We start from the raw sequence: 115,343 nt of genomic DNA, 5'->3' as shown, positions 1-115,343 counted from the left end.
AAGAAATGTAATAAATTAAGAACATTATTTCAGTGATAATGTGTAAATATAAGGTAAGCAAATATGAAGAAAAAAAATGTTATAAATTTAATAAAATATTATGTCGATAGAAATGAAAATTCTTTTAGAAATGAGGCAATAGAAGTAGCAAGAGCTTTTGATAGGGTGGGAGACTACGAGTTATCCGAATATATTATGAGCTTAATAGCTGAAATGAATTTACAATCAGTAAAAGTTAGTGATTTGACAAGTAAGTTGGAAATTAATTTTGAAGGTCAGTTTTTAAAACCAGTAAAAATAAAAAACCTTGATAATTTAACTTTACCACTTGAAATAACAGAAGATATACAAGGTATTATTAACGCTATAAACCATAATATAGGTATTAATAAATTTTTATTTGAAGGATTACCAGGTACTGGAAAAACAGAGGCAGCCAAAAATATAACAAGATTGTTGGGAGGAACTCTTTTTATAGTTAGTTTTGATAATCTAATAGATAGTAAGTTAGGGGAAACTATTAAGAACATAACAAAGGTATTTGAAGAGATAAATAGACTTCCAAATACAAATAAAATTGTAGTTTTGTTTGATGAAATAGATGTTATTGCTTTGGATCGTATTAGTTCCAATGATGTAAGAGAGATGGGAAGGGCAACATCTACTATTTTAAGAGAATTAGATAGACTAACAGAGTTTAATAAAGAAATTATACTTATTGCAACTACTAATTTATATTCAAATTTGGATAAAGCATTAATTAGAAGATTTGATGCTACTATTGATTTTAATAAGTATTCCAATGAAGATTTAATAAAGGTTGCTGAATATTATTTTAATTCTTTTATCAAGAATTTTAAAGGAATATCAAAGGATACAAAATTATTTAAAAAAATATTGCAAATAGCAGGAAAACTACCTTCTCCAGGTGAATTAAAAAATATTATCAAAACATCACTTGCTTTTAGTAAGGTTGGCTCTGAGTATGACTATTTAAAAAGGCTGTATAAAAGTTTAATAGGAAACTTAAGTGCAAAAAGTACAAACCAACTCCAAGAAGAAGGCTTTACTGTAAAAGAGATAGAAAAGCTAAAAATGGAGTATGAAAGTGAGGAGTCACCCCTCAAAAAAGATAAAGAAGATAGCCAATAATTGTTAATAAGATAATTTTTTTAAAAAATAAAAATATATGTTATAATTAAGATAACACGCCAAAAACAAATTTTGAACCTTTCAAAGGAGTTTTTAAGTGTTATCTTTTTTTACTAACTTTAAGAATTTAACTATAAAGTTATTAAATACTTCCTCAAGAAGGAAGAGTAGTTCTTTTAATAATAATCGTCCAGAGCCCATAAATTTAAATTATCAATTTAGTGATAATAATCAAAAACTAACACCGGAAGAGGCTTTAACTTTTGGTATATTTTCGCGGGCATTGCAATTAATTACAAATGATATTGCTAAAGTTAATTTTTTGCATATTAGAGACAACCAACAAATAAATTCCCCTTTACTATTTATTTTAAACAAACAACCCTCCCCTTCTCTAACTCCATGAGAATTTAAAAAGTTAGTTGTTTGGAATCTTTTATTATATGGTTACTCACCTATTTTAAAAGTTAAAAATGATAAAGGTGAAGTTATAAGTTTAACACCAATATTTCCTGGCATCATCCAAAAAACTCAAGATGATAACCGGATTTTTTACACTGTTAAAATGCCTCATAGCGAAATAAAATACAATGATGATGATATCATATGAATAGAGTACGAATTTATTGCTGGGTTTGAGAACCTTTCTTTTCTTTCACTTTTTAAATCTACGATAACTAAGATTAAAGAAAATGAACAATCAATGCTTAAAGCAATTAAAAACGACTTAAGTTATTCTCTATTTATTAAAATTCCTGCAGTTACCAATGAAGAACAACAAAAAAAGGCTCAAGAAGCTTTAAATGCAATGATTGCCCGACAAAAGCAACAAGGTTACGCTGGGATTGTCATAGACCAAAAGTGGGACATAGGTAAAGCAACTGATGTTTTAAACATGCGACTTGACCTAAATACTCGTAATAACATAGCAAAGGAGTTTGCTAGTATTTTAGGTATTCCGCCAGCCAAGCTAGGTATTGAAGACCAAAATAAATATAACTCAAGCGCAGAACTAAATAAAGCTTATACCGACAATGCCTTAATTCCGCTTTTAATTAATATTTGCCAACGGCTCTCTATTGAACTAGTACCAAATAGTGAACTAATAACATTTAGACCTATTGATCTATTATCTATGGACACCAAATCCATTCAAGAATTAGCAGCTAGTGGAGTTAATAACGGATACTTAACACCTAATGAAGTGCGTGCTTTTTTAGGACTTAAAGCATTAAAAGATGGTGATCTTTTACTAATTAATTCGACACTGGTTCCTTTGAAAAATATTGAAGAAAATAAGGAGATAGATGCCAAAATTAATTTACAAAAACAGCAATCAAATAATAACTAAAGAAGATGGTAAAACTTTAGAGCTCATTATTGAATTAGATAGTTGATCTCCAATTAATGAAGATAATGGCCTTAAGTATCGTGAAAAAATAGCTCTTGATGCTTTTGACCATCAACTACCTTTTAATAAACAAAAAATTAATTCTTATTTAGATCATAAAATCTCAATTGAAAACCTTTTAGCATCGACAAAAGATCAATCAATGACTATTGAAAAAGTTGATAAAACTATTGTTGCCAAAATTAAGGTTAACAATGAAAATGAACAACTAACAAAAGTTGCCAAATTAGTTGAAAAAGGAGTGCTTGAGTCTAATAGTTTCATCTTTGAAGCACTCGAAGTTGAAACCCAACCTAACTCCAGTGTAGATTGTGATATTGATATTATTTTTAAAAAAGGTAATTTAATCTCAATTGATCCAGTACATGCCGGATTTTATCCACAAAACAAGGCAAGAGTCTATGCCAAAAATAACAAAAGTATTATCAAAATTTTAAAATTAGGAGAAAAAATGGAAAATAAAAACAAAGTTAAACAAAGTGAAAACATTAAAGAAGTATTAGAATCACAACCAGTGGTTGATAAAGAAGAACAATTAGCAACCCTTACTAAAATTAGCGAACAAAACTTAACTCTTATCAAACAAAATCAAGATAACAATAACCGTTTTTTAGAAATTTCTAAATCATTAGTCGAATCTAATAAAACCCAACAGGAAGCAATAGAAAAGGTTTTAGAAACTATTAAAAAAGATCAAAATAGTATGAATAAATTAGCGCATTCTTCCCTCTATTCTAAACCTGATAGCCAAAATATTTCCACTTTTGAGCTTATCAAAAAAGCTAAAATTGGTAAATTAAGCGATGATGAGAAACAAGATTTATTTAAACGCACATATTTAGATTTACCAGAAGATAAAAAACGTTCAATTGAATTTGTATCAACAGAAATCAAAGATATTAAACAATCATACGAGCAAAGAGCTTTGGATGGGACAACTCCTTTAAAAGGTTTAGCAGTTATTGAGACTATCCAAATGCCTCATATTATTTCTCAGCTTGAAAAAATCTTTCCTGAGTTTAGCGATGTATCACAAAAAATTCCTTTGAGTGCTTTAAATGAAGTTAAACAATTAATTTATATTGATGATACTCAAGACGTACCAGTTATTGGTGAGGCAGAAGATGCTATCGAGTTTGGTGGTAAAACGTTATCAGTTTTATTAAAACCACACCGTCGGGCTTTACACCTAAAAATTAATAAAGCTTTACCTCACTATGAAGAGTTATGAGACAAACAAATCACTAATGCACAAAATCAAATTATTACTTCATTACGTAAAGATTTCTATAAAAATATTTTTGCATCTGTAGACTCAAAAATTGATGTTGATAATAATTATGTTGGAGGTCCTACAATTTCTGCACGTATTAATTCAAAATATCAAGGTCGCCTCTCATTTGAAGATTTTGACCAAATTATCGACTCTTTTAAAGACCAATATCGTTTTGATAATTTTGCAGACTTTGTTTTTGTGCTACACACCACTACTTGAAATGGATTGATAAGACCATATATTACCAATACTTATAGCAACTTTATCCCAGAAGTTTTAGATATTGTTAACAAAACATATCGTGGTGTAAAAGTAATAACAACCGATTTTTATCCTAAAACTAAATTTGAAGACAAAACTGCAATGAAAAGAATAGCAAGTGAAGTGAGGGGGATGTTTACTGACAATAAAAATCCAGCTACCAAGGAATCTGACCTCACTAGCGATGAAATAATTGTTTTCAACTCTCATTATGCGATCAAAGGTGAGCGTGCCCTCTTATTTTTCAACTCTAAACATTTAGTGGCTTATGGATTAGATTTTGTACTTGAAGATGACCCTTATGGTGGAATTAAAAAAGGTCTTGATTCTAAAATTTTAACAACTAGAGGAGAAATTAAATTAACTGATCCTTACATTAATACTAGATACGTTGAAATTAGATAATGGCAATAATTGATCCACAACATCCTTTATATCAGTGACTAATTGATTTTAAATATCGTAATGCAATTGGGACAAATTTGTTAGACTCAATTATTATTGATTACATCGAAATAGCAAGAGTAAATGTTTGGACACAATATTATCAACTACCTTTAAAAGAATTATCAGGTCGTTATTTTATTGATGATAACCACGAGTGAGCTTGAGACTTAAAAACTAAAATGGCAACCTTACATTTAGCAGCTACTTATCACAATAATCCCGATAGCATGAATAAAGATGCCGACCCTAACAAAATGATTATTGATATTTTAGGAGATCGAGTTAAGTTTATTTAATCATATTTATTTAAGAAAGGAGTTCAATGTCATATGCTAGTATAGACCCAAGAAAATATCGTGAACCTTTTTTAATTATCAAAATTAAAAAGCAAGTTGACCAAGGAGTCCAGGAATCTATTAAATATTTTTCTAAGACTATCTTTGGCCACATTGTAAGAGACAAAGATTTACTAGCAAATGGAATGGTTAGAGATGAGTGAGATATTTTAATTATTAAACTTCTCAAAACCGATTTCAATATTGAGACCGATGATTATGTTTTTCGAGCTAATGCTGTTTATCGGGTGACATCAATAGATACTGATTTATTTAATGTTCAAGAGCAAAAAATAGTTGTTAAATATGCAGGCGAGTTAAAAGAATTTACCGATTTAGCAAATTATGTAAACAATGTAGTTCAAGATCCTAGTTTATCCCAAGATCTCAATTTAGGCATTAGTCCTAGACAATTTCGCCAGGGCTTAGATGAAAAACAAAATAGACTTCCTTTAACTAATGGATTTAAATTAATTAATGTTGAAGAAAACCAAGTTAATTACCAGGATTTACCACTTAATGATGGTGATATTAAAAATTGGAATCAAAAGGTAGATCCAAGCCAATTGTTAGAATTGAGGCAAAATTTAGAGCAAAATATTTCCACTTCTGAGCAAAATTTGCAAAATTTAATTACTCAAACAGAGACTAATTTAAATAAAAATATTACGACTACTAATAACCAAACAAGTCAACAATTAATAACTAAAATTGACTCTGAAGCTCAAAAAGCAAGTGCTGCTTTAAATTCATATAAGCAAGAAAATAGTACTAACATTGATGTTATAAAAAATGAATTGGTGGAAAGTATTTCTAGTAATCAAAGTGAGCTTAAATTGCTTATTAATGAAAATATAAAAAATATTAGTGCTAATAAAGAACTAATTAATAATAAAGAGCAAGAACTCAATAGTAAAATTGATACTAAGCAATCCTTATTGTCAACACAACAGTTAAACAATTCAAGTTTAGACCATAATTTATTTTTAAAAAATGAAAATCTTTTACCTTATGCTACTAAACAAGAATTAACAAGTACTACTGAGCAACTTAAAACTAATTTTGATGAACAATTACAATCAAAAGATGACAAATTATCACAATTAATCGCAAATAATACTGCATCAATTGAAAATAAAAGTCAACAACTAAATAACTTAATTGAACAAACCAAAAGTGAATTAAATACTAAAGTAGCAAGTAAGCAAGAATCCCTATTACAATCACAATTGGCTAACATAAACTTAGATCACTCAATATTAGTTAATAAAAGTGAGCTTGAAAATTTAGTTAAAAAAAGTGATATTGAAGAAATTAAAGCTCAATTATCAGAGGTTGGAGCCTCAACTTTGAGTCCTCAAATTAACACAAAAATTGGACAATTAGAACAAGAAATTACTACCATTAAACAAAATCGAGTTCAAGGTATCCAAGGTGAAAGAGGACTTCCGGGAGCCCAAGGTCCAAAAGGAGACAAAGGAGATCCAGGAGAACGTGGAGCTACTGGAGCCCAAGGGCCAAAAGGTGACAAGGGAGATCCTGGACTATCGCTTACTTGAGATGAAGCTAAGAAAAGCGAGGTTGCAAGTGAACTACTTAGACAACTTGAACAATCTAATAATTCCCCTTATAAAAGAATTGATTGGGAAAATACAGCTTTTAAGTGAAGACATCAATGGACAGCTGTTAACAATCAAACTCGAGTGCTTATAATGTGGCCTTATACAACTCTGCAATGAAAAGCAATTTTTGCCCAAGCTAAAAGAGAAAACAAAGCTCAAGAATTAGCAACTAAAATTGCCAATGCTAAAAAAAGTGATGATCCAGTTAATAATTCTTGAGACAAGGATTTAACTAATATCCCCCATCTTATTATACTTGGATCAGAAAGAGAGTTCTATAGCGATCCAAGAAGTAATAAATTTTTAGAGCAAATAGCAATTGATATCACACCTTATAATGCCAGTTCACAAACTGCTATTGAAAAAATTACAACCTTTATTAATTCATATATCTTACCTGATGATCTCAATATTACTTACTTACCACATTTAAGTATTTCCTTACCAGACTCACAAGTTGAAGCATATTTTCAAAGGCATAGAGCAGAGTTTAAAGGAGAAAAAGGAGAACCAGGAGAACGTGGAGAAAGAGGACCTCGAGGCGAGCGAGGATTAACTGGTGCAACTGGTCCAAGGGGATTAGTTGGTCTAACTGGTCCAAGAGGAGAAACTGGTGCAACTGGCCCCAGAGGAGAACAAGGCTTACCAGGAAGTGATGCCAACTTAAATTTTAGTAATTGGTCAACTTCTTTTACATATTTGAATACCAATGAACAAAATATCAATGTCCAAAGGGTTAGTGATACTTCTAATTATCAAGGAACTAGTGTTTCCTGACCTTCTGTTAGGCTGACTAATAATGATAATACTATACAGATGGTACAAAATTATAAATTGATTGTAAAGCAAAATCATTTGAGTTCTACAAGTAATAGGAGTGAAATTTGAACATTTGACTTTTGAGAAAATGGTGACAATAAGTACAGTGTTAGTGATGCATACGAAAAAATTACTCAATCAAAAGTTTGGCAAAAAGACCATGATACTTTTATAGTTACTTTATATGCTAACCCTGAGGGTAGCGGCGTCAACTTATCTTATGAGGCAGTAAAAATTTATGATGCTAGCTATCCAAGGTGGCCAAATGTTAGCTTCCAATATCGGTGAGTGGTTCGGATTTTAAACATTACAAAAAGGTAATTAGTTAATGAAAATTGAGCACAAACTCGAATGAAACAAAAAATTACTTGAGAATATCCCTAAATTAGCACAAACTTCTCAGGCTAGTAGTTTTTTAGAAAAACAAGCTTCCAAATTTAAAAACAGAGTTGTTGAAATTGTACCCGAAAATTTAGGACAAAGGAAATACTCTCGTACCCCTCTTAAAAATGCTATTACAATTAGTGGGACTAAACCCGCTAAATTAAGAGTTGGTGGCAAAAGTATTCAAAGCTTGCAAATAACAGTGGGTTTAAAACCAGCTAAAAAAGAATATATTTATGCGCTTGCGGGAAGAAGAATTAGAAAGCCTTTTGCCAAAGATGCACGAAAAATTAGGAAATTGTCAAAGCAAAAAGAATTTAATATCAACAAGCATTACATTACTTATAAATATCAAAAACCAACTGCTAAATCTGCACCTTTTGCAAGAGTTTATAACAAAAGGGCTCAAAAAATGTTTAATAAAGAATTTGAAGACTTAGCTAAAACACTAATTAATGATTGGGATAAAAATGGAATTAAATAAATCATTAGAACATCAGGTAGCAATTGATCTTTATAATGCTATCACTCAAAAAATCGGAGTTCAATTACCTTTTTGGTACCAAATAAACGAGCAAGATCGCAACCGAGCAATTGTTATTGAAAACAGTAATAATGAAAATATATTTCCAATTTACTATAATCAACAAACCTTTAACATTAGTCTAAAAATTTCTTATATTGATAATTTGGAACATAGTAAAAAACAACTTGATAATGCCAATTTAATAACACAAGCGCTCCAAGAAATAAATAAAGGTAATAATTGGCGATTATTAACAAAATTTATCAACAATAAAATAGTGTATTCAAAAAACCAAAATTATCATTTAAACAATTTTTATTTTGATGTTGTTTCCCAAACTTATCAATGGGAAGTCGATTTATTTATAGAAAAAATTTAGGAGGAATTTATGTTAGCAACCAATTATGTAGCTAGTTTATACATTGCTTTAGCGCCTGAGCACAATAGTGCCAAACAATTCAAACCTTTAGTCAATATCAAAGAATTAAAGAATAATTTTTCTACTAAAAAAGAGGACAAAAATTATTTTCATAATAAGGGATCAACAACTAGCATTGTCACCGGAACAACCTTGTCGTTATCAGTTTCAATTGACATAGATTTTAGCAATGATTTACATGTTTATCTTTTAAGCCTTATCAAAGCTAGTGATCCATTAAAATTAAACAACCAACTTATTAAGTTAATTATTCAAGACACCAATACAACTAATACTAATAAGTTATCTACTGTAATATCAGGGAAAGCCTCTTTTGGTATGAAAAATTATTTACCAAGTGGTAATGCTGATGAAATTATTAAATTAGATTTTGATATCTTTCCACAAGATAATAGTTTCACCATTGAAGAAAAACTTGTAGATGAGCAAACCTTAAGAACAATTTTAGGAGAATAATTTATGACTACATATACATTAAAAACTAAACTTAACAAATTTGAACCTTTTTTTGTTGAGATAATCCCTGGATTTAAATTGAGAATGCGCAATGATTTTGGTAGTCTTATTGAATTTGAAGAGTGGCGAAAAGATCATAATGAAGACGATGATATTAAAAATATTTTGCAAAAAGATTTTTTAAAAATCTTATTTGGTAGTGAGGCTAGCAAAGCACTAGAATTTTTAAAAAAGCAAAATTTACAAAATGTTATATCTATCATGTCAGAAATTATTACTATTTGAACTAATCATAATTTTAACAATGGTGGCGAGCAAACAAAAAAGTAGCAAAGCAAATTTTGGATTATCAGAAAGATTTGGGTGCAATATTTGCTAATTTCAAAACTTTTTATTACCTAGATCCAAAAAATGTTTTAGATCTACCAATTAATTTATTTTTTGATTATTTAACACATCTTCCAGAAAATGCTAGCATCAAACAAATAATGGCATTAAGAGTTGCTAGTGAGTCCGATTTACCAACTAATGAATTAAAAAAGATGAAAAGATTTTATGATCTGGAAGATGTTAATTTGAATCAAAAAAATAATCAGGAATTAATTATGTTTGCACAAACTTTAGGAGGCAAAAAATGGCATTAGGGAAATTAGTTTTAAAAATTTCTGCTGTATCAGATCAATTCGATAAAGAGATGGAAAAAGTGTCAAATAGAATCAAAGATCAAGTCCAAAACTTTAAAAAACATTTCAATGGCTTAGCAATAACATCTTTTATATTTAAAGGAGCAGATGCTGCTATCAATGAATATCGTGCCAAAATGCAATTATTAAGTAATTTTGGTTCCTTTGGTCTTTCTCAAGCTGAAGAGCTTACCAAAATTAGTGATGCTTTTGAGCGAATAGGTTATTCTGCTGATGTTGCTAATCAATCTTTTTTGGAATTTGTGACAACTGGTAGTATTAAGAAATTAAAAACTATGGGGATATTTTTAGATGCTAATACTTCACAAAAGCTTCGTAATGCTTCTGCACAAGAGCGGCTTAATTATGTTTTACGTGAAGGTATGCAAGAGTATCAAAGACAAGCGGCCGCTTTACCAGAAAACATTAGAACTCTTACCGAATTTAAAAAGGAGTCAGAAGACTTACAAAAGAATTTGGGAATGTCTTTTTTAAGCGCTCTAACAAATATAACCAAAGCTTTTGGTGGTCTCCAAAATGCCATGAAAATCGCCATTGCAGCTTTTACAGCTTATAAAATGGCAATGATAATAGGAAATGTTGCCATAGCAGTTTCTAAGGCTTTAGCTATGGGAAGTATATTTTCTGCCCCGATTGCTTTTGCTATGGGAGCAGCCGCCCTTGGTAGTTTATTAGCCTTAGGAACTGGAGCTGGTTTAGCCATTAGTAGTATCGGAAGCCCACCTGGTGATAATGCTGATGCTGATGCCAATAAAATTCCGGTGGCAGTACAAGTTGATATTAAAAATGATAAATATGATGCACCAAATCATACAAAGAAATATAATCAAGGAACTTATTAAATAATGCTTATTAAACTATTAAATAAAGATGTAAAAATTGAAATAAATGGTAGCAGCAAGTGAGCTTTTGCTAATCGTATGACTTATAAAAAACATCTTTTTAATCCAACAACTATTACACTACACAACTTAATCAGTAAGCAAAGATTGCAAACAAACCAACATTTTACTAGCTACGATAAAATCGATACCTTTACAAATATTACCTTAAAATCTGCTGATGATCAAGTAATATTTTCAGGACTTATTGAATCTCAAGGTCGGCTTTCATTGATGCCAAATAAATTTAAAGATCAATCAATAATAGCCTATGATAATCGTTGATGATTGTCCCATATTGAACCGCCTGCCATTGAATGAGTAAAAGTTGATGCAAGAGAAGCGCTAAATGAATATATTAGTTTATTAAATGAGCCAAAAATCAAATTGCACAAAATTGATTTTAAACCAGGTTTGAAAATAAATGCTTATAACACCACAAATAAAACACCTTTTTCTGTGCTTAAATCATTTTTTGCCCCTTATACTAATACGCATGTTGTTTTTGAGACAAATAATGCAGGTGAGCTATTAATTTCTTTTTTGAATCCCCAAGAAATGAAAAAGAATAAAACTATTATCAATAATGAAAATGTTAAAAGTTTATTTATAACTGATTTACAAATTGATAAAAATAGTTTTCAATATGCCAATGTATTACGCACTGAATCAACCAATGTTGTAGGTAATCTAGGTCAAAGGGACATTTATAATTTACACCCATTAGAAAATAAAATTGCCTTGAGCTCGCCAGTTGCAAATATTGAAAGAAATAGTGAACAAAACTTTTTTTGAAATTGAAAAACAAAGAAAAAAAATCATTTAATTATTATCAATAAGGATGAGGTAAAAAATACTTTAAAATGACATTTAGCATATGAATTAAATAGTAATCTTTTGCAAGTAAATCCTGAATGAAAACGTGAAGAATTTAACCAAGTGTTTATTTCTTATAGCAAATATAATCGGCAAGCAATCCAACTTGAAAACAAAAAAGAAATTAACCACATTGCCAAAATTAGTGGATTTAGTGGAAGAGTGTTTTATTGGGATAAGTACAATGACATTACAACCACACCAGAGTTGGCCTCCCGCGCCGAAGAACAATTAACACACTCTTCCGGCTCTACTTATGATTTGGTAATTTCTACTAGCAAAGTCAATTGAGATGTTGGAGATTTTGTAGAATTAAAGATTAATTCAATAGCTGATGGTGTTTACATTATTCTTGAATTAGAAGGTAGCTTAGACATCTCCAGCAATAACCACAACATTACTTACAAACTTCGGAATACATCCAACGGCGAAACTGCACTCAACTTTTATGATGAGCAAAGTTATCGTGATATGCCACAAAAATTAAATAAGGAACCATATCAAACTAATTCAATTATTTACGGTAATATCAAAGTAGACACCTTAGTAAAAAGAACAAAAAAAATACCTAGAAATACTAGGTAAATAAAAATTGAATAAAGTTTTATTACTTTTTAATTTTAGCCAATTTATTAGAAATTGAAGGGATAGTCACAATTGATAAAGATAAGCTCAAAATACTAAATATTGACATTAAAGATATAAAAATATTTTTACTTGCTATTGAGCTGTTTAGTGAATTTGATTTCAAATTATCATAAACATCAAAAATATTAAATAATTTAGAATCAGTATCTTTTGCAAAATCAATTAAATTTTGATCTTTAACATCAATAGCCTTAACCCCTATTCTTGCAATATTGGTCAAAATATTATTATATAAGTTGTTAAATTCTTTATCATTTTGTGCTAGGAATTTATCATCCAAAAAAGCCTTATTAATGCTATTTGTTCCAATAATATTTTGTGGTAGAGATCCTAAAATTAAAATGACAAATAAAACTAAAAATAAACTAAAAAAAATAATAGGTAATAATTTTTTAAATTTCATGTAAAAAATTATAACATCAAAGGAGATAAATGAAACCATTAAAGCAAGCCAAAAATGACAAAACTACAAGTTGAGTGCGCGATGTATTTAACTATATCACAACCCCTCATGATAAAATCGATGATCTTTTAACGTATAAACCTTTTGATTATGGAAAAGTTCCAACATTACCAAAACCTGGAATTTCCTACAATGTTAGAAATTTAGTTGATAAATATCCACGTCCTTATGAAATTATTTTTGAACATTTCTTAGAGGATTTTAAAAAGGAACTAAACAGAGGTGTTATTAGTAAGAAAAATTTACTAGAGTCAATTAAAACCTATACTGTAATCAAAAGTTTTTATGGTTATAATAATTGTTTACAATTTATAAAATTTGACCATGATAACTCAACATATTATGCACAACTTGTTTATATAGACATATATAACCGACAAGAACCAGATTTACAGATTAAAGCCTATTTTAAAGAATACTCAGAAGGTGAGGCAAGACTTGGTGAACCCTTAATTCTTGAACAAACCAAAAGTGGGCAAATAATAGTTCTAGAACGTTATTATGACTATGAAGAAGTAAAAGTTCAGGTAGACTATTATCCAAGTATTGCTTATCGTCCAGTTGATCAAGAGGGAGAAATTACAGAGCGAACCCAGAAAGTAAAAGTTGAAAAGTTAAGATTTGTAGAATATTCCATCACTATAAGATCAACAATAATTGACTATTTCCCTACACTAATCGCTGGAGTTTTTGATGTTCGTAGTTTTAAAATTGTAGGCAATATTGAAGATTATGTAAATAATTATGACGAAACACTTCAATCATACGATACCACACAAAATGAAAAAGAGGATTTCCCAATATTTGATTTTAAAAAAATAGATTTAAGAGAAAGTGTTAATGTAAAACATACTTATTCTATACTAGTACATACACACGATAACAAGCTTTGATATGCTACTTTTGTCATTGGCTACAATAGAAGAAATAATGTTGAATACAACACACATGGATATATTAAATTTAATGATGTAAATCTAGGTGAGCCAATACAACTTACTAATTTAAAAATATTAAAATTAACAACAGGTTTTTATTCTATTGAGGAGCAAAAGAAATTACTTTATAATGCAACTATTTTAGGTGAATTAGATACTGAAATTCTAAACAAAAAAGATTATTTAATAGATACTAAAGGTTGATTCCCTAAAATAACAGAAGTTAGCCAACTAAATCAAATAAGTTATTGGTATGCAAGATTAAAAAATGAATTCGAACAAAATGTCACTTTAATAAAATCATATTTCCTTATAGATAGAGTTAATGGTAGAGATAGTCTAAGGTTATCCGATAGTGCAACAAAGGTTGTAGACAATATCAGTAAGGATTTAAATAAAGATTTTAGTGAACTATTTAAACCTTATAGAGAAGTGTTCCAAAATCGTTTTTTATCAAAATACACTTTTGAAGAAAAAACAATTAGAGTAAAAATTTTTAGTTATAACTTTATTGATCCTAATAAATATAGCGCAGAATACTCATATTTAGATTATGAATTATCCGATGAAGATTTGAGAAACATTTTTAGTAAGTCAAAAGTAAACATTAGTGCAAAAGTTGAAGATTTTTACTTTGACAAAGGGATTAAGTTTAAATTAGCTTTATATATTAATGGCAAAAAACATAGTGAGAAAGTTTTAGATTTTAAAAAATACGAAAGAATATTTTTTGATATTCAAGTTAACTTAAAAATGTACTATCAACTAGGATTGTCTAGACTATTAAATTCTACTTTTTCACTTAGTGGAATCTCAGATGACAAAAATAAAGAAGTTGATTGAAACTTAGATATTAAAATGCCTAATGTTGAAAAAGTTGGTGATATTAAAGTTTTTGATGGCAATAAGTTTTTTGCAATTTTAAAAATTGAAGGACAGTGAGGAATTTATCTTTTTGATAATAATTTAAATTATAAAGACGGAATTTTAGCGGCTCGATCTCCTCAATTAGTCCACAAAGTAAACAATGTCCGAGATGATGAGAGTGTCAAGCTGTTTGGGATAGATTCTTTTAACTCATTTGTAAATATTCCATTTTATGCATATGATCGCAAAATTGGTGCACTAATTTATGATTTTGATAAAAGTAAATTCTTTACCAATATTTGAGATTTACCAAGAAATTATCAAATCTATTCCCCTTTAATAGCAATTAAGGAGGAATATACAAATAAAATTTTACTAAGTCAACCAAAAAGTGATGGTGGGCTCAACTATGCTTGAATGAATATTATTTTACCTAACCATTATTTCGAAGCCGATGTTACAGCTAGTGTGTTTTCAAGAGCAAGCACTGACATCCGTGAAAGTGCAGTATTTTCAAGATTAGACGCTAATAACAAAGAGATTAGTATTGAAATGCAAAATACATTTTCTAATGGTAGAACTGCATTTATGCAAGGTCATATGAACGCATGGGCATTATCAAGTGTAGTTGATAATCATCAAGTAAAAAATTACACTCTCTATGATAACAATGGGCATGTAGCAACGAGTCTTAATTATCATAACATAAGAAAAAAATTTAATCAATTACAAACAACTACTGTAGCAATGTCCTTTTTTGTTTACGAGGGACTTTTACCAAATCATGATACAGCGGGAAGATGAGCAGAAGGCCTAATAAATTATAAAAAATTTGATAACTTAAAATTTATTGATTACAAATATGATATTTACAAAAATGGCGTAAAATCAGAGACTATTATTGGCAAATTAGACCGTGATAAAATGGAAATAGAGAATCATATTTTATGGTTTGATATGTGTGAGGAAATCTTTGGACAAGATCCTAATGCTGAATACGAAATTGTCGACTTACAAATAGGCGAGCAAGCTACTAATAATTGAAGAAGGTTTAAATTAGTAGATGCTGATCCAAAATGGAAAGGTACCACTCCTTACACCTTAGGTGGTCGTATTGGTATCAGAGTAAGTTTGGATCACGAATGAGATGTCGAGGAAGAAAAGCGACGTCTTGCAGCAACACCAACACATTTAAAATGAGCAGGGGATATGGATTACTAAAATGATACTATTTTTAATAATTTGAATTTTAAAAATGATTAACCCAACTGAGGCACAAATAGAAGCTAACTTTAGTCAGTTGAGTGACCCAGAGGCAATAAAAACATTTTTAAGTTTAGATATTTTCTCCTTTTTTGACCTAATGCCAAAATTACACAGGGGATTAATATTTATAGCGGCAGGCGTTGAAGTCTTTTTATGGATGAATGCAATTATTAGGTTTTTACCAAGATATATCAGCAACCGCATTAAAAGGGCTAAAAACAAGCCGATTAATGATGTTGAAATCTATAAAGCTATTAAATATAAACTCGATAATAATTTACCTCTGACTAGAAAGGAGGAAAAGATATTGTCAGAGATAACTAAAAAATAGTTAAAACTTACCAAATTAAATTTAAAAAATATTTTAAAAAAACTATAAAGGAATAAAAATTATGATTAAAAAACAAATTAAAAAAATTTTTTTATACTATGTATTACCAACAACTTCAATTGCAGCAATGCCAATAATGGTTGTATCTTGTGGTGTTAAAGGTATAAATCCAATTAAAAAAATTAAGCAAAAAATCGATGAAAGACGTAATAGAAGACAGGTCAAAAATAATTCAGTCACTCCTAATAATCCAAATCCTACTCAAGCACCACAAAATATAGGTAATACTAATTAGTGATTATAAAATGACTCAACAGAGCCGAGAACCAAAAAAACGACAAGCTAATAAAAACGATAGTAATTATATGTATCTTAATAGGATTAGTAGCTGTTTCGCTAATGATAGCCGGGCTAATAGATGATGGTGATAATAGTTTCAATAATCTTTTTTATAGGATTGAAATTAAAGAGGTGGAAGATCCAAAAATAGAATCATTTATTGATCAACTAAAATCCAGTAATTATGACGCAGAGTTTATTGAATTTTTTCGCTCTTTCTTTAGTGAAAAAATTCAAATTGAAAACCGAATTCTCAACTCTGCTGCTCAAGCTTGATTTGTGATTTCCATGGTTTTAATCATTTTGATATGCTTTTTAATTGTTACTAGTGTCAATTTTTTAGGTTTTCATGAAGTAGAGATTGGGCTACAATCTCTTAAATTCAAAGGCTTTATTAGTGATGAAACTTACTTCGATATTACTAACAAACTCAATCAAGAAAAAAGTAAAATCAATATCCAGAAGATAAAAATGCTGGAAAAAATAGAACAACAAGGAGATTAAAAACACTATGGAATGGCAAGATTTTGATTTTAAACCGATCAAATGAACAAAAAAGAAATTTATAATTGGTGTAATTGTCTTTTTTATTTTTTTAGTTATAACTATTATTTTGTTATTTTTGCCATTCAAAGATGGATCTACTTTCGAATTAATACTCAAGACATACCGAAATAATAAGTGGGATTCCTCAACTATAGTGAGAACAATTTCATATATTAGTGGATGATTCTTTTTGGTAACGAAAGCAGTTATAACCATTAGTAATTGAAAGATGTTTTTAACTAAGAAAAAAATGTTCAATTTCTCAGTTGAGCAGTCCGGGCTAGATCTAAAACAAGAAATAAAAAAAGCTAAAAAACGAGCTAAAGAAAATAGCCAAACACCACTTTTAGATGAGTTGGTTGCAATACTACAATACTTTAATGTAGAGGCTCCTAAAATTGGTAATATTAAAACAAATATTGAGGAAGCAATTAATGATAAAACTACACTTGCCGAAAAGCGTAAAAAGATAACATCTATATTAAAAACCAACTCAATAGACATTGAAACCAAAGCAATAAAAAAGTGATTAGAAAAAATTTAACTTTTTCATTAACATTTTTTCAAACTATGTTAAAATAATTTATGCCACAAAGTGGCATAAAAACTATAAGTTCACATTTAAAGAATTGTTTAGTGTTTTATTTATTGTAAGGTTAATTATTTTTTACAGAACTAAAAAATGTTAGATTAAAGGGCGCCCATTTAAAGCGTCTTTTTTTCATATTAAAGGATAAATTAGTGTCAAATATTCAAATTGCCAAAGAAGAATTTAACCAAAGATTAAAAGATAATATTATTAAACTAGATAATGATTTTTTCCAATCAACTAATTTTAGGTCTAAAGGTTTTTATATAATAAAACTAAAGTTGAGTACTGGGATGATAAAAGTTAAAGTGCGCAGATATATAGATGAAAACAACAAAACTTTTCGACCTTTTAACAAATTTATTGACAAAGGTAAAAAAGGTCAAACAATTACTAGTGAACTCAAAGATGAGGTTATTAAAATGGTAATTGCTAAAATTTCTTATAAGGAAATAGCAAAACAACTTGGTATTTCAATGGGAAGTATTACCAATATTGTTAATGAGGCCAACTTTGTTTCTTATGATTTAGAAGATCCCCAAGGGTATAGTACCTACATAGAAGCTGATGATGCTTATGTTTATTTTTCAGGTAAAAATAGAGGTAAATATCGACTACGTATGGCAGTAGTGCACTCGGGCAAACGTGAGGGTAAAATTCAAGATAAAACTTTAATTTTAGGTATTACTAATAAGACAGGACAAAACAATAATCAAGTTGACGCAAAACATATTGAAGAGATCAGAAACACTTTAAAGTTATATAAATCAACTAATAAGTTCTTAATAAGTGATGGTGCCCCTTCATTAATTAATATTGCCAAAGAACTAAATATTAACCATTATTTAGACACCTACCACTTATTAAGCAAGCTTAATCAAGAAATTAGACCAAAAAGTAAGTGGTTAAAAGAGTATAAAAAAATGTTCAATTCTAATTTTAAGCAGGATATAAGAAAATTGATTATTAAAGGTGAGGTCGATGAAGCTTGCTCACTAATAATGAAAGTAATAAAAGAGCAAGATATCTATTTAATCAGCTTTGAAGAAGTTAAAGGATTGATAAGAATTAAAAACTTTTTCAAAAAACATTTTGAATCTATCAAAAATATAAACAATGATAGTTATATAGGTTCAAGAACCGAAAACTTTGTAGCCAACTATGTTAAATTTCCAATCAGCAAAAAACGAGCTCTATATAGTTTAAAATCTTATATTAGTTTACTAAAAGATAGAGCACAAAAAATGATGATTAGCTTAAAGCTAATATTAGACGTTTGTTAAAAAGTAGTTTTACCAAACATTAATTTAAAGATTATTTCGGATAGTAAAAATAAATTTTTACTATATCTTTTATTATTGCCAAGTAAAAAAAATATATTTTTTTTCTAAAGTGCAAATTCTTTTGTGTTAAAATAATTTATAGATTTAAGAAATTAAAAGGTTTTATACCCCCCACCCCATAATTTTGAACGGACTCAAAATAAAGGAACTAGATATGCAAAAAAACGATCATTCTAAGCAAAAATATAGTTGAAAACATATTTTTGAAGTGCTTTGATTTTTAATAAGACTATCTTTTATTTCCTTTGGTGGTGGAAATGCAATGATGCCAATTGCCTATCAACAAGCTGTCGAAAAATATAAGTGGATGACAAAAAATGAATTTGATGAAACTGTTGTGATGGTTAATTTATTACCAGGTCCTTCATCACTGCAAATGTTGAGCTATATTGCTATTAAAAAATTGGGTCGCTGACTTGGTTTTACAGTAACACTTGTTGCCTTTTTACCGCATATGATTTTTGGACTAATTCTTTTATATTTTGTTAGATTTTTACCGCCTAGATATTTGCTAGTTACCAACTTAGGAATTATAACTACAATTATTGGTGTGCTTTTAGGTTTTAGTATTCAATATTTTCGAAATAGCTACAAAAGTTTATCTTTACCACTTTACATTAGTGTGCTAATTAGTACTTTTGTGTACTGTTTTTTTATACCTAGCCCTTATAATTTGTCAATTATTCCAATTTTAGTAATTGTTGTTATTTATACTATTTTATACCATATTAGAAAGAAAAAGGTATCATAATGATAGCAATTGCCATTATTATTTCAACAATTGCTATTTTCTTAATTGCACTACTAGTTTTTGGTGGTGGACAAGTTTTTATGCCTTTTTTTAGCTGATTTTGATCGTTTTTGCCAAACTTTGGTGTGCCAATTTCTCAGTCTGACATTAATACTATTTTTACCATTGGCAACTCAACTCCTGGAGTTTTATCACTTAAATTTGCTGCCTCTACTGGTCTTATTATTACCCAATATCAGTGATGAGGTTGGATTTTTGCTATTTTATTTTATCTAGTTTTTACTATTCCTTCAATTATTTTTGTTATAATTTGAACTAAATATATTAACAAAAATAAAGCTAAAGAGCAAAAATATTTAGTTGGTTTGATTAAGTGAATTAAGCCGGCAGTTATTGGCATTATTTTAGCCCTAGCACTACAACTTTTTGTCAATATGATTTTAGTTTCACACACTTTTAATTCTAGTCAAGGTTACATTAGTGAAATTAATAAAGGAGTAAAAGTTGACTTTTTTATAAAATGGCGCTTTTGATTACTAATTGTTTTTGTACCTGTATGAACAATTTTTTCAAGCTTACTTTATATTAAAAAAGTTAATATTTTTTATATTTTAGTAATGGGTTTAATAGCTGCATTTGTTATTTTTGAACCTTGATTAATGTAAGGAAAATATATGTATCAAAATCGTAAATTCTATAAAAATGAACACTATTTAATTGACAAGGAAGAAAAAGTGGTTATTTTAAAACCTGATTTTCATCAAAAATTACTTAACAAAGAATTTGCTTTCAAGACAGGTTTTAAAAAAGTTGGTGGCTCACTTATTGGTGAAGTTTTAGGTGTTGATAGCTACTCTTCACCTTTTCGTGCTTTTATTAAAATAGCAAAACTTGATATGCCAATTTTGGATACAAAATATATAGACGCTGGTCAAGCAATTGAACCTTTAGTTATTCAAGCAATTAGCGAAGCAAAAGGCTATGAAATTGAAGTTTTTCCTCCTGAAAAATATAATTATGATTACTTTAAAGATGATCCAATTGTCGGTGGTATTCCCGATGGTTATATTGAGGCGACAAAAACAATCATTGAAATTAAAACAACAGGAGTAAAAAATTTTTTGCTCTGAGGTAAAAAAGGTGAAAACCTACCTGCAAAATATCTAAAGCAAGCACAATTGTATTCTTATTTGAAAAATGTTGAAGATTTTGTTATTGTTGCAACATTTTTACAAGAAGATGATTACAAAGATCCTAAAAATTTTCCTATTAGACAAAGAAAATTGCGCGCTTATCATTTTAAGGTTAATAAATCTCAAGTTATTGATGATATTAATAAAATTAAAGAGTGGTATACTAAATACACAACCAGTGGAATCTCACCAATCTATGATGAAAAAATTGATAGTCAAATTTTAGAATATCTAGATTGTGAGAATGAGCAGCAATGAAAAGATTTATATTATAAATGAATTAATAAGTAAAAAACAAAAAAACTTTTCGCAGGAAAAGTTTTTTTGTTTTTTTAATGTTTAGGCAACTATTTCGTTACCTGATGATCCTATTGCGCTATCACTCTCTTGTGTTACTAATACACCACTTATCGCACCGCCAAGGGCGCTTTTTAATGCAGGATCGCTTACGACTATTTTAGCAAATGAACCTCTTGCACCAACTGCTCTTACAAATCATTCTAATTCAGATTTAGCATTACCTTTTAGATCGCTTGCCTTGCCATTTAAGTAAAAAGTAGGATTAACAAGTGTGTTGCCTGGAGTTCCTATATAAATTTGTGGTTGCGTTGGTTCATCTCAAGATAGCGCTGTGGAAAATTGTCCATTTTCAAAGTCGGAAATATTAGCTTCGTATACTTGTTGACCATTTTTTTGAGTAGGAGCAAAGTATAATTGTTTAAACTTAACATTGCGAGCTTGGAAGTCTTCTTGGGCAAATTTATCACCTTCTCAATTTTTAATTTTATCATTGAATAATTGATTAATTTTGTTAAAATCTACCCCTTTTAAGCTTTTAATTTTTGGAGTAGAAGAAAAATCGAGATTTACTGGATGTCCACCTTTACCACCTGAAGTTCCTTGAAATACTCTTTGATTAATTTTAGAACCAAAAGCAATTTCTAAACCTTCATTAACTTGTTGAATTTCATCATTTTTATCTCAACGAAGGGTATTAAAAACTATTGAACCAGCAACTCTAACACCTGCACCATATGTTGCTTGATTGTGGTAGTCAAAGCTTATATAATCAACATTTTTAAGTGAATTTGGATTAATGCCTCAATTAGAATTAACGGAATTGCTATTAGAATAGAGTTCTAATTCTTGTAATTTGTGGTTTTCTAAACCACGAAGACCTTCGGTAGCTCTATAATTTTCTAAAAATAGTGTTAATTTGACAATCTGAGTAGGTAATTTTTGAAGGATTTGTTCAACGTTTTGTAAACTATTTTTACTTCCGACATTTTTAAGCACAACACCTTTAATTTTTACATTTTGTTGTGTAGCTTGGCTAATAATACTACTAAATTCTTGAAAAGCTTGCTCACTATTAGCATCTAAAACAGCAATAATTGAATCACCTTTTGACTTAAATTCGCTATCACTTGGAGAATAACTTAAAAATTCAATAGGTTTTCCTACACCAATTAAATTACTATTAATACTAGAGAACTGAGAACTAACATTAGATCTTGTTCAACCTGGATAATTTAGACTATTAATATCAGTTCTTTGTCATTCACTTGAATTTGCAAAGAAACGTCTTTTGTTTGCCTGGATTTGATTTTGTACAACTTGATTATCTTCTTTGTTTAAAAAATCTCATGCTGATATTGTATCAGTTGAAGGTACCAATCCGCGTTGAAGCGACTTAATTTCCTCGGCTGTAAAACTAGTTTTAGCTGGTAAACTTTTAAGATATTTTAAATATGCTTTGTCTCTTTCTAGAGTGTTTTTTATATAGATAAACTCAATATCTTCTTGTGTTCTTCGAACAGCCAATTCACCATAAACAGCAACATTTAATTGATCTTTAATATAAGCTTCGGCAGTCTTGATTCTATTTTCATAATCTTTGATATCATTTAATAAAGCTTGCTTATAATTTTGTAAACCAATGGCAATTCTGCGTTCTAACTCTGCACCTGTAATTAGTTTGGAACTACTAGTTGCAGGTCTTTCAATAGGTTTGGGGGTTGGTTTTTCTATTGGTTTTTCAACAGGTTTGGGAATTTCTTGTTTGACAATTGGTGTTGTTTCTAGTTGGACAGACTCTTCTTTTTTAATAGGAACTGGTGGTTTGTCTTCCTGAACAACAGGGGGTGTCTCGGTTTTAATAGGTTGGAGTGGTTCTTCTTTTTTAACAATGGGTTGTTCTTGTTTTTCGATGTTAGTAACTGGTGAATAAAAGCTATTAATATTAGAAGTATCCTTGTTAATTGAAGAAGGTAGAGAACTTGAAAACTCGGTTTTAGGAATGTTGAAAGTAGCAAAACTGAAATTATTACCATTAGCAAAAACAGCAGTTGTTGAAAAAAGTACTACTGAAGAGCCAAGTAAAAATATAATTTTAGTTTTTTTTGTTATCTTTTTGGAAATACGCATATCTTTCTCCTCCTTGTAATAAATAATACATTATACAACACTATTTGTAACATTAAAAATTATTTTTTTAACTTTTGTTTTTCAATTAGATCTCAAAATTGTTCTTCGTTGATGATATTTATATTATAAGCTTTAGCTTTTTCAATTTTCGAACCACTACTCTCTCCGGCCAATAAATAGGTAGTTTTTTTGTTTAAATTAGAATCAAATTGCGCTCCTGATTCTACGATAATTTTTTCAAATTGATCACGAGATTTACTTAATTTTCCAGTAATAGCAAAACTAGCTCAAACCGGAAAATCTTTTTGTGTAGGCTTAAAAGCAAAATCGACTTTTTTAAAACAATTGAGAAGCTCTTGATTATTAGAATTGGCAAAAAATTCTAATAATGATTGCACCATTATTGGCCCAAAATCATAGTCATTTTCCAGTTGTGCAAAATCAAAGTTGATCAATTGTTCAACATCACCGACATATTTTGCAATTGCTTTTGCTGCTTTTAGACCAATGTTTTTAATTCCAAGTGCAAAAATAAACCTGTAGAAATCATTTTTCTTACTCAATTCAATTTCATTTAAGAAATTAGTAATCGATTTTGCTTTTAGCTTAACTTTTTCTTTTGCAAATCTACTGTGCATTTCATCAAGATTGTCTTTTAAAAAGAAGATATCACAACTATTTTTAATTAAATTAGTATCGATTAAAGTTTGGATTCTTTTTTCAGCTAAACTTGCAATATTAAAAGCTGATTTAGAACAAAAGTGGGCTATTTTTTTTAGTTGAATAGCTGGACATGCAAAATTTTGACAAAATTGATCAATACCACTTGGTGAATCAACTAATTCGAAATTACAACTTGGACAATGACTAATTTTTTGAAAATTAGTTGCTTGGTGATCTTGTACACTGGCAATGATTTGTGGAATAATTTCACCAGATTTTTTGACAAGAACATCACTATTAATTGCGATTTTTAAATTTTCAATATATTTATAATTGGGTAGTATTGCAGCACTTACTGTTGTACCTAATAAATTAATTGGCTCGAGTTTAGCATTATAAGTAATTTTACCGGTGCGCCCAACTGTGGCAAAAATGTCTAGGAGTTTTGTTTGAACAATTTGATCTTCAAATTTAAAGGCGATTGCACCATGAGGAAATTTTGAAGTGCGTCCTAGTTGTTCATAAATTTCATAGTCATTTACTTTAATAACAACACCGTCAATGTTGTACTCGAGTTGTGGGCGCAGTTTTTCAATTTTGCCAATTTGCTTGACAATGTTAGTTAGACCTTTTGCCAAAGAGCTTAGCGGATTTAAATGAAAGCCAAGCTTTTCAAGGAATAAATAACTCTCTTTTATGTTTTTAATTTTGTGTAATTGAGGATTTACTAAATTATATATAAAACAAGAGAGGTAGTCAAAGTCGTTGATTTTACTGTTTTTGCTAGTCTTTTCAATTCTTCGCAAGAGCCCGCTAGCGGCATTGCGAGGGTTTGCTAAAGAGCTTGAATTGCTATTTTGTTGAAGAATTTGAAAGTCTTGATTGCTAATAAAGATTTCACCACGAACTTCTAAATCTTGCTGATAATTAATTTGTTTGGGAATAAATTTGTTTGCTATGCGGAGCGCATTGTGCAAAATGTCTTCACCTTGAAGACCATCACCGCGAGTTAATGCAGAGCTTAATTTACCCTTTTTATAGATGAGAGCAATTGAGAGACCATCAATTTTAGGCTCAACATAAAAATTATCTTCACCTACTAAATTGGCTTTTTTAACTCATTTTTCTAACTCTTCAATATCGTAAGCTTTATTTAGTGAAAGCATTGGTGAGCTGTGGTAAACTTTGTTGAATTTTGTACTAGTTTGTGCACCTATTTGCTGTGTTGGCGAAGAATTGAGCTCTTCTAAGCTAAACAAAAAATAATACTTGTTTTCTAAAATTTTTAACTTTTTTAACTCTTCATCATAAATTAAATCATCAACACTTGGATTTTGTAAATCAAAATACTCATGATTTCAATTTTCAATTTTTTTTCTTAATTGTAAAATTTGTTGTTTAATTTCGTGATTTTCCATAATTTATTAGATTTTTTGATTAGTATAAAGTCATCATTTTGGTAAATGTGCAATTGGTATAATATTTAATTCACTTAAGATGGTTAGTGTGATTAATGCTATAAAAATAAGGGCAAAAAGGTAATCAAGCTTGTTAAAAACTAACCTACGATAACGTGTTCTTTTGGCATATGGATCATAACCGCGCACTTCCATTGCATTAGAGAGATCTTCTGCTCTGGAAAAAGCTAAAACAAAAAGTGGAATTATTAGTGTAATCATTGATTTTACTTTATCTTGAAATTTACCATTTTTAAAATCAACTCCACGAGAAGATTGCGCTTTCATAATTCGGCTTGATTCTAATAATAATGTAGGAATAAAGCGAATTGCTATTGAAATAATCATTGCAATAATATGAGTTGGTACAAAAATAAATTTAAGTGGTCAAATGAGATCTTCGATAGCTTTAGTTAAGAAAAAAGGTTTAGTTGAATAAGTTAGAATAGTAGTTGAGAGTATCATTCCATATATTCGAATAGCTAGCACACCTGCTCTGATTATGTGAAAAGTACCAATAGAAAAAGTAGCACTTTTTGAACCAAAAATGCTAGTTGGTTTAATTAAATATCAATTAACAAAATTTTTAGTCTCTACTGCATCAAGGCCGATGAGCTTGAGTTTACCATTTTGATAAATTTGATCAATACTATTTTGATCAATAATAAAGCCATATATGACTAACATTATCACAAAGATAAACAAAGGCACTTTCATTAATAGAAAAATATGGGCAGCTCTTTTAGTTGTAATATAGAAAAAAATGATTGTAAAAGCTAATAAAATAAAGATAGTAAACAAGTGAGAAATAACAAAAAATAGAACAGCAAACAAGATATTAAATAAAATTTTAAGTCTAGCATCCATTCTATGAATAATCGTATCACGAGGTACATATTTACCAACACTAATTTGCATTATTTTCCTTTATAATTAAATTTATTTTTGCTCCTAATTCTTCAAGTGATTTAACTTTTCCAACATCATAGCCAATATTTTTAAGTTTTTCAACAAAATTTAGCAAGTTTGTTGGCATCATTTTATTTTCAACTAAAAATTTATTATTGCTTAAAATTTTGTAAGTATCACCATCGTAAATTAGCTTGCCTTCTTTAAAAAAAAGTGATCTTTTTGTTCATTGAAGTACATTATCTAAATCATGAGTTGCAAGAACTATAGTTTTTCCTTGTTGATTTAATTTCTCCAAAATTTTCAACATTTTAATTGTACCTTCTGGATCTAAACCGGCTGTTGGCTCATCAAAGAAAATAATATCTGGATCCATAGCTAAAATACCAGCGATTGCAACCCGACGTTTTTGTCCACCTGAGAGCTCAAAAGGTGAACGTTGTAAATAAGAAACATCAAGACCAACTAATTCAATCATTTCTCGAGCACGTTTAAGAGCTTCTTGTTTTTCAACCCCCATTGAAAGTGCGCCAAAGATAATATCTTTTTCAATAGTTTGTTCAAAAAGTTGGTACTCAGCAAATTGAAATACTACACCAACTCGACGACGAATCTCTTTAACTTTTTTAATTTTTCTATTAAAAAAGGTTGGTTTTTGAACAACTATTTCTACTTTTTTATTTTCTTTATCAACAAAAAAGTATTCAATCTCACCAGAGTCTGGCAATAAAAGAGCGTTCATATGTTGGATAAAAGTAGTTTTACCAGATCCTGTTTGCCCAATTATAGCGATAAATTCACCTTGATTTATTTCTGTGCTAACCAAATCAAGCGCTTTTAGTTCGATTGGCAATTTAGAATCATAGATCTTAGTTATATTTTTGACTTTAATTTTCATAATTTATCCAATAGTTCTTCTTCATTATATGTTGCTTCAATACCTTCTATTCTTTTTGATAACTTGTAAATAAAAGGTGAATCAATTTTAGCAACCTCAATTATTTTATCATCATTAAGAATTGATTTTGGATCACCCTGAGCAACAATACTACCTTTAGCAAAGACAATAATTTCATCTGCTAAAATAGCCTCATTCATGTTGTGGGTAATCGAAATTAATGTTTTGTCCTTAGTTTGACGTAGACTATCTAAAATTTTAACAACGTCTTCTTTACCTTTAGGATCAAGCATAGAAGTAATTTCATCAAAGATAATAATTTCTGGATTAAGTGCCAAAACTGAGGCAATTGCAACTCTTTGCTTTTGGCCACCAGAGAGAAATTGCGGTTCTCTTTCAAGGTATTTTTCCATATTTACTTTTTGTGATAAATCACTTATTATTGCTTTCATTTTTTTAGGATCCACATTATTGTTTTCTAAACTAAAAGCAATATCATCTTCAACCGTTGCCCCAACAAATTGGTTATCAGGGTTTTGAAAGATAATCCCTATTTTTTTTCGTATTTGCCGTAAATTTTCTTTTTTCAAATCAATGCCATCAATTTGAATATTACCTTGCTGTGGTTTAAAAATACCTGCTAAGATTTTTGAAAAAGTTGATTTACCAGAACCGTTGTGACCTAAAATTGCATAATATTTTCCACGTTTAATATGGATATTAATGTTTTTTAAAGCCAGATTTTCCATGTCATTTGTATAACTAAAGGATACATTATTAACTTTGATCATAATTATTCCCTAATATAATTTTTTACCCAAATTTTTGGTAAAAACTTTACAATATTTTACTAGATTTTGTAAAAAAATACTAGCAAATCATCTTAAAAAAATATAAAGTTATTATTTACCAAAAAATTTTTTTATTACTTTTTCTAATGATATATAAATTTTACCAAATTTTAAACAAAATAATATTAATAATATAAAGAGAATTATTATTGCTTTTTAGATATCTAAAACCTATAAATTTATACACTTTTTTTGCTTTTTGACAAAATAAAAACCAGACTTGTGAGTCTGGTTAAAATAGAAAATGTGATCTATATAAACTAACAATGTAAAAGAGGTTAAAATAATTTTTATATAATATACAACTTTAAACAATAGATTAACATACAAAATAACAAAATAGTATCATATTAAATAAAAAACAGATCTCAAAGAAGGGAGATCTGGAAAAAGAATAACATTTTTTCAACTAAGAAGCTTAGTTTAAAAATTTTAACTTTATATAGATATGATACTGAAATCTTAACTTATTTTAACAAAGGGGAGTATAAATACTTTAAACTTATGACATTAAACTAATGTAACCATTAATTTAATGCAGCAATTATTATACAGTATTTTTTTAAATTTCAAAGAAAAAAATTTTTTTGAGCTATACTATATAAATTATTCACCATGCTCAATGTAGTCAATATGAGGTAGTATTGTTGCTTCAGGATGACTTGTTTTATCTACTAAATTAGCTTCAAATTCTTCTTCTTTTTCAGTTTGAAAATTATTATCTTCACTTTTTTCTATTTTAGTTTTGTTATCTTCTTTTAGATTAATAAATTCTTCAAAACTAACAGATTTTTGTGAAATTACTTCTAATTTACCAGCTTGTAATTTAATAATTGAGTCCGCTAGTGGCTCCATTGAAGGATCATGACTTACCATAATGATAGTAGTTTTGTATTTTTTGTTGATATCCTTTAAAATTTTTAATACTATTTTGGTATTATTTTCATCAAGTGCACCAGTTGGCTCATCAGCAAAAATAATTTTAGCATTTTTAATTAGTGCTCTTAAAATTGAAATTCTTTGTTGTTGTCCTCCTGACATTTGTGAAGGAAATTTAAATTTGACATCTTCAAGTTCAAATTCTTTAAAAAGCTCATCAATGTTTAAAATTTTCGACTTGTCTTTTTGTAAATAAGCACCAACTTCAACATTGTCATAACCATTGATATTACCTAAAAGATTATAAGACTGGAAAATAAAGGAAATATTTTCACGTCTAAATTTGGTAAGTTCTCAATTTTTTAAATAAGATAAATTATTACCATCGACAATAATTTGGCCTTCAGATGCTCGATCTAAACCGGACATTAAATTCAAAATAGTTGACTTACCAGAACCTGATTTTCCACTTAAAATGACAAAGTCGCCTTTTTTAATAGAAAAATTAATATTGGTAAAAACTTTAGTAACAACAGAGCCAAATAAATAATATTTGGCAACACCTTTAAAATCAATTATGTTTCCGGGGGTGTTTTTTTGATCAATTTTACCTTTTTTTACCAGTGGGTGATTATTTGCATAGCGAATTAGTTTTAACTGTTTTTTAGTAAGCTCTTGTGAGCTATCATTTTGCTTGATAATATCAAGAGCAGCTTCTTGTTTATAGACTTTTTTGCTATTATCTTTTTTGTTAAAAATATTAAATTTCATATTAATCCTTTTCTTTGAGAACACTAATAGCGCGTTTTTTATTTAAGATATATCAGGAAAGACCAAGGGTAGCACTAAAGACAATTAAAATAATTGCTAGTGAAATAAAGAAGATTGGCCAAGTTAGACTAAGAGCTAAGAAGATTGAATTAACTGATAAAATCGCGCTATTAAAAATGCTCATTATTGCCACAACAATTGGAATTGCTAGAATACTTGCAAAAATTACTAGTGGGAGATAAATGCTAAAAAAGAGTTTAATTTTGCTTCAATTACTATAACCTAGAATTCCTAAAATGGCAATATTTTTTTCGTTTTCATTAATTATTGATGAAGAAATGATTAATAAGATAATTACAGAGACAATAAGGAAAATGATGACTACTAAATTAATTCCAGTACCAAAAAGAAAGCCAAAATTGGAAATAAAGTTAGTCTCAATATTGCGCGCTTCGACACCTTGAGTCTCAATTTGGTAAAGTGAGTTGTTACCATAAATGCTATTAAAGTTTTTCAGCGCTTCACGAATAGCACCAATATTTTGACGTATAAATGCCGAACTAGTTAAGTTACTATATGATAAATCAACACCATCTTTAATGCTTCAGTTGTTAGGATTATCTCTTTGTGATCAGTTGATAACTTGGTAAATCTTCTCTAAAGCTAGACCTTGGCGTTGCAATAATCCTTGGTGGGTAGCATCGCTGTCAAAAGCAAAAATAGAAGCAAAAAATCCTGCAGCATCATCACTTGTGATTTGTGTTGGATTAATATCGGGGTGTCCAGCTCAATAACCTGAAGGTGAATAGAGTCCAAAGGAGGAGCTAAGCTGTTCTAAATCCTGACCTGCAATTAAAATTCCGTTAAAAGGTTTTAATCCAAAGGCGGCCAAGTCTTGCTCAAAGGCATCAAGACCTATTAATTTGTTGACAACATCTTGTGTCGTAGTTAATTCTGAGTTAATAAATGTGTTGGAAATACCTACAATTTCAAAGGTAATATTTTCACTAGTTTTGCCCTCAATAACGTTTAAAAAACGATTAGTTTTGTTTAAAATCGGTAGCTCAATTTGAGAGCCGATATCTAAGTTGTGCTTTTGTAAAAAGACATTATTAGCAATTAGAGGATAAACATTGGGTGCTAATTTGAGATTAGCAATTTTGGCTAACAAATTATTACCACTTGCATCACTGATTTTTACGAGCTTACTATTTGGTTGATAACCATAAATTTTTAGACCAGCTTCTTTGCTTGTTTTTCCTTGATAATTAGTTTCAATATAAGAGTAAATTTCATCTTGATTTCGATCAAATTGAATACCTCCAAAAGAAATTGTAAAGTCTTTGTTGACTTGAGGACTTGCATAAGAATCTACTAAAAATTGGCGGTAGGCATCACGATTATTACCAAATAAGGAGACCTCACTTGCTTGGTAAGCTTGTTTTTGTTTGTCATAACTAAAATATCAAAAACGACCTTGTTGTGGTGCATCAGCATCTTTTATAAATTTAAAATAAGGAAGATAATTGGGAGCCTCACCACGGAAGCTAAAATCTTGGCCATTAATTTTGATAGTTTGAATATTTTGGCTAGCCTCCAATTGTGATACTACCTTATCAGAAATACTAAAAATATTATTTTTGAGCGATTCAGGCAATTGACCTAAGACAATATCAAAAATCGTCGTTGATGTATTAGCTACCGTTTTAATATTGAGCGAAGAGCGGGTAATGACAATGGGATTGTTAGCAATTCTTTTACCATTTTGGTTTTTAGAACCAAAAACAAGCGCTTCACCTGGTTTGAAATAGTTATAAGTAACTTGGTCAACCTCAGCTGGATCACCTGAAGGGACATATAAATTGTTGACAAGATTTTTTGGATCATAAGGAACAATTGGTCCACCTTCAGCAGTTGGTGTATATAAGTTAACTTTATAATTATATTTGCGATGTTGGTAGGTCTTATCAATAGCAGTTGTAAAAATATTTTGTGAAGCTAAAGAAAAAATAAGAATAAATTGTACTAAAATAATTGAGACTGCCAATGATACTAGTTTTCAAGCAGAATTGAGAGCCAAAGAAATGGAAAATTTGCTAGTAATACTTCGTTTTCAAAAGACTTTGGCAATTTTTTGCGCTGTTTTTGAAGTATTAATTTCACTAATTCCAGAGAGTAATTGATGAGGTTTTTGTCGTAATATTCAAAAAATAATTGCATAGATGAGTAAAGTTAAAATTACAAAAGGAGCAATAATTGAGGCTACAAAAGAAATAGGCTCAAAACTTGTATAACTAACATCAAATTCTCAAAAACGAGAAATTAAATTAATAATTGGAATCCGTAAGAAAAATCCACTAATATATCCTAGAATACCACCAATGAAGGCGATAAAAAAGGAAATAGCAATAAATGAGCTAGCAATTTCAAATAGTGAATAACCTTGTGCTCGTAAAATTCCTAGTACTTTATTATTGTTGCTAATATACCTTTTAGTAATAAAGCTAACTGCAAAAATAGCTAAAATTGATAAGAAAATTGTTAGATAAATGTTAGTTGAAGAAAAACTATTGATAATCGTTGAACCAACTGAGACTCTTAGTGAACGCTCAGGATTAATAAAGTCAAATTCATCAACTGCGAAGGTTTTTTGACTATTAGCTTGGGCAAAATTAGTATTTATAAACTTATCGGTATCCTTTTTAAAGTCTTCTAGATTAGCACCTGGCACCAATTTTACTAATAAATAAGATTTAATTGGATTACTTCGAAATGAATAGCGAACTTTATCAAAGCCTCATTTATTGACAAAACCAAGCGCTTGATTAGTAGGATCTAATTGCAAGTTTTTCTCATCAAGTACTGGATATAAATAATCAACAGTAAAATCCTTACCAACAATGATGTATTTTAGACCATTAGCATTTAGTATAAATCTCTCATCAAGTTTGCTAATTAAAGCTTCAATTTCTTCACTAGTTTGTGGAATTGGACCATTATATATTGCTTTATTGTTAGCACGGATAAATGAATCATTTAATTTGATAACATAAGCGCGATTATCGTTAAAATTAACTAAGTTAAAAAAGGATCTGACCACTAAAACGTTGCTTAAAATATCACGAGCTAAACTAGGAATATCAATACCAAAAAAACTACTATTTAAACTATTGGCAAAGTTTTTTTCGGTAAAGGTATTAATAAAATAATAGTCAAGATTTAAGCTTGGCGCTGCAGCGACTTTTAAATTGGAATTATCAGCTGATAAATTGGCAACAAATTGCTGCAAGCTATTGTTTTGTTGTTGATCAATAATTTCTTTTGATAAAGGTAGTCTATTTTGTAAAATGAAAGCTAAATTAGAATTATTACTTCCTTGTTTTTGTTGCGCATTGCTTGCAAATCAAAGGGGAATTTGTGGCAATTGTGAAGATATAAATTCTGAGAGACCTAAAAATTCTAAATTAAGAGCTTTTAAAAGTGGATTAGGAGCTGCAAAATGATAGCTTAATTGTTGTAAATATGCTTTATTTTCCTGATTAATTTTATTTGAATCAAGAAGATAATCATTGACAACAATTGGTAGTGCTTTTGCATAATTGATAGCAAAAGGATAATTTTTATTATAGTAGGCAATATAGCCTAAATTTTCAACAAGATCAACACGATTGTCTAGTAGTCACTGACGTAGTGAAATGTTCTTATTGTCTTTATTTTTATAGACTTTATCAAAAATAGGATCACTTAATAATCTATCTAGTTGACCAGCTTTTAATAGCTCATTGGTAGTTTGTTTTGGAAACAAAATGGAACGCGAAGGTGAAGGAAGACCTTTAATTAGACCTTCTTGCTGTGCAATATTTGCTTGACCAAAAAGCTCTGTGCTATTTAATGCTTGAAATAGTTGTGAATTAGCATCGCTTGCACTATCATAGAGAATTTTAAAAGCTTGTTTGAGATCAGCTGCGCTTAAATCATTTTGGGCAACAAAATCAATTCAAAATCTAAAAAGTGAAATTGAATAGGAAATGTTAGAAAGTGGTGATTGAAAAATCTTTTGCTGTAAACTATTAGTTAAATCTTGCGATGCTAGCCGATAAATAACAAATAATTTGTTTTTTTCATCTTGGCTAAAATCATTTAAATTACCACGCTCGCCATCATCATAAACCAGTGAATTAGTTAGTTGGTAGAAAACATCACCAATAGAGTTTAAATTTGCAAAAGCTGCGTTATCCAAGTTTAAAATGTTACTAATAAAGCTTCCAGTTTTGCTAAAATTAGCTAATTTAAATAAGTTAAATACTTTTTCAAATTCATTAATTTTTGCTAACAAATCAGCAGAATCTGTAAAACTTTTAACATTTAAGAAGTTGACAAGAAAGCTTCTTTCAGTTGCACTTAAGCTAAAAGTATTAGAGATATTATTTTCAGGATTGCTTTGATTTAGCTTTGTTTTTAGACTAGCTAGTGCGCTTTCAATATTGTCTACTAAATTTGCATTACCCTTAGTTGCTGAAAGGCTTTGAAGATCAAATATATCAATTTTAGAATCATCTTTTGCTGGTTGAATATAGTTAATACCGACAAGATTGGAGCCTATATTTGTCGATTTATCTGAAATATTTAAGATTTTAATTACTTGGTTGATAGTGTTTTGACGGCTACGTTCATCTCTGAAAAGTGTTGCTAATAAAGCAACAAATAATCTATTATTATCAATAGTTTGCTTTTCAAAAGTGAGAATTTTTTCCGGATCAGAATTATCACTAGTAGTTGCAATTGCAAAGACTTTTTCTAAATTAGTTGCAAAAATTTTAAAATCAAAATTTGCTACTAAATTAACAAGTCCATCTGCTATATTGCTAAAAGGTTTGCTATCATCTGCTTGTAATTTCTTGAGAATAGTAATAATTTCATTATGTTTTTCTTTGGCATATTTGTCTAAAATAGGTTGAATTAAAAAACCAAGAAAACCTTTGCCATTTGCTTTAGTTTTAGTAGATAATATTGCTTCAAAATTAATATTATTAATGATTTTGATCAAACCTGATTTAAAGATTTGCTCATTAATGTTAGCACTTATCTCCTGGAATAAAATTGCACTGCTAAAGAGGTGGATTTTATTGTCTTTTTGACTATGATTTTTAAACCAATTGTCAATATTTTTAAAGACTTTTTCAAATTCAATAGAGTATGCTAAATCTTTAATTCCATTTAAAATGGCAACTGGATCTTTAATAGCCCTAGCAAGATCTTTAGCGCTTAAAAATTCGTCAAATTTATCAAGTGCGTTGATACCAAAAACTCTTAAAAAAGGTTTGATTGCAAAAATTTGTTCAATAATGAAGATAGAACGATCTTGTTGATTGCTAATATGAGAGCTTTTTTCAATAATTTTATCTACCAAATTTGCTAAAATATCATTGACAATAGTAGCGCGATTATCGCTGGTTAAATAATAAAGAGATTTGAAAATTCACTGATTCAAAATGTCATAGTTTTTCTTAGAACCTGACAAAATTGCTACCAATTCTAACTCATCAGCAGCTTTTGAAAAAGCTTTAGCAAGCGCATCGACATCTGGTTTTAATAGAAAACCTTGAGTTACTAAAACACTATTATTAATTGCTGCAGCAGCTTGACTAAAAAGAAGTTTAATTGATTTTTGGTTATTAATTTCATTTAAAACATCGGTGGAAGGTGCATAAAAAATAAATGGCACAGTTTTAGTATTGTTAAAATCTTGGATAGATCTGAGTCATCCATTAGCACCAATATTTGCTTTGAGTTCTAGTTGGTTAGCTTCTAAAAAATTAGTAAGCTCATTGATTGAATTGTAGGTATTTATTGTGTTGTATTCTCAATTTTGGTTGTCTATTTTTGTAACAATTCCAAAAATATTTGCGCCAAGAGAAATAACACCATATTCTTTACCATCACTTTGATCTTCTTTGGAAAGAAGGACAATTTTTTGTGCTAACTTGGTATCTAGGCCTACTGTTTTGGGATCCCTAACAATATAATTATCAAAAATAACTTTTAAATCAACATAATTTGGATCTGTTGCATAACCTGAAAAAATTTGGCTAATTATTTGTGCTGTATAACGTGGTGGAATTTGGCTGGTCACCTCATTGATAACAGGATCATTGTCTGAAAAAAGAAGACTTTTTTGCCCTTTTTGATATTTTAGTGTCTCATCATAAAGACGGCCAACTTGTTGTTTTTGTGAAATTTTTCTACCATCAAATTCTAAAGTATCAAAATCGCTAGGACTAATTCCTGAGTTAATAAATTGAATAACTTGATTTTTCTTGTCTACTTGCTTTTCATCAGGATTGGACAAATCAATGGTAATAAATTCACGTGTGCCTAGTGCATCGACAACTTTTGTAGTTTTACCATTGATATTTTGTTGATATTTTCCTAAATAATCATACAAAAAGGCATTGGCAAATCTGCGCACATCAGTGCTAATTTTGAGAAAAGTAGCATCACGAATATTGGAATTAGAAATATCATCTAATTGCTCAACAGTGATGAGATTGATATTATTTTGATTACCTAAGTTTTCAATTTGCGCTATTGTTGTAGGAGTGTTAGAATTGACTTTTTCTTGCAAAAGTGGTGTGGTTAAATCACTAGTGGTAATTTTGGTAGAAGTAGTCTCGCTTTTGTTGTCAATTGTAGTAATTATACGCTTTTCTCAATAATTAATATTTTTAATTTTTTCAAACTCAAGCGGCTTGCGATCTCTTAAATATTCAAGATATTGTTTAATAAAACCACTAAAATTAGTATTTTGTGGTGCATCAAGGCTTTTTAGTTGAAATTTGTGATTAATATATTCAATTTTAGTATTAATATCACTGATTCACTCAGGTTTTAAATTATATTGTTGACCTGGATCTAAAATAAAAAAATTACTTGAATTTCAAGATAAATTATTATCTAAATTAAAGGTATTTTTACTAAATGTGATAGTTTGATTTGTGGCATCTAAAACAATATTGGCAATTTTTTCATTATTATTTGTTGTAGCTGAATCTAAAGTAAGTGAGCCATTATTGTTTGTAAGACCAAATAACTTTAATAATTTCTGTTGTGGTAATTTACGACCAACACCTTGACGAAATCAAAGTGAGCCTAGAATAGGATCAAATGTTGCTTTTTTTGTAACACCATTGATTACTAAGTCATTAATAAAATCTATTTTAATTGTGTTATCTTCTTTGTGAAATAAAATTACATCACTTAATTTATAATTTGTAGAATCTAGAGTAATTGTTTCATTTTGTTGTAAATTAAAGCTTTTAGTGGATTTAACAAACTGATTACCAACTTTGTTATAAATTGGTAAAAATGTTTGTTTTTGAACACTAAATTGACTCAAAACTGGCAAATTACCCAAATTTAAATAATATTCTCGGCTAAAATCTAGTGTTGATAAATATTGATTATCATCATTTTGAGTATTTGAGATATCTGCAATTTTTATAAAATCACTAGAAATTAAAAGTTGCTTTTTATTATTTGCAATGTTTTGACTTTTGTAGACATCTGCTTCTAATTTATCATAACCATTGTCAACAGCATTTCCAAAGTAGTTAAAATTTGTATTAATTGTTGCATCTTGTAATTTAGATACTTGTTTGTATTCTTGAAGACGATTGGTATATGAGCTATTAGTAGTAAAAAGGAGTGTAAAAATTCCTGTCGTAAAAAATATCAAGGTCGTTAATCCAATAAAAATAACCTTGTTTTTTAGAAAGGAATTAAAGATGTGCTTTAAAATTTTAAGCATAATACACCTCTAGTTTTAAATATAGTTTTATAATTATACTAGAAAAATAAAATTAAAATGGGAATAACTTTTAAAATATGAAAATTTTATACATCAAATCCGAGCTCAAAGAGGGCTCAAAACCTAGTGTAATTGCAGAATATTTTCTTGAAAAAGTTGCACAAAAAAATAAAAATATTGAGATTATAACTCTTGATTTAAGTGTTCAAAAAATTGGAAGTATCGCTCTAAATAGCAATAATTTCTCATCGTTTTGAACCGAAGTAGAAGCTGATAAGTGAATAAATTTATTAAAAACCGTTGATAAGGTGGTTATTTCAACACCAATTATTAACTGACATTACTCAGCTGAAATTAAAAATTTTTTCGACGCTATTTGCCTAGCAGACAAAACATTTTCCTATAAATACTCCAAAAAAGGTGGTTCTATAGGTTTACTTACCAACATTAAAAATGTACAAATTATTACAACATACCACGCTCCTGAAGCACAAAGACCTCTTATCAATGCTGAAAATGCAATTGCGGGAACTTTTGAATTCATCGGTGCACAAAAAATTAATGATCCTATTATTTTATTTCAAGGTTATCTTTTAGATAAAAATGAGGATGTTATCGAAAAACTATCAAGCAAAATTGAAGCAGCTGTTGAAACATTTTAATTTAGGAGGACAATATGAATATTTTAGTAATTAAATCATCTGTAAACGAAAAAAAGGGCTCATTTAGCTCAGCAATATCTGACTTATTTGTCAAATTTTACAAGGAATTTCACCCTGATCATAACATCGAAGTATTCGATTTAAATGATTTTGAAGTTGCCAATAACTCATTAAATAAAAATAATTTGTTAGATCATAGTTTTTTTGAAAAAAATAAATCTGATTTTTGAATTGATAAAATTAAACAATCAGATAAAATAGTTTTTTCTACATCAATGACAAATTTCCACTATTCAGCTACCACCAAAAACTTTTTTGATACAATTATTGTAAGTGGGAAAACATTTAAATATGATAAAGATTCAGTAGAAGCTTACGGATTGGTTAATAATATAAAAAATATCCAAATTATTACATCACAAGGCGCTCCTCTAGGTTGATATCCTTTTGGTGATCATACTAATTTAATTTATCAAACATTTAAATGAATAGGAGCTGAAATTAAAAACAAACCTTTTATTTTAGCTGGAACCAAAGTAGCTCCTTACAACACTAAAAGTATTAGTGAAATATTAGAAGAAAATAGTAAAGAAATCAAAGAATTAGCAAGAATATTTTAATAAAAATTTTAAAAACTATGTTATAATTTTATGGTTAAACGTAGAATTTGAAAGGCATCGGATATGAAAAAAGATTTACACCCAGAAAGTAGAGAATTACAAGTTAGTTGCTCAACTTGTAACAAAGAATTTAACTTCAAAACTACTATTGATAAATTCTCTATAGACGTTTGTTCAGGTTGCCACCCTCAATTTACTGGTGATCGTTCATTAGCTAGAACCACCGGTAGAATTGAAAGATTTAACCGTATGGCTGCAAAAGCTAAGAAAAATAAACAATAATTTAAAAGAGCAATACTATATTGCTCTTTTATTTTCAATCAAAACATAGAAAGGTTGCTATCATGAATGCTTTAAATAAAAATTTACAAAATTTGCATGCTTCACTAACTACTTTTTATGCAAACGTAAAAAATATTCACTGAAATTTAAAGGGTAAAAATTTTTTAATTATTCACAAGTACACCGATAAATTGGCAGCTCAAACTTTAGATTTTATTGATGAAGTGGCTGAAAAAATTGTTATGTTAGGTGGAATTGCACTTAATCTACAAGAAACCAAAGTTTATTCTGATTTAGACTTTTATAATTCTATGCACTGGCATGAAGACAAAGTTTGAATAAGCTTAGGTTATCAAATAGAACTTATCTTAAAAATTTGTAAAAAAATTCAAACTAGTGATAGTGAGCAACATTTTTTTGTAACACCTTTAATTGACGAATTAGTACTTTATTATCACAAAGAATTGTGAACTATTTATGCACACACCCAATAAGATTGAACTAATATATCAAGGCGAAAAAACAAGAATAGATTTGGTAGTTGCCAAGCACTTAAATGTTTCAAGAAAAATTTCTCGCTACCTTATTGAAGCTAACAGCGTAAAAGTTGATAACAAGGTTGTTAATAAAGTGAATTTTCTTTTAAGAGAAGGTCAATTTATTTCGATTTTAAACAACTATCAAGAACCACAACTAAAGGTAGAAGCACAAAAAGTAGATTTTGAAATTGTATATCAAGATAATGATATAATTGTCATTAATAAACCCAAAAATTTAGTAGTTCACCCTGGTAATGGTAATTGAGATAAAACACTAGTTAATGGACTTTTGCATGAATTTGCTACTAATTTATCAGATGTAAATGGTGAAATTAGACCTGGAATAGTCCACCGCCTTGATAAAGACACAAGTGGATTATTGTTAGTTGCAAAAAATAATCAGGCGCATAAATATCTTGCTAAACAATTAGAAAACCATGAAATTGAGCGTAAATATATTGCCATTGTAGTAGGAAAAATACCACACACTAAAATGAGAATTAACCTTCCTATTGGCAGAGATAATCAAAATCGAACAAAGAAGGTAGTCTCTAGTTTTAATTCAAAAAATGCTATTACAAATGTTGAGTTAATAAATACTTTTGTCTACAAAAACGAACACTTTAGCATCGTAAAATGCATTCTCGAAACTGGCAGAACTCACCAGATCAGAGTTCACTTATCGCATATTGGTTACCCAATTTATGGCGATCCTGTTTATGGAAAAAAAATTGATGACTTAGGTCAAAGGCTTCACGCTTATGAAATTACCTTCAAACACTTAGATGGTAGATTAATGAATTTTAAAACCGAAATGCCTGATGAATTTAAATTCCCAAACATAAAAATTGATATATAAAAATCAACAAAAAAAGCAGATATTCTCTGCTTTTTTTGTTGATTTTCTTATTGTAAATATTGTTCTAATTTTTCAAAATTAATTTGATCATGCACATTGGTGTTAGCTTCAACAACGATGACTTTTCCATCATGGTCTACAATAATAAAGCCACGATTAAGTAAGAATATTTCATCAATTAGAAAACCTGTTTTTTGGCCAAAGTCACGATATTTATAATCTGAATACATTGTAATATTTTCAGAATGATTGATATTTAATCATTGTGCAATTGCAGTTGGCAAATCAAGAGAAATGCTGATAAAATCTACATTTGGATATTTTTTAGCAATCGTATTTATCATTATAGTTTGTTCATCACAAACTGAAGTATTAATAGAAGGAAAAACAGATATAACAGTTTTTTTAGAAAATTTGTTTAATTTAATGGTTTCAAACTTTGTATTTGTTACTTCAAAATTTAATATTTGACCTTTTTGAATTAAAGGAGTTGTTAATTTGTATTCTTTATTGGCGAATTTGGTTGTCATTATTTAATCACTTTCTTAATTTTTTTAACTATCTTTTTCGTTTCTTTCAAAGTTGCATTACCAAAAAAATAGCGAATATAATATTTATCTAACTCTTTATTATACAATAAAAACAACTGATTTTCACTATTATGATACTCAAAGGTAGCCAATATTTCTTTGTTGTTATAAAAATCCTGATTATTCACAACTTCTTTAATTTCTTTCATTTTCGTTAGATAGTAAATAATTTCCTTAATTGGCTTATTAGAGTTAAACGTTATCAATTCATTATCTAAAAAATGAGTAAGTCTTGAAATTATTTTCACCATTTCTAAATAACTTTTTTGTTGGGAATTATAATAATTTAAAACTTCAAGGAAAATAATTCCAAAAAGATCAAAATTATTTGATTCTACATTAGAATGAGGGAAAAAGTTAATTTTTAAATCTGCAGTTACAAATAAGAATACAAATTTTTCAAAGTCAAAAATTATTGGAAATTTCGGACTATATAAAATCCTAGAGTTAAGCTGGCTTAAATAATTCAAGTTTATTGGTGAGACAATAACTATATTTTTATTTAAATTTACGACAAAAAGTCAATAATAAATAATTAAAAGAAGTGCATCTAGATTATTAATTATTTGAAATTTTCTACCTATCTTTACAAGTAAAAATTGATTTTTCACATCAATTGCAGCATTGATATTTCTTTTACTAAAGAAAAACTCTAAACTGGTTTTTCAGTATTTTTTTTGATCATATTTAAACTTTATATCATAGCCAATATTTTTTAAAAAATAAGGTATATAACTAGTGGAATAGCTATCATTAAAAACTATTAATTTGCTATTTTTTCTATCACCAGCTTTAAATAAGTAGCTTGTTTTCAAAATATTCACTATGTCAAGATTGTATATGTTTAATTTGGATATAGTTTTAAATTTTATATCTGAATTTTCTAAATAATTTTTGACTATTTGCTCTAATATTTTAACATCTAAAGGTTTAGCTTCTTTATTTCAAATAAATAATTTTCATTGTTTTGTGTATATTTTTTCGACAAAAATATAGTAATCAAATTCAATATTTTTATTAAAGCATAACATTGACAAAAGAAAATCATCCAATTTAATCACTTTTTTGTGTGATAGTTGCCCAAAAAAGGTTTGATAATTATAATTATCAAAAATTGAATTAATTTTAATATTTAAATTATTAGTTTCTAGATTGCTAGAAAATAAAATCTTTGTGTTTTTATCCTCTCTTGATTTCAAATTTAAAGCAAAAGCTGCAACTAAGGATAATAAATGAATTTCAGATTCTGAAACTAAAGAAATACAAGAATTAAATTTGTTAACTTCTATATGATGCCTAATTTTCATATCTAAACCTTTATTAAATATATAAATTTTACATTTATATATTCTCAATAAAAATAAAAAAAGCATAAAAATTATGCTTATCATTATACATTTAAATGGCGGGGGTTAAAGGATTCGAACCTTCACTAACAGGTTTGGAGTCTGTGGTACTGCCATTATACTAAACCCCCAACAAATAGATATGTAAACAATTATACAATATCTATTTATAATAGAAAGTAATCTTTTTTACTGCCCAATTCTAAAATGACAAACATCACCATCTTGAACAATATAATTTTTACCCTCTATTTTTTGTTTACCTTGATCACGTGCGTTTTTTTCACCGCCTAATTCAATAAAATCCTTGTATGAAATAACTTCAACGCGAATAAATTTTTTCTCAAAATCACTATGAATTACTGCTCCACATTGTGGTGCAAGTGAATTGGTTTTATAAGTTCATGATCGCACTTCTTTTACACCAGCTGTAAAAAAAGTAGATAAATTTAATAATTTAAAAGAACTATAAATTAGTGAATCTAGACTTGAGTTTTTGAGATTATACTCAGATAAAAAAATTTTTTTATCCTCTTCATCTAATTGTGCAATTTCTTGCTCAAGCGCCGCACATATTACAATTGCTTGGGTATTTTGTGATTTGGCAATTTCAACAAGTTCTAGCCAATAACTATTTTTATCTAGATTGAGCAAACTTTTTTGATCAACATTTCCTACATATAACATTGGTTTTTGTGACAAAAGTTGTCAAGAAGACAAAATTTTTAATTCTTCATCACTATAGTCTAGATCTCTAGCAGGCAAACCTTGTTTAAGATGAGCTTCTAATTTGGTAGCTAAATTATACTCGATTTTTAGATTTTTATCACCTGTATTTTGAGCTCGGCGCGAAACTCTTTTTAGCACATTATCAATTATTGCTAAGTCTGATAAAATTAGCTCATAATTAATAGTTTCAATATCATCTTTTGGACTTATTTTGTTATTAACATGAATAATTTTTTCATCTTCAAAACAGCGGACAACCTGAACAATACAATCGACATCTCTAATATTGTTTAAAAATTTATTACCCAAACCTTCACCTTTAGATGCTCCTTCAATCAGTCCTGCAATATCAACAAATGTAAAAGTTGAAAAAATTATTTTTTCAGGTTTAACAATACGTGATATTTCAATTAATCTTGGATCCTTGATTTCAACAATGGCGGTATTAGGCTCAATTGTTGCAAAAGGATAGTTGGCAATTTCAACGGTAGAATTTGTTAGCGCGGCGAATAAAGATGATTTACCTACGTTTGGTAAACCGACAATTCCAGCTTTTAATGACATAATTAATTTGATAAAAAAGGATTTCTGATTAAAAGAAATCCCTTTTCTCATTAAGCTTTAACTTTTTCTCCACCACTTCTTACACGCTCACCGATGAATGGAAGTAGAGCAATCATTCGAGCTCTTTTAACAGCTTGTGCTAATTTTCTTTGGTGTTTAGCGCAAGACCCTGAAACTCTAGAAGGTTGGATTTTTCCAAAAACATTAATTGATTTTTTAAGAAGTTCTGTGTTTTTATAATCGATATAAAGTAAATTTGCTTCACAAAACTGGCAAGGTTTTTTTTTAAATTTCTTTTTTTGTTTTTTTGACATTATTTTCCTTTATCATAATAATATTTTAAATTTCACCAAGATCTCAATCAGCTAAAATATCATCGTCATCAAGTTGCTCGCTAGTCTGGTTTTCTTGTTTGTAGGTATTTTGATTGTTAACAATAGGTGTTTCAACAAAAGTTGGTTGCATATTATTGATTGCTATTCCTAGATTTTGTTTGCGTTTTTCAAATTGTTCCTTAGTCTCAAGAATTTCGAATTGCTCCAAGGATATTTCAAAAGAATTTACAGTTATTCCTTCATTATTTTGAAAACGATTAGTATTTAAACTACCCTCAACAAGAAGAAGACTACCTTTTGTCACTAATTTTTCCAAACCAATAGCACTTTGTCTTCAAGCAACCACTGGAATATAATCTGTGATCGGTTCAGAATCTAAATTATAACGTCGACGATCGATAGCTAGTGAAAAACGAGTATATGCAATGTTTGATTTAGTATAGTTAAGTTGGATTATTGAAGTAACACGGCCAACTAAAATAACTTTATTCATATTTTACTTATTTTGCTATTTCAACATTTGCATTATTGTCTTCATTTTTTTTAGAAGAAATCTTTTTAAAGGTAGATTTTGTTCCTTTGTCACCACTCTTGTAATCTTTGCGATTATGAGGGCTAAAGAATTTTGGTTTTTCAGGTTTTGGTTTTGGTGTTTTATTGTAACCTTTTTCAGTATCTAAATTGATGATCAAAAATCTTCAAATTGCTTTTTCAATATTTGATCTTCTAACAAATTCATTAACTAGATTTGCTTCAGAATTAACAAACATCAGAATAAAAAGACCTGTTTTAGATTTTTTAATTTCATATGCTAGATCTGTTTTGTCAAGCTTTTCAATTTTCTCTATATTTGAGGAACCAAAAACTGAATCAGCAATTTTCTTTATAACACTTATATCAGATTTTGGATCCAAAATTGTCATTATTTCGTATTTTGGCATTTCTTCTCCTTATGGACTTTGGGCTAACAATTTTAGCCAAGGACACTTTTGTATTTGTTCGATTTAGTACTCAATTATAGCACAAAATTTTTCAGTGCAAAAAAAGTTTTTCCTAATTATTTAAAGAAGCCGGCTTACCTACTTTTTTCTGACGAAAAAGTAAACCTTACAAACTTATAGTTTGTAAAAAATAGCAAGTTCTAGCAAGTGACTTGCTAAATTTAGCAAATTTGGCATTTTTTTTGACTTTTATTACTATTATATAGTAATAATTTTACTTGCTAATTTTAGCAAGTAGGTAAAAAATACCCCTTTTTTCAGGTTAAATAAAATTAAAAAAAATTAAACAAAAAATAGGACTCAAAAACACTTATTAAATGATAAATAACTAAATTATTTTTGATGGTTTTTTTCAAAAAATGCTCACTTAAATCTTGTATATTAGTCAATATTTTTTCGTCTTTAAACAAACATTTTTCTTGCTTGAAAATCAAATTTGTTTAGTCAATAAATTGAATTATTTTCTTGTTTTTTTGAAACTAATTTGAACCAGATAACTCAATTATTTTTTTAATTTTAATTACCTTTTTATCATCAAATTTGAGCTTACAAATTCATCATCTCAAACTTAGTAAATTTTCAAAATTAGCTAAGAGAAGTCTAAGAATAAATGGGTTAAAAAATCATTGTCTAAAAATTATTTTTTTATTTTTTTGATTATATAATTATAGAAATGAAAAAGAAAAAAATAGTTTTTAGTGATATAGATGGAACTCTATATTGTAAAGATTTTAAACTCGACAAAGAGACAATTGATTACATTAGAAAAATACAAAAAGATGATGTCATTGTCATTTTAAACACTGGTAATAGCCTAGCTTCGCGCATAAGAAAAATAGCGGTTGATTTAGACCTAAGATATGTCATTACTTCTAATGGTGGTCTTTTTAGTGACTTAAAAGAAGACAAACATACAATTATTAGTGGTGTTTTTGATTATCAGAGCCAGCAATTTTTACTTGATCTTGCCAAAAAATATGATTTGCAATGCAACTTCTGAAATTCCAAAAATTTTTTCTCTTTTAATCCAAAAGCAGAATACCAAAATAGCTATAACTACCCACTTTTAGACACAAATGAAGTAATTTTTACCGATTCTGTACAAGAAAACATTATTAAAATGGAATTGTTTGGTGAAGAAAAACTTGATCTAATATACCAATTAATCAAAGATAATCCTAAACTAAAAGCAGTTCGTGTCAAAGGAGTCAACATTGAAATTAGTCCTCCTGGGGGCTCCAAAGGAGTTGCTTTAGCCCATGTTTGCAAACATTTTGCAATTGATGTTGATAAGGTAATGACAGTCGGCGATAGCGAAAACGACATTGAAATGTTGGAAGCCACTCCATATTCTTACGCAATGGCAAATGCCAAACCACTAATTAAAAAAATTGCCAAACTTCACACTTCTGCTTGCAACCAACAAGGAGTAATTATGGCAATTAAAGACTTTCTATATCGCAGCAAAAATGATTAAAAAAGATTAAAAAAAACTTCAAAAAGCAAGTTGTTAGACTTACTATTTGAAGTTTTTTGCTTATATAATTAGTAAATTGTTTAAAAAGACTTCTTTTTTAAAGCATTCTTGAGTTAAAGGTAAATTTGTAAAATTTTTCAGCTTAACTAGTAAGGTAAAAAGTTATTACTTTAAAATGAAAAAAGCAAATTAAAATGTTTTTATTACATTGATATTTTTGATTTGGATAATAATTTAAACTTAACTTGATTATTTCAAAAGCAGTGATAGCAAAATGGATAAGTTATTATTTAAAAAATATTTACTTCTATGTTTAGACATTAATATGTTCTAATTTGGTTTGAAAAAATTTCAACAAAATTTTACATATGATTTAATATGATAAAGATCTACTATGTTTGACCGCACTGTCTATAAAATAGTACAAAAAGAAGAAATTCAACTAAAGTGATAGTTGAAAAACTAAAAAAGCATTTCAACTTTCAAAAAAGTCATTAAATAGACTCTCTAAATTAAATTTAGTCAAATTTGTAGGAGCAATCAAAAACATATTTTGAATGCTCACTGATGAAGATAATTGGCTAAATTGTAATTAAAAGTTGTTCATTTTTGAAGACTTTTTGACTTTTTTTATTTTTTAATTCAAAAAAAGTCAAACACTTGCATATAAAAATTAAAAAAAATATAGTATAATTTTATAGCCTAGAAACAATATTTAACTCAAAGGAGAATCATGCCAAGAGAAGGTTTAATTTTAAGATGTACTGACTGTAAAATGGAAAACTACATTAGTAAAAAAAATAAAAAAAATACCCCTGAAAAATTAGAGATGTCAAAACACTGCTCTAAATGTAACAAACACACAACACACAAAGAAAAAAAATAAAATGAACAGGAAATATTTAGATAAAGCTTTTAGTGATCATAATTTAGATGTAATAATTTCATTATCACAGCAAACTAGATTATGAATTACACAAATTAGCACTACTGATGGAATTATGTTCATCGAAAAAGATGAAAACCACCTTTTTGTTGATGGAAGATATATCGAAGCTGCTCAAAAATCAGCACAAAATTCTAAAGTATACTTATTAAACAAAGAAAATCTACACCAATTTATTAAAGATCACAAATTTAAAACTATTGGAATTGAACAAGAATATATCACTGTTGGTGAATTTGAAAGAGTAAAACAATGATATCCTGAAGCTAAATTTGTTTACTTACAAGCTCAACAATTTCGAATTTTAAAATCAGATGCTGAAATAGCTAAAATTCAATCCGCAGTTGATATTTCACTAAAAGGACTCGAATTTACACTTGAGCAAATCAAACCTGGAATGCTTGAAAAAGATTTAGATATTATTTTAAATGCACAAATGAAAAAATTAGGTGCAGATAAGGAATCTTTTGACTCTATTATTGCTACAGGAGCTAATTCGGCAATGCCACACTATCGCACTGGTAAATCAATTATTCAAGAAAATGACTTGCTAAAAATTGATTTTGGTTCTCTTTATGAAGGCTATTGTGCAGACATTACAAGAACTTTTATGTTTAAACCAAGCACTCCAGATGCTAAAAAATTAGAAATACTGCAAATAGTTAGAGAAGCTGCCCAAATTGGTCGTCAAACTGTAAGACCTGGAATTAAGGTAAGTGAAGTTGATAAGGCTTGTCGTGATTACATCGCTAGTAAAGGTTATGGTCAATACTTTGTTCACTCTACAGGTCATGGTGTAGGTATTGATATTCACGAATTGCCAACAGTATCACTTTTTTCAGATAGTATTTTAGAACCAGGAATGGTAATTACAGTCGAACCAGGAATTTATATCGAAGGTTTAGGCGGGGCTAGAATAGAAGATGTTGTTTTAGTGACCCAAGATGGATCAAAAACACTAAGTCGTCCTGGTGAAATTAATGGAATATCCAAATAATTATTCTCAACAAATTTTGAAAACTCAAATATATTAGAATTTGAGTTTTTTTATTTTTTTAAAAAATTTTTTGCTCAAAAAACCTATAAAAATAAAGACAAAATTATAAACTTGGACAAAAAAGTTAACACTAAGGTGTTGGCTTTTTTGTCCAAGTTTAGGAGAAGGCTAGGTTAGACAAAAAGGCTCAGCAAAACTAAAAGCAGCAAAAACAAGAACTACAAGATCTAAAGTTTCAAAACATGAGCGAAAACCTCTCTATAACCAAGAATAGCTCAATCACTCGAGAAGCAAAACAAAGAAAAAAATAATTTATTTTTAAACTAAAAATCGAGGAAATTTTCAATTTAATCAAAAAAAACATTTATTAATTTTTTTGATTACCCAAAATTAAATTCTCTAAAGTAGGTGCCAATAACCACTGTTTTTGTTTAATTATTAAAAAGGTTGTAAAAAATTCAATTTTTATTGATATAATAAAAGCAACCTTTATTTTAATTTAAGGAATGTTTACCTATGAAAAAAACTAAAAAACGATGAGAGTCTAGAAAACAATTATTAATTGGTTTTAGCTCAACTATTCTCCCTTTAAGTACTGCAACAATTTTAGTAGCTTGTGGTAATGAACAAGTAAGAACACCTGTTAAAAAACAACAAACAACAAAGCCAAAAAATGATCAAGACCAAAGAACAGAACAACAAACAACAAAGCCAAAAAATGATCAAGACCAAAGAACAGAACAGCAAACTTTTCCTAACTTGAATCAAAATGATATATTAAGAGGGATTGAAAATGCTAGACGTTTGAGAGAACAGCAAAAACCAGAATTAGTATCTAATCTGGCAAAACTAACAGATGAGCAGGCATATGAAAAATTAAAAAATAGAACTTTTGCAATTGCTTTTAATAGTATTGATCGAACTGATGAAAACGACGTAAATGATATTGTTCCATATGAGCCAACAGGAACTGGTTGATTACTAGATGCTGCTTACAATCAAAATAAAACAGAAGTGATGTTGTATATTGCAACAAATGCCCATGTTTTTGCTAGATCTTTTAATACCTTGGATGCGAAATATAAGCAAACTTTTCCTGAATATTTCACTGATACAAATAAGGATGAAAAAGTAGATAGCTTTATTATTGGAGTTCCAAAAAAAGAAGCCAATATCCAAGCAATTGATAATAACTCAAACCCAGGTGAAAATAATACTGCTTTATATTTTATCAACAAAACACTACAAGAAAACAAAAGAAAAAAAGAAATCTACATTGAAGGAGTTTTTGAAAATCCAAAAACTGTCTTTGTGGCTTTAAATATTTTTGATAATCAAACAAACAATCAACTCAAGCAAACAGCAATATCATCTCCAAGTGGTGACAAAATAAACAATGGAATTGGTAAAGATTTTGCTGTTTTTGGACTAAAAGTTAACTTGGCTAAATTAGATCAGCTAATTTCAAAAAATGATAATAACAAAGAAAATCTTCAACTATTAAAAGAACATATCGAAAAAGGAATAAAAGATATCCAAGAAGACATCACCAAGTTTAGAGCACAAAATTATCCAAATCATGATGGGCAAGGAATACCCTACATAAGTTATGACTATACATCAATTTATCAAAAAGATATTACCAACAAACAAGAATTGGGGATTAGTGAATCTGCTATTTTATCTCCTAATACAACAAAACTCTATGTATTAGGTTACCCAAATCTTAATGGACGACAATTTTTAATGAGAAATTACCCAAAAAACTTGGACAACAAACCTTTTGCAATTTCAAATGATAGTTTTAGTAATGGTTTAGTTCTAAATGATATTCTAAATAATAAAAGAAGTTATTCACCTTTTGGCTTTACAACCTTTATTGAAAATAGTGGATTATACTATGGAGCATCTGGTTCACTTGTAATTAACGATTATGGTTTACCAGTTGGTATTTATTCAGCTGTTCAAGAAAAAGGTAGCAGTGTAGATATTAGTGGAAAAGGTGGTTATACTCCTTTTGTTCAAATAGCTGATTTTGATACTTATGGATTAAGACACAACTTAATTGATGGCACAAATAAAAAACTGTTCCCCAAACAAGAAAAATCATATCGGCAAAACTTGAAAAAATTATCTGAAAATGAAGGCGAATTTAAAGATTTTAGCAAAACTTTACTATTTCCAGAAGGTGCTTAAATTTTAAGTAAAAAGCTAATTAGTAATTTAAATGATAATTTAGAAAATCTCGAGTTTTTAGATCTTGAGATTTTTTATTAAACTTGAATTTTAACAGCAATACAACAAACTGGGTAGACAAAAACTAAATTTATATATTTTAATACAAAAATGAAGAAAAAAATATTTGTAATTTCTTCACTTTTAAGTAGTCTGCAATAATTGGTCTTGGATTGCAAACATCAACCATTGCCACAAAAAAATAATTGAACAAAAGTCTACTAGTCAAATTCAAGTGACAAATTTGCAAGGAGTATAAAAAAAGACTAAAAAGGAAAAGTAGCAACTCCAACACCTTTACAAACAGAGCAACCTATAGAATCCCAACACCAAAAGAAGGTAAACTAAACAAGAAGAACAAACAGAAGTTACCTAAAACTAAAGATTAACAAGAAGTTGCAAAAAAAAACATCCTGATTTTAGGATGTTTTGATATTAAAATTTTAGTTAAGAGAATATTATTTTTTGTTTTTAAAAATTTGGTTACCAATTTTTTCATATTGGTCGATTTGATCTTTAAGAACTGCAAAAGCTTGTTCATAGATTCTATCATCATCGAGATCAACACCAGCATCTTTTAATAATTCAATTGGTCATTTAGAAGCACCAGCTGATAAGAATTTTTTAATATAGTCATCAAGTGCTTTTTTACCTTCTGATTTATATTTTTGGAAGAAAACATTGGCTACTATATAACCTAGGGCATATTTATAAACATAGAATCCATAGTAGAAGTGTGGTACATTAACTGCGCGGAGGTAGTCATTAAAGCGATAAATATCAGTTCTGGGTTTTGATTCATAGCGAGAAAGCACATCTTGGTAGATTTTGCTAAAGTCATCATAGCCACCAATTGGACTTCCACTATCGACTGCTTTATAAACTTCATGTTCATATTCAGCTCATAAACATTGATTGTAAACAGTTGCTGCAAAGGTGCGAATCATTTGAGTTAGGATATAGAAGCTAAATTCCTCACTTGTGGAATTAGATAGTAAATAATCACTAAGCATTAATTCATTGAAAATAGAGGCGATTTCTGCTAGAATAATTGGGTACTGTGAATTAGTAAAATCTTGGTGCTTATCTGAATAGTATGAGTGCATTGAGTGACCCAACTCGTGTGCTAAGGTGTCAACTGAACTGATGGTATAGTCAAAATTCATTAGAATGTACTTACGTTCAATATCATAGGAGCTACCAATTGAATATGCTCCAGATCTTTTATTTGGAACATTGTGGTAGTCAACTCAATTATCAGCAAAAGCTTTTTTAATTTGATTGTAGTATTCTTCTCCTAGTGGAGCTACTGCTTTTAAAACTAGATCTTGGGCATCTTCAATACTGTAAAATTCTTTGATATTAACAAGTTCTAATAGACGGTCTCAACGGCTAATTTTTTTACCAAATTTTGCCTTAAAAAACTTAGCTTGTAATTTTGTAAAACGTTCAAATAAATAAGAATGTTTTTGAACGGATTTAAACAATTTTTCCAACAATTCAATTTTAAAGCGATCATGATAGATGCTAGATTCAGTAAGTGAGGCAAAATTACGAGATTTGGCATCTGCTGAGAGATTCTTAACATGAGATAAATACAAATTAGCAAATAACTCGGCATGTTTTAAATAAATAAAATTATACTTCTGATAAGCATTTTTCCGAAGAACTTCATCTTTGTTTTTAAGTAAATCAACATAAGTTGTATCATTTAAAATATGCTTTTTACCTTTTGAGTCGACAACGTAGACTAATGGACGATTTTTACCTTGTGATTTTTCAAAATCATCTCATTCTTTTTGAGTTTCAGGCTCACGGAAGAAAACTTCAGAATTTGAAAGAATAGCAAAGCTGTCATAAGGTGAAATTTGTCCATAGGCAACTTTGGTAAGATAATCTTCAACTCCATCATCTAATTTGTGTTTATAATCTTCAATTCCAGCTTCAATTTCTTTTTTATAAATAGCAACTTCAGGCTCATCTTTTCAAGTTTTGATGATCTCAATTTTTTTATAAAAAAGATTAGTAACTGCACCCAATTTTGCATAAAACTCATTGATTTGATATGATAATTTCTGATCATATCTGTTCATTTCAGTATCAACAACATTGGTGCTTAATTTATTAGAAATATAGTTATGAAGCTTGGCAATGGCAATAGAATACTTGTTTTCATGTTTTTTGTATTCTAAAAAAAGTTCTTTGCTATCAAATTGGCTATCACGAAGTTCTAGCAATTTATCAGTAATTTTTTTGATTTTTGCTAGTTGTTCATCAATAGTTTTACCTTCAAGTAAAGGTTCAAGATTAAAACGATATCTTTCTGGAACTTCTTGATAACTTGAATAATATTTTTTCTGTTTTTGCATAAAAAAACCTCCTTCAATTTGTATAATTCAAATCTAAATTATACTATAAAATGAAGGAGATTAGTATTTTTTAGCTTATTTACCATCCTCTGGTGAAATGTTAGGTTTTTTGATATTTTCAACATCAAAAGCATATTGAAAGGAATTGTTTCTTCCTGCACGAATCCGATTAATTATTCAAAAAGTATCAACCTCCATTACCGGAATAACAGGAGCAAATTCACGAATTATTTTTTCAAAAGTTACTATTAAATTAAAGACTTTTTCTTGATTCCATCCTTGTTTTAACTCTTCATTTGTAAAATTGGAGTTAAAAAAAGCGTTAATACGAGCATTGTATTCTTCATTAGTTTCTGCAAATTCAGGAATTAAAATTTCTTTTTTATCAATACCTTGAAGCGCTTGATTACTTTCTACACTTCCAAAAACCTTTTGATAGATTATTTGCCCTTGCTCATCAGTTTTGACTTTTCGAGTAATAAGGTCAACAAACTTTTGCATATCAAAATCATTAATATCTAAACGTTTTTGAATTTCTTCTTGGCGTTGTTTAGAAAGTGAAGATCACCATTTATAGTAGGTCATTGAACCGGTAGGATTGTTTTCAAAACCAGTTAGCTTATTATCTTTGGGACTAATATCATCGGTGTTAAAAAAAGCACGAATATATGAGTGTGGTTCCCCACCACCGATGTTAAAAAAGTCAAAATTGCGAATTGCTAGATCAAATTCACCTGTGATTAATCTTTGTGTATAAATACCATCGGGAAGACGAATAGGATCAATTTTAATAAAGCCATTTGTGTGACGAGCTAGAATATCTTGGAGTCCTGTTGCCACATTTTCTGAGTTATTATCCTTATAAATAAATTTGAGATCAACTGAATTTAGATTAGGATATTTAGCACGAAAACGATTTAAATAGAAATTAGCAACTTCTAAATTGTAAGAATTATCTACTCTTTGAATTGATTCAAATCAAGATTCTTTGGATAATTGATCTGTATAATCAAAAGCTAACAAATTAAAAGCAATGTTTTTGCCATCACTACCAACTTTTTCAGAATAATATTTTTTATCTATAAAAAAGCTAGCAAGTGGGTAATTACGACTAGTTTTAATGGAACCAAAATTAGTTCAGGTGGTTTGGCTAAAAGATGAATCTAGCCCATATAATTTTAATAAATCAACACGGTTAATAGCATAATAAATAGCTTTTCTTAAGTCTTCATCTTGTAAATAAGAATTTCCGCGGGTAACATTGTCAAGATTCATTTGGATAGCAATTGTACCAAAACCAACTTGTTTTTGCATGTATTGACGAGTTTTTTCATTTGCTCAAAATCTTTGTTGATAAATTGCAGGAATTTTAGTCTCGGCGATGTAACCATCAACAAATAGAGTAGAGAGCAATTCAGGATCTTCTGCAAAAAAGACCTTAATTTTTTCAGGAACTGTTTTATCGGCTGAATAGTAACTATCTCTTTTTGAGAGAATTAGTGAGCCTTGTGGACCTAAATCTAATTGCGAGATATCAAAAGGTCCATTTCATATAAAGTTTTTCAAATCAGTACCGAAATTACGAATTCCACCAACTGTGTATTCAACAAACTTACGATTTATTGGTAATAAAATTTCGGGAAAAATAACTTGTCGATACAAACTAAAATAAACTTTGGGTGCATAGTCTTCAAATTCAATCCGCAAATCATAGTCATCTGCTGGTAGGAATTTATATTTAGGTGTCAAACTTGAGCCAATAAAAACTTGATGCGGATCTAAAAACGGATTACGAGTTAACTTAGTTTCAACTTCTTTGTTATCAATTAGTTGTTTAAAAGAGGTGCTTTTGTAGTCAAAGTTGGGGTTTAAACTTATGTTTTTTTGTACTAGATCAATAATTTCTTTGTTACTATATTCAACAAAAACTCTTCCAGTATACATTCCAAAATTGGCAAGCAATTTTTTAAAATTAGCAACAAATTCTTCATCACCGGGGTTTTCAGAGACAAAAACTTGCTGATTTTGATCTTCAACAATTTTACCATCAACATTGACAAATCTACGTTGTCCAAAAGGATTGCTATAAACTTTGCTAAAACGTTGTACATAGTCTTGTTGCAGTGAAACTAAAGCTTGTGAATTTTTAATATTAATATTATTGATAGTCTTAGTTAAATTAGGCGATGCTACGGAAATATTGAGAACATATAAAATATAGTCAATAAAATCTTGAGCAACAACCTCATCACCATTTGATCACTTTGAGGCTCCCTTGTTCAAACTAAGGGTAACAGTTAAAAATTGTCCACTAGGATTGGTAATTCCCCGTACTGAATTACTAGTTCCTGGAATTGTCGGCGCTGCTGTACCTAATGCAAGAGGGGTATCAGTGATTGTAAAAAATCTTCCTGTTGAATCTACAGTATCAACCTTGCCTAAAATATCACCAATTCTATCTAAAGGAAGATTAGAACGGTAAGTAGCAACAGTGGCAGATGGTAAATTAAGTTTACCACCATAACTCTCACTTGAGGTAGGACCTGGTTTAAAAAAAGATTCTACTAGTGAATTAATTATACTGTGTGATGAATTATTGGTAACATAATTGAGGGTATTAATTTGTGGAACAGCAACACCGAAGTCAAATTCCTTGCGGTTAGCCTCAATTGCTGAAGCACAAGATACCAAAGTTGCCAGTGGCACTAGAGAAATAAGTGAACTAATTATTTTTTTCTTCATAACTAAGTGCTAAATTGGGTACGAACCACAAGATAGTTTTCATCTCCTTCTTTTTCAATATAAGTTGGGGCAACGGTGAAATTTTTCCCGTTTTCAGCTTCGTATTTTTTATCTCCTAAGCTTAAAAGGCCTTTGAGCTCCTCTTTATTTTTGTCACTAAAGTAGATGCGAAAGCGTTTTTGTCCACCTTTTCCAGGACGAATCAGTGCATTTTTAAACTCGCCAATGATTGCCCATGATGACATTCAGGAACCATAACCTTCATCGGCGAGGCTTACTTTACTACTAATATCAGCTTGGCGTTTTAAGTAAAATAAATTATTTGTATCTTTGGTATTAACTGGGATATAAAATTTTTGTCCGCTATCTGGATCTTCGAGTGTTAAAAAGGCAATTTTTTCATTATCTTCAAGTTTGTTAAAACCTCAAAAGATAACTTCATCGCGCTGAGCATTTCTTCAAATTCCTGAGACATTGCGCTGACCAACCCCTTGAGATTTTAATAAGTAGTACCAATAGGCTGCTGGCCGGTTAGTAACACGCTTACCTTGTAAATCAGTGATGGAAATATTCTCATCTTCAACAGGGTTACGATTATCATCATAGAGTTCTCAACCTAAAACTTTTCTTTGGAAGCGATCTTTGAAAAACCCATTGTTAGAAAATTGAATTTTGTTAATATAACCACTACGCCAGTTGGTTGGGTTGACAATTAGTGGTTGAATAATACTACCATCATAGTTGCCTACTTTGGTAGCGCCTTGGGCATAATCACCAAGAATTGAATTAATAATAATTTTCTTTTTTGCTAAAAGTTCGGTTGTTGCTCTAGCAAACTTATCCTTAATTGCTTTTTCTTGTTCACTATATTTTGTATTTGCTAAAAATGTATCAATAAATGAAGAATCATCATCTGCTTCATAAGGAATCTCTTCAATTTCACTCTTTTGAGCAAGATCATTTAAAATCAATCTATTGTAGAGACCTTGATTTTGAAAATCTTGTTCATTTTGATAGATATTTTTATAAAAGTTGTAAAGACTTTCTTGACTAGTAAGAGCAATATTGGCACCAAGGTAAACATTAGTATAAGGACTAATGGAATACTGATATTTCTGTGGGGTACGATCTCTTTGTTGACTAATATCAAAAATTGGGTTAAAACTTTTTAGCCATTTTTTGGTAAAGTAAGAATCAACATAGTATTCATTTCCTGTATTTGATTCAGAAATGTTGTTAAAAAATGAAGGTACATTATCCAATGTTTTATCATCGGGTGTGTAGTGAATTTGGACAAAATCACGAGTTAGCGATTCAGGGAAATTATAAACATAGTTGCTAAAAAAGTCATCTGGCCTATTTTCTGATCTAACAGTATTTGTCGCTTTAAAAGTAGTTAGTTCTAAATCAGTTATTGTACGTTGGAATTGATCAGCAATAGTGCTTGATGTATTATCAAAGAAAGTCTTAGTTCCAATAATGTATTGTAATTGTAATAAATCTATCTCACCATATTTAATATTTTGTTGTTTAAGAAAATCTTGAACATATTTAAATATTTGTGATTTGCTAGAATTTTCAAGATCATCATTTACAAAATCTTCATTATCTAAAACTAGTGCATTATTTTGAAGTAGACTTCCATATCTTATAAAAGGAATGTTGAGCCGCTCAAGAGTGCTAAGTTGTTCATATTTAGTAGAGGGTTTAGCTGATAAATTGTTATTAAGTGCAAAGTTTTTAAATCCTGAAAAACCAACTGATGATAAAAATAGTGGATCAATATTTTTATTATTTATAACTTGGTTTTTTATTAGTAAGTTAAGAGTAGACTCTTCAAAACCGTTTAATAATTTATTAGCAAAAGTTTGTACTTGAGCCTCAATTTCTTGCTCTGTTGCTTCAAAGTTTTTAACTAAAGCTGCAATTAGCTCATCTTTTTTAGAAATTGTTTGATTATTTTGACTACCACTTGACTTTTTAGCAAAACTAAGATTATCCAAACTGTATTGATATAAATCAAATTTAGTTAATGCATAATCAATATTTCAATTTCTTAAAAATTCTCCATCTTTTGATTCAACTTTAAATTTAAAAGGATCAATTGAAATAAATTCAATAAATTTGTTGATATCTTCAAAATAGGTATCTTGTTTATTCGAACCCTTAATAAAGTAATTTTTAGTTTTATCAAAACCAAAAATTTCCTTATCTCAAGAATCTAAATAAATTTTTGAAGTATCTAATTTATTTGGATCACTAGTATTTGTTTTGAATAAAAACTCATATGCTAAACCAAAATATCCTTGTAGTTTTTTTTTCTTCTTGTTTAGTTGCAGTTTTAGGAGCTGGAGGAGTTGGGTTTTTAGATGGAGTGATCTCGGCAACTATTTGATTCAATTTTAATAAATTAGCAAGTGGAGCGATTCTGTTTAAAGAAGAAAATGGAACATTTTCTTTAAACTCACTTTGATCAACTGTTGAAGAAAAACGACTATTAACTTGTGCAAAATAGTCATATTTTGGATTTTGGTAATAAGAAGCGCTATTACCTTGAATCAATTTTCCATAAGGTTGTGAACCAAAAAAGACCGCACTTCGCGCTAAATAAATTTCTTGAGTTTGTGCTTGACTAGAAGTTAAGCTTTGTTTAGTTAAATCAATTTTTAGGTCAAATCTCCGTAGATAATCATTTAAATCAGAGCCAACAAAGGAAAAAATCTTGTCAGAACTATATTTTTGTTGACTATCTTTGGCAGCAAATTGAAAAATTGAGTTAGCATTTTGTGATAAAGATTGAAAAAGTTTTGTTCTAAATCTTTCTTTTAAGAGGTTAATTCCAATACTAATAACCCGTCTAATTCTTGCAAGATCTTGTCTTTGTCCAGTTGGTATCCGAGTTCGCTGTGTAGACAATTGTTGTTCGATTGCATATTTAAAAATATCTAAAATACTATTTAATTGTCTTGTTTTATAAAAAATAATTGACTCTAATACAGAAGACATTTTTCTTATTAGTGAATCTTCAAAACTACCAATAGAATTTAATTTTTTTAATAAATCATCTGATCTTTGAAATCCAAAATTAGTTAACTGGCTCAACAAAGTTGTATTCAAATTAGAATTTAAGCTTTGAGAATTTTGTTTTAAAATTGGTAATAATTTATCTATAGATAAACTTTTTGCTTGAACAATTTGCTTAATTTCATCGATGTCAAATTGAGCAAAAATATCTGGTCGCTGTGGTCTAGAATTTTTTGCTTTTTTAAGTTTGTCTTCAGTGATATCACCACTTTTGATAGCAGCTAATCTTGTTTTGAAAAAGTTAAAAACCGTATATAAAGTATCACTAGTATTTCGAGTAAAAGTTTTATTATCTAGTTCACTAAAGAACTTGTAAACATCATAGGCTTTTTCATCAATATTTAATTTAACTTCTAAATTATTTATATCTAGTGATGATTTTTTATCAAGTGATGTTCCAACATATGCTGATTTGACAATCGGGTTGCTAAGAATTTGTTCTAAAGTATCTTTGTATTCTGGTGTACTTAAAACAAATTTGTTGGTAAAGTTTTTGGTAGTATTTCATCCATTGTTATTGAAATTGGTAACAATTTGATCACGAAAACGCTTTTGTACAGCACTAATATTAGTTTGTAGCTCTTGTAAACTATCTTCTTTTTTAAAGGTTTTTACATCAATTACTGGTTGACCGTTTGGATAGAAAATTTTAACTTTTAAATCACTAAAAGTACCATCACCATTGTTTTCAAATTCAGCAACAATTGGCTCGCCACGATCATTAAATTCAATTATATTACCAAGACCATCTTTGATGCTATCACTATATAACTCTTTGATCTCTCTTGCATCAACAAAACCATCAGTTTCTTTTTTGTCCTCTTGTTTGTTGTCATTTGAGCTAGTCTGTAATTCTTGAGCACCACTACTGTTTGCAATTTGCTGAATTAATTTATCACTATGACGGAAAAATTTAGCTCTTCCTTCAATACCTGGGTTAATAGTTCCAGACTCAGCATCAATTGAGTTTAATAAAAATAAGTCATATAATTTTAAATTTCTTAATTTTGCAGCTTGTTTTAGACCATCAAAAGTTTGTAAAAATCTTCTTGTTGGATCAGCAATTACATTATCAACATTGCGATTTTCGCTTGAGCCAAAAATATCACTTGTAGTTTCAAAACGTGAATTTTTATTTTTGTTATTATCATAAGAAAAAACTGGAAAGACTCCTTGTTGATCAGTTTCTCCTTTTGGAGTTCCTTTTTCAATTTTAAGTCCACTGGAACGCGCATCAAGATATAATTGTAAGGCATCAATATTATAAAGTGATTGAACACTTGGCTGTCCAACTGAAGGAAGAGCATTAATAATGATATTATTTTTAGGATCTGAGACATTAAAAGCATATTGGAGGGTATGGTGATGTCCATATTCGTGAGCACCAACATATTTTAGGTAATTAATTCCTGTTGTTTTAAACTCAGGAGTGCTTGCTTTTAAAAGTGAAATATATGAAATTCGTGACTCAGGACTAAAGCCAAAGTGTTCACCTCTTTTGTGACTAAAAGATTTTAGTCCAGTAGTTGCATCAATTTGGCTATCAAGATAACTACCATTTAATTTACTTGCAACAAAAGGTTTATTTTTTAAAACAGTATCAATTAAATTGTCAAAAACATCGGTGTAAATATTATAAAGGGTGGTTGCTTTACCATCAATTGTGGTATCAACTTCTTGAATAACTCGTGGAACACTACGATTGAGAAAACCAATAGCAATTTTATAAGAGCGAAAAGCTTCTAATTGTGCTTCAAAATCAGCAGCTTTGCTATCTAAATTAAAAGTGAAAGTTTTCTCACTTTTGTCTTCAAATTGAACAGTGAGCTCAAAAACTGTTGGAGAAACTTTTTCTGTTTTTATAATAGTTGCACTTTGGTAATATTTGGAATTAAAATTGGAGAGATACTCATATTGGGCATGTAAGCTATCACTTTGTTCATCAAGTGGGAAAAATTTGGCAAATTGTTGATTTTCACCTTGATAGATTCCAATTTTTTGGTTGAGACCTTGATTAATGTTGTAGAGGTCATAAAAGCCATTTTTAACAATTTTGTCAACCTCTTTTTTAATAATCAAATTAAGTTCGGCAACTAATAAGCTTGTGAGATTAACAGTTTTTTCTTGATTAATAAAAAAAGTTTTTTGATAGGTAGTTGCTTCGCTTGCCTCTTGTGTTTGCTCACCTTCTTGCTGTCTTTGGAGAGCCCCATTTTGAGTCTCTAAAGTTGTTTGTTGATTTTCACCATCAAGTTGGAAACTAAAAGTAATATTGGCTTGTGGGAGTCCTTCGCTGTCAACAGAGGGAAAGTTTGGATCTTTTTCTATTGCTTTTAAAGTATATTTTTGTTGTAGCAAACTATCATCAAAAATAAGACTAAAATCTTTGGGCAGTTGTAATTTGAGAGTATCAGCTAGTATAAGAGCGGCGGCACTAAATTTGACTTTAATGTCTTCTAGTGATAAACTCTCATCAACAGCGATGATAAAATCATCATTTTTATTTTTTAGACTTTCAAGCTTTTTTGTAATTTCTTGACTTATAACATCTTGGGTTTTTGGCGTGCTAGCTGCTTGATTTTGCTGGCTCTGTGTTGTTTGTTCTACTACATCTGTTTGTTTTTCTGCAATATTTGCAAAAGTATCAAGCAAAATTTTATTTAAATCATATTTATAAAATTTTTGGTTGATGAGCAAATTAGTAGCGGGAATTCCTCCAATTGAATGATTTTTATCCCAGTTAGTTAAAACTTGTTGTTGTGGAATTGTATTTAAATACAAATCTAATTGCTCTTTGCTCAAAGGTGTATTAAAAATTTTATAAGTTAAATTGTCAGGTGCGTTACCTTTACCAGAGATATCACTATGAATTGGAAATGAACCAAAAAAAGAATCTGGGAAAAATTCAATTCTTGTATCTTCTTTTCTTTGTGAATTGTGTTGACCTAAAAGAAGATTATTTCCAGATCTAGTAACTCCTCTTTTAAGAGCAAAACGTTGCAAACTAATGGCATCTGGGCCTCAGGAGACATTATTGATAAACCAACGAGCATATTCAATAAATTCTTGTGGATCAAGAGCATCTCAGTATTCATTAACAAAGGTCATTTGCCCAATTTGTACTATAAAAGTAGGAGTTTGACGATCAAATCTTTCAACAAAGTAGTTTAAAAATTGCTCACTAGTAAATCTTCTAGTAGTTCCAGGTTGCTCAGCTGCGAGGACAATTGGTTTTTCAATTGATTTATCATCAATTGCTTTTAAATCAAAATTAGCAACTTGCTCACCTTGAGCTGTTAAAAAGGCAGCAAGGGCAATTTGGTTTTTGTTGGTGACAAAATTTTGTTCACGATTTTGAATTTGAATTGAATAAAGACCTAGTTCATTATTTGCAGCATATAGTTTAATACCACCAATGATTACACCGGAGCTAACAGCAACGGTGGCAGTCGCAATAATAAATTTATTAATTGGTTTGTTTATTTTCATAAGAATAATCTCCTGATTTTCATCTGCGTAGTTCTTCTTTTGTTGCTAAAACAAAGTGGTTATTCCCTAAATTAAGTCACTCTGGTTGGTTATTTTCATCATAATTGTGCATTGCTGGATTATAAACATAACCTAAAAGTGAGCCTCCTTGTGACTCAATAGTAGGAATTGCCTCAATTAAACTTTTAGTATAAGGGTGGACAAAATTATTAATAATTTCTTTAGTAGGTCCAATTTCTAATAGTCGTCCACGATTGATAACAGCAATGCGATCTGAGATGTATTCAACCATTCGCAAGTCATGGGAAATAAATAAAATAGTTAAGTTATATTTTTCTTTTAAATCTTTGAAAATATTGATAATTTGTGCTTGAATAGAGACATCAAGAGCTGAAATTGGCTCATCAGCAATTAAAATTTTTGGTTTTAAAATTAAAGCACGCGAGATTCCAATTCTTTGTTGTTGACCACCGGAGAATTCAAGAGGAAATCTTTTTAGAATACTACTATCAAGACCAACAGAGGCTAAAAGTTCGAGTACCAACTGATATTTTAGTTGATTAGTAGTAGCATTTTCAAATTTCTTAAGCTCATCAACTCTTTGTTGTAAATAAAAAAATATCGGTGGATATTGAATTCCCATTGAGTTTAAATAAGAATAAATGTGATCATATAAAAAGTGGCTAACACTACTGTGGTTTTGTTCATAAATTTGTTGATAAAAACTTTTTAAACTTTGATATTGTTCATCATTAATTTGCTGATTTTTCTTGAGCATGCTGACAATATTGTAAAAACTAGTCTCATTATAGTTGTCGAAAAAAATTTTTTTGATTACACCTTTTTGTTGTGCTTCTAAGTTGTCAATTCCTTCTGAGACAACTGCAAAGATATTTTTAAAGGGATTAAGCGAAGATAAAGGATCTTGAAAAATCATTTGCACGCTACCAACTAATTTTTGGAGCAATTTACCTTTAATTTTGTTTTTGTTTTGTGGTAAGACTAAATCACCAATTTTGATTTGTCCATGACTATGAGAGACAAGTCCGGCAAGGGCGCTTCCGGTAGTTGACTTTCCTGATCCTGACTCACCAACAAAAGAGAGCACTTCACCATCGTAGATATTAAAAGATAAATCATGAATAACTTTATTTTTCTTAGCTCCGCTGCCATAAGTGACATCGACATTTTGAAAACTAACAAGTGGCTCACGTCCATCAGAGTTCAACATCTCAAGTGTTCCTGGAGTTAGCAAGCGGTAGGATGAATTACCAAATAAAGTTTTCTTTTCTTGATAAAAATATTTTTTCATAGTAACCTCTATTGATTTTCTGCCAATCATTTTTTATGTTTTTCTAAAATAACTTTGGGTGGTACTACTTTTGGTGCTCTCTCATCTAAAAGTGCTGATTTGACACGATGGGTATCAGAGATGTTATAAAATTTGGGTTCTAAATAAAAATCTTGTTCAAGTGCTCAATCATTTCTTACTGCAAAGGCATCACCAACAATGTCATTTAAATTGGAAGGAACAACACCACGAATTGATAATAAACGCTCACCTTTGTTGACATCAGGCATTGAGCTGATTAGACCTCAAGTATAAGGGTGTTGTGGGTAGTTAAGAATTTCTTGACGACTACCTTCTTCAACAACTTGTCCAGCATACATAATTGTAATGTAGTCAGCAAGTGAGGCAACAACTCCTAAGTCGTGAGTAATAAAAATAATAGTAATTTTTAGACGTTTTTGTAAATCACGAATAATATCTAAAACCAAAGCTTGGACAGTAGTATCAAGCGCAGTTGTTGGCTCATCCATAACAATAATTTTGGGCTCAAGTGATAAAATTGCCGAAATAACAACCCGTTGAATCATTCCTCCTGAGAGCTCATGTGGATAGAGTTTCATGACCATTTCTGGATTATTAATTTTAGTCAATCTTAGGTAGTTAAGGGCTTTTTCATAAGCTTGTTTTTTGTTGGCAACAATTTTATTTAAAAGCATTCCCTCAATAATTTGTTTTCCAATTTTTTTAGTTGGGTTAAGAGTTGACATTGGGTTTTGAAAAACAGCAGAGATGATTTTTCCTCGATAATTAGAGAGTTCTCAGTCACGGAAAGTAAAATTTTGAACTTCGTTGTTAAATAATTTAATTTCTCCAGATTCAATAACTGCATTTTCACCAGTTAATCCATAAAGAGCAGAAGTAATAACTGATTTTCCTGAACCTGACTCACCAATGATGGCATGAATTTTACCTTCATAAAAATCAATTGAGGCATCACGAATGACAACATTGGAAATATTAGGATTAGCAGGATTGACAAATGAAAGACGTAAATTATTGATTTGGGCAACAACTTTTAAATTTTCATCTCCAACTTGTTTGTATGTAACATTTTTAGCAAATTCATCAAAATTGAAATTTTTTCTATTAAAACTTGTATGAAAATATGCAAAAATTCGTTTTTTAATATCAGATAATTTAAATGATTTGTGTTGTAAAAAACCTTGTTTAATATAGAGTTCTTGAGCAATAAATTTTTCTTTTAGTTTTTTAAAATGTTTTTGATAATCATCTTCTGAATAGTTTTTAGCTTTTAAAATAGCAACTTCTTTTTCAAATTTATCAATGTTTTTGTTTAAATTTAAACACAATTTTGAATTTTCAAAATTTTTGCAATCAATTTTTTGGTATTCCATTATCTTTGTCTCCTTAGAGCATCTTGTAGTGCATTACCGATCATTTGAATTGAAGATGTTAGTAAAACTAGGAAAAAGGCAGGAATTAGAACATATCTTGGATATAAAGTAACGACTGGAATTCCTGAGTTAATTGAGTTACCTAAAGTTGGAACATTAGGTAGCGAAAGTCCAATAAAGGCAAGTCCAGTTTCTCCTAAGATTGTTCCTGGAATAACAAAGACAATATTAGTAATTAATAATGGAATAATTAAAGGAACAAAGTTAAATAAAATTTTATAAGCAGGAGTACCTAAAACTCGCGAAGCTACTACTCAAGTAAAGTTTTTTGCTCTTTTAATTTGCGCTCGCACTTGGTTAGCAAGTCCAATTCAACCTGTAAGAATAAATGAGAGAACTAATACTCAAAAACTTGGTCGTAATACTAAAGTCATTAAAATAAGCACTAGTAATGTTGGAATATTAGAAATAATTTTAATTATAAAAGTAAAAATTTTGTCAAAGAGATCAAAATGACCCATTAAAACTCCAAAAAAAGTACCAAGGGTAACATCTAAAATTGCCACAATTATACTTAAAGTAAGTGAAAAACGAAGACCATGTCAAAGCACTGCTCAAACATCGCGACCTTGACTATCTGTACCTAAAATAAAACCTTGAGTAAAATAATTGACATATTTTAATGAAGGACGAAGCTCTGTTGGTGAACCAGTTGTAAAAGGAATAATAAGTGCTAGAATTATTAAAAATGCAATAATAACTACACCAAAAACGCCAGAAAATGAACGTGAAAAACGATTTACTAATTCTACAAAGGTATTTGATGTTTCTTTAAAAAAGCTACGATCAAAATTTTGTGCTTCTGCATTCATCAATTTTCACATTTGATAAGCTAGCGGTTGTAAAACTGCATTTGGCGCAAGATTCTTATCAATGTAATTGCTAATTGAAGGTAATTTCTGTTCCATTATTTTGCTCTCCTTCTAATTCTTGGATCTAATAATTCGTAACTAATATCACGTAATGTATAAGAAACTATAGTAAGCAATGAATAAATAATAACTAGGAATAAAATAATATTATTATCTTTAGATTGAATAGCATCAACCATTATTCCACCACTACCGGCTATTAAAAAGATTTTTTCAACAAAAATTGAACCTATAAATGAACCTAAAACCACTGATGGGAAAAAAGTTGCTATTGGGAAAAGTGAAGATTTAAGTGCATGTGTTCAAACAAAACGATTTCTTGTTAAATTTTTTAAATATGCAAATTTGGCATGGATAGAGTTTAATTCATTGTTTAATTCAAAACGAATGTAACGAACATAACTAATAACTGAGCCAATAGATAGTGCTAGTGCAGGAAGGATAAAAGTTGCAAAATCTTGAACATTAAAGATATAAGGGAGACCGCTTTGTTGACCAATTATTAATAAAGTTAAAGCAAAAACTAGTGAGGGAATTGATGAAAAGATAGCGATTCACACAGTGGCAAAATTATCTAAAAACTTACCAGGATTTTTACCAACTGCTATTCCTAAAGGGACACCAATTGCAATAGTTAAGAAAACTGAAAATATTCCAATTGAAAATGAGGTCAAAAATCTTTCTCAAATAAAATTGTTGATTGGGACTCTTGGTCTCAAACTATAAGAGACACCAAAGTCGAATTGTAAAAATTTACCTAAATAATTAAAATATCTTTCAATTGCTGGTAAATCTAAACCATACGCTTTTTTCTCAACTGCTTTTTGTGCAGGGCTTAGACCATCGAGAAAGCGTGGCTCACCAGGGATTGAGTCAATCAAAAAGAATACTAATGTTAAAACAATTCAAGCAACAACTAAAAACTCTAAGAAGATTTTAATAAATTTTATTAGAAAACGAATTAAAAAAGAATCTAGGTCAACATATTTTAATCAATTAGATTTATATTCTTTTTTTTCTTGCAACCATATAAATTTTGTTATCATCAATTTGCGTTTTGCCAGATTGATCATTTGGTTGATCAACATATAAGCTTTGCAATTTGTTTTTTTGTTTTTTTGTAAAATTACTCTGCAGCATATATTTTCCTTGTGTTATTTAGTTTTTTAAAATAAAAAAGCAAGTTGTACAACTTGCTTAATCTATGAAAATTTTGTTTTATTTATAAAAATAATTATAAAATAAATTTTTTAAATTTTAGCAAGTTATGATATCAAGTGATACATTTTCTTAGTTCAAATTAATGATAAAGCATTGATATCGACAATAGCGTTATTTTTAATGTTAAAAAAGAAATCAACAAAAAATAAAACCATATTATTAAAAGATGATTTTTGAATATTATACGCTTGTTTGGCAACTAATATTGTTTTCATATGTTGATTCCTTTCTCTTTAAATATACATTATATTATACTAGTATTTTAAAAAAATGATACAAAAAAATATTTTTTTCTTATATTGGAGATTTTCTTAATTTCAAAATAAGGGAAATATTTTAATAATTAATTTTGTTTTTTGTAGTCAAAATCTTAATGTTAAAAATAAAATTTATAACTAAATTTTCTCTAAAGTATTATTTAAAATAATATTCAATGAAATAATAAAAAATGCAACATCAGTTGCATTTTTCAATTAAGTATATTTAATAATATTAACAGCTGTTGATCTTTTTAAAAATGGAATCAGATATAGATAGTTGAGAAGAAGGTTTGTTGGAACAATAGCTCCTGGATTAATTCAAGCTTGATAGGTAGCAGGATCAAATGATCATATTTGGTTTTGTGGATCATCTAGTTTTGTATCAAAATATGGTGTAATTCCAATTCCAGCAAAATAGAGACGCTCACCCAACTTTGGTCGCTGATCACTTGGAATAGCTGCCGATTTTAAGTTAAATGTTACTGATTTATCAGTGTAGTTAAAATCGCTATCTAAATTTATTCCATCACCGCTTGCTTTTGGAATAAAGTAAGTGTGACCTGCTTCGTTGACAAAAATTGCATAGCCAACAGTTGGCACAATTGAACGCAGTCTTTTGTTAGAATCATAATAGAAATAAACTTTAAAATCACCAGTTTCAGAATTATAAACACTATTTTGAATCCCAAATTGTGGCTCATTTATTAAAGGAGATGCTCCTATTTTATTTCTTCATTCATCATCAGTATCAACTGGTGGATAAGTAGCAGCACGACCAATAAAAGTGTTGAATCTATCAGTATTTTTAATTGGAGTTTGAACTAAATTATTTCTTCTATGTGATTCTAACACGGGTAAAACTCCAGGAGTATTAACTCATTTTGATCAAACTGAGTCTGAATGATACATAGTTTGGAAAGTATTTCAAACATCTGGAGCATCTTGAGCAAAAAGCATTGGAATATCATTAATTTTTCAGCTTGCAAAATCAAGTTGAATAATTTTTGCTGCTAAATTTTTACCTTTTTCGTCAGCACCTGTTAAATTAAATCAGATTTTTTTATATAAAGTTGGATTTGAATTATCTACTAGTTGACCACTGCTAGTGTCAACCTTGGAGACATCCATAAGGCGAATATACAAGTCAGTCTCTGGTGTTACTTCACTAAATCCATTTCCATTATCATCAACATGTTTAAAATTAAATTTGTATTCACCACTGCCTATGCTTTCAGCATTTGTAACAAAAGCAGAAGGTCGAATTCTAGCAATTTGTTTAGCTAATGTATTTCTATCACCTCTTAAAGTTGTTGGAGAAAAAACTGGCTCATAATTTTGAGCTGGAATATTACTTTTTTGTCCAATACCTTTTAGGTTAAGAAGTGATTTTTTTCACTTAAATTTAACATCATATTTGGTAGCTGCCAGAGTAGCATAATTCCTATTACCAGTAAAAGTAGTAAGATCTCCACGTCTACTGATATTCTGACCGATATCTTTAATTCGCTTTTCATTAGTTATGTAAGAACCAGCACTTTTAACTATATCATTATCTATGTCATTTGGTTGTACACTAGCTACTTCTCCTCCAAATATACCTTTTGCATACCTCTGAGCAAATAGATTTTTTGCAGTAGCATAATCTTGTTTAGTAAGTGATATCTGATCAAAAGGATCATAAACGGTGAGCTCAATGGCATAGTCATTAGCCCCATAAATAAAGCCAGAAACCCTAGTAACCTGAGTGTATTTTTTACCTTCTAACATCAATTCTTGATTATTGGCACCCATTTTCTCTAGACTAGATTTTGCAGTCGAACTTTTTGCAAAATTAGTATAATAAGGAAACTCAATACCAAATTTAAGTTGATTTTCGCCATTCCTATTGTTTTTGACATTTCACTGACGAGCATCACCGACGATATCAACACTTAAAGTTCGCTCAGCAGCATTATTTTGACCAAACTCCAGTCTTGGATTTTCAAATCGAACTCCACTACTGCTACTATTACTTGTTGCATCCAACTCGCTGTCATCAAGTTTATACAAATGATATTTTATACTATTTAAATCTGCTTCATTAACAAGCGCTAGCGGATCATCAAATACAACCTGAATGGTAGCCCGATAATCTCGCTCACCACCGCCGACATTTCTCGTATCACCAATGGATACCGATTTAATCGTCGGTGCTAAAAGTTTAGTACTAAATTGTTTGAGTGTATCAGCAGAGGTTGGTGCAAGAATTGAAGAAAATTCATAAGTAGGTGCAACATTTACATTATGAATAGGATTTCAGCCATCAATTTCTGCCCCTGTTACTTGATAAATATTAGAGTTTAACAAGTGAGTTGTAGTAGTATTGCCTCCAGTATAAGATTTTACCACAGGAATGTCAAATTCAGCAAAAAGTTGGCGATCTTGACCAGATCCTTTTTCTTGCACCATAGCAACAGTATCAAGAAGATGTTCGCTTTTATCTTGACCACGAGTGTTTTTATATTTGAGCTTAACTTGTCTTCCTTGTAAATAGTGGTCATCAACGGGATTGAAAAATAATTTAACTTTGCTAGAAGTTTCAGTGTTGCTTTTTTCATCAAATTCGACTTTTTGAATAGTAAAGTGTTCCGCAGTTGTAAAGTGTTGCTTCACAGCGTTGAAATCAATTGGAAATTCTTTTCCATCAACATAGATTTTTTTGACAGTATAGCCGCTCAGCGGTATGAGACCATTAGCCGGAATCTCGACTGTCAATTGGTTGCTGGTAGTAGATCCAGCACCACTGCTGGCTGTTGTAGTTGTTCCATAGTAGACTCTATCACCGGTTTGCTCAAGCTCAATTCCCACAGTTTTATTGTTTAGCTCAGCTGTATCACCAGTGATTTGCAGCAAGAAGGTCAGCTCTCTTGGTTGAGCAGCATTTTTGAGTGCAATAGTTTTAACATTTCCTGGTGTTCAGAAGGACTTTAGTGGCATTAACTCTTGCCCACTTGTATTATTATAAGCATTAGTAGCAAATTGTACAGTTGTTCCCGTCTGACCAACAATTTCAGCTTTGCTAATTGTATATTGGTGTCCCGCTTTGAGCGCTGGAGAAGCATTAGCTAAGTCAAATTGAACAGAAGGTCCTTTATTATCATTGTTGACTCTAGCAATAATGCTAATGGGCGCAGCAGGAGGTTGACCGCCTGTAGCATCCGGGGTGTTGTCCATAAGAGTAATTTTTAAATCTTTTTGGACTAAAAAGTTGTCAATGATGCCAAAGTCAAACTTAATTTTTCCACTAACACTGTTTGGCTTATTGCTCTCTTGAGTTGTTTGCAATTCAATATGTTCAATATTGAGCACTTGCGCATTAGCAGCTGTTGTGCTAAAAAATAATCGATCACTATTGGCAAAAGATCTACTGTAGTCAACTCCACCGATGCTTGCCCGCAATACCTGATAGGTAGTCAACTTTTCTAAATTAGATAGTGAAAAACTGATTTGTTTTTTAGCAACATCATAAATAGCTGTCGAAGTTGCCACTACTGGATTTTGCCTTCTACCTAAAGGATCCACTTTTATAAATTCGACAAAACCACTAGTTGCTTTTGGATGACTTCCTTTGTCACTAAAGGTAACCGTTAGTGTGCCTGAGGTATCTGTATTTTGAGCTCCCATAGTTGAGGTAAACTCAGCTCTAACCAATTGTGCTTTAGTGTGGAAGTAGTATTGGTTGTCTTCTTGAATTTTATCTCTGGTGCTTACAGGCTGCAAACTAGATAAATCAGCTGCTTGAGTCTGATTTTCTGCTACAAGCTTAATTTTTAAATTAGTGCTGTTGCCAGCGGCAATATCGGGCACCCCTATGACTTCAACGGCGTCAATTTTGTAAGTGCTCGCCGGTGCTAATTGTTTGAGATTAAAAGTGGCAATATTGTTGACCACAGTGACTGGCTTGCTCTCTAAATCAGTTCTATTAAGTGCAAAACCATCGACAGTGCTGTATTTTAGCTTAACTTGGAGAGCATTTCTTGTGAGAAAAGCATCAGGGTCGTCAAAGCGCACAGTTACACTAGCGCTGTTATCATCAGTGACATTATTATAACTAACATCAACGATTTTAGTTTGTCTTCCGGGGGTACTAAAATGGGTTTTTAGTGCATCAGTTGGTGCTGGATTAGTCAATCTACCATCGACATAACGGGAGATGTCAATATTGTCATTGTTATAAGCACTATAGTCAATGTTGTATAGTGAAGCTTTTTCTAAAGAGTCAACCTCATAGCTAACTTTTCAGAAATTAGTTGCTCCTTGACCAACTTGTGCAGTCCCCACTTGCTCAACGTGGCTTGCTTTTGCACTAGTAAAGCTTTTGGTTGTCAAGTTAGAAAGTGCAATTTCAAATTTGTCAGCTTTATTGCTTAAATTCTCATTAGATAAATAATAAACAAAGATTTTCGCACTGACTTTATCAAGCTGCTCCTGGGTTTTGACCTCATAAGCAATTGCTGAAATTGGCAAGGTGGAAAAAGTTTTATCACCCTGATTTTTAATAGCTGCAAAGTGAGTTGAAATGGCAGCGTTGTTTAATTCTACCATATTATTTTGATTTGTATCAAGAAGTTGTACATCTTTTATTTCGTAGCTAATTCCATCAATTAAGCTAGAGGCAGTATTTGTCAAATTAAGCGCGCGAGTGCCACTTGGATCTTGAGAATAGGTATTGGTCTCTGCATCATAGTTGGTAGTGTCACTAATGTTGAAATTGTTGATGTTAACTGGGGCAGTAGCGCCGTTTAATTTAAAGCTTGCACTGGCATCATTTTTAATCACAGATGCAGCATTTGCACCATCAATCTCAGATGTTAAAAGTGTACCATAATCTTGACCGTTCAATTTTGCTTGATAGCTAATTTTTACTTTTTTACCAACTAAAAATTGGCTAGCTTGATCGGCAAATTTAACCCTTGCAACAGCGGTTTTGCTGGTCGCATCATATTTGGTTTCGATAGAATCGATATCAATGGTATTTGGAGTAGTATAAAAGACACGATCAGTATTTTGCACACTTTGATCAAATTCTAAGAGGTTGTCACCAGTGGCAGCAGCGCCATTATTAATAACAATATGATCTAAGAAATAACGGTTGAGATCTTTTAGAGCTGAAATTTGAAAGGCGGTTTGACCTGAATCGGCAGTTGGCAAACCAGTAGAAACTTGTTGCTGTTGAATCCCTGATTCCAAATCGGTGTAGTAAAGAGTAACAACTTGACCAATTAAGTCAGCATTTTCAATTTTAAGTTGAAATTGAGCTGTTTGAGAAGCTAAATTCTCTTTTGTAATTTGAGTAATAAATCCTTTAGTTTTAAAGGTTTTATTACCATTTATATTATTTAATGAAATGTTTGGATTAAGAGTCTGCTTTGGATAAGTAATTTTTCCAAGACCATTTTGCTCTTCAATAAAGTCTAATCTGCTAACATCGAATTTGTTTCCAAGATCAAGCGCAGTAGAGTTTTCCTCTTTATCAATGGTGAATTCCAAACTTCCATCTTCGGCGATAACAGCTTCATAATTTTGACTAACAGCTCTTTTATTTTTTGATTTACCAACGGTGTTAACTTCATTGTTTTCAAAAGTGAGTCTTACTTTATTTTTAGGTAAAAATCAATCTTTTTGCACATCAAAATTAAAGCGAATAATTGCTTGATTTCTTTCTTTGTCAATTTGTTGGAAAGAGCTCACTGAAACACTGTTTGCAGTAGTGCGGAATTTTTTGTCATTTTCAGTTAATTTTCTTTGAAAACCAACACTTTTGCCATCAATTAGTAAATCACTAATTTGGTATTCATCAAATTTTTCAAGATCTGTCGCACTAAAAGTAAAAGTGCGATTGTCTGAGCCTAAATTCTCAGCAGTCTTATTAATATTTAATAGTTGCCCAGTTCGTTTATTTTCTAATATTAAAGTAGCAGTAGTGATATTCTTATAAGCACCTTGCGGATCGGCAACGGTGATTACCATATTATTGCTTGCATTATCACTTTGAGTTCCTTTATTAATAGCAGAAATTAATGAAGGTGTATAAAAGTCTTTTTGTTTATTAGCATTTGTGTTAATGGTAGACTCAAAATTAACAGCGATTGGATTAGCTTGAATGCCTCCAGCAGTATTTTTTGACTTAGATAACTGTAGTCCATTTGCATCGCCTTTATCAACAAGCTCGACACCAGTAATTTGATAAGTTTGTGATTGCTCAAGGCTAGCTAAATCAAAAATTGCTTTGAAATTTTTGATCTCAACTTCGCCAGAAGTTTGTTCAACTCCATTTGGTGTCCCACCTGGCGCCTTTTTATATTTTAGCTTAGCTTTAAATTTGTTGTTTAAAATTCCATCAAAACTGTTGTTAAAACTAATGGTAACTTTAGCACCATCTTGACCAGTGGCTTGTTTTGCAATATTGATAACTTCGACAGTATTTATCGGAGTAACAAAGTTTTTTTGATTCTCATCAAAGTTTTTTTGGAGATCAAGGCGGTGAATACCCACTTTTCTGTTGATAGTAATGGATTCAAAAACATATTTTTGTAATTTAACTAAATTAGTAAGATTAAATGTTGCTTCATTGTTACTAATTGTTGCTGTTGCTTGATAAATTTGGCCAGTGTCTTGATTAGTATAAACAATGGTAGCCATCTTACCATTAAATTTGATATCTTCATTGGTGGTGTTTTCATTTTGGAATCTAACTTTTATGCTAGTAGAATTTTGCATTAAGCCTTCAGTGGTAATAGATTGGACTACACCATCAGTGGAAAACTTAATGCTTTCTTGATTATTACTAATATCTTGGAAATTGGTTTCAGGACTAGTATAACCGGGAGTAGTTGGATAATGATTAACTACCTCAAAATCTGGCATTAAATTGGCTTGATTTTGATGAGTTGCCTTTAAAGTTTTGGCAGACAAGTTAACAAGGGAAATACCACTAATTTTAAAATTAGTCCCTTCATCAAGTCTTTGTAAATTAAACTTAGCTTCAAATTTACCATCAACTTTCTTAATATTTGTGGTGTTTTCGATGACGGAATTGCTTTGACCAGCATTATTTTCTTTTTGAACATTAATTGTAACACTTTTACCGTCTAGATAAAAATCTTTGAAAGTATCAAAGCTAATTTTGACATCAACTGAGTTTTTTGTAACATTTGAATAAGTAATATCGGCAACTTGGATATCTTCAACTGTGGTGTTAAATTGTTTTTGATTATTTGCAACTTCTGAAAACTGGACAGCAGGATCTTGATTGTTATAAATATCGATACTTTGAATTTCAAAGTCAGTATATTTATCTAAATTAGATAAGCTAAATGTTGCAGATTTGTTAGTAACAACTGCAGTGCTGGTAAAAATTCCATTATTACGTGTATTTTTATAAGTAAGTGTTGCAGTTTTAGTGCCATTTTGGCCATCTCTAGTAAAGTAATCTTCATCATCTTTAAAGGTGGCTTTTACTGTAATAGAGTTTTGGGCAACATTAGAATACTCAATTTTTTCAACTTCACCTTTGGTAAAAAACTCTTTTGTATTATCAGCGTCAGTAATTTTTGGACTGTAGTTAAATCCAACATCTTTTGGCGGAATAACAAGACCTTTTTGCTTTTTCTCATCGGTAGTGGTTAGAGCTTCAATTTTAGTAATTTTATACTTTTGACCAGCAATTGCTTTGCTATCAAAAACAAAATCAGCGGTGAGCTCATCATCAACGGTCGCCTCAGCGGTGAGCGATTCTGCGCTAGGATTGTTCTCAGGTGAAAGGGTCACCTTAATTTTATCACCAATTAAATAAGCATCTTTTGTTGGATCAAAAGCAATTGTTGCCCCGATGCTGCTTGTAGTCTTGCTGGTTTGTTCGACTTTTATCACCGTTGCAGTAGTTGCAACTGTTGAAAAGTCTTTAGAGCTGTCTTGAATATTTGCATTAAAAGGAATATTTTGTTGATCAATGGTCAGCGCTTCAATGTGATAGTGAGATAATTTTTCTAACCCTGTAATATTAAAGCTTACCTGGTTTTTAGTTTGATCAAAAGTTCCGTTTGCTTCTTGAACAAGACCAGTTTCTTTATTACGGAAAACTAATTTAATATTATTAGCTTTTGTTTGATAATTAGGATTTTTTAAGCTAAGGCCAATATTAATTTTAACAGATTCTTCTTTATTTTCTTCTTGGCTGATACTCTCCACACTTGGTTCGGTGTAGAAAACATCGCTTTTATTTTGAATATCATCTAAATTAAATTTAATTTTTGCAAATTCAGCTTTGTCTTCTTCTGAAGTAGTAACACCTGCTCCCGGTTCTTTATAAACAAGACCAACAACTTCGTACTTGCTTCCTGGATCGAGGTTGCCCAAATTCACTCGTAGACTAGAGTGCTCGACAGTCGCTTCGCCAAGCTCTAGTTCCTGACCATCATTTTTCTTAATTTTAAGAGCAAATTTTTGACCATCTAAATAAGCATCAGTGTCGGGATTAAAGCGAATTTCGACGGTGGCACTATTTTGACTAACGGCAAAAAAGTCACTTGTTAAAACCTTTGCATTAGCAAAAGTAGTGCGAAAATGTTTGTTGAGTGCAACGATATTGTCACCACTAAAAAGTGGATTTAATTTACCAAAAATTAAATCACCAATGTAGTAATCAGTACGCCGATCAAGCTTGTCAAGCTCAAATTCTAAACTAAATCCGCTTTCATCTTTTTGTAATGAATTTCCATTAAAATCAATAGTTTTGGAAAAAGAGACCACCCCTGGTGCACTCCCATAAGCAAGGGCCACCTTGTCAACTTGATTTGCTCATTGCTCACTAGCGCTTAAAATGTGCAGCTTAACTTTAGCACTAGTTTCTTTGATGTCGCTAAAGCTGATCTCATCAACTCGAGCTTTTGTATAAAATTCATTTTCTTTTAGTTTAAAAGGTCCACTTGGAGTTGGATCATAGAGCAATTTTACCAAAATGTCTGGTTGGTCAACAAGCTCGAGGCCTTCAATGATATATTTTTGACCGAAGTTAAATTGCTCAATATCAACACTTATTGAGTTTCCAAGAGCAATGGCGGCCTCACTATATAATTTAGTGGGAGAGCCTTCTTGACGGTAGACAAAACGGAGTGCTTTATTATTTAAATAAGCACTTGTCTCATCAAAGCCGGCATTGATGACGACTTTATTGGCACTAACTGCGGGGATAGTTTTTAAAAATGCCGAAAGATCACTAATTCCAGAGTGGAAATTGCGCTTTTCTACTCTTGGATTATCAAGCGGCAATGATCAAGCAATTTGCCGATAATCATTGCCAATATTGTTGGCAAAAATCGAATTTTGTGGTAATTGGCTCAAATAAAGACGATCAATGGTGTAGTCTTTATCGTTAACTAGTCCAGAGACGTCGAAGCTGGCTTGGTATAAATTATCTTTGAGGTGTACCAAATTAGCTTTGAGCGCTTTGGCTGAAACTGGGTTGATTGCCAAATTGACCTCAGAGCCCAAAACGTGGTCAACAGAGGCAATTGTAACATTGATTTGTGCTTCAGTAGCACCAATTTTTGACTCAAGATCAACAATGCCATTTTGAGTATGAAATTCTTTGAGGGCATTTGGAGCAAAATTAATATTTGCACCACTAACATTGGCACTAATAATTTGATAACTGGAGCCCAAATCAATTTTATTTTTGCCATTAATTGTCAAATTATAAGTTGCTACATTGTTTTCTAAATGAGTAACAACAGAGTGAATTTCATTGGTGAGCAAATTTTTATATTTGAGCTCAACAAGACGCCCATTTAATTTGGAGAGCAGTGGTAAAGGATTAAAATTGACAACAATTTTTTTCCCAAAATTGATCTCATCTGTGCTCGAAATTGAACCAATGGTCAAATCAATGGCTTGTGTCGCAAAAGCATAGTCGTGCTCCATTTTGACATCTTGCATAATTTTTGGTGCTAACTCAACTGAGGCATTGTCGGCTTCGACTAGTTTGACACCAGCGACATAATAGGCAACATCAGATGCTAAATTGTTAAGTTGAAAATCGGCATGGCCATTTTCAACTTTGGCAGCATCGACATAAGAGGTAATGATTCCCCGCTGTTGAGCTTTATCAACAGTTTTTGCATCAACATCTTTTGGTAAATAGTAGTACTCAAGAGCAACAGTTTTGCCCTCTAATGATTTAATCTCATCAGCAAAATTGATACGCACGAGAGCACTATGTTCATTAATTTTAGAAAAATTAATGTTGTTAACAGCGGCGGGAATATTAACAAAATTGCTAACATGCTCACCAAAGCCAAAATATTTTTTTGCTCCAAAACGAGAGGCATATTCACTTTGTTGTTTGATGGCAAAATAATAACGGTTTCCCGCAGAGAGTTGCTGCATATCACTAACAAAGGTATATCCATGACGAAAATCATCATAGGTAGCAATTGCTTTCCCAATTTGCTTGCTTTGTTTGCTATCACTATAAATATAGACATCAAGAGGTTGATAGTCAAGCTTATAACTATCTTGGTCACTAAAGCTAAAATCAACTTTTAATTTATCATCGCTAATTTGCGATGATAAATCGATGACTCTGTATTGCAGCGCTGATCAATTCCTTAATAAATAAGGAATGATCAGCAGTGTTCCAAAAGAGAGGCCCATGAGGCCGACAAAAACTAGGGCAAGAGCTCTTTTTTTAGTTTTTGAGATTTTTTTCATTATTTATCTCCTTTGTTAGTATTTTTTAGTTTTTTATCATTTTATTGTTTTAACAATTGAGGTGTAATATTGGTCTGGTTGATAGTAGATGGTACGCGCAACGGCATCGGGAGGGTTGTTAGTTCGGTCTTCCCCCTTAGCAAAGCGACCTCAAAATCCTAACAGAGTTAGCGGACCATCAACATGAGGGCGGTAAGGATTGCTTCCCTGGGTAAAATTATTTAAATCAAAAGTAAAATTTGTAAAGTATTGATCATTAAGAAACTGAATTTGTTGAGATGGGCTAGCAGCAGTGTTGTTTCTAGTTCCAGCAAGAAATATTTTTCCATCTCTTGCTTTAAAAGCAGCTGTTAATTGAATATAATGATTGGGTTGTAGTCCTCTACCTCTAGTCAAAAAAACTTCACTGGCGAAAGTATTTGGTCAAGCAAACTTTGCTGTTAATTGTTTGCTTCCCCGGTTATACTCAACATCATATATTCTTGCATAAATATCACGATATTGTATTGAATTAAAATCCAATTTTAGTGAACCAGATTGATTATCGTTTAGTAGACTTCCACCACCACCACCATTTTGACCTGTTGAGTAGGCATAACCGCCCTTATCACCACCAGGAATATTGTTAAAATTAATACCAACAAATCGATCATTATTACCAACAGCAATATATCTTAATGTTGAACTACTATTGTTTTGATTTGCTCTACCATCATAACCAATTTTTAAATTAATATATTTATCAAATCTTTGTCCATCAGGACTAGTTCCTAAATATAAAGGTGATCTGTCAGTTGGAGCAAACGAAATATGTGGAAAACGAGCATTTATATAATCTCTTTTTTTTAACTGTGGCAAGGCAATATCATCTTTGTGTCTATGTGGAAAAGTAAAAATACTTCTAATTGGGTTTCTACGCACAATGGTTGAGTTTCTATTTTTTGCAGTTTCAAAAAATTTGAGTTTAGTTAAATCAAAGAAAATAAATTGTTTAGCAATACTTGAATTTTTTCTAAAGTCTCTATTATCTAGATTTCTCTGTCCACCTCTTAATTCATCTTCTACATAATAGTAGAAAGTAATAAAAGCAGTATCACGACCGTAGTGTAATGAATCAGCATTACCACCTCGGTTTAAAAAATGATTGTAGTCTTCAGCGGATCAAATACGGACAAATTGTGGTTTAGTTTGATTAAACCGTTGTACTAAATTACCACCTATTGTTGATAAATTATTTTCTCTATAACCACCTAATACTCGAAAGTCATCAACATTTCTTCTTGTATATCTCTCACTAAAGGGATTTTTTAGGTTGAATTTCCCTACGTCACGGTTAGTATTAATGATTCCAGTATCAAGTAGAATATTACCATTATTAGTAGTTACATTATTACTTAAATTTACACTATGAGGTACATCTTTAAATTCAATATTTCCAGCAAAAGTTGAATAAGGTGTTAGTAAATAACGTAGATCCGTCGCAATTGGATCTGCAAAAGGATCCACCTCTTTTAAATAGTGAAGAGGATCATAAACTGCAAAGGTATAGCCGATCAACCCAGGAATGATGACATCACTATTGACAGCATCTTCAATGAGAATTTGTGGTTTGATTTGGGCAGTAATTTTATTACCTTCAGCATTTCTATCAATAACAACGGCCTCAGATTGCTGAGTGGCTAATTTGTCATTTCCGTTGCGACCACCGTGACCAACATATTTGTAGTATTTTAGAGTATTACTTGTACTTTTATCTTGACCAATGTGGAATTCCAACTCAGCGCCCATTAATCTACGAATGTCATTGGCTTTTATTTTGAATTCAAGTTTATTACCTAAAGGATCAGGAAAATATCGTAAATCAGTAACTTGATATTTTTCTCCATTTCCAAAACTAGTTTCAGTATCATCAAAGTTAAACCCAGTTTCACTTTGAGTGAATTTTTCAGTTCTGTTAGTTCCATCACTATTACGATTTCTCTCTACTACAAAACGTTTTCGCTCTTGTGCCCGAACACGAACTTTGAAATTATTATTAGGAATAACAGTTGTATCATCAAAAGCATATTCTGCATTTTTATCAAATTGAATAGTTATCTTAGTTTCAAATGCGTAATCACCATTAAAGGTACCATCATTAAGTGGAGTACTATCTCCTACTTCAATACTGGTTACCTTTGGAAGCGGAATCTGAGTTGTAAATTTGATAGTATCTTGTTTATCTCCATTTATTGTAGGAATGGTAACAGAACTACCAGCAACACTAGCTGGGCTAACCCCGCTCAAATTAGAAAGTGTTATAAAATTCCCAGTAGTAGTATTATTAATACCAACGACTGCATAAGTTGAAGAATGATCTAAACTACTATTAGATGAATTAAGAATGAATTTTAAACGCCCGTGAGCTGCATCACCATTGATATCTTGCACTTCAGCAAGAGTAGTAGCTTTTTTGACTGTGGATGTAGGATCCGGAGTTGTACCACCACCCCTTTCATCTGTTTCACGCCCAGTGGAAATTTTGGCATAATACAATTCAAATTGGTGACCTCTAGCAATTGCGACATTAAGTTTATCAAAGATAAATTCGATTTCTGCTGAATCAACTCCTGTTGCTCGTGTTGAATAACCATTAATAATTTTATTTCCATCTAAATCAGGACGATTATCAGCTTTATCATATTCAAGAGTGCTACCTGTGGTGGTAACAAATTTGTTAGCTTCTAATATTTTATTTGTACCAAAGTCATCTGAGAAACTAATGCTTGCTGAATTAGAATTGCTTGCTTTAAAGGTGGAATCATCAACTGTGAAAGACTCAACTTCATAGCGAGTATGTTTTTGGAGTTTGTTCATGCTAGTAAAGTTAAATACTCCACTAGTAGTAGTAGTAGTAGTAGTAGTAGTAGTAAGCATTCCGGTGACTTCGACGGGTTGGGCATTCCCGACATCTTTGTTAAGACCAACAATGCTAATTGGCTTGAGTTTTAATTTGGCCATTTTGCCATTTAAAACTTGGCCACTATCGGCAAGGGTGACCATAAGATTTGCACTATTGTCGCCGATATTAGAAGCTACTATATTAGTAATCTCTGTTTTTGTAACAAATGTTGCCCGATTTCGAGTAGCATCAGTGAAATTATTTGCATCTGTGTCAATAGTGCTATTCAAATTAACTGTAACAGTTTTACCACTAATAATGGCACTCTCGACTTGATACTTAGATCCAGCTTCTAATTGTGATAAATCAAAAGTGGCTTCGATCTCGCCAGCTCGAGCTTTATCACTCATATGTTGGCTTGCTACATCAATGTCGGCTTGTTTAGAATAAACTATCAATTGTTGTTGGTTTTGCCCCTGAGAAGCACTAGCTAATTGTTTTAATTTTAGAGCAATTTGTTGATTGTGCAAATAAGCATCATCTTGAACTGCAAATTTAACTTTTAAATTTGCAGCATTATTTGTAATGTTAGAAATTTCAATGTTATTAATTGTTGCAGTTTGGGCAATAACATTGAATTTTCTTTGGAAATTGTCTCTATCACTTAATTGACCATCAAAGGGAATTTCAACACCAGAAGTTCCAATTCCGGTATTTCTAAAATTAGCTGTTTTAAAATGAGCTGCCTGAGGTGCATCCACACTTCTATCCATCCACTCAATTGCTTCAATGCTGTACTCTGAGTCTTTGATAAGGCTGTCAAGATTGAAGGTGGCCTTTGATTCAGCTCGACTAAAAGTAGCAGTTTCCTCATGAACTTGATCATCACTATAAACAGATAAAGCACCTGTGGTTTTTAATTTATATTTTAATTTAACTTGTGCATCATCATATAACAACTGGTTAACATTGTTGAAAAAAACATCAATTGTTGCTTGTTTTTCTCTAGTTGAATTAGAAAAAATAGCAGCGACTGATACCTTGGTCTTCAAGGCTGGATTATCTTGACTTTTAAATTTGAGCTCACCTTGCCCATTTTCCTGCGCCGGATTATTAACTAGACTTAATTGCTGTGGCAAGAAAATAACATTTTCAATAAATTGTTTATTAGCTTTTCTCTGGAGAATAACTTCTTTTACTTCATAGTTTTGTCCAGCAACTAAATTAGTTAAGCTAATATCAGCTTTGATATCCATACCAGCTCCCTTTGTTACATCAACAAATTGGGAGGTCAACTGTGGTACTTTATTATCTTTCGTACCATAACGAATGGCAGCTTGATAGTTGCCAATCAAAAAAGTTTGACTAGCATCAAATTTAATTTCAAATTTACCAGCGTGGACATTTTTATCATTATTTAAGACAACAATGTCTTGCAGTGAAGCATTTTCAACTTTGGTGTTGAAAATGTCGTGATTGGTGTTGTGAGGAAACTCAGATGAGAAAGCAATTGGTATTTCGTTAGCACCATTTGGATCAGTTATTGCAAGTGATTCTAATTTATAAAAACTACCTCTTTCAAGTCTTTCAATATTAGCTTGAATAATACCATTTGTTATAGTTGTGGTGTTACTAAATTCTTGCTCGACATCTAACTGATTTTTATTAGTAATATCACTAATTTTTTTATACTTAATTTTTACATTTTTATTATCATAGTCAGTTTGGCCAGTGTTTTCTAACTTAAAGCGCAGCAGCGCTGAGTTTTGAGAAGAAATAAAATTAAGATCGGCCAGCGTTGGCGTAGTTGTTCAAGAGCGCCTGTCGATATTGGCAGCATCACCGCCGACGCTAATTTTTAAATCATTGTCAACAGATGTAGTATTTGTAGTTGACAAATCAATTAAACTGTTTTTGGAACCTTCATCTAAGTCAGTCAAACTAAATTCATAGTAGAAGCCTCTTTTTGCATCACGAGTTGGACTAACAGAAGTAGGAGACACCTTAAAAGCACCACCTTTAGATGAGCGGTAACGAAGATAAAGGGCTTGATTTTTAGTTAAGAGAAAATCATCATCAAAGTTGAAAAATACCTTAACAGTTGCACTAGTTGCTGAGCTAACACTAGACTCGACATGAGTTACTAGTGCGCTAGTAGCTAGTGTAGTAAATTCTTTGGTGATTAAATTAGTTTTAGTTGAATCATCTTCAATTGTGTAGTCTTGAGCAGGTGGCACAGGTGGCTGAGTAATCTCCATCGGGTTTTTAAGCCCACCGATGAGCTCAATGCTCACAATTTCATAAGTGGTATCTTTTCGCAGCCCTTCAATATTAACTAGCGCTTTGGCACTTGTCCCATCAGCAAAAAGGGTGGTTATCAGACTACCTTGTTCACTTTTTAAACCTGAAGCTAAAGCTGATCTAACTTGACGACTACCTCTTGTTCTTTTAGTACGATAGTCAATTTTTACTTGCCGACCTACAAAACTGGCATGTGGGTCAGCTAATTCAAGCTCAAAGCTTGCGCTTTTATCGCCAGTACCTTGTGCCCTTGCCGCAATAATTTGTGGCTGTGTTGTAAAGCTTCTTTTTGAAATATTTAAGCTTTCAGCAAATTCTACTTTGACTCTTTTCTCAGATGAGTTAAGTGGATATTCAAAGGTGAGGCCATCAACGCTATATTTGGCAGGCTCTAAATTGGTCAAATCAAATTCGACAATTTTTTGTCCTTTGTCGTCTGTTACTCTACCAACACTTGAAGTAAGAGGACGCCCATCAGCAGCACTATAATTTAATCTTAGGTTAGTAAAGTTGTCTAGATAAAGCTTATCGGCGTTGTCAAAAGTGAATTTAACTTTGGCAGTTGTGCTATCAATGCTTACAACTTTAAAATCATCAACTTTAACACTAGTTGGCTGAACTTGGAATTTGTTTTGCTGTTTATCAGTAATGCTTTGCTCAAAAGGAATATCTTTTGGAGTATTAGTGTTACCTTCCTCATGAACTAAAATAGGAGTACCAGTATCTTTTTCTTTAATAGATTTAATAGTATAATTTCCATATTTAGCAAGACTAGTTAATTTGATGCTTCCTTGCCCATTTGTTACTGGAATTTCAACAGTTTTATCTTGAGCAGTTGGATTCTCTGAAGTATCTTGAGCATAAGTGAGCTCTAAAATTTTGGGCTGCCCATTGTTTTTAAAAGTATCACCTTGATCTTTTAATCTAATAGAAATAGTTTGTGCAGTTTGCTCACCAACGACAGCTGAGCTGCGGATTTCGGCTATTGAAGCTAGTGTAGCAAAAGTTCTTGTTGTAGATGGTCCAAATGTATAAACAATTGGATAAGGACCAACGGATGTATTAGCTTGCTTAAATCGCTCTCGATCTTCAGTTCTTTTATCTTTAATGCCAATGATGCTATACAAGCTTCCTGGATCCAATTGACTAATATTAGCTTCAAATTTAACTTCAGTTGAATCACTATTTTCATCACCTGACATTTTAGTTAAATTAACTTCCTGAGCTTGACTATTACCACCAATGCCACGATAAACTAATTTTAAATTATCTTTATAACTATTATTAGCTAAGAAGAAGTCCCCTTTGTCTTTATCAAAAGTAAAGGTGAGCTTTGCTTTATTTAGTGATTTCTCACCTTGTTGCACCTCAGTAATTGTAGCACTCTCAGGGATGACATGGAAAGAACGGTTAACATCAGAGATGTTATTTGCAAAATTAAATAGGTAGTTGTTGCTGCTATCCTTGATTTCTGAATCTGTTGTTAATTTAGTATTATCATTACTTAAATCAACAGAGACCCCAAGAATTTTATAGTAAGCATTTTTATCGAGATCATCTAATCTGACACTAAAGCTGTTTCCGGAAATGGTTGCAGTTTTTTCTTTAACATCTCCATTTAATTTAATAGTTTGATCTGCTTGATTTGTTGGATTAGCGATCGCAAAGGTATTTTTCTCAGCTATCTTATCTTTTGGAAGCTTCTCATAGTAAACTTTGACACTTTTACCTTCAAAAGAATTAGTTTGTCCAGCGAGGGGATCTTTAATATTAAAAGTTGCAGTATAACTAGTTTCACTATTTTGTACAAATTCAATATCACTAATTTGTGGCTTGGTTGCAAAAAAAGCTTTCTGGCTAATGCCAGCTTGATAACTAATCTTAGTTAAGGGATGGAATTCATCATTTGCAGTGGACGCCGCGCCTGCTGGTGCTCCTGCACCATTTTCTTTAACATTCTCAATTTTTTCAATAGTATAATAAGTAGCTGGTTCTAATGTTGGACTTCCATTAAATTCTAAATTAATTTTAGCTTCACTTCCATTTGCATTACTTACTTGCCCTGTTGCCTCAACATTTCTACCACCGCTAATTGGTTTAAAGACAAATTTAAAATAACGATCTTTTAAAAACTCTTTATCTTTTTCATCAAATTGAACTTCAATTGTTGCTTTAGTATCGCTTGAGTTATAACTAATAGATTTAATAGTAGTTGATTCCGCAATTAATTTTAATGTGCTAGTTACAGTGCCACCATCGCTCTTTTTTAATTCAGTGAATTGGGTGGCTTGTGGATCTGGTGCTACCCCATTTGCATATTCAACTCTTTCAATTTCATATGTAGCAGCTTTATCAAGACCGGTTAGATCAATAACGGCGATTGTATTTTTTAAATAAAAAAAATGCAACATTAGTATAATAATACTCTTATTGCATTTTGCTTGTCTATTTGAATTTAAAGGTGAATTATATTCTTATTCAGAAGCTAAAATCTTAACAATAATTTTAATTAACTCATCAGGTTTCATTTCATAATAGCTTGAAATTTCTAATTTTTGTGCTAATTCATGAAGTTCTTTAATAGATAAATTACTAATTTTTTTATGAATTTCCTGTTCTTTAGAACTAGTTGTTGTTTCTGCTTTATTTTCTTGACTATTGTCTTCTTGTTGGTTAGTTTTTTGGCTTTGATTTGCAAAATTTTGTGCCATTTGTGGACCAAACATATTTAAAATGTCTTGATATTTTTCTGGATTTTTACGGATGTCTTCAATTTGCTTTTCAACCAATTCAGATTGATATGAAACCAAAAATAAACTCTTAATTTTTAAAACTTGTCTTAAAGAAAAAATTTCTGTTATTGTTGCTGCGACAATTATAATTCAAATCACTAAAATTGCATTATAGTTAAAATCAAAATCTGCTTTATTTGAAGAAATAATTATTTGACTAAAACTTGTTAATATTGATGTCAAATTAGTTAAAAACGCAAAAAAAGAAATTCCTATTGATCTTTGTCCAATGTTGAGAAAATTTTTCTCTTTGTATGAGTTAAAAATAGAAATAGTATAATATGTTATCGATATTGATAATAAAAGTATTGTTACAATGTTAGATAAAATTAAAGTGTTTTTATATTGATGTTTGAAAACATCACTTGCATCTACTCCTGCTGTTAGAACAATTATGTTTGCAATTGATAAAATAAAAATAGTTGCAAGTATTGCAGGAAAAAGAAAAATTCAAATACGATATTTGCTTTTTTCATTTACTCACAATTGCTCCATAGTAGGTTGTTTTTTTGGTTGGAATGGGTTGGTATAAAACATACTTTCCTCCTTGCTTTACTTTAATTCTCTTTAATTATACCAAAATATAATAATTAAAAGAAAAATTGGCAATTAATTTGTTAATTTGCCAATTTCATAATTAAAAAACAAAAAAATCTGGTTTAGCCAGATTTTTTTGATATGGTGGAGATGCGGGGAGTCGAACCCCGGTCCACATACAAAAGCATATATAAGTCTACAGTTTATTAGTTTTTTGTTTTTAATTAAACTACTAAAACTACAAAAAGTAAATCTAATTAACTATTTTAAAAAATTTAACCTTATATAATAAAATAGAATTATTAAAGCGATCTTGTTATATGAGAAAGTTTGTTACACAAGATTAAACAACTTCCACTAGCTTCAAAATATTAAGCGAATGCTAGATTTGAGTTAAATGATTGACTTGCTAATAGATTTACATCCACAGCTTTGTCTTCTTTTTTGTTTGCATTTAAGAAAATATTGGTATTTAAGGTAACCACACCACTGCCTTGCTATATCTTGTTGTACCTGTCAAAGCCAGTACACCCCCAAATAACAAAACAAATTTTACCACAAAATAAGTTTGTTTATATAATAATTTTTATTTTTTTAGTTTTAAATTATAATGAAAAAATCTTTGAATTTATTTCAAGGAAAAATATATGATATTTTTTTAAAAAAACTAAACTTTTATTAAGGAGCTAACATCATAATTTTTTAGTAATTCTCTACCATTGAGTGCTTCTAGCTCCAATAAAAAGACAACTTTTGAGACAACTGCTCCTTGGTCTTCCACCATTTTTACAATCGCTTTTAATGTGCCACCAGTTGCTAAGACATCGTCAACTATAGCAACTTTTTGACCTGGTTTGATCATGTTTTTTTGAATCTCAAGTACTGCTGAACCATACTCTAAATCGTAGGAATATTGTTCAACTTCACCTGGTAATTTACCTGCTTTTCTTACCATGATAAAGGGTTTTGATAAAAATGCAGCTGTTGGAGTTCCAAAAAGGAAGCCACGAGCATCAGGTCCGACAATAACATCTGCATCTTTTACTAAATTTGCCATTTCAACAATGGTATAATTAAGTGCATGCCCATCTGCTAATAATGGTGAAATATCTTTAAAAAGAATTCCTTCTTTTGGAAAATTAGGTACATCTCTTATGTAATTTTCAAGTTTGATTTTCATAACTTAATTATATTATATTACTATTAAAGATTTTTTTAAAATTATTAACCTATTTCTTAATTTAAAACAAAAAATAAATTTGAATAATTCAAAAAGATATTAAAATATTACTCATTATTTTACTTAAAGGGAAAAATAGTATGAAAACTAATAATAAAAAAAGAAGTAAAATTATCTTATTTACAGTCGTAGGACTTGTTACACTTTCAGTAGTGGGTGCAACTGTTGGTATTATCTACAACAGAAATCAAGGTAATTATAAGTATACTTATGACAAAGATGGTGAAGTAAAAATTATCTTTAATTTTCAAAATCCAAAAGTCTTTAACAAAAAAGTGATAGTAAAATTTGAAAACAAAGATAAATCAAAAAAGAATAAATTGATTCTAGTCGATGGAAAAGGACAACTTGAGCTAGAAAATCCAGGTAGCTCCAACTGAGCAGTTGTGCAAATCAATGCTGGAGTAACTAAGCTTTTTAACGCTGATTTTCAACAAGCGCCCAAATTTGATAATCTTAGATGAAATCCTTCGACATCCAAATTGGAATTTAATCGCTTTTTAACTAGCAATACTAAAGTAAAATTAATACTTGAAGCAACTGATGGATCAAGAATTGAAAAAGATATAAATGTTGACAAATATGGTAGCTCTGAAATACTCAATTATAAAAGTCTGCAATTGGATAAAAGCTATAAATTAGTAGAACTTTACCAATATAAAAGTTCTAAAAAAGATGATTTACAAACTATTAGCATTGCTAATATTAATTTAACTTTTTCAGAAAATTCCATTGATTTTATAGAGAAAAATCAGTTGATTGATTCACTTTTTTTATAATAAAAATGATCAGAAAATTAATGTTATTTTCAACAATAATAATGACTTTGCTAACCAAAATATTGAACTAGAAATAGTAGATTTTGAAGACCAAAATCAAATTATAAAAGCAAGACTTGATAGTTTTGATAGCACTTTTCAAACTTATAAATTCAATGCTAATTTGGAAAATAATAAAAAATATATTTTGAAAAAAGTAACTAATTTAACAACTAATCAAAATTTTGATGAAAATTATATTTTTGTTGTTCATGATAATGCAATAAATATTACAAATTTTCAACAATTAGAAAGTGATGATTTAACCAAAATTAAAGGTAGTTTTGAGCTTAATGGTGGCAATGATTTGTTTGAATCTGATGATCAAATTGAACTAACATTTGCCAATGATAATGGTGATGCCAAAGTTGTATCTAGGCCTATAAATAGAAACAATCAATTTCTTGTGAATTTTGCTTTGCCAGCAAAAATAAATCAAGAATTTTTCCTAAAAGAAATCAAAGTAATTAAATCTGAAAAACCAATCGACAATAGTGATAGTATAATTTGAAAATCAACAGAAAATTCAAATTTAATTGTTAACAATAAAATTATTATTAATAATTATTGAATTGATAAAGAAAATAATTTTATTTTTGATATTGATTATAAACACCTAGATTTATCAAAAGCACAAGTAAAAGCTAGTTATCTTGAAGGCGATAGTACTGCGGAGTTGGAAACAGAAGATACTAATTTTGAAGCTAAGCTAAAATTGATTACCAATAAAAAGAATGCTAATTTAGTTGCAAAAAAATTACATATTCGTGATAATTTTAGTAACACAATTAGCATTGATATTGACAATAATTTACGAATTGTCAACGATGTCTCAGTTGTGCAAAACATTTATAAAACAACTCTTAATAATAACAATTTAAAATTAGGTTTAGAGCTCATAAATCCTATAAATTTAAACTCTAACTTAAAAATTAAACTAGTAAATCAAAATGATGAAAGTGAATTTTTTGAATCTAAATCATTTCTACAAAATGATTCAAAAATAGATTTTCAATTTGATAACATACCTTCAAATCGGTTATTAAAAATTGATGGATTTAATCCTCAAGACTCAAAAATTATTTTAGCAAAATCACTAAATAATAATATTGAGCTTCCATACCAAAACTTTGATATTAACCTAGATGATAATTTAAACACTTCTGAGATAACTTCAAATTCTGCTAAACTAAAAATTAGTTTTACTTCAAAAGAGAGTGTGTTTAGCGAGAACCAACAAATTATTGCCATTTTTAAAAGCAAAACAAATAACTCTGATCAAAAAAGTGCGCAAGCACAAGTTTTATTAACTAAAAATAATCAAAAATGGGAACTAGATTTTCAATTAAACAATCTTGATAGCAAAACTGAATACTATCTCGAAACTCTAGCTTTTGCTAATAAACCACAAAAAGCTTGAAAAGACTATCAAGTAGGTGCTACTTTACACTCATTTTTTGAAAATAAAGATGCTACTAAATTTAAATTTGAAACACAAAATAATCTTTTAGGTTTCAATATCGATGATTTCAGTGAAAAGCCTTTTACTAAAAACCGGTCACTAAAAATAAACTTTATTAATGATAATGATCTAACAAAATATCAAAATAAAAAAATAAAACTTATTTTTAAAGATGGTCAAAATGATCAAGCTAGCACTTCTGAAATTGCAATTCAGCAAGGACAAAGAGAATATAAAACTACAATTGATTTAAATCATGAAAATAAAGTTTATTCATTAAGCGAAATTAAAATTATTGACTCTGGTTCTCAGCCTTCACAACAAGTTGATCAAGAGCAAAGTTTTTCAATTGTTGCAAGAAATATTTTAAAAGATTCAAAAGTTATCTATACAAACGATTCTTTTAATAACACAAAAATTAGTATCCCATTTGTTGATGTTGCCAATTCAATCAATGTTAATGAATGAACAGAAATTAAATTATCAACTGAGCAAAATCCTGGGCAAGGCAGATTATATACTGGTTATGTTGTTGAAAAAGAAGGTAAAAAATATCTTGAATTTGAAATACTAGATATTGATATAAACCAGAAATATCATATTAATTATGTGGGTATTGTAAAAGAAAACAACCTTAATTTTTTTGAAAAAACTCAAATTAATTTTCCAGATAGTTTTAGTTTTCAAAATGATTTTAAACTTGTGAATAACTCAAACTATGATTCTCAAAAAGGGACAATTTCTTTTAATATAAAATCAGATTTTGATTTAATAAAACTAAAAAATGGTTTAAATATTAAGTATCAAATTGATGACAAACATGTTAACTTTTTTGCAAATCAAATTGAAATCAAGAAAACTCCTCAAGTAACTAATTTTTCTCAAGATAGCAGTACCACTTCCAATAATATTTATGAGGTAATTGCTAAATTTAGTAGTGATCAAGTTAAAAATTTAAAAACTGCTAAATATAAATTGGTAGATTTTTATTGACAAGATAAAACCAAAAACAAGCTTCCATCAACAACTAAAAATAAATTTGAATTAGATTTATCCAACTTTACATCCGAACATACTTTCGAGGATCTTTTCGATCTTAAAGAAAAAATTAACAAAGTATGAAAAGATTTTTGACGTATTAACAATTGAAAAATGGCAGCAGATATTAAAGATGAAAAACTAAATGAATATCTAAAAACTAATTTTAAATTTCCAGTTAATGCAGAAATTCAAGTAAAAAATCTCTTTCAGGGAATTTTAGAGCCAAAATATCAAATTTCATACATGGGAAATAGCTTCGATTTAAAAGCTAATCCTTTACAGTTCAACTTTGTAAATCTAAATGCAGATCCAAATGCTAGCAAAATTTGAGGTTTTGGTTCAACAACTGCTTCTTGATATTGAGGTAAAAGATATGCACCAAGTGATGTTCTACGTAAAAATAATGACTATTGATATAAAGATAATCCAGGACCTGGGAAAACTGTTGATTTTCATCTAATTCCCCAAAATGTTAGATCCTTTCCTTATGGAGTCTATGTTCATCAATTAGAATTTCAATTTTTTAAAGATGGCAGATATGTTCCTTTTGAACGAAAAGATTGATGAAAAAAATATATCACTATCACTTATACAAATATTAATGATGAAGAAAAAACTATTACTGGTGAACATCAGTCAACACCGTTTACAAATTCAGATCGAGTAGTTTATCGCATGAATATTAAAGATCGAGTTAAACGTATCAAAATAAGTTTTGATACTAGTTTGGGAAATCAGTGAATTTCGATTTTCAAACTTAACTTTTTAGGTTTTGCTCGCAACAAAGATTTTCCTAAAGATTAATCAATCCTTAAAAATAAGGTTGTTTTTAACTAATTATTTTTCAAGGATTTAAATGATAATTTGTTAATTAAATATAACCTTATTTCATATCTTATAAAAATATGAAGAAGTGTTATGAAGAGAAAAAAAATACTAATTATAATTTTGCTAGCCTCAGCGCTTGCTGCTACAAGCTTTGTTGCAGGCGGCTACTTTTGATACAACAAAATCACTGCAAAAAACAAAGATTTAAAAAATGACTTTAGTTTTAAAGCCATTTTTACTAATCAACTTAATAAAAATACAAATAATGAGGATCATAAATTCCAATTAAATATTACTGGCAAAAATCTACTTGACAATTTAGAGCAGGAAGCAAATTCCAAATTTGGCAATATTGAAGCATTTTTTTCACCTATAACTAATAAAGATTTAAAAGAAGTTGAAAACAAAAAGATTTTATTCCCTACTGAATATCAAAAATTTAACATTGATATTAACTCTAATTTTGCTGTCAAAGAAAATAATGACTTTTTTTTAGGTTCTAAAAATAGCAATCTTTTTGTTTATAATCTAAATATCGATAACCCAGAATCAATCATTTTGGATACTTCTGAAAATAAGAAAAAAATTTTAAACCAAAAGGGTACCTTGCTAGATGTTAAAAGTCATCACGAATTATTTCCCTTGCCCTATGTTGGTTTCAAAAACAAGGAATTAGCTGATCAAAAATATGAAAATATTTTTCAAAGAAATATTAAATTTTTAAATGGAACTGCCAGTGTGTTAGATATTAACTCAGAAAAAGCTCTTTTTTTAACAAATAATCATGTTTTAGATACACACAAAGTTAACTACAAAAAAATTAGTAGTGCAAATGCTAGGTTTTGAAATGTTAGTGTTGGCAATTTTATGCAATGATATGATAATGGGCAGAGTTACAGTGTTAAAAGCAACGATCTTTTATCGCTATTTTTTGTAAAAGATTTTCTGACTTCCAAACAAAAGAAAAAATTATTATCATTTGATAATGTTGTCCCAGGTTCTAATAGAGTTAAATTAGATGAAAAGCAGCAAGAAATATTCTTTTTCAACTTCTTTAACAAATATTTTCAAATTCCAGCCAATTTTAAAAATTTTAATGTGGACATAGCAATTTTTTATTTTAAGTGAAGTAAATTTCTAGAAGATATAAATCAGCTTGCAAGCTTTTATCAAAATAATAACTCTGATTTACAAGAATTTATTACCACAAATTCAAGAATAAAACCGATAATTGATAATTTTCTTCAAACTTATCAAAAACTTGTAAGTTTTTGAATAAAAATATCACAAAATCCACCAGTAAAAATTGCTAATACTTTTTACAAACAACAAAGTATTAATTATAAAGAATTAATTGCACTTTTTTGACCTTATGGGACACCTTTAAAAAATCATTTTAAAGGTATTTATAGTGCTCCAAGCCCAGGTGATATTACTCAATTAGCAATTTATTTTTACGCCAATAACGGCCCAGGAGCAAGTGGAAGTGCCATTTTTGATACAAAAGGTGAGTTGCAATTTGTAAATGCTTTTGGTCTAATCAACAATTTTTATGATCCAAATATCAAAAATGATAAACAATATTACGATAACTTGAACACCTACATACCAATTTCGGGGGGTATTCCTTTAATAACTGCAAATTACAATCTCAAAGATGAGATTGAAAAATTTTACCCTAGTAAAATTAACAAGCAAAATATTAAATTTTTAGATGCACCCACTTATCAGGATAAATAAAAAATCACTTAGTTACTTTATAGTATTAAGTGATTTTTTTAGTTTCATATCGGCGCACCGATTGCTAGAATTATTATGAGAAAGGGTTACAATACCTATGTTTTTAAATATTATTTAATTATTTAAAAATCTCATAATTATTTTTTTATGAAATCAATATTATTATACCACAAAAAAATACACTACAAAGAAATTTTTCAACATTTTATCGATCTGTTTTCCAAACAACTAATCCTACCATTTTTTACCCCCTAATTTTCACTATTAGCCATTGTAACATATTTTTTAAAAATTAATGCAAAAAAATAGTAGCTCTAAGTCTAAAAAATAAAAAAATAGAAATTTTAATTTCTATTTCACAAATTAAGAATATAAATGTGACAAACAAATATTTTTGAAATCGCCAAATGACAATTTTTTTAAATGTTAAATCACCCAAGTTATCATTAAAAACCTCTAAAGCGAATTTTCAATTAAAAATTTCTCTGGGCCTTGAGTTAATTTGACTGATTGCATTTTGTAAATCATCATCACTGATTAGGTTGAAATCAAAACCTTTTATAAAAGGTTTTGATTAATCCGTTTTCACGCTCATTAAAACCTCTTTGAAATGAAGCGATGGTTTTGGGATGTTTGTTTCGTACTTTTTAGCCAATAATTTTCTAGTTTTTCTTTCTACTAAGGTTAGGATATTATCGTGGTGCTGGTTTTTTGCTAACTATTAAATCTAGCTCAATGTCCAAAATCTTGCCTTAAATCTATAGATTTTTCACATGCTCAAGTTGGTTTTATATAACCTTTTGGAACTAATCTTTGCATTGCATTTCTAGTTTCTTCCCACCTTTTCTATAATATTTTCTAAGTCTGTTTTTGCTAACTATTACCCATTTATTAGTTTTGATTTAGTTAAAAACAGTCTTTAAAGATGGTCTTTCAATGTGGGGGAAATTTTCTGCTATATAAAAATATGTCGCTTTAACTCCATGGACTTTTTACCTTTTTCTTATTGCTAAATTATCTTCATAAATTCTATATTCATTTAGATTTCTTTTAATTTCTCTTGAGAAAGTGAGACTCAAACATTAAGTTGTTTAGCAATAAATTTAATACTTTTATTGTGCTATAATAAAAACTCAATTTTTACTAAATCTTCAAAACTAAAATGTTTAAATTTTCGATTTTTTATAATACTCCATAAATAAAAAAATGCAACAATAATGTTATTCTACTATATGTTGCATTTTTAATTTTTGCTAAATATTATTTTTTATCTTTAAGATAAGTATCAACAAAACCTTGACGCACTTCATTTAGTTTGTAAAAATTTTGATTTATTAATTCTTCACCTTTAAAAATCGCTAGTGCTTTAACAACAAGGCTTGCTTGATCTGTTTTATCAAATCCAATTTTATTTCAATTAATTCCTGATTCATCAAATTTATTTTTAGAATTAGAATCTTGAATAAAGGTATAGGCATCTAATTTGTCACGAGATACATTGGCAGATGCACTTGATTGTGCGGTTACACGGATGAATCCTGGAGTAGTTGCAATAGTTAATAAGATAGTTGAATTTGCAGCAAGCGGACGGATGATAGAGGTAGTATCACCAGTTTTGAATTGTCTAAAGAGGTTTTTATCATTTTCTGTATTTGGAAGTTCTTCAGTTTGTACAGTATTAGATGAATCAACAGTAACTTTATTAAATTTATTTTCAGAAATAGCAGCTGATTCAGGAACATCAATTAATAATACAGGGTTATCATTTCCACCATTTAGATCATCAATACCAATTATAAAGGCGTTGACGTCTGAGGTATTTACTGATTTTTTAGCTTTTTGAATAAAGATACCTTTTTCACTATCATCGCTTCTTAATAGATAATGTTTCTTATCGTCTTTAATTTCACTAGTTTCAAATGCTAAATAAATAACTCCACTTTTAACTTTGGTAACATCTTTTTGGTCACTAGGTATTTTGTTTTTTTGAGGTAGTGAATCTAAGGAAGCAATGTCAACAGCTTTTTGTAATAAAAGACCTTGGGCGCTTTGATTATTTAAACCAGCTAATTTGAAACCAATGTCTCCTCTAATACTATCACGAATTTGACGAGAATTTGCTGAAGTAGTAGCTAAAGCATTACGAGCATCAATGAAGACATCTGGATTGTATTTTTGCGCAATTTTGAATGCACCATTATCTGGAGTTATATTAGTAATAGTAAAGCGAGATCTCAGCATTGTTTGTCCAGATTGTTTTCAACTAGCAATAACTGTTAATCTATTGTAACCAGACTCTTCAATTTCAAAATCAACTTCTGCTTCTTTAATAGAAGGATTTCCAACTTCGTATAATCATTTTCAGAAATTATCACCATTATTTTTATCATCAGCCTTTACAAAAAGGTATTTTGCATATGGGTTAACAGCTGGAGCTGGGGTGGTTGGAGTTGTATTTGGATCAACTGTGTTTGTTGTGCCATTATTAGTTGCTGGATCAGTGCTTGCAGCTTGTTGAGTTTGTGCTCCTGTAGGAGGTTGCACCTCTGCTGGTGCTTCAGTTGGTTTAGTTTGGCTTAAAAGCTCGCTATTGTTTTTAATTAACTCATTGGTTAATGTAGTTAATTTAGTTTGACTAACTTTTGCTCCGCTATTAAGTAAAGTAATTGCTGATAAAGCTTTTTTTACATCATCAAAAGTTCTTGTAGAATCAGCTTTGCTACTTTTTAGAGAATCAATAAGAGTATTAAGTGCTTCTTTGACATCTGAGTAGTTAACAAGTGGTTCATATTTGTCACTACCTAAACTAACAAAAAAGTTTCTATTAATTCGTCCAATTTTAACATCTTTAAATTGGGTAGCAAAGGCATTTTCATATATAACTTTTGACACATTAGCAATTGCAGTGATATTATCAAAATTAAATTGAAGACCAATATTTCTTGTAGTACTATTATTTCCAGTATTATCAAGAGTTTGCTCATTAATTACCAAATAGTTAGAAGTTGCAATATTTTGTAAATAAGGAGAATTAACATTAAGTTTTTTATTAATAGTTAAACTAAATTTTAATTTTAGTTGGCCATTTTTTACTAATTGTTCAAGTTCTTGACTTGAAAGACTTGCATCTTGAGTTGGAACTACTAACTTAACATCATTAAAGCTAACTTGGTAGTCACCAATTTGTAAATTATCAAAGCTAATAGTTTGATCATTAGAAGTGTTATCACTTAAAGTAACATAATCACCATTGATAAAAGTATTTTTAACAATTTGTTCAATAGATTCAGGATTAGAATCTAATTGTTTAGCTCGCTCAATTTCTTCAGCAGTTGCAAAAGGATCTAATAAGACATCAACAACATTATTTTTATAAAATTGTTTTTGTAAATCTTCTACAAATTCTGATGTATTATTATTGTCTTTATTATATAAAAGATCACTAATAGTTGCTCCGGATGCAACAATTTTTGCTAACTCACTTTGATTAATATTGACATATTGAGAGATATTTTTAGTTAACTCAGTGCTAATAGCTTGTTCAATATCACTAGTTTTTGCTAAACCTTGGACATTAAGCTCAATTTTTTGAATTTGTTCACCTTGTTTAATTTCAATTCCAATGGTCAAAGTTCCTTGTTCATCATTAATATTAGAATAAACTAAATTATAGATAGCAAAAGCTTGATTTAATTGTTGACTAGAAGCGTTTGTATTATCAACTATTCTTTGTTTTTGGGCAGCTTCATTAATGTTGGTTTGTGGACTAATGACTTGGCGATTAGCAAAAAATGCTGGTTTGCCAAAGCCATTATACAATCCAATTGAAGCTTTGTTTGTTAATAAAGCTTCAATAAAAGCTTGACTAACGGATTTATCTTTATTTAATTGTTGGAATGAGTCTTCTAAACTAAGAGCAAATTCGCTAGGAAGAATTAATTTTTGACTATTAATACTGATATTAGATTTGCTTGGATCCACACTAACATTAGTTAAATTATCATCAATGGAATCGCTAGTTGCAAAACCAGCAATACTAATAGTTTTACTAAAAGTTAAATTATTTTCTTTGTCATAACCTCTAATGGTCACATTTGTTAATTGTCCACCCTCAACACGTGCATTAGTTGTATCTATTTCAATTTGAATTCCATCTTTGGTAAGACTTGTTAAATCAAGAGCATCATATAGTTTAAAACTATAAAGTGGGTCATTTGTTAAATTATAAATAGTTTTTGCAGAGACATCTTTAAAATTGTCTTTAACTTTAATTTGGGCAACTGCTTCATCAAACTTGCTTTGATCAAAACTAAATTTAGTTTCCAATTGCTTAGCTTTTGATAAATCTTGATTACTATTAAATTGATCACTATAGCTTTGTTGGTAACGACTCAAAGCAACAGGGACAGCAACAACAGTTGTGGCAATTGCAGTGATACTAAAACCTAATGTTAATATTGATTTTGTACTATTTAATTTCATATTATTTCCTTTATCTTGTTATTGCTTGTTAATTATTTACTTTGAATGATGATTTGATCTGTTGGTGCGGCTGGGGCTGGTGAAGCTGGTGAACCTGGTGTGGAAGGAGGTGATGCTGGTGGTGGAGTTGTTGGGGCTGCTGATGTAGAAGGAGGTACAACTGGCGCTGGTCCCGGAGCTGGTTGTGCTGGTGTTGGAGCTGCTGTTGCCGGAGGTTGTGGTTGTTGAGGTGGTACTGGGCTAGAAGGAGGTGCAACTGGCGCTGAAGCTACCGGAGGTTGCTGTTGAGGCGGTTGTTGTTGAGGCGCAGGCACTGGAGTAGGTGTATATCCTTTAAAGTCTTTAGCAATTGCTTCATCTAAGAACTGAATTAATTCTTTTCCTTTATTAATATTATCAATTTGAGCAGTTCCATCTTTGGTTACTAAAACATCAAAAGTCAATGAAGAGGAAACATCTTTAGTTTTTTGAGAGTCATTACTTTCTACATATAAAGATACAACACTGTCAGTAGACACATTAATGGTTTGTGAACTACCACTTTGACTCATTGTGTTTTCATCTACTGTTACAACAAGTTTTTCATCTTTGGTTTCAGTTTGAGATGAGCTTTGTTTTGCAAAAGCTTTTGATATTTTAGTTAGATCGGTAATTGTTTGTTCTTTTTTATCTTTTTTAACTAAAGAGAAAGAAACAATTTTTTTATTTGAATTATATTCATCTGCTTTTACTATTCTAGATACAACTAATTGATAATCTGGATAATTTTTCTTAATTAATTCTTCGATATCCTGACCTTTATCACCTAACAATACAGATAGCAAGTTTTTAGCATCGGTGTGACCTTGTGTCAGTGATTGACTTGAGCCTTTGCTAAATATAATATCATGTTTTGCATCTTTTGGTTGACTACCAAATACCGTTGTAAGAAATAAAGATCTATGAACTTCAAGATTTACTGAACTATTTGCAGCAACTGTACCTTGTTGCATTTGAGATTGCATTTGAGATTGGTTGTCACTTTTTAAATCTTCAAGTATTTTATCATTAATTGCTTTGATAATTTTTTCTCGTGCTTCGGTTTCTGAGTTCGCCATTTGATATTCTTTAATTTTATCATCTGATAACCCAAAATCTTTCAATTGCATAATAATATCTGTATTTTCTACATTATATGAGCTGACAATTTTGTCATCTTGGTGATAGTTATTAGATAAAACTAGATGTTCTAAACTATCAAAAATGTTGTCTTTAACTCTTGCTGTTCGATATTGAGTTGGAATTGAAACTAGTGCTTTATCTAGTTCTCTAATTAATTCTTGGTTTTCAGGTGTTTGTTTATTTACTAAAATAATAATTGAATTTTTAGGTGTACTAAATAATACTTTAGAACTTTCTTGATCAGTTTTGCTAACAACATTGTAGTAGTAATTTAACTTAATATACTCTTGCGAAGCTTTAGTTCCTGCCTGATCTAATATTGGATCTAAAGCAGCTTTTTTATCTTGAGTAAAGTTGTTATCTTCTTCAAATTGAATTTGATAATCAAGATTATCAGCAATTTTACTTCAAGGACTAAAGTTAGATAATTGAGCAGCTTTGGTATAAAAAGCTAAAAGAATATCAGCAAAACTTACCATTTTACTTGTTTCTATAAAGGGAATTAAACCTGCTAAATGATTAGTTGGTTTACCTGTAAGATCAACAAAATTTTCATCTAAGTTTTTAACTATTTTTGGTAATTTTTCAAAAACTTGATCATCACTTTGTAATGTTGAAACATTAATTGCTACTCATAAAGGTAATTGAAGTGTTGAGAAAAATCCTTGATTTTCTAATTCTCGATATTGATTGTTAAATGATAAATAACTTGGAAGAGTTTTATCATTTTGAATTTTGTTAAAATCATCTCTTTTAGTTTGATTTGTTTTGGTAAAAAAATCTAAAACTTCTTTTTCTAGATCTTTGTCTGGTATAGCTTTTAAGTCTTTATCAAATAATCTTCCCATATATGATAATACTTGTCTATACTCTAAATGTTTCTTTTCAGATTCTACTGCTGTTTTAAATCCTTTTAATTCAATTTTAGATGCTTGTTGGAAAATAGAACCACTATTTGGATTAAATGTTACATTTTTTTTCTATTAATCCAAATGATTTTGCTAAACTGAATAGTGATTGAGCTGCTTTTTCTGGACCTTGAGCAATTAAACTAGCATAGAAACTAGCTACTTCATTTGGGTTTCTAAAGAATTTACCAGAGTTAAGTGAATAAATGGAGCGATCTTTAGCAAATACTGTTCTATCAGTACTAAATTTAGAAATATCTTCAAGTGTTGGTAAATTTAATTTGCCAGCTCAAGCTGCAACTTTGGTTTTTTGATCTTCAAAATCATAGTCATAGTTAGCTGGATCACCAACTGTTTTTGCTAATTCATCAAATTTTTTGCTTGCAATTAAATTAGTAACTTCGTCTTTACTTAACGGTCTTAGACCATCTTTTACTATTCCACCATCTTTGCTGTTAAGAACTTCTAATACTTTAAGTGATTTTTCACTTAAAGGTAATGGATTTAGTTTATAGTAAAATAATTTTTCAAAACTTGGTAAAACTAAAGTAGAATCTGTTAGTTTTTCTGATTGTTGTGCTTTAAGAATTTCAGAATTAGTTTTAAATCCAACTAAGGTAAAAGTAGTTTCTTTTTGTGCAATAATTTCATTTGAATTTCCACCAAAGAAACTAGATTTTAATTTAATTTTTGTTGGAATTTGCACATCAAAAGCAGTGTTTTCAGCATTTGCAACAACGCGGATATTATTTGCATCAAAATCATATTCAATACCACTAAATTCTTTTCCTGCTTTTTGATAATCACTTAAATCACCTAATGTTGTAGTAAGCGGTAATCTTAAAAAGTCATTAACAAATTGCTTTAAAAACTCTGCTTTTTTAGATTGACTAGCAAAAGCAGTTTGCTGAAAACTATCAACAAAATCAAAAGCACTAAGAGTACTTATATCTATTTTAGTATTTTGAGTTGTTGTAGTTGTATTTGTATTTGCAGTGGTACCAGTACTGGTTTGTTGCCCAGTTTGTTGTTGAGTAACTGCTGCTGATGATTGACTAGCAGTTGGTTGTGCTGCTGCAGGTGTTACAGGTGTAACTGGCGCTGCTGGAGTTCGTACTTCTTTAAATAGATCAGCTGGAGTTATTTGTTGAATACCTAAATTATTAATGATATTTTCTGTAGTTGTGAAAAAGGATTTTCCTGCTTGATCTACTAAGCTAATGTGTTGAATTACTTGTACATTAATATCTTTAAAATTAGATAAAATTTCTTTAGCGCTTTCACTAAATTTAATACGAATTGCTAAAGTAGGATTAGCATTTTCATCTAAACGAATATATGAATTAGTATATGAATCATAGACTAAGCTAACATCAAAAATTTTGCCACCAATTTTTGGCAATTTATTGCTATTAGATGTCTCTACTTGTTTAATTAAATCACTAAAATTTTTAAAGTATGAATTAATAATAGATTGTGCTTGAGAAGCGTTTCTTGCCGAGTTTACTTCTCTTTGAAAGTCTTGACTACGTAGTAATGCAGGAATTTTAATATTATTTTTATTTTGTTCTTCTGATTCTTGTAATTCAACAAGACCATTAGCTTGTAAAGTTCCAGTAAAGGTTTTTAAAAAACTAGATTGAAAATCATTTAAGAAAAATTTTGCACGATCAGCAACAAAAATAGTTTTACTATAAATGTCAGAATAAGCAGTCTTTCCAGAAGCTAAATCTTGTTGTACACGATACTTAACTGTAAAACTTTGGGTTGCATCATCAAAACTGAAATCTAAAAACTCAAAATGTGGTTGAAGTCTTGCTTTACTTGAACCATCTATTATTTGTTGTAATTTGTTGTCTTTATTTTCATAGAAGTTGATGATTCTTGTTAAATCAACATCACTTCTTAGTTTATTTTGATCATCAAATAAGTCTTTTTTAATTGTTGTATAGTTTGCATCTATTGGAAAAACCGAAGTCCCAAAAGCAACGTTATCCACTTTAGAAGCAAGATCTTTTACGGCTTTTTGTGGGTCACCTTTAGTATATTCGATTTTTGCAGATAATCCGACTGCAACACCAAATACTGTTATACCAGCGGCTGCTGTTCCAAGACCAATGAGTAACTGTTTGTTATTCATATTTCTATCCTTTTTCACTTGAATTTTTATATTTTTAATTTTTATTTAAAATTTTACCACTTTTTTCATATATTTAAAAATTTAACTATTAATTAAAGGTGATAAGAAATAAAAATTATAATATTTTACTATTAAAGTTCTTAAAAATTTTAGCACAATTATTTTATATTATACTAATTTTCATTTTTAACTTTTTAAACTTAAGTTGATTTATATTTTTATACTAACCAAATCATTTTTTATTTTCTTATAAAAATTTTGAGGTTTTTTATACGATAATAGCAACTAATATCTTAAAACTATCTATAAAATTAAACATCTTTTTAAAAAAAATAGTTTTTTAATTTATTCTTATAATTTAATATTTTTTAGTAAATATAACTCAACTAAAACTAAAAGAAGAATTCTTTTGTTATAAATCTTATAAAATTTGTTTGCAAATCAAAGAAATATCTATTTTTTAGTTTAAAAAATTTAGATCTGCTCATTTCAATATTGTATTTTTTCTTTATTTTTATAGCTTTTTAGAGTTTTTATCAAGAATTTTTCTTGATTGTTCTGTAAGTGATTCACCATAAGAAAAATATTGAAAAATATTTTGAAAAGCTGATTGTGGAATTGCTAATTCCTCTAGCTCATCTGTGCTAATATCTAATTTGATTTCTTGATTATCTCTAATTTTTGTAACTAATTCAGGATCACTAACAAAAGCTGAGCTTAGACCAACAAAATCACCATATGCAATAGCTTGTTCAATTTTTTGTTTGCTATTAATTGAACCACTAACTATTAGTGGAATTCTTTGATCTAAAAATTCATAGACAACTTTATTTATTAATTGATTATAATATTTGCCTTTTGAGCGCACTTTATTTAAAAAAATGTTTCTCCCTCAACTAGCAATTGCTAAATAATCAATTTTGATTTTGTTTTTTAACAAAAGATTAATAAATGCTAAAAAATCTTCAATTCTATAACCTAAGTCTTCACCACGAGTCTCTTCGGGAGTGCAACGATAACCAACAATAAAATTATCTGGTTGTAATTCTTCTACGACTTGCTTAACACCTTGAAAAATATCTATTAAAAAGCGCGAGCGATTTTCTAGTGTTAAACTTGAATAGTCATCCAAACGTTTGTTACTAAAAGATGAAAAAAATTCTTGGGGCAACAATTTTTGCGCTGAGCTAATCTCAATACCATCAAAACCGGCAATAATTGCTCTCCGTGTGGCTTGTTTGTAGTCTTCAATAATCTCTTGAATTTCTTGTTTAGTTAAACTATAGACAGTGTGGGCAACAGGTGTGTGTAAAAAATTAGCACTCGGACCTACAGTATAGCCTGAATCCTTTAAAAAAGCTAAAGAATGTGAGCCAGCATGAATTAGTTGGGCAATTGCTAAAGAACCCTTTTTCTTCATCGCCTCTGCCAAGACAGACAAGCCAGGAATAAATTTGTCATCGCTAATACCAATGCCATAATCAAATAAACGGCCATTTTCACTTACATAGAGTCCCCCTGTAATTGTTATAGCTGCTGAGTGAGCGCGACGAAGTGCAAAATTTATATCTTCTTGACAAACAAAGCCATTTTTTGCTAAATTTAAATTTATTGGCGAATTAACAAAGCGATTTTTTAACAACCTATTTTTGATATAAAAGTGTTCAAATACCTTCTTTTTCATAGCTTTTATGACAAAATCGTCTCAATTATTTTGGAAATTTCGATAGGTTTGAAAAAAATTTCATCAAAATTAATTTTGGAAAGCGCTTGATATAAATCTTGATAATCAAGTCTACAATTTATTAAAGCCTCTTCGAGGACTGAAAGTGAAGTTTTAGCAAAAAAATCACCACTAACTTTAGCTTTTTTGATTTTAAAACCTTCTATTTCTAAAGAAAAGTTAATTGTACCAATTTCCAAGCGAGCATCACGATTGTATGAATATCCAGGACTCAAACCATAAGTTCAATCTCAGTTTTTATATTTTTTAGCTACTAATTCATCAATTTCTGCTCATGCTTGATCGCTAAGAACAAATTTTTGAAATTGACTTAGTTGCTGGGTTACTAAATATTGTTGCAAAATCAAATCTTTAAAACCAAAGCTATCAAGATTTTGATATTTGCTCTCAAGATGATTTTTCAGTGGTTCAACTCTTTGAGCTATTGATTTGATACCTTTGGCTTCTATTTTTTTGCGATTTGGTACCAACAAAGCTTCAATAGTTTCAAAATCAATATCATATAGTAAAGAAAAACCAGCATAAATGCGATTTTTAACTAATGACATCGCCGCTCCAGATATTTTTTTATTATTAATAGTTAAATCATTTTTGCCACTAAAAACAACATCTTTTGCTCCTAAATTTTTTAAAATTGTGATGATCGGAGCATAAAATTGGCTATAATTTCCAAGCATTTGTGGATATTTGTTATAAGGAATCGAAAAAGAAAAATTAGCAGATAAATCATCAATATAGATAGCCCCACCACCTGTATCACGACGAACGACAGGAAAATTTCTTTTTGTTAATAAATCAAAATTAATTTCTACTTCTGGATTTTGAAAATAGCCTATTTGCACATGCGGATCACAAATATAAGGAAAAATAATAATTTCATCAGGATCTAAATTTTCAACTGCTCAATATTGTATAGCAAGAAGATATGCACCATCTTTTATTCATTTTCCGTTTCTAATTGGTTCTATTAAAATCATTTTTTGCTCCTTGTTGCCAAACTTTATCAATTAATTTGGCAATATCATAGTGATAAATTTTGGTTTGTTTTTTTAGCTCACTTGAAATATGATAATTTTTAGCATTAAAGACTAAATAAGTAGATTTGCGATTAGCAAGACACATTTTTCAAAAAGCTCACTTGATTAATTGTGGTGTAGTATAACCGACACCAATTTCTCAAAAAAGCACTTTTTTGTCTTGATTTTCCTTTAAAAAATCATCATAAGCTTTTTGTTGAGCTAAAAAGGTAGCATCTTCTACCATTCCTTTATAAGCAATTCTTTTATTAACTTCTAAAAAGGCATCGCAATTGGGGCATTTTGGTAACAAAGTGGCATTAATTTGCATATTTTGCTGTGTTTTGACCATTTGATTTATAAGTTTATCATTTTTATATAAGATGTTTTGGCACATCTTGCTACATTGCAATAAATTATATTTACCTTGAATATAAAAAATCTTGCTTTGATCAAAATCATTGACTTCTAAACTGCTATCTGAATTAGTAGTGATAATGAAATAATTTTTATTAGCCAAAATCTCTTTTAACTTTAAAAATGAAGCGCTTTTTGGCAAATCAAAATAGTTTAATTTAATAAATCTGCTATGAAAAGCTCAATATGTTTGTCAATTAGGAAAATCAAAAAGCGAAGCTTGTAGCATATCTAAAAATCGATATTTTTCAATAAAATCACCAAAATGTTCTTCAAAACGAAAGCCAGCATAACCAATACCATCTGCGGCGGTCAAGCCAGAGCCAATACCAACAACAATTGCTTCTGCTTGATTAATTAAAGCTAAAATTTCTTGTGAATCTTGATCTAAATTAGTAATCTTCAAGTTTTTGGAATTCATTTTCATCTACTTCTATTAATTTAATAATTCAGTTGTCTTGTGCACTTGCTGAATTTAAAAGTTTTGGATTAGAAATTGCCTCTTGATTAAATTCTAAAACTTTGCCAGCAAGTGGCGATTTAATTGACAAGAGTGTTTTAGAAGCTTCAAGTTTTAAAATTTCATCATTTTTTTGCAACTTGTTGACATCATTATAGTGTAGATAACCAATGGTACCAACATCATCTTGAAGTTCAGCGCTCATAAAAATGGTATAAATGTTTTCATTTTTTTCAATAATAAGATAGTTAGCAAATTTTTTCATCATTTCTCCTTTAGTCTTTATTTTTATAGATTTTAGCAACTGTTTTTATTGTTTGTAAACGTTGTTGATGACTGGTGGCAAAAGGAACAATCATAATATGATTTAGTTGTAGTTGCTCGCTAAAAAAATCTAATTGTTTTGAAATTGCTTTTTCATTACCAATTATAAATTTTTTACTAGATAATTTCTTTAAATTTATTTCTTCATCACTATATTTTAAATATTTTACATCTTGATATTCAGGAAAATAGCTAAACTCATTAAAGTTATTTCTACCCAACAAATATGTAGTAGCTGCATCTAAAAATTCTTTAATTTTTTTTTGATTATTGATTTTGACCACAAAAATAGCAAAAATAATTTTACCCTCTTGCTTATGATATTTATAAAAGTGTTTGCGATATGCTGCAAATACTTTTTTACAATTTTCCAAATCAGGATTTAAAAAATAACCAAAAATAATTCCAAATTTATGTTTGGCAGCCCAAATTGCTGATTTTATTGATGTTACTAAAATAAATAAGCTCACTTTATTGTTGTTTTGAGGAATTAAATTAATATTATTGTAAATATTATTGTTTAAATAATTAACAATCGTTTTACTTTTCGCATAAAATCTTGATTTAGAAATATTTTTAATATTTAGCTCGTTTAAGAGTTGAGGAGTTCCTGGATTTGCGCCAAAAGCAAAAAAAGAACGATTTTTATATAAATGCAAAATAGTAGAAATAGTCTCAGCAATTAACAAGGGTGGATAGTGCAACAACAAAAAACCAGCAATTCCCACTTTTAATTTTGATGTCTTAGCTAAAATATGCAAAGCTATTATTACAGGTTGACTAATTGAAAGTGAAAGTACACTATGGTGTTGTGTTAATCAAATTGAATGATAATTTAAATTTTCAGCTAATTTAGCATACTCATAACTATGATTAATAGTTGAAGTATAATCTAAATTTTTGTCTACTATTCCGTAATCTAAAATTGATAATTTCATAATATTTTTTAGTTGCTTTTTATTAAATTTTATTATTTTTTTAATTTTTGTTTAGTAAATTATTGATAAATAAAAAAACGTACATAATTATTTGTTTCAAAATGTACGTTTTTCATAGATTATTTTTTAATTAAATAGGTATCTACAAAAGCTTTTCTAATATTTTTATTTGCCAATTTATTTGCAACTAATCTTGGATCATTGAATACAGCAAAACCTTTGAGAATAAATTTGGTTTCAGAATCCATAGTATTTGCATCAAAACCTAATTTATTTCAATTAAATGAGTTTTCAAATTCAAAATCTTTTATGCTATCTTGAGCAATTTCAAGACCACTGCTTCCGAGTTTAGCACCAAATTTAACTTGTGAAAGTGATGACTCAGTTATATCATTTTTTGGATCATATGAATTGCTAGTTTGTAGTGAAAGTTCAATACTTGCTTTAGTTTTTACGATTGAAATCAACAATATCTCATTATCTCGTAAACCACCATTATGACTTGAGAGATCAGCTTGTTTTTGTGATTGTAAGAAGAAATTAGAGTTGACATTTATGGGGTTTGTTAATGGTGGACTTGTTGTTAGCGCTGTAGTTAATGCACTTAATGTATCTTGTGTATTGTTTCTTAAATTAAGTGAAGCTGAATCAGATGTTTCGGGTTTCGTATCTACCAAACTAAAGTAGTTTTGTGCTGCTTGGTTGTTATTTCTGAGAGTTTTTTTAACTTCTTCGTATAAAGGACCTGAAATAATAAGTGCTTTTGATGTTTGTTTTCTTTCTAATGTAGTATCAACACCAATAACATAAGAAACACCATTATCTTTGGTAGCAATTTCTTCGCCTTCCATTGTTGGTTTTGCAGCATCTCTTTGCAATTTATCTACTCTTTGAATAAAAATTCCACTAGTTCCTTTTTCATCACTTAAAAGATAATATTTTTTATAATCGTTTAATTTATTCAAACTAAAAGCTAAATAAGCAACTCCTGTATCAAGTGTTAAAGGAGATTTGGACTGTGTTTTTGTATATAATTTCTTAACAGCCTCCTCTTCTCTTTTCGTATCATCAGTTTGTGTTGAATCTGCTTTTAACTTAGCAAAAGGATCAATATCACTAAATTGATCAAGATCAATTTTTTTTAGAAAGTACTAAACCACGTTTTGTTACTTGTGCACCATCAATATTAAATTCAAGATCACCACGGTTAACTCCACGAATATCAATGTTGGCATTACTGTTCTTAGTTTTATCAACAATTCCACTTCTACCATCTAGGAAAAAGTCAACATTGTATTGCTGAGCAACATTGTATGCTAGATTATCAGGAGCCACATTATTAATAATTAAATGAGCACTTGCAACCATTTTGCCATCTTTGTGTGCACTTATTTGAATAGCTGGCGCATTAAATGAATAATCTACTACTTCTAGTTTTAAACTAATTTGCTCATCTGCAAACAATTTAGCAGTATTTGCTTTTATCAACAAATTAACTATTTGTCGAGAAATTGAGTTGTCTGGAAAAATTGTAGTTAATTTTTCAAGATTAATATTTGTTAGTTTTTTAGATTTTTCAATTAATGTTTGACTCTCTTGAGAAGTAATTTGACTTCCATTATTTAATAAATAACTATCTTTGATTAGTGAGCTAATTTGCTCTGCGCTTAAAGTTGTCAATTTCAAACTATCAATGAGATTTTGAAGCGCTTTTTTAACACTTGATTGGAAAACTAAAGCTTGATTTTTGTCTTGCGGTAAACTAAAGTTAGTCTTTTGTTTACCAAGAGCACTAAACAATTGCTCTTCATAAGTGTTGTTTGCAATTTTGACATCTATACTATAATCGGTTTTTTTAGCTTTTCCAGTATCAGTTTTTAAATTAAAGTTAAGTCTAATAGCACCTTGAGCTTTTAGTTGTGCTACATCGTTTTTAATACTTCGATCAAAAGTAACATCTTTAATTTTAAATTCTTGATTATTTATAGTAACTGATAAAGCTCGATCATCAATTAAAGGTTTTTCAAAATATTGTTCAGTTTTACTTGAATTCATTGGTGTCGTAACTTTTTGAGTAACATTTGGGAATTTAGCTTTCAATTCTGAATCTTTACTACTTTGACTAGCTGCTATATAATCAATAAAAGTTGTTTTATCTTGTTTAAGTGCTTCTAGAAGTTCTTGCTTAATTCTAAAGTTATCTTGAAATAGACTATTAAACTGTTTGGCAATATTGTCTTCAATTGTTTGCTTATTAGTTAAATTTTCAACTTTTAAATTCAAGGTTTTTACAACTTTTTGTTGACCATCCACAAGTTGGAATTCAAGAATTAACTCACCTGTTTCATCATCAGATTTTACAAATTTAATTTGAGGTGTTTGTTGAGTTGTAGTTTGTCCTTTAGTTGCCACAACATTTTGAGTAACTGGCACTAATTGGAAACCTGGATTTAAAATTGTTGGTAAACCAACTTGATCTAGTAAATTAAACTGTGCATTAAGCTGAAAAAGTGTTTTATTAAATGCTAAACTAACATTTTTGAGCTTTAAATAATTTTCAGTAAATTTTGCTTTTAATAATTCTTGGTAGTCACTAGGTAAGACAAAACCTTTAATTTCAGCTTTGATAGTTGAATTGCTACTAATATCAAAAGTTGTTGCACTTTGACTACTATTAGCTGCAAAATTTTTTAAGTTAGTTTTATAACTATAATCAAGTTTTTCTTGCTTATTATAAGCATGAATAATGACATTTTCAATTGCATTTGTTGACGAATTAGCTTGTGATGTATCAATTGTGAGACTAAAACCTTTGCTAGTTAGTGATGAAAAATCAAAAGCTGAAAGCAGTGAAAAATCTTGTAATTTATCATTGTGAAGACTAAGTGCAGTCTCAGCAGATAAAAGATGAAAATTATCTTTAAATTTTAGCTCATCAATTTCTTGTTTAAATTTATCATAGCTAATTTTTAAATTGTTAGCCAATTCAGTGGCTTTTTGGGGATCAAGATTGCTATTAAATTTACTATCATATGATTTTTGATAGTAGCTACGACCAACTGGAATTGCAACAATCATTGTTAAAAGAGCGGTAGAAAGCGCTGTTAAACCAACTAAAGTTTTTGTACTTTTTAAATTAAATTTCATTTTTCATCCTTTGTTCATTAGGCTTTTTTACTCCCCTCTTTGCTTATTAAAATTTTAAAAGACAAGCTTGAAAAAATAAGATCAGCTGTGGTGCTTGCTGTAGTTGATGGTTGAGTTGCAACAGCTTGTTGAGCAGTAGCAGCAGGCGCAGCTGGTGTTGAACCACTTGTACTTGGACTAGGTGCTGGAGTTGGCTTAGGTTTTGGAGCGGCTAGAAAAATAGTTAATGATTTTTTATTAAAGTTAAATCTATCAGGTTCAACCAATTGGAAAACTAAAACTTGAAATTGTGGATACTTAGTTTTGAAAAATTCAATTAAATCTTTACCACGAGCTCCAAGTGCACTTAATTTTTCAACATCGGTATATTTTCCAAAGTCTTTTGGATCTAGAGGTTTGTTCTTATCAAAACTTGGATCTAATTTTTTCTCTAATCCATCATAATCTTCTTCAGACAATGTTACATTTCTAAATTCGCTAGGAATACTAATAATTGCCTGGTCAAGTTGATCAATAATTACTTGATCTGGGTTAGCTTGTCCATCAACTAAATGAAGAATTATACTTTGTTTTGGAGTAGTAAATTCTGCTTTTTCAATGAGATTGTCAGCATTTTTGTAACCAATTCGATAGTAGTAATTAAGCTTTTTAGCTTTTGATTTTTGCTCTTTACCTGTATCATCTAATATTTTAATTTCTGGTTTATCTTTTAAATATTCTTCAGAATTGAAGTCTTGGTCTTCTTCAAAAATAATTTCTGAGCTTAATTTACTATCGATTTTGCCAAATGCTTGGAAATATTGCAATTGTTGTGCTTTGTAGTAAAAAGCTAAAATGACATCTTCAAAGGTTTCTAACTTCTTAAATTTTTCAGAAATTTTAATATTTTCTTGTGTACTTTCAATATCACCAAAAATTTCTTTACCTTGTTTATCTACCTCTATAGTAGATTTTTGAGTTACTAATTTAAACCTATTTTTATCTTTTTTACTATTATCACTAACAGTTAGGCCACCATCATCGTCAACAAATTTATTAAAGTATTTACCTTGAATATCCTTGCCTGTTAAAGTTTTATCTAAAGTTTTTAAATCAATTTTGGATGCAAAATCTAAGTCTGTTGAATTAAAACTATTTGGTAAAAATAGTGTTGAAAAATAACCTTGATTCAAGATATTTAAGTATTGACTATTAAAAGATATTTCATAAATACCATCTTTTGTGAGCTTAATTTTTTTGGCATTTTCTAGAATTTTATTTGGATCGGATAAATCAATTTTTTCAAATTTATCTACTAATTTTAAAGCTTTAACAATTTCTAATAATTTGCTAACAACTGCTTTTTTACCTTGTTTTACAAGATGTGCATAAAATGCTGCAACAGCAGAAGGGTTGCGGAAAAACTTACCACTATTTAGTGATGCAACTCCATATTGACGAGCATATGAGCTTGTATCGACTGTAAAATCATCTTGAAAATCTTGAGCACTTGGAAAATCAACATCCCCTGTTCAAGCACCTACTTTATAATCAGTGTTATCGAAATTGTAAGCATAAAGAACTGGATCTGAGATTATATCTTTTAATTTAGTATAATTTTTCTCTTTTAATAGTTTATCAAATTCTTCAACTGTAAGTCGTTTGTTTGGTGAGTCTTTAAAAATTCCAAAAAGTTCTTTTTCTTGTAAAAGATTTGCTTGAGAAGCAAAAAATGGAAGTGGATCTAAATTATAGTAATACTGTTTTGTTAAATCAGCAATTACTGGCTCTGCCTTTGTGGCAGTTTTTTGAAGTTTTTCTGCTTTAAAGCCGCTGATATTAAAAGTTACTTGTTTTGATTTTACTATTTTATTTTTGTTAAATTGATCACCATAAAATTCTCCTGTTGCACTTATAGTTGCTGGAATTTCAACTACATGTTGGCCATCTTTGACAACAACTTTTGCTTGACTGCCATCAAAACTGTAATCTAGACCTTTAATTTCCATACCAGCTTTTACAAAAGGAGTAAGTGTTTCTCCATAATCAAAAGCTAGTTTTTTTGCTAACAAGGAATTTAAATAATCTTTGATTTTAAGAGGATTTTGAGAATCTTTAGTTGATGCAATAATATTAACTTTGTTTAAAAAATCATAAGCTGATAACTGCGCAATATCATCTGTTTGTGCTTTCTGTGTTGTTTCAGCAGATTTAAAATTTTGGCTCACCAAATTTGCCAAATTGATTTGTTGAAATGTTTGATCTGCAGCAAAATAAACTTGATTATTGTTTTGATTTTTAGTTAATTTAATAGCTTCAATTTTAAATTTTGATGTATCAATATTGCTTAATTTGGATTTAGCAGCATCACTATATTGAATTTTTACATAAATAGTAGGCTCACCATTAATCAAATCTACATATTGACTTGTAGCTGGATTTTTATATAGCTCAAAATCATAAATGGTTGTTCCATCACCTAGTTTGTTAAGTGAATCCTCTTTCAAACTAGAAAAAATAGTATCAAAATTAGTAAAATATTTTTTAACTTGTGCAAGTGCTTGGCTAGCATCTTTGCTATTGTCATTTATGTCAACATAAAAATCTTGTGCCCGAAGCAGAGCTGGAAACTTATTCCCTGTTTTTGTTTTGTCAAATTGAGAAATGCCATTTGGATTTAAACTTGATAAACTAGTAAAAACTTTTGCTGAAAAATCATTAAAATATATTTGTGAAAAATCAGCAACAGAAATTGTTTTTTTATAAATATCAGAGCTTGCTGTCTTTCCATTGTCTAATTTTTGCTCAACAGTGTATTTTAGTTCAAAGTTTTTCTCACTATCATTTGCGGATAAATCTTTAATTACAAAATGAGGTTTGCTTAAATCATTTGTGTCATAATTGATTAGACTTAATTCTTCATTTTGTGATTTAGAGTAAAACTTAATTAGTTCGTTTAAATTAACACCTTCTTTTAATTTGTTTGATTGATCGAATAATTTAGCTTTTAAATTGTCATAATTAGAATCAATTGAAAAACTATTTGAATCAAAAGTAACATTTGCGACTTCTGAAGCAACTACTTTTACTTCTTTTTGTGGGTCTTCGCCCTCATATTTAGCCAATGTTGATAAACCAACTACTAAAGCGAAAGTAGAAATACTTATTGCAGCTGTGCTTGTACCAACAACGAATTTTCTATTATATTTTTTCACAGAAAAATCAGTTTGATTGCCTTTCATTAGAATATTAAAAGTTAAAAAACTTTTAGCAAGATAATTATATTATGAAAAAAAAAAAAAAAACATTTTTGGTATAAATTTGGAGTCCGTTCAAAATTATGGGGTGGGGGGTATAAAACCTTTTAATTTCTTAAATCTATAAATTATTTTAACACAAAAGAATTTGCACTTTAGAAAAAAATATATTTTTTTTACTTGGCAATAATAAAAGATATAGTAAAAATTTATTTTTACTATCCGAAATAATCTTTAAATTAATGTTTGGTAAAACTACTTTTTAACAAACGTCTAATATTAGCTTTAAGCTAATCATCATTTTTTGTGCTCTATCTTTTAGTAAACTAATATAAGATTTTAAACTATATAGGGCTCGTTTTTTGCTGATTGGAAATTTAACATAGTTGGCTACAAAGTTTTCGGTTCTTGAACCTATATAACTATCATTGTTTATATTTTTGATAGATTCAAAATGTTTTTTGAAAAAGTTTTTAATTCTTATCAATCCTTTAACTTCCTCAAAGCTGATTAAATAGATATCTTGCTCTTTTATTACTTTCATTATTAGTGAGCAAGCTTCATCGACCTCACCTTTAATAATCAATTTTCTTATATCCTGCTTAAAATTAGAATTGAACATTTTTTTATACTCTTTTAACCACTTACTTTTTGGTCTAATTTCTTGATTAAGCTTGCTTAATAAGTGGTAGGTGTCTAAATAATGGTTAATATTTAGTTCTTTGGCAATATTAATTAATGAAGGGGCACCATCACTTATTAAGAACGTATTAGTTGATTTATATAACTTTAAAGTGTTTCTGATCTCTTCAATATGTTTTGCGTCAACTTGATTATTGTTTTGTCCTGTCTTATTAGTAATACCTAAAATTAAAGTTTTATCTTGAATTTTACCCTCACGTTTGCCCGAGTGCACTACTGCCATACGTAGTCGATATTTACCTCTATTTTTACCTGAAAAATAAACATAAGCATCATCAGCTTCTATGTAGGTACTATACCCTTGGGGATCTTCTAAATCATAAGAAACAAAGTTGGCCTCATTAACAATATTGGTAATACTTCCCATTGAAATACCAAGTTGTTTTGCTATTTCCTTATAAGAAATTTTAGCAATTACCATTTTAATAACCTCATCTTTGAGTTCACTAGTAATTGTTTGACCTTTTTTACCTTTGTCAATAAATTTGTTAAAAGGTCGAAAAGTTTTGTTGTTTTCATCTATATATCTGCGCACTTTAACTTTTATCATCCCAGTACTCAACTTTAGTTTTATTATATAAAAACCTTTAGACCTAAAATTAGTTGATTGGAAAAAATCATTATCTAGTTTAATAATATTATCTTTTAATCTTTGGTTAAATTCTTCTTTGGCAATTTGAATATTTGACACTAATTTATCCTTTAATATGAAAAAAAGACGCTTTAAATGGGCGCCCTTTAATCTAACATTTTTTAGTTCTGTAAAAAA

Annotated in this window: 72 protein-coding genes, 1 tRNA gene and 1 other RNA gene; 33 read left to right on the top strand and 41 right to left on the bottom strand. The window is 29.7% G+C overall.

Going from position 1 to position 115,343, the window contains the following annotated elements:
* The first annotated feature begins 63 nt into the window (after positions 1-63).
* From MCJ_RS02320 to MCJ_RS02265, 12 genes are all read left to right on the top strand, one after another.
* Complete coding sequence (locus MCJ_RS02320) at positions 64-1,152, top strand: ATP-binding protein (RefSeq protein WP_012751692.1); 1,089 nt, start codon at positions 64-66, stop codon at positions 1,150-1,152.
* A gap of 97 nt (positions 1,153-1,249) precedes the next feature.
* Positions 1,250-2,503 (top strand): phage portal protein, encoded by a 1,254-nt coding sequence (locus MCJ_RS02315; RefSeq protein ID WP_129621997.1) that lies wholly within the window; start codon positions 1,250-1,252, stop codon positions 2,501-2,503.
* On the top strand, positions 2,460-4,505 hold the full coding sequence (locus MCJ_RS02310) for a hypothetical protein (RefSeq protein WP_041594527.1): 2,046 nt from the start codon (positions 2,460-2,462) through the stop codon (positions 4,503-4,505). Before MCJ_RS02315 ends, MCJ_RS02310 begins: the two co-directional genes overlap by 44 nt.
* Positions 4,505-4,843, top strand: coding sequence for a hypothetical protein (locus tag MCJ_RS02305; RefSeq protein ID WP_012751689.1), 339 nt, complete (start codon positions 4,505-4,507; stop codon positions 4,841-4,843). The genes MCJ_RS02310 and MCJ_RS02305 overlap by 1 nt, the downstream gene beginning before the upstream one ends.
* A gap of 26 nt (positions 4,844-4,869) precedes the next feature.
* A complete protein-coding gene (locus MCJ_RS03735) occupies positions 4,870-7,644 on the top strand; it encodes a collagen-like protein (protein WP_012751688.1) in 2,775 nt (924 codons plus the stop codon).
* Positions 7,645-7,651: 7 nt separating this feature from the next.
* Positions 7,652-8,191 carry a hypothetical protein gene (locus MCJ_RS02295; protein ID WP_012751687.1) on the top strand — a complete coding sequence of 180 codons (540 nt, stop codon included), beginning with the start codon at positions 7,652-7,654 and terminating at the stop codon, positions 8,189-8,191.
* A complete protein-coding gene (locus MCJ_RS02290; RefSeq protein WP_012751686.1) occupies positions 8,178-8,612 on the top strand; it encodes a hypothetical protein in 435 nt (144 codons plus the stop codon). The genes MCJ_RS02295 and MCJ_RS02290 overlap by 14 nt, the downstream gene beginning before the upstream one ends.
* 9 nt (positions 8,613-8,621) lie before the next feature.
* Positions 8,622-9,128, top strand: a complete 507-nt coding sequence (locus MCJ_RS02285) for a phage tail tube protein (RefSeq protein ID WP_012751685.1) — start codon at positions 8,622-8,624, stop codon at positions 9,126-9,128.
* Positions 9,129-9,131: 3 nt separating this feature from the next.
* On the top strand, positions 9,132-9,458 hold the full coding sequence (locus MCJ_RS02280) for a hypothetical protein (protein WP_012751684.1): 327 nt from the start codon (positions 9,132-9,134) through the stop codon (positions 9,456-9,458).
* An 11-nt stretch (positions 9,459-9,469) separates the two neighbouring features.
* Complete coding sequence (locus MCJ_RS02275; protein WP_041594525.1) at positions 9,470-9,772, top strand: Gp15 family bacteriophage protein; 303 nt, start codon at positions 9,470-9,472, stop codon at positions 9,770-9,772.
* Positions 9,763-10,674, top strand: a complete 912-nt coding sequence (locus MCJ_RS02270; protein WP_012751682.1) for a hypothetical protein — start codon at positions 9,763-9,765, stop codon at positions 10,672-10,674. The genes MCJ_RS02275 and MCJ_RS02270 overlap by 10 nt, the downstream gene beginning before the upstream one ends.
* Before the next feature lie 3 nt (positions 10,675-10,677).
* Entirely contained in the window at positions 10,678-12,174 is a 1,497-nt protein-coding gene (locus tag MCJ_RS02265; protein WP_012751681.1) for a hypothetical protein, read from the top strand.
* Between the two features lie 22 nt (positions 12,175-12,196).
* Here MCJ_RS02265 and MCJ_RS02260 read toward each other — a convergent pair whose 3' ends face one another.
* Positions 12,197-12,640: a hypothetical protein gene (locus tag MCJ_RS02260; RefSeq protein WP_041594524.1), complete on the bottom strand. Its 444-nt coding sequence runs from the start codon at positions 12,638-12,640 to the stop codon at positions 12,197-12,199.
* A 29-nt stretch (positions 12,641-12,669) separates the two neighbouring features.
* Here MCJ_RS02260 and MCJ_RS02255 point away from each other — a divergent pair, with 29 nt between their 5' ends.
* From MCJ_RS02255 to MCJ_RS02215, 9 genes are all read left to right on the top strand, one after another.
* A complete protein-coding gene (locus tag MCJ_RS02255) occupies positions 12,670-15,726 on the top strand; it encodes a hypothetical protein (protein WP_012751679.1) in 3,057 nt (1,018 codons plus the stop codon).
* 1 nt (position 15,727) lies between these two features.
* Positions 15,728-16,102 carry a hypothetical protein gene (locus MCJ_RS02250; protein ID WP_041594523.1) on the top strand — a complete coding sequence of 125 codons (375 nt, stop codon included), beginning with the start codon at positions 15,728-15,730 and terminating at the stop codon, positions 16,100-16,102.
* A 61-nt stretch (positions 16,103-16,163) separates the two neighbouring features.
* Positions 16,164-16,397, top strand: coding sequence for a hypothetical protein (locus MCJ_RS02245; protein ID WP_012751677.1), 234 nt, complete (start codon positions 16,164-16,166; stop codon positions 16,395-16,397).
* Between the two features lie 104 nt (positions 16,398-16,501).
* Positions 16,502-16,945, top strand: a complete 444-nt coding sequence (locus MCJ_RS02240; RefSeq protein ID WP_012751676.1) for a hypothetical protein — start codon at positions 16,502-16,504, stop codon at positions 16,943-16,945.
* Between the two features lie 7 nt (positions 16,946-16,952).
* Positions 16,953-17,531 carry a hypothetical protein gene (locus tag MCJ_RS02235; RefSeq protein ID WP_041594522.1) on the top strand — a complete coding sequence of 193 codons (579 nt, stop codon included), beginning with the start codon at positions 16,953-16,955 and terminating at the stop codon, positions 17,529-17,531.
* A 197-nt stretch (positions 17,532-17,728) separates the two neighbouring features.
* On the top strand, positions 17,729-18,859 hold the full coding sequence (locus MCJ_RS02230; RefSeq protein WP_012751674.1) for an Mbov_0401 family ICE element transposase-like protein: 1,131 nt from the start codon (positions 17,729-17,731) through the stop codon (positions 18,857-18,859).
* A 214-nt stretch (positions 18,860-19,073) separates the two neighbouring features.
* The gene (locus tag MCJ_RS02225) at positions 19,074-19,670 is read left to right on the top strand and encodes a chromate transporter (protein ID WP_012751673.1); all 597 of its coding nucleotides are present in this window, start codon (positions 19,074-19,076) and stop codon (positions 19,668-19,670) included.
* On the top strand, positions 19,670-20,335 hold the full coding sequence (locus MCJ_RS02220; protein ID WP_012751672.1) for a chromate transporter: 666 nt from the start codon (positions 19,670-19,672) through the stop codon (positions 20,333-20,335). Before MCJ_RS02225 ends, MCJ_RS02220 begins: the two co-directional genes overlap by 1 nt.
* Positions 20,336-20,344: 9 nt before the next feature.
* On the top strand, positions 20,345-21,154 hold the full coding sequence (locus MCJ_RS02215; protein WP_012751671.1) for an MAGa7180 family putative nuclease: 810 nt from the start codon (positions 20,345-20,347) through the stop codon (positions 21,152-21,154).
* A 48-nt stretch (positions 21,155-21,202) separates the two neighbouring features.
* On the opposite strand, the gene MCJ_RS02210 is transcribed toward MCJ_RS02215, so the two are convergent.
* From MCJ_RS02210 to MCJ_RS02180, 7 genes are all read right to left on the bottom strand, one after another.
* Positions 21,203-23,290, bottom strand: a complete 2,088-nt coding sequence (locus tag MCJ_RS02210; protein WP_012751670.1) for a putative immunoglobulin-blocking virulence protein — start codon at positions 23,288-23,290, stop codon at positions 21,203-21,205.
* A gap of 59 nt (positions 23,291-23,349) precedes the next feature.
* On the bottom strand, positions 23,350-25,374 hold the full coding sequence (ligA, locus tag MCJ_RS02205; protein ID WP_050731552.1) for an NAD-dependent DNA ligase LigA: 2,025 nt from the start codon (positions 25,372-25,374) through the stop codon (positions 23,350-23,352).
* A 3-nt stretch (positions 25,375-25,377) separates the two neighbouring features.
* Positions 25,378-26,328 (bottom strand): energy-coupling factor transporter transmembrane component T family protein, encoded by a 951-nt coding sequence (locus MCJ_RS02200; protein WP_012751668.1) that lies wholly within the window; start codon positions 26,326-26,328, stop codon positions 25,378-25,380.
* Complete coding sequence (locus MCJ_RS02195; protein WP_012751667.1) at positions 26,318-27,217, bottom strand: ATP-binding cassette domain-containing protein; 900 nt, start codon at positions 27,215-27,217, stop codon at positions 26,318-26,320. The genes MCJ_RS02200 and MCJ_RS02195 overlap by 11 nt, the downstream gene beginning before the upstream one ends.
* The gene (locus MCJ_RS02190; RefSeq protein ID WP_012751666.1) at positions 27,193-28,008 is read right to left on the bottom strand and encodes an energy-coupling factor transporter ATPase; all 816 of its coding nucleotides are present in this window, start codon (positions 28,006-28,008) and stop codon (positions 27,193-27,195) included. The genes MCJ_RS02195 and MCJ_RS02190 overlap by 25 nt, the downstream gene beginning before the upstream one ends.
* Positions 28,009-28,674: 666 nt before the next feature.
* The gene (locus MCJ_RS02185; RefSeq protein WP_012751665.1) at positions 28,675-29,718 is read right to left on the bottom strand and encodes an ABC transporter ATP-binding protein; all 1,044 of its coding nucleotides are present in this window, start codon (positions 29,716-29,718) and stop codon (positions 28,675-28,677) included.
* Position 29,719: 1 nt separating this feature from the next.
* Positions 29,720-37,525, bottom strand: a complete 7,806-nt coding sequence (locus tag MCJ_RS02180) for an ABC transporter permease (RefSeq protein ID WP_012751664.1) — start codon at positions 37,523-37,525, stop codon at positions 29,720-29,722.
* Between the two features lie 77 nt (positions 37,526-37,602).
* Here MCJ_RS02180 and MCJ_RS02175 point away from each other — a divergent pair, with 77 nt between their 5' ends.
* The 5 genes from MCJ_RS02175 to MCJ_RS02155 all read left to right on the top strand — a co-directional run bounded on the left by MCJ_RS02175 (position 37,603) and on the right by MCJ_RS02155 (position 40,487).
* Positions 37,603-38,187 (top strand): FMN-dependent NADH-azoreductase, encoded by a 585-nt coding sequence (locus MCJ_RS02175; RefSeq protein WP_012751663.1) that lies wholly within the window; start codon positions 37,603-37,605, stop codon positions 38,185-38,187.
* 14 nt (positions 38,188-38,201) lie between these two features.
* Positions 38,202-38,807, top strand: coding sequence for an FMN-dependent NADH-azoreductase (locus tag MCJ_RS02170; RefSeq protein WP_012751662.1), 606 nt, complete (start codon positions 38,202-38,204; stop codon positions 38,805-38,807).
* Positions 38,808-38,870: 63 nt separating this feature from the next.
* On the top strand, positions 38,871-39,089 hold the full coding sequence (gene rpmE, locus MCJ_RS02165; protein ID WP_012751661.1) for a 50S ribosomal protein L31: 219 nt from the start codon (positions 38,871-38,873) through the stop codon (positions 39,087-39,089).
* Between the two features lie 62 nt (positions 39,090-39,151).
* Entirely contained in the window at positions 39,152-39,583 is a 432-nt protein-coding gene (locus tag MCJ_RS02160) for a Dps family protein (protein WP_012751660.1), read from the top strand.
* A complete protein-coding gene (locus tag MCJ_RS02155) occupies positions 39,567-40,487 on the top strand; it encodes an RluA family pseudouridine synthase (RefSeq protein WP_012751659.1) in 921 nt (306 codons plus the stop codon). The genes MCJ_RS02160 and MCJ_RS02155 overlap by 17 nt, the downstream gene beginning before the upstream one ends.
* A gap of 47 nt (positions 40,488-40,534) precedes the next feature.
* Here the strand turns inward: MCJ_RS02155 and MCJ_RS02150 are convergent, their stop codons facing one another.
* From MCJ_RS02150 to rpsF, 7 genes are all read right to left on the bottom strand, one after another.
* A complete protein-coding gene (locus tag MCJ_RS02150) occupies positions 40,535-41,017 on the bottom strand; it encodes a peroxiredoxin (protein ID WP_012751658.1) in 483 nt (160 codons plus the stop codon).
* Positions 41,017-42,384: a hypothetical protein gene (locus MCJ_RS02145; protein WP_012751657.1), complete on the bottom strand. Its 1,368-nt coding sequence runs from the start codon at positions 42,382-42,384 to the stop codon at positions 41,017-41,019. Before MCJ_RS02145 ends, MCJ_RS02150 begins: the two co-directional genes overlap by 1 nt.
* Positions 42,385-42,480: 96 nt before the next feature.
* Positions 42,481-42,554, bottom strand: a tRNA-Trp gene (locus MCJ_RS02140).
* A 58-nt stretch (positions 42,555-42,612) separates the two neighbouring features.
* On the bottom strand, positions 42,613-43,716 hold the full coding sequence (ychF, locus tag MCJ_RS02135) for a redox-regulated ATPase YchF (RefSeq protein ID WP_041594608.1): 1,104 nt from the start codon (positions 43,714-43,716) through the stop codon (positions 42,613-42,615).
* A gap of 50 nt (positions 43,717-43,766) precedes the next feature.
* Positions 43,767-44,030: a 30S ribosomal protein S18 gene (rpsR, locus tag MCJ_RS02130; RefSeq protein WP_012751655.1), complete on the bottom strand. Its 264-nt coding sequence runs from the start codon at positions 44,028-44,030 to the stop codon at positions 43,767-43,769.
* Positions 44,031-44,055: 25 nt separating this feature from the next.
* On the bottom strand, positions 44,056-44,544 hold the full coding sequence (locus tag MCJ_RS02125; RefSeq protein ID WP_012751654.1) for a single-stranded DNA-binding protein: 489 nt from the start codon (positions 44,542-44,544) through the stop codon (positions 44,056-44,058).
* 7 nt (positions 44,545-44,551) lie between these two features.
* Positions 44,552-44,992 carry a 30S ribosomal protein S6 gene (gene rpsF, locus MCJ_RS02120; protein WP_012751653.1) on the bottom strand — a complete coding sequence of 147 codons (441 nt, stop codon included), beginning with the start codon at positions 44,990-44,992 and terminating at the stop codon, positions 44,552-44,554.
* Positions 44,993-45,725: 733 nt separating this feature from the next.
* On the opposite strand from rpsF, the gene MCJ_RS02115 reads away from it, so the two are divergent.
* The 4 genes from MCJ_RS02115 (at position 45,726) to MCJ_RS02100 (ending at position 50,668) form a co-directional block, all read left to right on the top strand.
* Positions 45,726-46,529 carry a Cof-type HAD-IIB family hydrolase gene (locus MCJ_RS02115; protein ID WP_012751651.1) on the top strand — a complete coding sequence of 268 codons (804 nt, stop codon included), beginning with the start codon at positions 45,726-45,728 and terminating at the stop codon, positions 46,527-46,529.
* Between the two features lie 733 nt (positions 46,530-47,262).
* The gene (gene rpmG / locus MCJ_RS02110) at positions 47,263-47,415 is read left to right on the top strand and encodes a 50S ribosomal protein L33 (RefSeq protein ID WP_041594521.1); all 153 of its coding nucleotides are present in this window, start codon (positions 47,263-47,265) and stop codon (positions 47,413-47,415) included.
* A 1-nt stretch (position 47,416) separates the two neighbouring features.
* Positions 47,417-48,472 (top strand): aminopeptidase P family protein, encoded by a 1,056-nt coding sequence (locus MCJ_RS02105; RefSeq protein WP_012751649.1) that lies wholly within the window; start codon positions 47,417-47,419, stop codon positions 48,470-48,472.
* Between the two features lie 516 nt (positions 48,473-48,988).
* The gene (locus tag MCJ_RS02100) at positions 48,989-50,668 is read left to right on the top strand and encodes an MIP family Ig-specific serine endopeptidase (protein WP_012751648.1); all 1,680 of its coding nucleotides are present in this window, start codon (positions 48,989-48,991) and stop codon (positions 50,666-50,668) included.
* A gap of 497 nt (positions 50,669-51,165) precedes the next feature.
* Here MCJ_RS02100 and pepF read toward each other — a convergent pair whose 3' ends face one another.
* The 14 genes from pepF to MCJ_RS02045 form a co-directional block, all read right to left on the bottom strand.
* On the bottom strand, positions 51,166-53,076 hold the full coding sequence (gene pepF / locus MCJ_RS02095; protein ID WP_012751645.1) for an oligoendopeptidase F: 1,911 nt from the start codon (positions 53,074-53,076) through the stop codon (positions 51,166-51,168).
* Between the two features lie 75 nt (positions 53,077-53,151).
* Entirely contained in the window at positions 53,152-55,818 is a 2,667-nt protein-coding gene (locus tag MCJ_RS02090; protein WP_012751644.1) for an ABC transporter substrate-binding protein, read from the bottom strand.
* Between the two features lie 2,259 nt (positions 55,819-58,077).
* Complete coding sequence (locus MCJ_RS02085; RefSeq protein WP_012751642.1) at positions 58,078-62,391, bottom strand: PDxFFG protein; 4,314 nt, start codon at positions 62,389-62,391, stop codon at positions 58,078-58,080.
* On the bottom strand, positions 62,369-63,703 hold the full coding sequence (locus MCJ_RS02080; RefSeq protein ID WP_012751641.1) for an ABC transporter ATP-binding protein: 1,335 nt from the start codon (positions 63,701-63,703) through the stop codon (positions 62,369-62,371). The genes MCJ_RS02085 and MCJ_RS02080 overlap by 23 nt, the downstream gene beginning before the upstream one ends.
* Before the next feature lie 8 nt (positions 63,704-63,711).
* Positions 63,712-65,097 carry an ABC transporter ATP-binding protein gene (locus tag MCJ_RS02075; protein WP_012751640.1) on the bottom strand — a complete coding sequence of 462 codons (1,386 nt, stop codon included), beginning with the start codon at positions 65,095-65,097 and terminating at the stop codon, positions 63,712-63,714.
* Entirely contained in the window at positions 65,097-66,065 is a 969-nt protein-coding gene (locus MCJ_RS02070; RefSeq protein WP_012751639.1) for an ABC transporter permease, read from the bottom strand. Before MCJ_RS02070 ends, MCJ_RS02075 begins: the two co-directional genes overlap by 1 nt.
* On the bottom strand, positions 66,065-67,075 hold the full coding sequence (locus tag MCJ_RS02065; protein WP_083771821.1) for an ABC transporter permease: 1,011 nt from the start codon (positions 67,073-67,075) through the stop codon (positions 66,065-66,067). Before MCJ_RS02065 ends, MCJ_RS02070 begins: the two co-directional genes overlap by 1 nt.
* Positions 67,032-67,169 (bottom strand): hypothetical protein, encoded by a 138-nt coding sequence (locus MCJ_RS03800; protein ID WP_012751637.1) that lies wholly within the window; start codon positions 67,167-67,169, stop codon positions 67,032-67,034. Before MCJ_RS03800 ends, MCJ_RS02065 begins: the two co-directional genes overlap by 44 nt.
* Before the next feature lie 125 nt (positions 67,170-67,294).
* Positions 67,295-67,465, bottom strand: coding sequence for a hypothetical protein (locus MCJ_RS03685; RefSeq protein WP_012751636.1), 171 nt, complete (start codon positions 67,463-67,465; stop codon positions 67,295-67,297).
* A gap of 258 nt (positions 67,466-67,723) precedes the next feature.
* On the bottom strand, positions 67,724-78,259 hold the full coding sequence (locus MCJ_RS02060) for a hypothetical protein (protein ID WP_012751635.1): 10,536 nt from the start codon (positions 78,257-78,259) through the stop codon (positions 67,724-67,726).
* A gap of 33 nt (positions 78,260-78,292) precedes the next feature.
* Positions 78,293-85,852: a hypothetical protein gene (locus MCJ_RS02055; RefSeq protein WP_012751634.1), complete on the bottom strand. Its 7,560-nt coding sequence runs from the start codon at positions 85,850-85,852 to the stop codon at positions 78,293-78,295.
* Between the two features lie 63 nt (positions 85,853-85,915).
* Entirely contained in the window at positions 85,916-86,770 is an 855-nt protein-coding gene (locus MCJ_RS02050) for a hypothetical protein (RefSeq protein ID WP_012751633.1), read from the bottom strand.
* Positions 86,771-86,912: 142 nt separating this feature from the next.
* Positions 86,913-87,305, bottom strand: a transfer-messenger RNA (tmRNA) gene (gene ssrA / locus MCJ_RS03620).
* A 132-nt stretch (positions 87,306-87,437) separates the two neighbouring features.
* Positions 87,438-87,950, bottom strand: a complete 513-nt coding sequence (locus MCJ_RS02045; RefSeq protein ID WP_012751632.1) for an adenine phosphoribosyltransferase — start codon at positions 87,948-87,950, stop codon at positions 87,438-87,440.
* 140 nt (positions 87,951-88,090) lie between these two features.
* On the opposite strand from MCJ_RS02045, the gene MCJ_RS02040 reads away from it, so the two are divergent.
* From MCJ_RS02040 to MCJ_RS02030, 3 genes are all read left to right on the top strand, one after another.
* Complete coding sequence (locus tag MCJ_RS02040; RefSeq protein ID WP_012751631.1) at positions 88,091-88,789, top strand: hypothetical protein; 699 nt, start codon at positions 88,091-88,093, stop codon at positions 88,787-88,789.
* Entirely contained in the window at positions 88,770-92,135 is a 3,366-nt protein-coding gene (locus tag MCJ_RS02035) for a hypothetical protein (protein ID WP_012751630.1), read from the top strand. The genes MCJ_RS02040 and MCJ_RS02035 overlap by 20 nt, the downstream gene beginning before the upstream one ends.
* Before the next feature lie 114 nt (positions 92,136-92,249).
* Complete coding sequence (locus MCJ_RS02030; RefSeq protein WP_012751629.1) at positions 92,250-93,899, top strand: Mhp366/Mhp367 family surface (lipo)protein; 1,650 nt, start codon at positions 92,250-92,252, stop codon at positions 93,897-93,899.
* A gap of 1,260 nt (positions 93,900-95,159) precedes the next feature.
* Here the strand turns inward: MCJ_RS02030 and MCJ_RS02025 are convergent.
* The 12 genes from MCJ_RS02025 to MCJ_RS01970 all read right to left on the bottom strand — a co-directional run.
* Positions 95,160-98,381: a P110/LppT family adhesin N-terminal domain gene (locus MCJ_RS02025; RefSeq protein ID WP_012751627.1), complete on the bottom strand. Its 3,222-nt coding sequence runs from the start codon at positions 98,379-98,381 to the stop codon at positions 95,160-95,162.
* Positions 98,382-98,413: 32 nt separating this feature from the next.
* Positions 98,414-100,390, bottom strand: coding sequence for a hypothetical protein (locus tag MCJ_RS02020; RefSeq protein ID WP_012751626.1), 1,977 nt, complete (start codon positions 100,388-100,390; stop codon positions 98,414-98,416).
* A gap of 112 nt (positions 100,391-100,502) precedes the next feature.
* Complete coding sequence (locus MCJ_RS02015; RefSeq protein WP_041594520.1) at positions 100,503-102,590, bottom strand: P97 family adhesin; 2,088 nt, start codon at positions 102,588-102,590, stop codon at positions 100,503-100,505.
* Between the two features lie 514 nt (positions 102,591-103,104).
* Entirely contained in the window at positions 103,105-104,274 is a 1,170-nt protein-coding gene (locus tag MCJ_RS02010) for an oxidoreductase (protein ID WP_012751624.1), read from the bottom strand.
* Between the two features lie 5 nt (positions 104,275-104,279).
* Complete coding sequence (locus tag MCJ_RS02005) at positions 104,280-105,311, bottom strand: lipoate--protein ligase (RefSeq protein WP_012751623.1); 1,032 nt, start codon at positions 105,309-105,311, stop codon at positions 104,280-104,282.
* Complete coding sequence (locus MCJ_RS02000) at positions 105,289-106,188, bottom strand: SIR2 family NAD-dependent protein deacylase (protein ID WP_012751622.1); 900 nt, start codon at positions 106,186-106,188, stop codon at positions 105,289-105,291. The genes MCJ_RS02005 and MCJ_RS02000 overlap by 23 nt, the downstream gene beginning before the upstream one ends.
* On the bottom strand, positions 106,160-106,495 hold the full coding sequence (locus MCJ_RS01995) for a glycine cleavage system protein H (RefSeq protein WP_012751621.1): 336 nt from the start codon (positions 106,493-106,495) through the stop codon (positions 106,160-106,162). Before MCJ_RS01995 ends, MCJ_RS02000 begins: the two co-directional genes overlap by 29 nt.
* 7 nt (positions 106,496-106,502) lie before the next feature.
* Complete coding sequence (locus MCJ_RS01990) at positions 106,503-107,489, bottom strand: MsnO8 family LLM class oxidoreductase (RefSeq protein ID WP_012751620.1); 987 nt, start codon at positions 107,487-107,489, stop codon at positions 106,503-106,505.
* A gap of 119 nt (positions 107,490-107,608) precedes the next feature.
* Entirely contained in the window at positions 107,609-108,454 is an 846-nt protein-coding gene (locus MCJ_RS01985; protein WP_012751619.1) for a hypothetical protein, read from the bottom strand.
* A 151-nt stretch (positions 108,455-108,605) separates the two neighbouring features.
* On the bottom strand, positions 108,606-110,636 hold the full coding sequence (locus MCJ_RS01980; protein WP_041594518.1) for a P110/LppT family adhesin N-terminal domain: 2,031 nt from the start codon (positions 110,634-110,636) through the stop codon (positions 108,606-108,608).
* 17 nt (positions 110,637-110,653) lie between these two features.
* The gene (locus MCJ_RS01975) at positions 110,654-113,857 is read right to left on the bottom strand and encodes a P97 family adhesin (protein WP_012751617.1); all 3,204 of its coding nucleotides are present in this window, start codon (positions 113,855-113,857) and stop codon (positions 110,654-110,656) included.
* A 277-nt stretch (positions 113,858-114,134) separates the two neighbouring features.
* Positions 114,135-115,343, bottom strand: a 1,209-nt coding sequence (locus MCJ_RS01970) for an Mbov_0401 family ICE element transposase-like protein (protein WP_041594517.1), incomplete at its 5' end; no start/stop codon positions are given.

The organism is Mesomycoplasma conjunctivae (assembly GCF_000026765.1).
GTDB lineage: Bacteria > Bacillota_I > Bacilli_A > Mycoplasmatales > Metamycoplasmataceae > Mesomycoplasma > Mesomycoplasma conjunctivae.
The sequence above is the reverse complement of the archived record's forward strand: the minus strand, read 5'-3'. Positions and strand labels throughout refer to the sequence as shown.